This window comes from Streptomyces sp. NPDC020845 (assembly GCF_044334165.1).
Lineage (GTDB): Bacteria > Actinomycetota > Actinomycetes > Streptomycetales > Streptomycetaceae > Streptomyces.
The window spans coordinates 517,069-629,967 of record NZ_JBIRSJ010000004.1 but is presented as its reverse complement, the minus strand read 5'-3'; the positions used below and the strand labels follow the sequence as shown (position 1 = coordinate 629,967).

Genomic DNA, 112,899 nt, shown 5'->3' with positions numbered 1-112,899 from the left:
GGGCATCTGGTGGCTGGGCGGGGTCGTCTTTCACGGCTGGAGCTGATCGGGGAGAAGCGCCGTGCGGGGTTTGTGGGGCGTCACGGGGAGTTAGCCGCGTTCCGGAGCAATCTGGTGGCTGATCCGGAGAGTGGTCCTGAGCTGCTGTTTCATGTCTCTGGTCCGTCCGGGGTTGGCAAGTCGACGCTGGTGCGGCAGTGGGCGGCTCTTGCACGGAAGGCAGGGGCAGTCACCGCATGGGTGGATGAGGGGTGCGTCAGCGTCGTTGAGGCGATGGAGTCCATCAGCGCACAGCTCGCGTCGCAGGGGGCGACGCTGAAGGGTTTCGACAAGCAGCTCGGGCTGTACCGGCAGCGGAGGCACGAGGCCGAAGCCGTCACGCCCGACGTCTCCGAGCCCGGTGCGAGCGGCAGCCCAGAAGTGTCCGCGCCAGTCCCTCCGTCGGCATCGAGCACGTTCGTCTCTCAGCTCGGCCTGGCGGGGGCGGGCATGGTGCCGGGGCTCGGGGTGGTCGCGGGAGCAGTGGATCCCAATCGGGTGGCGGCGTCGATGGACCGGTGGCGGGCAGCGCTCAGTGCCCGTCTGCGCAGCCACGACGATGTGCAGCTGGTGATGTCGCCGGTACAGGTGCTCACGCCAGTCTTCCTGGAGGAGCTGGCTGAGGCCGCGGGCCGGCAGGAGTGGGTGGTGCTGCTCTTCGACACCTATGAGCGCACCGGGCCGGTACTTGATACATGGCTTCGGGATCTTGCCCTCAGCGACCGGTACGGGGAACTGCCAACGAACATCCTCGTGGTCCTCGCCGGGCAAGGGCAGCTAGACCCTCGATGCTGGGGCGAGCATATGAGTCTGATTGCAACCGTGCCGCTGGACGTCTTCACCGAGGCTGAAGCTCGTCAATTCCTGGCGACCAGACAGGTCACGGACGAGCGGGTCGTCGAAGTCATCCTCCAGCTTTCCGGGCGACTACCGGTCCTACTGTCCCTGCTGGCCGAGTCCCGGCCTACCAGTGTGGAGGAAATCGGTGATGCCAGCGGCACCGCCGTGGAGCGATTCCTGAAGTGGGAGACAAACCCTACTCGGCGCGCTGCCGCACAAGCTTGCGCTCTGCCACAGGAGTTGAACGAGGACATCTACCGTGCCGCCGTCGAACCAGAAGCCGTCGACCTGTTCGATTGGCTGCGGGGCTTGTCCTTTGTCACCGACCGCAGCGGCCGCTGCCATTACCACCAAGTTGTCCGCACCACCATGCTCCGCCTTCAACGCACCAAATCCCCCGCCCGCTGGCACCAACAGCACACCCACCTGGCCGACACCTTCCGAACCTGGCGTCATCAGCTCCAGAGCAGCGCCCCCGCACAAGACGTCCGGCAGTGGTGGGATGACAGTCGCTGGCGCGAGCACAAGTTGCAAGAGACTTACCACCGCTTGTGCGCCACGCCTGAGCAAGCCCTGGCTGATGCGCTACGAGAACTCCTGGACGCCTATGACTACGCCACTGCCGCCCTCCGCCGCTGGGCACAGATGCTCGCCCAAGCGGGTCACGACACCAGCACCAGCACTCTCGCCCACTGGGGACAACAGATCCTCGCCGCGCTGGAGGACACCTCCGGCCCTGGGATCGCCGCTTTGACGCTCCTGCTTCATCAGGACACCCTCGACGTCCCTGGCCGAGCTCTGGCTTTCACCCTGCGTGGCCGAGACCGTCGCGACGCGGGACGCTACGAACGAGCCGTCAGCGACTACGAAGAGGCCTTGACCTTGGTGCCTGGCTTCGCACGGGCCTACTTCGGCCGTGGCGAGACCTATCGGATGATGGGGCGCAACGACGACGCCCTCACGGACTTCAACCATGCGATCGAACTCGACCCTGCTGACACTGTCGCGATCGCCAGCCGCGGCCAGACATACCGTGCTATGGGACGCTATGACGAAGCCCTCACTGACCTGAACCGCGCCATCGAACTCGACCCCAGCCTCGACTGGGCCATCGCCGACCGCGGCGAAACCCACCGGCTCATGGGCCGATACGAAGACGCCCTCACCGACCTCAACCGCGCCATCGAACTCGACCCCAACTACACCTGGGCCATCACCAACCGCAGCGAGGCTTACCGGCTCATGGGCCGATACGAAGACGCCCTCACCGACCTCAACCGCGCCATCGAACTCGACCCCAACCTTGAGTGGGTCATCGCATTCCGCGGCGACACCTACCGGCTCATGGGCCGATACGAAGACGCCCTCACCGACCTCAACCGCGCCATCGAACTCGACCCCAACTACGACTTCGCCATCGCCAGCCGCGGCGAAACCCACCGGCTTACGGGCCGGTACGAAGATGCCCTCACCGACTTCACCCGCGCCATCCAACTCCAGCCAGACACGGACTGGGTCATCGCCGAGCGCGGCGAAGCCAACCGGTTCATGGGACGCTACGAAGAAGCCCTCACCGACTTCAACCGCGCCATCCAACTCGACCCCGACTACGACTTCGCCATCGCCGAGCGCGGCGAAACCTACCGGCTCATGGGACGCTACGAAGAAGCCCTCACCGACTTCAACCGCGCCATCCAACTCGACCCCGACTACGACTTCGCCATCGCCAGCCGCGGCCAAACATACCGGCACATGGAACGCTACGAAGAAGCCCTCACCGACCTGAACCGCGCCATCGAACTCGACCCCAACTACAGCTGGGCCATCGTCAACCGCGGCCAAATCTACCGGCACATGGGACACTTCGAAGAAGCCCTCACCGACCTGAACCGCGCCATCGAACTCGACCCCAACTACAGCTGGGCCATCGCCGACCGCGGCGAAACCCACCGGCTTACGGGCCGGTACGAAGATGCCCTCACCGACTTCACCCGCGCCATCCAACTCCAGCCAGACACGGACTGGGTCATCGCCGAGCGTGGCGAAACCTACCGCCGCATGGGACGCTACGAAGAAGCCCTCACCGACTTCAACCACGCCATCGAGCGCGGCTTCGACCCACTATTCCTTGTGGGGCGCGGCCAGATCTACCGCGCTATGGGCCAGTATGACAACGCGCTCACGGACCTCAACCGTGCCATCTACCTCGATCCAAATGAAGGCTGGGCGCAGTATGAGAAGGCGTTGGTGCTGCATGCTTTGGGTGAGCCTGGTCAGGAAGAATGGCTGGAGCGGGCCGCTGAGGTTTTCAGGCGTGTGTCAGAGGAAGCCGGTCAGGAGGCTGCCTGGGGAAAGGCCAATCTGTTCGTTGTCATGTGTGCGATGCCGCGTTGGGAACAAGCGACCCAATGCCTGGACGATTTCCTAACTGGGGAACCATCGACTGACTTGCTGGTCGAGGCAGTGAGGGATCTGGAGGAATTGGCGGATGCTATGCCCTCCCTCGCGGAGCGGCTATTGCCCTTCCGTGAGCGGATCGAAGAGGCACGGCAGCAGGCCGGTTGACCGGACCGTCGCTCCCCTTCAGCTGGCCGAGGTTGATGTCACGCCTCAAGCTCAGGGCGCGCTGGTGATCGTTCTTCTGTGCGTTGCCAGGAGGAGGGGCGGGACTTCACTGGCAGCCAGCCACGCCAGGTCGAGTACTTCGCGGCGTAACGCAGCGGCCGAAGGCGGCGCGAAGGTCTCCATCGACGGTCGGTTAGTCCTGGGGCAAGCGGCTGCTGCTGCGCGCGGAACTCCCGACCAGCGTGATCGGCAACCGGCTGGTACTCCAGCTGCAACACCGTTGACTTTGGCCTGGCGGTGACGTGTCAAGGGGGTTGAACGACGCAATGGAACTCCGGTAGATCAACTTTCGGCCAAGAGAGTTGATCAAGGAGTTCCGTTGCAGGAGCAGTCTGTCATCACCCGCGAGATCGCGGTAGCCAAGGGCGTGTTCGCGCCGGGACACCTCGGGGAGTTGACCCAGGTGGTGGACTTCGCCCTGGTCGATGCGGTGCTGGAAGAGACCGGCACGGTCCAGAAGCGGGTCAGGCTGCTGCCCTCGCGGGTGGTGGTGTACTTCGTCCTGGCGCTGGCACTGTTCGAGCGGTGCAGCTACCGAGCGGTGTGGAGCAAACTCGTCGCGAGCCTCGACGCCCTCGCCCTGGTACGGCCGTGTACCTCGGCGCTGTGCCGGGCACGTCGCCGGGTGGGAGCCGCACCGTTCCAGGCATTGTTTGAGACGCTGGCCGGGCCGGTAGCCGGACCACGTACTCCCGGCGCGTTCTGGCGGGGCCTGCGGACGGTGGCCATCGACGGCACCAGCCTGCACCTTCCCGACAGCGAACCGATCGCCGCCCGGCACGCCAAACGCAAGCGCAAGAGCGAGGACGTGGAGTTCGGCTACCCGCTCCTGCGACTGCTCGTGCTCGTCGAGTGCGGCACCCGGGCGGTGCTCGCCGCCGCCTTCGGCCCGGAGACCACAGGCGAGACCACCTACGCCGAGAGGATGCTCGATCGGTTGACCAGCGGGATGCTTGTACTGCTGGACACCGGCTTCGACGGTTACCCCTTCCTGCTCCAACTCCGTTCCACCGGAGCGGAGTTCCTGTGCCGGTCCAGGGCCAGGCGCATCCCGCTGATCATCAAGCGGCTGCCTGACGGCTCCTACCTGTCGACCTTCGGCATGGGGAAGCTGCCGGTGCGGATTGTCGAAGCCTGGATCACAGTGACCTACGCCGACGGCACGGTCCGCCGCGAGCAGTGGCGCCTGGCGACCAGCCTCACGGACCCCGCCCGCGAACTCGTCGGTCTCTACCACGAGAGGTGGCAGGCCGAGACCACGTACTTCTCGATCAAGGCCACGATGCTGGACAGCCGCGTCCTGCGCTCGCACCGCCCGCAGGAGGTCGACCAGGAGGTGTACGCCCTGCTGACCGCCTACCAGGCCCTCATACGAATCACCGCCGACGCCGCCGCCAGCCGACCGACTCTCGACCCGGACCGGATCAGCTTCACCATCGCGCTGGAGACCGCCCGCGACCAGGTCACCACTGCCGCTGGGATCCTTCCCAGCGAGGTCACCCTGGTCGGTGCGATCGGCCACGCCGTCCTGAACAGCCTCCTTCCCGCCCGCCGCCAGCAGCGATCCAAGGCCCGAACCCGAAAGAACCCGACCAGCAAGTACAGCAAGAACTCCCTCCAGCACCCCGCCACCGCTCAGCACTACACCCTCGAAGCCGAGGTCACGGTGATGGAAGACGGCTTGAAGGCCAGGTCAAAGCGCTAAATCAACGGTGTTGACTCCAGCTGTAGATCGTGATCTTGCTGGTGGGGTATGGCTGCGGCCATAGGCATAGAGCGATATCGGATCGCGTGACGTGGTCGCGAGCTGGCAAGCTGCCTTCATGGGTCACGCGGAGGTACTGCTCATCGGAGGGCGTGCCGGAGTCGGCAAGACGACGGTGGCCTGGGAGGTTTCGGCACGACTGCGAGCCGTGTCGGTCTCTCACGCAGTCATCGAGGGTGACTTCATGGGGCAGGTTCATCCGGCCCCAGTCGGGGATCCACACCGCTCGGAGATCACCGAAAGCAATCTGACTGCCGTATGGGGGAACTTCGCCCAGCGCGGTTACCGACGCCTGATCTATACGAACACCCTGAGTGTGCTGCCCGAGACGACGGGCATGTTCGAGCGTGCCATGGGGGCAGGCGTGCGGATCGTACGGGTTCTGCTCACCGCATCCGACACCACCGCCGGCGAGCGGTTGGCGGGCCGGGAACTCGGCTCGGAACTGGAGCACGAGCTGAAGACGAGCGCCCGCAAGGCGCGGCTCTTGGACGAGCGGGTAGCTGCTGACACTGTGCGGGTGGTGACGGACGGTCGGCCCGTCGTGGACATCGCCCGTGAGGTGGTGGCTGCCACCGGCTGGGGCGGTTAGCACTCCGCCAGCACATCGTGGTCTTCATGTGCGGGCCTCGGCTTGTCGCCGGTCATGGCCGGTGCGTGATCACTCCTGATGACGGCGGCGCCAGTCGGACCAGCCGAGCCGGTGGCCCGCGTGGTGGAGAGGCTGGACGACGAGGGTGTTGAACAGGCGCTGGATCTCGTTGCAGGACAGCGGGACCAGTCCGTCTGAGGTGGGCCTGCGGGCGTGCTCGTCGGCGCGGACCGCTGTCAGGAAGGGGCGAGCATCGCGATGGTGACCCAGCGGATCCAGGAGGGGTAGCGGCGGACCTGATGCTCATCGAGGCCGGCCAGCCCCTTCTCACTCTGGAAGGTCTCCTCCACCCGCCATCTGGATCCGGCGACCTTCACCAAGGTGGTCAGCGGCACTGGATCGGATGAGTAGCAGCGATAATAGGCGAGTTCACCGGTGGTGCGGTTGCGGCGGATCAGCAGCTGGCGGTGGCCGGCGCCGGGTCGGCAAGATCGATGACAACCCAGTCGTAGAACCGCTGTCCCTTCGCGCCGCGTCCGGCCGAGAGCTTCTGCCAGGCCCGCTTGGGCGCCTTCTTCACCAGGGCATCGGCGCGGAACGTGCCTGCGCCGGTGCGCGCTTCGGCCGAGCAGGCCACCGCAAGCACATAGCCAAGGCCACGTTCCTCCAGGGCGGCACGCAGCTTCGGGTTGCCGCCGTAGACCTCGTCACCAGCGACCCAGCCCACTTGGTGTCCGGCGTCCAGGAACCGTTCGATCATCATCCTGGCCGAGCCCCGCTGCCCGGCAGCGTTCCGGGTCGCACGCCCAGGAGCGCGGGAGGTACAGCTCCAGGTCCTCTGGAACTTCATGTCCCGGTCTCCAGGTGTCCAGTCACACGGAGAAGCTTCATCGCCCGTGTCCACCACCACGCCGACATGGACCTCCTCGCTCGCCTGTGCGGGCACTGCCCCACCAGACCGCAGAGTTTGCTCGAGTGGCTGGCGACCACCCTCATCCTGACCGCCTGGCACCACCACCGGGACACCAGTGATGTCGTGTGGCAGCTCCTCCACGAGTGTCCTCCAATTCGCTCTGCACTACGTCCCGAGCAGCAGCATGTGCGCCGGCATTGAAGCTCAGCTCGAGCAATAGACATCACTCAAGAGGAACAACACACTTCACTCATCCGTACTATCTCTGTGCTGGGCTGTTCACAGCAGTGACCGCCGCTGCCTTCAGACACCAGCCTGAGAGAACACGCGCGTGGCGCTCTACGCCTGCGTCAAAGACCTGGCACACCCAGCCGGGGAACAGAGAAAGGTCAACCTCATGTCGGAGAGCACAACGGCCACCACCGAGCTGACGTCGCAGTACGAGGCCCAGGTGGCCAGCGACCTCGAACGCAATGCCAAGGATCAGGAACGCATCAGCGCGGACATTGCCGCACTGCAGGAGCAGCTGGCTGCCCTGCAGCATGACCACTCCGTGCTGGTCAATGTGCAGCAGGCACTTGGGGTTTCGCCCACGTCGGTTCAGGCTGCGGCCGCCCCGAGCGGCTCCACCGTGCCCGCTGCCCGTAAGAAGACCTCTGGTGAGCCCGGTGCCGGCAAGCGGAAGCGCGCGAAGAAGGCCGACGCCGTACAGGTCCGCACGGCAGCCAAGAAATCGGACGCCAAGAAGCCCGGGGACAAGGCCACAGCCCCGAAGACGGCCCAACCCACGCTCGTCGAACTCGTCCGCAGCCACCTCACCGAACAGGGCGAACCGCGCTCCGCGGCGGAAGTCGCCACCGCCCTCGGGCAGGCCCATCCCGAGCGCGGGATCAAGACCACCGTCGTGCGCACCACCCTCGAAGGGCTCGTCGCCAAGAACCAGGCCCAGCGCAGCAAGCAGGGCGCATCCGTCTTCTACACCGCCCCCCACACTGCCGCATCGGTCCAGGACGAGGCGCGATCCGAGCAGGCCGAGTAAGACCGCTGGGGAGCAGGCTGCCGCGGCGGCGGCAGCCGGCCCGGCTTACGTACCGTACCTACGGCCGGTGTCGGGGCCAGGACGATCTGTCTCCTGCGTCCGAGACCGGCGAGGAGGAGGGGGAACCTGGGCCTGCGGGCTGACCCGAACCCGATGATGACCTTCCGTCCGACGCCGAACTGGCGCGCGATTTTCAGGGCGAACAGCGCGTGCCGACCAGGCTCCCGATACCGCCGATACCGGTGACCACGCCGGAGGCGCTCGGGTTGGTCCCGAGGCCGGTGAGCAGGTTTGTTCGCTTCCGCGGTGGCCGAGGACCGGGTCCGTGTCGCGTTGCAGGGGCGCATCGTGTTGTTATCCCTGTTTGGGCCTGTTGAAGAAGCACGCATAGGCGCATTGTTGGCGGCCGAGCCTGGGACCACGCTGAATGAGTGGTGTGTATCGTGCAAACTGCAGGTCGGGTGGGCTGGTGTGCGTGGATGTCGGCGTGCTCGTGCTGGTCTGCGGCGGGTGTCCAGGGTGAAGATCGTCTGCCCGGGTGACTGGGGCGGTTCTCGGGTTCCGCTGCGAGGGTCCGCCTACGATCCGTCGCCGTGCGGGTACGCCGCCAGGTCGCGGGGAGGGTGCGGGGATGTCGGAGCTCGAACGGATCACGGCTCGCCGGAGCGAGCTGGGCGCGCTCGCTGAGGAGCTGGGCAAGCAGCTTCAGGAGGGCCAGGCGGAGCGGGAGGAGTTGGTGATCGCCGAACGGGTCCTGCACCGCTTGGTCGAACAGCACCGGGCCAAGGCGGAGGCGAAAGCCGCCATCGCGGCTGCCCCGGTGAAAGCGCAGGTGGCGGGCCGTGCGGTGCTGCTGATCCCGCACCGTGACGACAGTCCGGACGAGATGGCGCTGCCCGCACCGCCGGATCCCGGCAATCGTGCGGGCCGCCGACGGCCCGGTGCAGGACAGGGCGGTGGGTGAGGAACTGGGCCTTGAGGTGGCTGTGCGCGGGAAGCTGGAGCCGCTGCGGGCGAAGGTGACCAAGCTCGCCGATCGCGGCTGGCTGCATAAAAGGCCCGAGGGACGGTTCACTCCACGACGGTAGCCCCGCGGGGTCAGATGCGGCAGGGCACTAACCGACGGGCCCCGGCGGCAGTTGAGTTTGGTGTGAAGAAATACAACGACACCGTCGAGGGCTCTGACGGCCTTGTCTACACCGCCCACCTGCCGCTGTCGAGTGCCACCCTGAACTGGCTCGCTGACCTGATACGCGGCCGCCTGAAGAGAATCGGCTCCAGGTGGCGGGCGCTGCCCGCCGGGAAGATCGCGGGGATCGTGCTGGCGGTGCTGCGCTGTGACCAGCGGCCCGGCGACCTGGCCGGCGGAAACGGCGTCCACCGCACCACCGTCACCCGGTGGGTGCGGGAAAGTCGTCAGCCTGCTGGCCGCCCGCACTCCTCGCCTGGACCGCGCGCTGATCGCCCGATCAGGTGGCGGGGTGGTCCTGCTGGACGGCTCCCTGATCCGCGCTCGCCGCCGCACCGGGACCGAGAACCGGAAGAACTACTCCGGCAAGCGCATAAATGCCACGGCCTGCTCGTGATCGCGCTCACCGACGACAAGGGCCGGCTGGTATGTGTCTCCGCGGTTCGGCCCGGACGCACTTCGGAGATCACCGCCTGTCGCCACGACACACTCACCGCCCATCTCCGCGCGGCCGGCCTCGGCGCGATCGCCGACCTGGGCTTCGTCGGCCTCGACGACAGCGGCCCGGACGCCGATCCGGCGGTGATCACCGGCTACAAGGCCGCCCGGAACCGGCCCCTGGCCCGGGGTCAGGAGCTGTCCAACAAGGCACTGGCCGCGGTCCGGGCGCCGGTCGAGCACGGCTTCGCCCACCTGAAGAACTGGCGCGTGCTCGGCAAGGTCCGCACCGACCCGAACTGGGCGACCGCGCTGGTGCGGGCCCTGCTGGTCCTGACGAACCGCGAAGTCGCCCGCTGACCGACGATCTACGCGAGAGTCATCCGCCCACGCCCGGCGCGAGCACGCCGACATCCACGCGCACCAGGCCCGTGACCTGCAACTTCACGATGCACACCACTCAGAGGTAGCTGGCCATTTGGGATGTTGCTGGCGAAAGATCACCGCACATGTAGGATTCGCCGTTAGCCGCAGGTGGAGTGGTAAGGGAGCATGGGCAGGTACTGCCGCCACTGCGGGCGGGTCGGGGTGTCGGTGTTGGCGCAGATCTGTCGGACGCTCTCGTCCACTGCCAGTGGCCACAGTCGAACCGTGTTGTCCGATCCGCCGGTGGCGAGGGTCTGGCTGTTGGGGACGTATGCCAGTGAGGTGAGTTCGGCAGTGCTGATGGCAAGGGGTTGGCCGATCGCCGCAGGGTGGGCCGGGTCCGTGACGTTCCACAGGCGCACACCGTCTCCGCTGGTGGCGAGAGTGTGCCCGTCGGGGCTGAAGGCCAGGGCGGTGACACGGCTGGTGTAGCCGCTCAGCGGCGGCCCGAGGAGCGTGGGGTGGTTGTGGTCGGAGATATTCCACAACTTGACGTCGCCGTCTCCTGGGCCGCCACTGACGGCAGTTGAGCTGACCGTGGCGAGGGTGCGCCCGTCCGGGCTGAGCGCCATCCATAGGGCGCCGCCGGTGATGGGCGGCCCGGAGCGGGCCGGACGGTCCGGATCGGTCACATCCCACAGCTGCACCGTGTTGGACGTATAACGACCGGCGATGGCGAGGGTGTGTCCGTCGGAGCTGAAGACGAAGCTGGTCTGCATCCAGCCTCGACTGGTGTCACCGTCAGTGGTGATCGGCTTGCCGCGTAGCCGGGGATGAACGGGGTCCGACACGTCCCAGAGGCTCACGCTGTGTTCGCCGCCAACGACGACGGTGCCGGCGGCGGTGGCGAGGGTCTGTCCGTCGGGGCTGAACCCCACCGACGAGACGCCGGTTCCGGCGCCCACGGAGAAGTTGATCTGTGAGAGGACGGCAGGCTTGGCCGGTTCTTCGAGGTTCCAGAGGATCACGCGCCTCTCGCCGTTGGCGAGGGTGGCGAGGGTGCGGCTGTCGGGGCTGAACGCCAGGGATATGACGGTGTTGCTGAAGCCCTTGATCATGCTGAGGGGGGTGGGGTGCGCTGGATCCGAGGTGTTCCACAGTCGCACAGTGTCGTCGGTGGAGGCAGAGGCGAGGATGTGGCCGTTAGGAGCAGGCACAGTCGAGGTGACGACTTTGGTGTGGCCGGTCAGCAGGGCGGCGGGCAGGTGCCACAGATGCACCGTGCGGTCACCGCTGATGGTAGCAACTGTGCGACCGTCGCGGGCGAACGACATGGCGGCCATGTAGTGGCCGGCCAGGGGCGGGGCGATGGACGTCGGATGGGCAGGGTCGGTGATGTTCCACAGCCGGAAAGTCCGCTCTCCGCCAGGGGTGGCGAGGGTGCGGCCGTCCGCGCTCAACGCCATCGCGCTGAGATTACCGAGGAAACTCGTCACGGGACCGCCCAACGCGACCACGTGCGTCGGGTCAGTCACATTCAGCAGCTGGACGGCGCCGCCGTGGCCGATGGCGAGGGTGCGGCCGTCCGGAGTGAACATCGCGACGCTGAGAGCGGTCCAGATCTTGCCGAGCATGACAGGGTGAGCGGGGTCCGTGACGTTCCACATCCGTGCCCCATCGTCCACGGAGGAGGTGACGAGGGACCGGCTGTCCGGGCTGAACGTGACGACGTTGACTGCGGACGTGTGCTTGAGGGGCTGGCCCAGCGGGACGGGGCGGGCGGGGTCCCTTACGTCCCACAGCCGTTCCTCCGTGTAGCTGCCGGTGCCGGTGGCCAGCGTGTGCCCGTCAGGGCTGAACGCCAGTGGGCTACCGCCGGTGGTATGCGGGAGGGCTGTGCCGAGCGCGCGGGGACGGGCTGGGTCCGTGACATCCCACAGCCGTACCCCCGCGTTGCCCGGGACCGGGCCGGAGGATGTGGCGAGTGTGCCTCCATCGGGGCTGAACACCATCCAGGCAGCGCCAGGAACCCGGAGGGGCTCGCCGAGCAGGACGGGATGTGCCGGGTTCGTCATGTCCCAGAACCGCACTATGCCTGTGTCTTTGGCGTCGTCGTGGCCAGCGGCGGCGAGCGTACGGCCATCAGGACTGAACGCCACCTTGTAGACACTGGAGGAGAAATCGCTCAGGACGGTGGACAGCGGCTTGTTCGCGTCTTCGACCAGGCGCGTGTAGCGGTCTCCGGTGGGATTCAGTCGATATGCCTCGATGTCGACCCTGGCCGCGAGTGAAGGATCGGTGGCGCGTAGCTGATCCGCTCGTGCGGTGACCTGGCTGATCAGCGCGGTCCGCTGCTGGGTCTGGGCGAGGTCGCGCTGGTGGAGGGCGAATGCCCCCGTCGTCACGGCGGCGAGGACGAGCGCTGTGACAGCGATGCGGCCAGTGCGGAACTGCCGGGCGTACCGGTCGGCCTCACGCAGGGTGGCAGCGAACCTCACGTCACCGGGACGGGGAGCAGTTGCGGAGACTTCGAGCCGGTTCGGCTCGGGTGCCACCAGACGGAAGCCCTTGCGGCGCGCGGCAAGCAGCTTCGCGTCCAAGCCCGCGACCCTGATCAGGCGGCCGTCCGCGTCGAGGGCGCCGGTCACCACGGTGCGCGGGCGCAGTCCGTAGAAGACGTCTCGGAGCCAGCCCGCACCGGGCCGGCTCCGCAGCAGGGCGCGAAGGCCGAGCGCGAAGGCAACGCCGAGGGAGGGCCCCTCGATCCGTTCCGGGGCCGAGGGTTCGTCGGACAGGATGATCCGCCACACCACGCAGCGGCCTTCGGCCTGCGCACCGGCCAGGCGCCAGGCCGTGCCCAGCGCGGAGGCGAACTGGGCATTCGGGCTGCGCACCCCGTCCATCGTCCGCGGGTCGGGATACAGTCCTGCCGGTCCCGGGGTGAACTCGCGCAGTTCCAGAATGCCGGTGGCGCCCTCGGCGGCCGGGGCCTCTCCGCTCCGTCCGGGTGAGCGGCCGAAGACCACGGGGACCCGCACGACAGGGCGCCTGCGCGGTGCGATGCCCGCCATCATGAGCGCGGCGATCACCACAAGTCCCTCGGCAGCCAGCGACGGCCCGTCCGGAGCCGCGGCACGGCGCAGTTGCTGGCTCCGTTGTAGGAGCGCGTCGATTCCGCCGGCGAGACGGGGCGAGAGTTCGGCGAGTCCCTTGCCGGAGGGCTCCGCGGGCCCAGGAGCGGCTTCGGAGCACAGCAGTCCGCTGCCCTCCCACGCTTCGAGCAGTCGTATGAGCGCGCCGTCGTGCTCCTCGGCACCGCCCTTCGGCCCGACGAGCGCCCTGGCCAGGAGGAGGGGGTGCTCAGCTCGCATAACAGCCGCGTGCTCTTGGTCCGGCGCGGTGGCCCCGAGCCAGGCGCGCAGTTCCTCGCAGCCGCGACCGGCGAGCCACGCCGGATCGTCACGAACCGCCTCGCTGCAGCAACTCCACCACAGCGCCGACTCGCCCAGCAGCTCCCGGACTGCGGCCTGCGGGCCGGATGCCCGCTCCAGCACATTCTCGACCGTGGTCCGAGCCGTGGGGCCGCCACGGGCCGTCGGCCAGCGCCAGCCCGTTCGGCGCGTCGCCACGGCCGCCGAGGGGGCTACATCCTGAGTGCTCGCGCGATGCCCAGGTCCCGCTGCCCCGGTCACCGCAGCTCCTGGTCAATGGCGCGACGAAGACCGGCGTCCGAAATCAGCGCCCGCACCTCGCGCCAGGCATCACGGGTCGCATCATTGAGCGAGGCGCCGACCGACAGCGTGACCGTCGTGACGTCCCACGTACTGTCCGGGCCCACCGGTGCCGCCACGGAGGCCGTCCATCCCTCCCCGACGAAGCCCGGGAGCCGGACGTACGAGGCAGCAGGGCCAAAACGCCCCCGCACCACAGGCACGAGCAGCACCCGCTCAGAACCGGCCCCGCCCGCGTACCTGACCGCCGTCATCAGTGGCGCGGCGCCCTCGACGCCGTGCACGACAAGTTCCAGGCTGTACCCAGGGACGGAGTCCCCGTGCCTGCGCACGAGGAACCGGGCGGTGCCGTCCGGGGACGATGCCTCCAACAGCACGGTGTCGCCTCCCGCGGCGGCCAAGCCGCCGGCCTGCGGAAGCCGTGGGAGAGGAAACCAATCCGGAGCGAGCGGCTGAGGGCGTGACCAATCGCGCGCATCCTTAGAAACCGGATGCCGGTTCCCGGTTGGCTTCTCCGGGAGGACAGGCTCGGTGGCGAGCGGTCCGGAGGGTAGGTCCGCGCCGATGAACGAGGCCCATAGCCGCTGCCGCAGTGTGTACCCTGCGCGGGCCCGAGCCCCTGTCGGGGGGCGGTGGGCGACCGAGCTGCCGGTGAACGAGCGCCAGGAGCGCCGGGCGACCGAGCCGATGGTCATGACGACACCCCCCTGGGGACGGGAGGCGTTCCCCCGTGATCCGCTGGGGTCGGAGGTGTATCCGGTGGTGCTCCGCCGGGGCCGCGGAGAGCCTCGGTTGGTGTGGTCGCACGGCCGATCTGGGCCAGTAGTGCCGGGGCGGAGGCTCCCACAGTCACCGCTGCGTAGATACCGGTGACCTCGGTGTGGAGCAGCCACCCGGCCGCGCCTCCCAGCGCCACGCGCACGAGTGCGGCGAGCGAGTCCGCAAGTGGATCGACGAACCTGCCGAGCGGTGGGAGCGGTGTCTCTGAAGCCCGCGCCGCATGTCGCGCCCCTTGCCAGCTGCGTAAACGTCCGTAGGTGACGACCGCTTCGGCGATCAGTCCACCGCCCGCACCGAATGCCCCAGCCTCGATCCACGTCAGCATCAATCCGCCCCCAGTCGACGTCATCTCGCGGTGCCTGACGGGGAGTCAGCGTACGCCTTCGGCATGCTCGCGCCGAGGGCGCACCTGACGGCGAGCGCGTCCAGCTCGCTCCGGCGAACCGTGATCCGTTCGAGCTCCGGCATCCCCGCACCCACCCCGCAACCTGGCGGCGTACCCGCACGGCGACGGATCGTAGGCGGACCCTCGCGACAAGCGCAGCGGAACCCGAGAACCGCCCAGTCACCCGGGCAGAGGATCTTCACCCTGGACACCCGTCGCAGACCAGCACGAGCACGCCGGCATCCACCCACACCAGCCCACCCGACCTGCAGTTTTCGCGATGCACACCACTCAATGGGCATCGAGTGGTTCCTGCGAAGGGGATTGCCCCGCACACGGCGTGAGGCGGTCCACGGACCGGGTGGTGTGTGCCGCACAAAGAAGCGGTGTGTGCGCCGCTATCGCGGGTGCGGCTGCCGGATGGCGGTCGAACTGGCCTCACGGTGTCGTGCTCTGGATGCCGAGGACGTCGTAGAGGTGCTGGCCGTGGGCCCGTTTCTTCAGTTCCGGGCGGCCCCTGAGGATGAGCTGGTGGTGCTGGGCGAAGTCGACTGCCGGCTGTGTGAAGCTGTTGAGCGCGATCATGATGGGCAGGTCGGCTGCGTGGTGCACGCGGGCTGTCCCGTTGAACTTCTGCACGTGTCCTGATCCGACTGGGTTCTGGTACTGCTTGCACTATCTCCGGCGCCGCCGACCCGCCGCGGACTCCGGAATCCGTCACGGGCCAGAAGATCGGCGCACGCCTGCTCGAAGCCTGTCGCGCTCATCGCGGACAGCTGTTTCATCTTGAACGTCAGCACGTCCGGGTCGGCTGAATTGTCGGGTGTATCGGCGCACGTGTCGTCCGGGCCGACGTAGATGTCGGCGTCGAGCAGGAATGACAGGAGCTTGCCGAGCAGGAGGAACAAGAGCAGTCCGCTGGCGGCGATGAGGCTGGTCCACCACGGGTGGTCGGCTATCAGGCCCCACAGGTCAACGGTGATCCACCGGGTGACGTCCTCGGTAAGCCATTCCCAGAGCATCTTGCCCGCGGCCAGCGTGAGGACTGCGTACAGCAGGAGCTTCAGCGTCGGGTCGAGCGACCCGCCTTCGTCGAACACCACACCTCCAGACGTGATGGATGATGATCCAGGACCCTGCTGGTCAGGCAGCGCGCTTGAACCGGCTCGGGCGAAAGCGCGCGGATACTCCGAGAAGTTCGTGCAGGGCGGCGCCGGTCTCGGCCCAGCGCTGGAGCTTCTTTCGGTCGACCCAGTGGACGCCGTGCCGGTCACCCCACGCCATGGCGTCCCGGGTGAAGGCGCCGTTGGTGACGACAACCGCGTGATCGGCTTTATGGGCCGGGCCGGCCGTCCCTTTCACCGCGTACATCACCGATGACCCCACCTTCCCGCCGACACGGGTGTGCTTGGCCTGCACGACGATCCGCCCGCGCTGCGGGTGGTCACCGATGACGTCGGCGGCCTGGTCGCGACCGCCGCCTACCCTCCGGGCCGGCCAGCCGTCACGGATCAACAGATCCCGCAGGGCATACTCGAAGGCTCGGTCGTCCATGACGTCCAATTCGTCCAGGGTGATCCGGAGAGTGGCCAGCCGCTCCCTTTCGCGGCGCCGCGTCGCGGTTGCCTGCCTGCTCCTCCACGCCGCGACGGCCCCCGCGAGCAACGCGAGGACTGACAGGACCGGCCAGGCGTCCTTCAGTGCACCGACTGCCCCGGCAGCCATCCGGACGGCCACGACAAGCGCGGCCAGAGCGACGACTGTGGCCGCGATGTGCTCACCGGTGCCGCGAGGCTTGCGCAGCCATAGCCGGCGCCCGGCCATCAGGGTGCCGCCGGGGCGGACACCGAGGGCTTGGGCGAAGGCGGCTCATCGGACTTGGCTTCGCCGAAGCCGAAGACCTGGCTCCACAGCCAGACGCCCGCGATCAGTGCGGCAATCGTCCAGCCGCTCATCTTCTTCGCGCCAGGGCGCGGGTTGCGCCGTATGTGGCTGCGGACTACGTGGTATCCCTGCGGTGGCATGCTGCTGTCCCCTCCCCTTGGTGGCCGCCGGGTGCGGCACAGTTCCTTGGGAATTGGTGTAGCAACGGGCACTGACAAAGACTGCTGGATGATCAAGGAATGCGGCGCATGTAAAGCACGAACAGGCCATCGCTTGCTGGGCGAGCAGTGTCCCGTTCGATTCTTCCCGGTACGCACCTTGACCATTGGTTGAGAAACTCGTGGTCGGCACTTCGACCTCACTTGAAGATCGGAAACGCACACCCTTGAGTCCCTGTCGTTTGCTCCGAGCTGCAAGAACAGCGTCACCAGCCGTCATCGAGCGTTAGTCGCAAATGGCGAAAACAGGGCCGTGTTCGATTCGCGTGTATGGGTCGTCGCTGCTCTACATGAGGCCAGCCGCTACGGCCTGGTCTCGCAGGGTGCGCAGACTGAGTCGCGCGCCGGTCTCGTCCTCGATGTGCCATTCCTTCATGCCCTGGCAGGTTTTGGCGCCCCGGACGACGGCGCCGGCTTCATCCACTCGTCCGTAGGGCGTTCCTCCGGTGGCGTTGAGTACGACGCCGCCGTCTTGGTTGATCGTTGCCCAGTGGTCGACGGACCGGTGGGTGAGGACGATGCGGGTTCCGGCTGTAAGGATGCGGGCGTCGAGCATCTTTGCCACGTCGGTGCGGCGGCGCGCCGTCTTGCGTCGGGCCGGGGTGGCACGAGGCTGTGGGACAGGGGTCTGGTCGGGCTGCGGAGTGTCTTGCGGTGTCGGGGTGAGGAAGCCGAGCTGTTCGGGGTTCCAGATGAGTTCGAAGAGGCGGAGGTAGAGCTGCTGTCGGGTCTGGATGACGGAAGTCATCGTCTCTTTCGGCCCGAACGACCTGAGGAGTTTGTCCAGCTGGTGCGACTTGATGAAGCCGCGCAGGAGCGGGTTACGGCGGTCGTATCCCGGCGAGATGATACCGAGTAGGATGTTGCTCCGCGCGTATAAGTAGGCTTTTTCGTGCAACGGCATGTCGTTGATGCTCGAGTTCTCCCTTCCCGCGAGCAGCCCCAGGCCGCCGAGTTGGTTGCGGAGGCTACGGAAGACGACCGGGTCCGGGATTTCCTTTTCGGTGCGGCGAGGATGATTGGCCCACAAGTGTTCAATACGAAATTGCGTCCTGTCGAGGTAGGCGAGGACGTCCTGTGGCCGCTCGCAGCTTTCCTCCACGTAGGCGGTGGCGCGGGCCAGCAGGTACCTGATCTGGTGCGAGTTGTTGCCCCGAAATCCGAGGGTCGATGCCTCGGGGATCGAGTTGCCATCGCGCAGGGCGAGTTGGCCCAGTGCGGCGGCTACGTCGGCGGTGGTGCGGCATTCTCGCAGCACCGGGACGAGCGTGCCGTGGACAAGCTCGGCAACGTCGGGTGCCTGCACGGGCAGGTCCTGTAGTACCTGCAGCACGTACCAGCGGTCGATGAAGGAGGCCACCAGGCGGCCTTTGTCCTTCGCTTCGGACGGGCGGTCGGTGGGGTGGATGGCGGCGAGGATCGCGACCGTCCGTTCGCCGAGCCCATTGCGCTCGTTGAACAGCACCGCCTCCAGCCTGTCGCCGTCCTTCTTCAATACGCGGCTCGCGGCGAGGAGAGGCCTGAAGAGCCGGGCCGTCTCCAGCAGGCTCTGCACGAAGTCCAGGAAGTTCTCGGGGCGATTGGGAAACCAGCCCCAGGTACTTTGCGTTCTGCCGCACCCACACATTGAGGTCGGCATCGATCTGCCGGCGGTCTTCGGCGTCTACCTCGGCCTGACGGACCCAGCCGCGCAGGGCCTCCTTGTGAATGCCCAGGTCCTTGGCGACATGCGCGATCGGACGGCCGGTGGTGCGGACCTCACGGACGGCCCGCTCACCGAGCTCGTCCGGGTATTTGCGTGGTGCTGGCACTGCTCGTGGTTCTCCTTCGGGCCAGGATCATAAGCCTGGCTTCAGGGACTCCACGAAACCGGGGTCAGCTCACGTCGGCCTGCTGAGGGCGAGGAACAGTCATGGTGCCAGGTCGAAGCGCTTGTCCATATCCAGGCGGAAGGTGCCGTACGGGTTGACATTCGACCAGAACAGCGCGGTCAGGCCGCGCCGGTCCTCGTCCGAGAGCTTCTTCGCCCAGGCCGGTTCAGTCAACGCCCTGCTGGGCCAGCAGGGCGTTGACGTGGACGAGCGCGGGCTGAAGCAGGTGCAGGGTGGGCATCGAGGTCTCGGCGTGCTCCTTCTCCGGGCCGGTGAACGCCCCGTCCTTGTCGTAGTGGAGCACAGTGTTTGCGCTGTTCCAGTTCTCCACGGCCTGGGTAGTCGCAGGCGAAGATGGTGCGCACCGGCCTCCCGAGTTCTTCGAGCGCGGCATAGGACTTCCAGTCAACGATCTAGTGGGCCCCGCTCGGGGACGATGCCTGCGGCGTGCCCGGAAGTCGAATCGTGACGATGAGGCCGCCGGTGGGGCGGGATGTGAGGTCAAGGGTACCGTCGTGTGCTCGGACGATGCTGTGCACGATGGCCAGCCCGAGGCCGACGCCGGCATGCTCGTCGGTGCGTATGCGTTCTGTTCCGCGTTGGAAGGGTGCGGTGAGGGCCGGTACTAGTTCCGATGGGAGCGGATGGCCCGTGTTCTCCACCCGCAGCACGCTCGCGTCGTGCCGCGGTTCGGTGTGGACCGTTACGGTGCCGCCGGCAGGGAGGTTGTGGACGATGGCATTCTGGACGAGGTTCATCATCATCCGCAGCATGAGCGCCGCGGAGCCGACGGTCTGTGTTGTCCCGCCGGTGACGTCGAGCGTGATCTGGCGCTTTTCGGCGAGGGGAAGCAGCATTTCGGCGGCTTCTTCGGCTATGAGGGAGAGATCGACGAGCTCGCGGGTGAAGCTCCTGCGGTCGGCGCGGCTGAGCAGCAGGAGGGCTTCGGTGAGGTTGATCGCCCGTGTGTTGACAGTGTGGAGGCGTTCGATGAGTTCGCCCTGGTCCCGCGTGGGGTCGTTGCGAGCGGCGTCGAGGAGTGTCTGGGAGATTGCCAGCGGGGTGCGCAGTTCGTGGGAGGCGTTCGCGGCGAACCTCTGCTGCTCGGCGACGTGGGATTCGAGTTGTTCGAGCATGGTGTCAAACCCGTCGGCGAGTTCGCGGAATTCGTCCCGGCGGCCCTTCATGCGGATCCGGTGGGACAGCGACCCGTTCGCAGCCATCCGTGCCGCGGATGCGATCCGTGTGAGTGGTGCGAGCATCCGGCCGGCGAGGATCCATCCTCCCAGGAGGCCGAACACGAGGAGGAAGGCCAGTGCTGTGGCCGCGGCGGGGGCGAAGCCGCGCAGGAGGTCGGAGCGGTTGGGCCCGGTGATGATCACGGGGCCGAACGTCTTCTGGAGGGATCTGGGGTCGTCGTCCGGTAGCCAGCGCAGCACGAATACCCATACCACGGCCAGCAGGAGAGCGCCGGCGAACAGGAGGAATCCGGCGTAGCTGATGGTGAGCTTCAGTCGGGAGCTGAGCCCCGGGCGTCTATTCATGAGTGCCGCCGGGGTGGGTGGTGTCCATGCCGGTGTCGATTCGGTAGCCGACGCCGGGCACCGTGGCGATGAGCCATGGTTCGCCGAGTCGTTTACGCAGGGCGGAGACGGTGATGCGGACGGCGTTGGTGAAGGGGTCGGTGTTGTTGTCCCAGGCCCGCTCCAGTAGCTCCTCGGCGCCGACGACACCGCCTTCGGCGCCGACGAGAACTTCGAGCACGGCGAACTGTTTGCGGGTGAGCGCGACGTAGCGTCCGTCACGGAAGACCTCCCGGCGGAAGGGATCCACCCGCAGGCCCGCGATCTCGCGGACCGGGGGCCGGGCGTACGCGCGTCTGCGGTCGAGCGCCCGCAGCCGCAGGACGAGCTCCCGCAGCTCGAACGGTTTGGTGAGGTAGTCGTCGGCACCGAGCTCGAACCCGGAAGCCTTGTCGTCGATCCGGTCGGCAGCTGTGAGCATGAGGATCGGGATGCCGCTGCCGGAAGCGACGATGCGTCGGGCGATCTCGTCGCCGGAGGGGCCGGGGATGTCGCGGTCGAGGACCGCGAGGTCGTAGGCGTGGACGCTGAGCAGCTCCAGAGCGGAGTCGCCGTCGCCGGCGATGTCGGCGGCGATCGCCTCCAGCCGCAGACCGTCACGGACGGCTTCGGCCAGGTAGGGCTCGTCCTCCACGATCAGCACGCGCATGCCTGAAGCCTAAGCGGCACAACATATCGCCGACGTATGCAAAGACGTGTGCACACCGAACACGCGACTCAGCCTGCCGGTGCCGGCGCGGGACGAGACTGGTCGGATGGCGCTTCCGCCGTAGTGCGCCACCAGCAGCGCGACGCCAGCGCGGCCAGCACGGCGCCGGTGGCGTTCACCAGCACGTCGTCCACGGAGGACACCCGGTCCAGCCACAGGACGTACTGTGCGGTTTCGACCAGGACCGAGCAGCCCGCCCCGAGCGCCAGGATCCGCAGCACGGATGTCAGCGCCGCGAACCGCATCGGGGCGAAGAACCCCAGCGCCGCGAAGATCAGCAGGTTGCCGACGATCCCGCCCGACCCCATCGTGACCAGATCCCGCAGCGGTACCAGGCTCACCCGGCGCGGAGCGGTACCAGGCCCAGCGCCCGGCATCATGGTCATCCATAAGAACGGCACCGTCCCGTGGACCATGCCCACCTCGGCCAGCGACATCCGCCACGCCGATGCGGCGCCGACGGCACGCCGACGGTGTGCCAGCGCCCACACCACCAGCGCGGCCAACGGCAACGCGACCAACGTGATGAGCACCACACCGTTGAACGTATCGAAGCAGCCGTGCCACCGCCCGGCCATGCACATCGGAGCCGACATCATGAGCGGCCGCCGCACGACGAACACGGCGCTCGCCATGCCGAGGATCGCCAGGCTGAGGAGCACGATCCTGTGCGTGCGGCGGGGCGGTGCTGACAGGGATGCGTGGTGGTTCATGCCCCCATTGGAGACGGAGGGCCGTTGTGGTGGCGTATGCGATTTTCGATACGCCCGCGATACACGGAATTCCCGGCATCAAGGAATCGGCGCAAGCTGGCCGTGAGATGGCCCCGCCGCTGGTGATCGCGCCAGCCCAGCCACTGCAGGTGCTGGACGACTCGTCCGTGAACATCGCACTGCCGAGCATCCAGGACGAGCTCGCCATCGCACCCGCATATCTGCCCTGGACCGTGAACGGCTACTGGACCGTGAACCCCTAAGGCTGTCACATATGGGGCGAGAGTTATCCCGTGAGGGCGAGGTTGTGAAGTCGGGTGATGCCGAGAATGGCCCCGTGGATGCCGTTGCCTTGGGCCGGCAGCCCCGCAGGATCTTCCAGTTCTTCAGTCGGGACAGGGCGTGTTCGACGCGGGCGCGTGCTTTGCGGTGAACCTTGTTCTCGGCCTCCTGCTCGGCACTCAGGTGCTGTTGGCCTCGCCGTCCGCGGTGCGGGCTGAGCGCACCGGTGCCCCCGTAGCCGCCGTCGGCGGATGATCGGAGCTCCGCGACAGGCCCGGCCAACTCCGGATTCGGTGAACACCCGGCAGTCGTTGCGGCTGCCGGGCAGCTAGATGCCGATGGCCACCGCAAGGAGGCTGTTGGCGTCGATGACGACCTGCAGGTTCGTCGAGTACCAGTAGTTCTTGCTCGATGCGGAGATGCCGCGGTCGCGGGTTGGCACCAGCGCGCCAGCCACGATGTACGCGACGTCCTTGCGCGGCCGGTGGGTCGGCGAGATCGCCATCAGTGGGGCGAGACGGTCCAGGATCCGATCGGCCGCGAACTCCGAGATCCCGAACGGCGGCGCGACCTGCCGCAACGTGAGGTTCTTCCGCCAGTACATGGCAATCAGCAACACCTGGTTCGCCAGCGGCAACGCCACGGGCGCCCACTGGACATCACCGCCACGGCGACGCAGCAGCCCCACCAGCTTCTCGAACTGCGACTGGCTCAACCCGCAGAACGGCTCGGTCCACTTCGGATCATCCGACCGGATGCCGGCTCTCGCTGGCGAGAGTTGGCCCTCACCAGCGATCAGATCGAAGCCTCGTCGGTCAGCGAAGGCACGGCGCACGTACGGAGGACCATGAGCGAGCCTTCCAAGGTCGCCACCATGGCAAAGGGGAACCGGTCGAGCTCAAGACAGAGTGCGACGTCATCAGGATGGGCTCCTTGACGCACACCCTCCGCCAGCTCGGCGGCGGCGCGCGACTCGCCGGCGCGGCGGAGGAACTCCGCCGCATCCGTCCCAGCCTCAGTGGCCCTGCGAGCGATGTATTGAGCGCACGCCAGATCTTCATCGGCGTACCCGTCGTCGCCAGTGACCACGAACGTGACACTGTCACACTCGCGTGTCCGCAGGAGCCGAGCCGTTGCCTCCGCCACCACGAAGCTGGTGCACAGCACCAGCGACGCCTCCTTGACCGCGAGGGCGCCGACCGTCCCTGCCGTGGTCTTCTGCACAACGGTCCGTCCGCCAAGGTCAACAGATCGCAGCAGGCCCGGCGAGTTGACAGTGTCGAACCCGGGCGTCAGCGGACCGTCTTTGAGCGCTACCCAATCCGGGTGGCGAGCCTTGAGCGCCAGGGCTTCGTCCAGCGACTCAGCAAGAACGATCTTTTCCGCCCCCTGGGCAAAGGCCCAGGCGGCCACCGTGAAAGCACGCATGACGTCGACCACGACCGCCACGGACGGGGCTTCGACCAGCTCAGCGATGCCAAGGAAACGGGCGTCCATCCGATCATGATCGCGCATGCCCGACCCGAAGCCCCCAGACAGTGGTAGGCATCACATCGACGGTCTCGGAATGCAACACATCCCGCTGCCTGCGTCGCGAAAGTGGTCCGCAGTTACACGCCCGCTCAATCGCCACACGGGGTCACCCGCACACAGCCTCTGCGGACACAAGTCATTTCTTCGCGACTGAGATCGTCAACGGCGGCCTGCCGATCCACATCGGCGCTGCCCTTCTCGGACACTTGAATCTCCGGACGGCACAGGGGGATGATGCCCGATGCCGCAGGTCAACCCGAAGATGCCGCCGCGACTCGCGGAGATCGAGAAGGACTTGGTCCTCCACCGCAAGCGAGCCGAAGAGGAGCAGTGGCTCGGCGAGATCGAAGGCATCGGCATAACCCTGACCTTCGTCTGCACCAAGCAAGCTGACGCAGCTCGCCTGACACGCCGCGCACCTGTCTCCCTCGGCATCCCGGCCACCCACCCCCAATCCACCTGACAACCATGATCGTTCACTTGACTTGGTGCAGAGAAGCACAGTCCGCCAAGGCCGCCCGCCAGGCGGACCCGGCGCTGCCCGGGGACCTGGTGGCGACGCTCGTGACACCGGAGGCCGCACGGTTCTCGGAGCTGGAGCGGCTGCACCGGCCGCCGACGCGGACGACGGGCACCGCGTTCGCCCGCGCGCTGGAGAGGGTGGACGAGATCGGCGCGTTCCAGCTCGGGCGGCTACGGCTGTCGCAGATCCCGCCGAGCCGGCTGGCTGCGCTGGCCCGGTACGCGCTCGGGTCGAAGGCGCCGCTGCTGGAGCGGACCGCAGAGTCGAAGCGTACGGGGATACTCACCGCGGTGATGCGCCACCTGGGGGCGGAGGCGGTCGACGAGGCCTTGGAACTGTTCCAGGACCTCATGGCTACCGGCTGATCAAGCACGGCGAAGCGCGCGACGGAGAAGGAACTGCTTTCGACGCTGCCGTAGTTGGAGAAGGCGTCGAGGACGCTCGCTCTCGCCCGCGCGGCGAAGGTGGTGCTGTTCGAGGAGCTGGAGCTGGTCGAGGAGCACGGCGCGAGCGTGGACGTGGCCGCGTTATGGGCGGCGGTGAAGGAGGGCGCACACCCCAGGCCGCGGTGCTGTCCGCGGCGGCCACCGTGGTGACCCTGGTGCCCGAGGACGAGGACGAGGACGCAGACGAGGATGAGGACAACGACGCGGATGAGGCCAAGGACGCGGCCGGGACAGCTATGCGCTCGGCCCTGGCCACCCGGTACGCCACGGTCAAGCCGTTCCTCGCGCTGCTCGGCGAGTCGAAGGCATTGAGCGCGGCCACGGGCGGCGCCCGGGTGCTGGCCGGGTACGCCGCCTTCCCGCGCCGGCCCGGCGGAAGGTGAGCGTCGAGCCGCTGCTGCCAAGCGAGGTGGACGACAAGTTCGTGCCGCCCGCGTGGCGCAAGGCGGTCTACGCCAACCCCGACCTGCCGCAGGGGGCGGTCGCCCCGGGACGCGTACGTGGTGTGGTGTGCGTGCTGGGGCAACTCCACCGCGCCCTGATGCGCCACGACGTGTTCGCCGCGCCCTCGCACCGCTGGTCCTGCCCCCAGGCCCGGCTATGGGACGGGCCAGAGTGGGAGGCCGTACGCGAGGGCGTCCTCGCCGGGCTGAGCCTGGAGATGCCTGTCGAGGAGCACCTGGCGGAGCTGGTGCGGGGCCTGGACGAGAGCTGGAAGCAGCTCGCAGAACGCCTTGAGCAGGCGGGGCCGGCCGCGAAGGTCAGCATCGAGACGACCGAGAGTGGCCGGGTGAAGCTGAAACGCCGACAAGCTCGGTGCGATCGGCGAGCCGGGGCCCCTGGCCTGGCTCTGCGCAGCCGCGTCGGGAAGATGCTCCCCGGAAGATCGACCTGCCGCACCTGCTTGGGCGGTACGCAGGTCGTTGAAGGCAGCCATTGAGCCGATGGCGGGCCGGCATGTGGGCGGGCCTGCCCGCACGTCAGTCGTTCGTACGCGCCGATCTGCTCTGTCCATAGCAGAGGGGGTCATTCGGCCCAGTCGGAGCCCTTGATGACGTCGACGAAGTCGCCGCGGCGGAAGCCGGGGACGAAGCGGGCGAGGACGTCGGCCTTGACGTTGCCGAACGTGGTGTCCGGGCGGTCCTTGATGCCCTCGGTGAACGCGGCGAGGATCCGGTTCTTGAAGTCGGGGCGAGGATGGGCGGCGATCACCGCAGCGCGCTGCTCGTCGGAGACCATGTGGTAGCCGATGCCCAGGACGTCCAGTTCCACGCCGCGGGTGACCAGGGCAATCTCGGGCGCCATGTGCAGCGGGATCTCCGGGGTGGTGTGCAAGGCGATGGCCGTCCACACCCGCTCGGCCGGCTCACCCGTGATGCCGTGGGCCTGCAGGAAGCGGCGGGCCTCGTCGGCGCCGTCGATCTCGAAGCGCTGGTCGGTACGGCGGAAGCGTTCCGTCAGCCCCAGGTCGTGGAACATCGCCCCCACGTACAGCAGCTCAGGGTCGAAGTCCAGCCCTTGCTCGGCGCCGCGCAGCGACCCGAACAAGAACACCCGGCGCGAGTGGTCGAACAGCAGCGGCGGACTGACCTCGCGCACCAGCTCGGTCGCCTCACGCACCAGGACGCTGTCCGGGATCCGCACACCTGCGATCGTCTCGCTCATCAGATTTTCCTCTCCTTGGCACCTGATCGGTGGACTCCCCCACCCTCGCCCGTACCGTAGGCTGGCACCATGTCTGTCCGGACACATGAACCACAGATTCAGACATGACGCATCGGATCGCCTTCCTCGTGTTCGACGGCGTGACCCTGCTCGACGTCAGCGGCCCCCTGGAGGTGCTGCACCAGGCCGGCCGACTCGGGCACCCCTACACCTGTGCCCTGGTCTCGCCCCGCGGGGGCGACGTCACTACGTCCAGCGGGCCGGTGCTGGCGGGCACCACCGCCGCGGCCGATGCCGGGCCCGTCGACACCCTCGTGGTCGCCGGGGCCGACCACCTCGCCGACCAGGGCCCCCAGGAGGAGCTGCTGGCTGCGGCCGACGCCCTCGCCGCCCGGACGGCACGGGTCGCCTCGGTCTGCAGCGGCGCCTTCGTCCTGGCCGCACTCGGCCTCCTCGACGACCGCCGGGCCACCACCCACTGGCGCCACGCCCGCACCCTCGCCCGCCGCCACCCTCGCGTGCACGTCGAGCCGGACGCCCTGCATATTCATGACGGCCGTTACATCACCTCAGCAGGCATCAGCGCCGGCATCGACCTGACGCTGGCGCTGGTAGAACACGACCACGGTCCCGACACCGCACGCGACATCGCCCGCGAGCTGGTCGTGTTCATGCAGCGTCCCGGGGGCCAGTCCCAGTTCTCCACCGCACTGGCCACCCCACCCGCACGCAGCGACCTGCTGCGCACGCTGACCGCCTCCGTGCTCGCCGACCCCACCGCCGACCACAGCCTGCCCGCCATGGCCGCATCCGCCGCCGTCAGCACCCGGCACCTGACCCGGCTGTTCCAGACCGAACTGCGCACCACCCCCGCCCGCTGGGTCGAGCGCGTGCGTCTCGACCGTGCCCAGCAACTCCTCCTCGACGGACACAGCATCACCTCCGCCGCCCACCACAGCGGCCTCGGCAGCGACGAGACCCTGCGCCGCGCCTTCGCCCGCCATCTGGGCATCACGCCCACCGAGTACCGCAAGCGCTTCACCACCACACACGATCAGGCCCCGCTGTCGTGACAGCGCTCCAAGGCCGATGGCCTCGATCCTCACAAACGACGACCGGATGCGAGAGTTCTGCGAAAGCTCCGGAGACGACCACGTTTCCTCAGGTCACCACTCGCAGAAGTCATCTCGAAACCGGCGCGTTGCGCGAGGCACCGGCCCGTTCCTACAGAGCATCGCGTCCGTGAGCTCGCACAGCGCGTCACTGCGCCGGGTCAGGCACGAGTAGAAGTCGGCCCGGAAGCGTGACGCGAAGTCGAACGCGTCCCGCCGGGCATCGCGGTGCAGCAAACTCACCTCTGCGGCGTCCGTATGAACGTGATTCCGTAGCGGAACGCATGGTCATGCGAAGGCCGTCCGCCCTGCCCGGCGAATCCCGGGACGAGTGAGCGCGTGCGATGCGACGTTCGAGGCCAGAGGTTGAAAGACGAGCTGAGCGAGCCCGCCGGACGATCAGTCGCCGAAGTAGGCCTTGGCGACGGCGCAGCTGTCCTCGTAGAGGTGGTAGCGGGTGATCCGCCCCTCCCGGACCGTGGTGTGCAAGGCGAACGCGGTGTCGATGTCCCGGCCCGTCTTCTTGACCTCGGAGACCATGCGCCCGATGAGCACTACATCGTCGCCCTCGGCGATGACCTGGCGGAGCTCGAACTCCTTGGCTTGCCCATGGGTCTGCAGCAGCTCGAAGAACGTCCGCATGCTCTCCGCCGAGTCGACCTCCGGTACCCACGGAAGGCCCGGCGGGTGCGGGATTGAGAACGACACCGAGTCGGCGAACAGCGCCGCCGCCTCCGCGCTCTTCCCCTCGGCGAGCAGCAGGAACAAGCGTTGCACAGTCTGCGCCGGTGAATCTGCTGTCATGCGTGTCGACCTTACGGGTCGGATACGCGACGGCCCATCACACCCTGATTCAAGAGCACCCTCTAGGCCGTGCCGAGATGCGTGGCAGCCGCAAGTCAGCCGAGGCGGGGCCAGGCCGGCCTGCCCTGTGGGTGGACGCCCCTTCGGCGGCATTCAACTGAGCTGCTCGGCGAGTCCGACGACGATGTCCTCGGGGCCGCGGACGTAGCAGAGCCGATAGATGTCCTCGTACTGCACGATCTCGCCGACGAGTTCGGCACCGTGGGTCAGCAGGCGGGCAACGACGTCCTCGATGTCGTCGACGGCAAACATGATGCGACGAAGGCCTAGCGTGTTCGCCGACGCCTCTTTCGGCTCGGGGGTGATGGCCTTCGGCCTGTGGAACTTCGCCAGCTCTACTCGCCCGTGGCCGTCCGGGACCCGCAGCATGGCGATGTCCTGCCGGACGTCATCGAGCCCGATGACACGCTCCGCCCCACGCCATTCGAGTGGCCCCTTACCCTCGAGTTCCATCCCGAGTTCGACGAAGAACGCAATGACAACTTCAAGGTCGTCGACGACGATGAGGACGTTGTCCATCCGCTGGACCGTCACGCTGGGCCTCCTTCGTGGGCAAGGCCACGGTAGCGGCTTCTGCCCCTGAGACGGAGCTGACAAGCCGTCCTCGACATCCTCGGCCACATCCCCCTCCAGAACCGCAGAGTTGTTACGAGTCCCCCGCCCGGGCCGATGAGGTGCTGCCTGCACGTCGAGGATCCGTGGGCCCCGACCAGGACGCGGACGCCGGACGTATGTCCGAAGACGGCCGGACTCTCCAGGCGCTCGCGGAGCTCGTCACGGATCTGTCCGACGACGCCGACGGCGGCCCAGCGGGCCATGATCCCGTAACAGGTCGGCCAGGGCGGGAAGTCCCTGGGCAGGGCCCGCCACTTGCATCCGGTGTCGACGACGTCGCGGATCGCGTCCACGATCGCCGGGCGGGGGCGCTTCTCCGGACGGCCGCCGGTGCGGCTCTCGCAGGCCGGTGGCGGCAGCAGCGGTTCGATCAGGGCCCACTCGTCATCCCAGATGCCGGAGAGGTAGCAGCGTCGCCGCGGCAACTCCTCTCCCCCTCCTCCGGACGGGACGGGGCCGGACGCTTCGCGGCTGGCCCCGCCGGTCAGACGTCGATGTAGTCGGCGATCACGTCGAGCGTGGACTCGACCGAGCGGAGCTGGGTGTTCAGGTGCTTGGTCCACCGGCCCTTGGGCTGGAGGACGGCGTGCGGCGCGACGACCCCGGTGATGAAGCGGCGGATCTCGGTGAGTTTCTCCCTGATGATCGCGACCTGGTATGCCTGGGCCTCGGCCGGATCGGAGCAGACCTTGTAGCCGTCCGGCCTGGTCCAGGTCAGGGGAGGCCAGCCGCGTTCGGCGATGATGTCCCGCAGGCAGGCCAGGCCCACGCGAGCCTGGCTGGGCGACAGTTCGCTGGATCTGACCAGCTGGTGGAAGGTCAGATCAGCTGGCCGTGCTTCGAAGAGCACGAACCTGACGGTGTCAGCGTGTCGCTGGGCGGCGGGCGATCTGCGCTCGGAAGCGCGAGACATCGCCTACTCACCCTGCAGCAGGCGGGCCAGCTCGCCGTCGACGTCGACCTTTCCGGTATCCACCGCGGTCTCGATCCAGTCCAGCGTCGCCCGAACGCGGGCGACGTTCTCGTGGACGATCGTGCCTTCGTCCTCGCCGAGCTGTACGAGGTCCAGGTACTCCACCGACCGGTCGATGTCACGGACCGCCGGAGCGACGGGGCTGGTCTGCACGGAGTGCTCACGGGCCTGCTGGCCCCGCTCGACCTGGGCATGGTTGACCTGGTGGCGGGCGGTGTCGTCCAGCATCGCCCGGAAGGCGACGTCGGGACGGCGCAGCAGACCAGTGGTCGTCTTCGCGGCGAAGATCTCGTCGCGGGTCAGTTCCTCGACGACCCGGACCTTGGCTTCTCTCCTTGACCTGGGCCATCACCGTCGGACGCCGCAGCAGGTCGCTGGTGACAGTGGCGGCCACATCGGCGCCGGGCACCAGCCGGACGGCGTCCAGCACCGCGGTCCACGAGGATTGCCCAGTCTCAAGGGCCGCGACGATCGAGTACGGCCAGCCGGGAATCACCAGATGCTTGTTCTCGCCGTAACCGTAGATGTGGCAAAAGCACCAGTCGGGGGCGGTGTCCGCGTCCGCGCGAAGCCACGGCGGTACCCCACCGCCAGGACCAGGCAGCCATCGGCCGCCCTCGGCAACGGCATGGAAACCAGGGCCCGCCGCAGTCGGCTTACGTCGTTCCCTCCGTGATTGAGGCCCACGTATAGGGCCACGCCATGTCCCGGCTGGGTTCTGGCGCCAGGGCAAACCCGACCAGGGTCTTCACCGGCCCATCCGAGCAGAGCATCGTGTCGGCCAGCTCGAACAGCACATCCTTGCGCGCGGTCGGGCAGGCATAGAATTCGGTCCGGAACCTGGACAACACGGTCAGGGACTCGACGCGGGCAGCGTCGTACAGCAGACTCACCCTACGATCCCAAGGCCGCACCACTGTCTCCCTGGGGCCAACCTTCTGCCCAGACCATCCGCCGAAGCTAGCCTCTCTGTCATGAGCTGGGACGAAGGACGCCTGCTGGCCTCGGAGATCGACGCGAACTACGGCCTCGCGCCGACCCTGGACACCCCTCGAGCAGTCCTGAGAGATCCTCGGGAATTTCTGCAGATGCTGCTCGTGGCCTCGGAGCGCAGCCTCCCGGGCCGCCAGTGCCCTCATGGTGACAGGCATCGCGAAGTGCCTGTCTTCGGCCTTGCTTTCGCCCGTGGGCAGGTCAATGTGTCGTTCCAAGTACGACCGGAGGCTGTTGAGCAGCGCTGGTGTAACCTTAGAGGGCGCCTCCTTCACTCCAGGCTCTTCAGCAACGTAGAGCTGACCGCGCCGTCTGGACTTACGTCGATGGTTTGACCACCGTCGGGATCGCACGGATCGCCTACAGACGGCCACCAGTACTTGTCGCGAAAGATTCGCTGTGCTCCGGAGAGCAATGACCCGAGACCGCTCGGAGATTCGGAGATGGGCGGAGCCGTATCGGCGTTGCTGATCTCTGACCGTGACACTTCATCCAAGTGTGCGTAAGAATCGAATCGTGAAGTGGATGGACAACGCCCGCCAGAGGCGGCAGGAGGCCGAAGAGCTTCGTGACAAGGCACTGGCGGCCGTCGAAGCCAGCACGCTCTGCCATGAGTCGCGCCCGTTCATGCAGGGCAAAGTCATTTGGGGCGCCGTACATTCCTCGATGGAAGGCGCCTACGAGGCCCTTCTGATCGAGGCGTACAGCCTTGGCTACGACGCGGTGCTGGGTGTTGGCTTTACCTCCCCCGCTCAACCACCAGGCGGCGGCAGTGGGTACAGCAGTGTGAACTTCATCGCCTACGGGACTGGTGTCACATGGACGAGTGACAGTTCGGCTTGATCGATCGACGCCAGGAGTACCTGCCGGAGCGCGCCACGGGAGCCCAACTCGGCCATTCGACCGCATATGAACACCGCGCCGGACGTCTCGGTGCGTCCGCAGAAGTGACAGCGGACTGAACGCCCAGCACTACACAGATCAGGGATGACGCGGGGACAGTCACGGTCTTCTCTTGTGATCACTGGATTCGACACCCCATTGATCGGTCAAGACTCTGCCCGCCCGGCTCTGACCCGTTCGAACCGGACGGCAAGGGGCAAGTCGTGACTACGCCGGAGCCCGGTCCTCGCGCGAAAGCGGCCGCGGAAACGGCCGACGACCGAGCCGCCGCGGCCTGCCCACCGCCAAACGCCTCCTCCGGCTCGCGCATGCGCGAACTCGCGTTCTGCCGCTCGATGGCAGCCGCGATGCCTCCGAAGCTTCGACGCAGTCCGTATCCGCCGCTGGCGGCGCCGCTGCGGTGTTGCTGGTCGAGGCGGGTGTGGCCGGGCGGCAGGACCCGGATCATGCGGACCACCGCCTGCCCCGCCGCCTCACCCGCGGTCGCCGTCCCCGGTCGAGCACGGCGTCGTCGTTCGCCCAGGCCGCGTGATCAGCCTTCCCCGGATCCGGGCCCTCGCCCTTCCGGACCGCCGACGCCGGCGCAGGGCACCGATGCCCTGGCATGTGGCAGGCGGTGGCAGCGGAGGCGGCCTTGGGGTCAGCTGTCCTCTTCCACCTCCGGCTTTGGCCCGGCGGTGGCGATCACCTTCTGTAGGTGGTCGATGAAGGCGCCGGTGGCGGGGTGAGTCGGGGTGCGTGGCCGGACCAGGCGCACTGTCACCGGAGCGGCATCCGAGATCGGCAGATAGGTGACACCTGGATGCGGATGGCTTTGCTCGGTGCCCTGCGCGGTGACACCGACTGCGTCTCCGGCGGCGATCGTGGTGAGCCATTCGTCGACGTTGGCGACCTGGAACGTGCGGGGTCGCCGACCGCGGGGCCACAGGTCGGCCGTGGCGGTGGCGGCGGTGGAGCAGAGCACGACCGGCTGGTCAATGAGGTCCGCAAGGTGCACGGCGGAGCGGAGGGCGAGCGGGGTGCCCTCTGGCACCGCGGCCAGACGACGCTCTCGGTAGAGCTCCTGTGACAACAGATCCGCATGAGGCGACGGCGAGGTGCGCACGATGACGGCGTCCAGTTCCCCACGGCGCAACGCTGCTTCGGGGTCTGCGGGCCGATGCACTCTCACCGGGGTCTTCGGGTGTTGTTGGCGCCAGGCACGCAGCAACGGCACCGTGCGGTCGCCAAGTGCCGCCCAGGCAAAGCCGACGCGCAGCGGCCGTGGCTCCGCCGCAGCCTCCACCAGTGCGTCGTCCAGCTGGTTGAGGATCAGGTGGGCACGCTCATGCAGCAGGCGGCCGGCATCGGTGAGCGCCAGACGACGAGTCGTGCGCTCCACCAGTTGTGTGCCGATCCGGCGTTCCAACTGCTCCAGGGTTCGGGAGAGCGCGGGCTGGCTGATGCGCAGAGCGACTGCGGCACCGCTGATGGTGCCCTGGTCACCGATGGCGGCAAGGGCCCGCAGATGCCGCAGCTCCACATTCATAGCCACCAAGCATAAGTCCTGCACAAACGGTATTTCCCCCGCCCTTGGCCCGGGCCTAGCGTGGCCGGCATGAAGATTCTGCTCATCGGCGCCACCGGCACGCTCGGTGCGGCCGTGCACAAGGAACTGTCCGAGCGAGGTCACGAGGTCCTGGCCGTCGCGCGCAGCGGCGGCGACCTGCGCTGCGACATCACCGACCCCGACCAGACCGCCGCGATGTACGAGCACGCCGGCCGCGTGGATGCGGTGGTCAGCACCGCCGGCGACGTGCCGTACAAGCCGGTCACCGAGATGACGCCCGAGGACTATCTGTCCGCCTTCCGCGGCAAGGTGCTCAGCCAGATCGACCTGGTACGCCAGGGAGTCCCCCGCATCGCCGAGCGCGGCTCTTTCACCCTGATCACGGGCGTGCTGGCCCGCGAGCCCATCCGCACGGGCAGCGCCGCCTCCATGGCCAACGGTGCCGTGGAGGCCTTCGTGCGGGCCGCCGCCATCGAGATCGCCCCGCAGCGAGTCAATGCGGTCAGCCCCACGGTCTTCACGGAGAGCCTCGGGGAGTACGGGGCCTACTTCCCCGGCATGCAGTCGGTCGACCTCGCCCGGGTCGCCCAGGCATACGTCCGCTCCGTCGAGGGCGCCCAGACCGGGCAAATCTACGCCTTGTGAGGCGCCTTTCCTGCCGACCCGGACATCCGCTGAGCGTGCGGCTGGGCAGTGTTGGAAGCGTTGGAGACAGGAGAGATCGAGGGTACCGACGATGCCAGCGACGCCCGGCTGTGGACACGCGGAAGTCCCCCGAACCCGTCGTCTGCGGCCCTGACTGCGGCCATCGGCACAGCCGCCTGCCGTGAACGGTCAGCCGGGCATTACGGTGATCTACGAAGATCTCCGTGCGGTGAAGACTCGACATCGCCACCATCCCGGAGGTCTTCGCCGAACCGATGATCAGATTCAGATGCGGGGTGAACAGACCCTCGTCGCCTGGGCGCGGATCGAGACGTGGTTGAAGGAGCATGCGCCCCGCACCTTCCAGCGGTTGCCCGCGCCCGCGACGGAGGGCGAGCTCCGCTCGCTGGAGCAGGATCTCGACTTGGCGGTCCCGGCCGATGTGCGCACCTTCTACCTGGTGTGCAATGGCACGGGGCCAGCCTCGGATTTCGACTGGCCCGCATTCCCCGATGCCCCGAGCCGACCGGGTACTTCCTGCCCGATGGTGAGGGGGTCGGCCCCTTGGGGAACCTGGGAGCGTGGTTCGAGGGCCCGGTCGCGGCCGCGCGCCTCGATGACGAGCCTGGGTAGCGGTATCTGCCGATCACCACCATCGACCCGGACGGCTTCTACGGCAACTTTGTCGACTGCACCCCCGGCCAGGGGTACGGGCTGCTCGGCGACTACGCCGAGGCTGAACTCGACTGGCAGTAGGCGGATTACGGGCCCGCCGACGGTGGCGGGGCGCGGGCCGCCCGTCGTCCACAGTCAGAGTATCTAGGGCGCGTATCGGGTCGTGAGCAATCTGTCGATTCGCCCTCGTGGTGAGGCATGGACCGGTAGTTCTTCTTCCATGACGCGAGTGCAGCTGACGGACGCGGAGTGGGAGTCCATCGGGCCGTACCTGCCGATCGGCGAGTACGGCCCTTATCCCGAGCAGCTGCGGCAGCGGTTCGAGGGCGTGATCTGGCGGTTCAAGACCGGCGGACATGGCGGGAGATGCCGGAGAGGTTCGGCGCCTGGTGGACGTCCACGGCCAGCACAAGCCGTCCGCCGGGAAACCGGGGCATCGCATACCCGCCAGCAGGGCCTTCAGTCTGCCGGTATCCACTGCTGCCGTAGCGGCTCGGGGTACGGGCCGTACTCGCGGATCGGCAGGTACGGCCCGATGTACTCCCACTCTGCGTCTGTCAGCTGCCCTAGCGTCACGCAACACGCTTTACCGGATCAGGCCCCGCCATGAGGGCGATTCCCGCCGAATGATCACAGGTATCAGACCTCGCCGACCAGGCCGAACGTCGGGATCTGCCGTCGGGCCATCTGAAAAACCGCCCGCCGCGAGACCTCGTCGGTGCCGCGGTGAGCAGTTCGCCACCGAGGGGCCGGTGGATCGTTAGTGCTGGCGGGGGCCGTCGGCCGTGGCGGCCGGAGGGGGAGGTCCGGAAGTGGTGGGGAGCGAAGGGGCGTTCGGCGACTCGCCGGAGCTGCGCGAGGCGTACGAGATGTGCGAGACCGAGGTGCGGCAGTTCCTGGCCGCGCTGTGGACGGCGACCGATACGCTGCCCGCGGCGGTCCGGCCGTTTGTCCACGCGATTCACGGATGGACGGTGCGGACGGACCGGATCGCCGACGGGGGCTCGCCCGAGGGCCGCCAGGAGCGTTTCGCCCGCTGGCAGGCCGATACCCTGGCCGACCTGCGATCCGGGCGCAGCGCGCATCCGGTGCGGCGGGCGTTCGTGGACACCGTGCGCAGATGGGATCTCGACCAGGCGCTGATCGAGGAGTATCTCGACACCGTGCGGGCCGACTGCGCGGGGGTGCCGGTGTTCGAGACCTTCGCCGAGCTCCGGCGCTCCTACCTGCGAGGGATTGCGGGTGCCGTGGCCGAGCTGTGGGCGCCCCTGCTGGAGCCGCGCGGACCCGAGGACCTGCGTCTGGTGTCGACGCTGTTCGAAGCGTGCCAGGTGGCGGACATGTTCGAGGACCTTCCTGCCGACCTCGCGGCAGGCCGCTGCTACCTGCCGCGAGAGGACCTGCGCCGACTCGGACTGGAGGTCGGAGACCTGCGAAGCGGCGTACACCGGCAGGCGCTGGACGCGTTCGTGGGCGTCCAACTCGCCCACTGGCGCGGGCTGCTGGATGAGGCCGTACCGGTCACCGGGATGGTAGGGGTGGAGTACCAGCCGTTCCTGCACATCCTCCTGCTCGGCGCGCAGCTGCACTACGACGAGGCGACACTGTTGCGCTCCCAGGTGCTGGCGGACGGAGTGGAGCCACTGAGCCTGGACGGCAGGGCGCACCGCCGCCCGGCGCGGCCGGGTCAGGGACCGGTGCCCCGCCATGTCGCGGTGATCATGGACGGCAACCGGCGCTGGGCCGAGGCCCGCGGCCTGCCGGTGCCGCAGGGCCACCGCGCGGGTGAGCGAGCGGCCCTGCGGCTGGTCAACGCGGCCCTGCGGCTGGGCATCCGGCACCTGAGCATCTATACGTTCTCCACCGAGAACTGGGGCCGCTCGCCGGAGGAGCTGGCAGCGCTGTTCGACACCCTCGCCGACGGGATCACCCAGGGTGCGCAGTGGCTGCACAGGCTCGGTGTACAGGTGCGCTGGTGCGGGCGGCGCGACCGGATCGACACCTCGCTGGCGTCCGCGCTCACGCTGGTGGAGAGCATGACCTGCAACAACGACGTGCTCACGTTCACCGTCTGCGTGGACTACGGCGGGCGGGAGGAACTCACCGCCGTCGCCGGTGCGCTGGCCGCCGAAGCGGTGGCGGGCACAATCCGCCCCGAGGACATCGGCCCCGCCGACCTCGCCCGGCACCTGTACGTGCCGGAACTCCCCGATGTCGATCTGCTGGTCCGCACCTCCGGTGAGCAGCGGATCAGCAACTTCCTGCCCTGGCACCTCGCCTATGCCGAGCTGGTCTTCGACCCCACCCTCTGGCCCGACTACGACCTGGCCCGGTTACGCGACGCCGTCACCGCCTACGCGGCGCGCGAGCGCCGCTTCGGCAGTCGTAGTGGCCTGCCCCGCTCAGGCCGGCCGTGAGAAGCCGACCCGGACCGGCTGAGCGGTCCGGGCCGGCGATCCGTCAGGGCGTCCGGGGGGTCACTCACCCTTTCGGCGGCGTGTACACACCCTCGGCTGTCACGTGCGCCAGCACCGTGTCGGTGCTGAAATCAGCGTCGCCGAAGGTGTTGCTGAACGTCTCCACCAGCTCCGGCGTGGGCCGCAGCGGCACATCGGTCATCCGGACTTTCATCGGCTTGCCCAGCGGCACGTGCTCCGTCTTCAGCACTCCCTTGTCGAGGCCCGGCCGGACCACCGCCTGGTGCCCGAGGTCGACTCCGTTGACCACACACTTCCCGGACGCCAGCCCGTCCTGAAGAGCGCCCGCCAGGCCGGTCACCCGCACATTGCCGTCCGGGGTACGGATGTCGACTCCGCCGTCGAGCCGACCATCGCCGTGAGCCTTCGGCGGGTCGGCCGCCGACGGGTCACCCTGCCCGGACCGCACCGGGAACCGGATCGCCCTCCCCTGGGCGTCCTGCACCAGCTGGGCCGGTGCCACCGCCTCCACCACCGCCTGGAAGCGGTCCAGAAGCGCCTGTGCCTGCTCGGTCCAGCGGACCTCGACCCAGCCCTCGGAGACCGTGCCCAGCGTGCCCGGCACGGCGGTGGCGGATACCGCACCTGTGAACTGGGCCAGTAACGGCCCGGCCATGGCCGCGCCCAGCACCGAACGTCGCTTTGCGCTCATCGATGTGCCTCCATCCCTTCTCGGGCCGCAGACCACGGCCCGGGGGTGGGATCATCAGGCCACACGGGCACCCCGGCGATCGCAACAAAGAACAAACCACTCGAAAGCGCGACAGCCAATGCCAACACACTTCACCTCCGCCACGGTGACCTCAGCCTCCCCACCCAATCCCGCGAACCGGGTTGGCGGCTCACGCCACCCTGCCGGGCGGGACTCAATGGAACCGACCGCAACACGCAACTGCCCTCACGGGCGGCGGCCCAGCCGAATCACGTCAATCAACGGCCGCCGGTCTCAGGCTCCCGGCTGCAATGCCTGACGCAGGGCGGCAGCCCGGGCAAGTCGCACGTCTCGCGGTGCTTCGCACGGTTCCGGGTCACGCTGACCTGTCCAGCGAGATCAACGAGTCTGGCCCCCCAGCGTGCCGAGGTGGGATCGGGGCGTGTCAGTCAGCGTCGGTACCGTTGCGATCGACGAGCTGCAGCAGCAGCGCCCTCAGCTCGTCCTGCCCCTTCTTGAGCTCCTCCTGGCCTTTCTCCAGCCGGTCCAACGACGCGGTGTGGTTGGCCAACGCGATCGTGTGCTCGGTCTGCCTGTCGATCACCCGCTGCAGCTTCTCATTGAGGATGCGGGCCATCTCCTGGCTGATCGGGTCTTCAGGCATCCGAGGTTCCTCGCTCGCGTCTCGTTCCGGATCATGTGTCTGCGGATAGCTCCGGCCTTGATTATCTCAGGGAAGGCACGGTGGCCGGTACACCCTGCCGCCCCTCAGGTTGCCGCCTGCGACCTGGTCACCGAGCGGTGCCCAGTCCTTCGCACCCGTCAGGGCCCGGCAGCGTCTCGGTTTCTCCCTGCGCGGTCCAGGTCCTGACCTCATGGCGACGACCGTCTACTTCCTCGATCAGGCGGATGACCACGGTCGGGCTGCCACCGTACAGCCCGACCCACGCCCGGTAGGTATGCAGGGCGGTAACGCCAGAGGCCCAATCCCCGGTGACGGCCGGGCCGTCTGCCTCGAACTGGAGCATGACGCGGTACGTCACTGCGCGCTGCCCGGGTCCTGCGCCCGAGCCGCCGAGCCGTGGCCGGTCGAGGTCAGGCAGAAAACGCTCATGTGTTCGATTCTAGACGAGCTCGTGCCGCTGGAGAACTGCGACTCGCAGCGACAGGCGGCCACTCACAGTGCTACTTGACCGCAAACGCACCCCGGGTGATTTGTCCCAGCGATTCGAGACAGGTGATACCTGATCTTGATGGTTGACAACACGCTGGGAAACGCTGAACCCGTACCGGATTTCTGCCGTGCCCATTCCCGCGGCCCGCGGCCCCCGCGGCGCTAACATCGGCCCGTGATCGTATGGATCAATGGCACCCACGGCGCAGGCAAGACAACGACCAGTCCACTCGTGCAGCAACTGATCCCGGATTCACGGGTGTTCGACGCCGAAAAGGTCGGCGAGACACTCATGGACATCACGCCGGGGCTGCCCGGGACGGACAACTTCCAGCATGGCCGCCGTGGCGGCCGCTCGTCGTCGAGACCGCCCGCCGCGTACTCGACTACACCGGCGGCACTCTGGTGATCCCCATGACTGTCCTGGTCGAGCGGTACTGGCGCGAGATCAGCACGGGCCTCGCCCAACATGCCATCCCGGTTCGGTACTTCGTCCTCCACGCTGACCAAGACACCCTCCGCGGGCGCATCGAGGGGGACACTGTTCTTGGCCCCTCCCCATTCCGCCTCGAATACCTCGAGCCTTACGCCGAGGCGGCCCGCACGTGGCTACACGGCGAGGCCGAGGTCGTCGACACCACACACCTCAAGCCCGCCCAGGCCGCCCTAGAGATCGCAGAGGCCGTCAAGAGCTGAGGTCCGCCCGCCACGCGAAAACAGCCGCAGGTGGCGACAGAGAGCGACCTTCCGCCAGGTAGAGCGCGCGACTCTCGCAGATCGTCGAGCTGCGCAGCCCGCCCGGACCGAGGTGAACCTGGCACCAACAGACCTGATAACTCACCTTCGCGATGATGTCGAGGCCGTAGTGGCTTCCCGATGGAGAAATCAAGCTGCGCGGCGTCCTCATCTGGGCACGCAGATGGCTGGAGGGGCGCAGAACTAGATTTGGTCGGCCGTCATGGCACGGCGGACGCTCTCCCGGAGCAGGGTTCGACGCCGCTCGTGCAGTTCGGGAGGCTCCTGCGCGGTCGCCGCGTAGACATTGCTGACCGGTGACCACGCCATGGACATGGCGATCACCATGGCCATCACGTCGAATGGGTCTCCCTGGCGCACCAGACCGGCGGCCTGGGCCTTGGCGATGGCGCGCAGCTTGCGGTCGTCGAGGCGGTCGGGGTCGTCGACCAGGTGGCCGGCCGGGCGTCGCTCCAGACGTGCCCAAGTGGCCAGTCGGATGAGGTCGGGGCGGCGGAGATACTCGTCGTAGAGGCGTACGGCCCAGTCCGCGAGGTCGGTGGCGTCGATCGGGACGACATTCACAATCCGCTCCAGCGAGCCGAAGAAGATGGCGTCGAAGAGCCCTTCCTTACTGCCGAAGTAGGCGTAGAGCTGCGCCTTGTTCGTGCGTGCCGCGGCCACGATCCGCTCGACGCGCGCACCGGCAATCCCATGCTCGGCGAACTCCTGGGTCGCCACATCGAGGATGCGCTGGTACGTCGCGGCTCCGCGCGAGGTCAGGGGCTGATCAGCCATGCTCCGACGCTACCAGACAGAACAGTTGGTTTGCCTGCATCGGCCAGATGTGCCTTCGGTAAATAGACCGAACAGTCTGTCTACAAGGAGGCGTCATGAGGAACACCATTGGCTGGCAGGTGGAAGGCTCGTCGTCGATACTGCGGCGGACGCCACTGCAACGGCGCGACCTGCGCCCCGACGACATCGCGGTCCGGGTCGACTACTGCGGGGTCTGCCACACCGATGTCCACGCCGTCAGTGCCCGGAGTGGCGAAGGAGACCGGCCCCTGGTGCCGGGGCACGAGTTCACGGGCGTGGTGACCGAGGCCGGGCCTGCGGTCACCCGCTTCACCGTCGGCGACCCGGTCGCGGTGGGTAACATCGTCGATTCGTGCGACGAGTGCGCCATGTGCCGGGCCGGTCAGGAGAACTTCTGCCACGCCTTCCCGACCCTGGCCTACGACGGCATCGACCGGCATGACGGCTTGAGGACCCTGGGGGGTTACTCCCGCGAGTACGTCGTCCGTGACCGCAAACGGCATCCTGACCGGTTGGTACTCCAGGGCGTCCTGTTCGTGCTGTGCACCGGGATCGCCTGGGAACATCTGCCGCAGGAACTCGGCTTCGGGTCGGGAATAACCTGCTGGCGCCGCCTGGCTGAGTGGACCGAGGCAGGTGTATGGCCCCAGCTGCACGGGGTCCTCCTCGCCGAACTCCGCAGCGCGAATGCCCTCGTTTTCTCCCGTGCAGCCGTTGACGGCTCCCACATCCGGGCGTTGAAGGGAGGCGCCAAGACTGGACGAAGCCCGGTGGACCGCGGGAGGACGGGCAGCGAACACCACCTGATCACCGACGCCACCCGGCATCCCGCTCGCCGCCACCCTGACTGGGGGCAACCGCAACGATGTCACCCAGCTAATCCCGCTCCTCCAAGCCGTGCGCCCGGGCGCGGCAAGCGCGGCCGGCCCCGACGCCGCCCCAACGTGGTGCTGGCCGACCGCGGCTACGACCACGACAAATACCGCCGACTGGTCTGGGCCCTCGGGGTGAAGCCGCTGATCGCCCGCCGTGGCACCGAGCACGGCTCCGGACTGGGCACCCAACGCCGGGTCGTGGAGCGCGCGTTCGCCCATTTGCATTGGTTCCGCCGCTTGCGAATCCGCTGGGAGATACGCGACGACATCCACGAAGCGTTCCTCACTCTCGGATGCGCACTCATCTGCTGGAGACGCCTGATGCGATCGCCTAGGAGTGCTGGGTGAGACGACGTGCCGGACTTCGGGACGTCGCAGTTGCGCAGATGCGTAAGGCCGTAATGGCGGCGAGATTTTCTGACGGTCGTAGCCGGTGGGGCGGATCAGTGGGTGAAGGCGACGGATTCAGCGAGATCCTTCTGAGTCTCGAGCGCGGTGAGACGTTCGGTGAGTGCCGCGTGGATTGCGCTATAGGTGTCGGAGCCGAGAGTCAGGCGCAGTGGCGGGCTCGGGTGGCGGGTGGTGTCGTAGATGGCGGCGGCGAGCTTGGCCGGGTCGCCGGTGAAGACGCTCTCGTCTGCGGTTTCCAGGTAGTGCCGGGTCTGGCCGACGGCATTGTCGCGGTAGACGGTCGTTTCGGTGGTGTATTGCAGGGCCGAAGCGAAGCCGGTGCGGGTGGCGCCGGGCTCGACCAGAGTGAGGTGAATGTTGAAGTCGGAGACCTCGCGGCTGACGCTCTCGGTGAAGCCCTCCAGCCCCCACTTGCCCGCGTGATAGCAGCTGTGAGTGGGGATACCGACCTGGCCGCCCACGCTGGAGATCTGGATGATCCGGCCACCGCCCTGCTCACGCATCGGCTGCAGGAAGGCACGGGTGATCACCATCGGCGCGAGCAGGAGGACCTCGATCTGGTCGCGAATCTGCTCGACCGTCATTTCCTCGGCGGCGCCCACAACCGCGTATCCGGCATTGTTGACCACAATGTCCACCGGCCCGCACCGGAGAGTCCTGCCGACCACCTTGTCCACGTCGGCCGGCCGCGTGAGATCGAGGATCTCGACAGTCAGCCGGTCGCCGTACGTCTCGCGCAGGTCTTCCAGAGCTGCCGGGCGGCGGACCGTCGCCGTAACGCGGTCGCCGTTCCGGAGGGCGTGCTCGATGAGATGGCGGCCCAGCCCACCGGAGGCTCCGGTGACGAACCAGTGACGTGAGGCCTTGTCGGAGGGGGCGGGCATGGGAGTCTCCTGAAGTAGAGTGATACCGGAATCTATTCCGTTTAAAGTTAAGCGGAATAGATTCCGGAAAGCAACTGGAATCCGACACCGAAGGAACCCGCATGCCCGCCACGCCCCGCCGCACCAGGAGTGACGCGCTACAGAACCGGGAGCGCCTGCTGGAGGTCGCCGCACAGGCCTTCGCCGAGCAGGGGCTGGACACCGCGCCTGCCGCCATCGCCAAGCAGGCGGGCGTCGGTGTCGGCACGCTCTACCGCCACTTCCCGACTCGGGAAGTCCTCATCGACGCCGCCTACCGGCGCCAACTCACCCAGGTGTGCGAGAAGGTGAACGACCTTCTCACCCAGCACCCGGCCGCCGAGGCCACCCGGATGTGGATGGAACACTTCATCCACTACGCCACGGCAAAGAGCGGAATGTCCGAAGCCCTGAACGCTGTCATCGCCTCCGGCATCGATCCATACTCCGACAGCCGCGCACTGCTTACCAACGCCGTCGCCACCCTCCTCACGGCCGGCGCCCAAGACGGAAGCCTGCGAACGGACGTCGCCCCAGACAATGTCCTACTCCTCATGGGCGGCATCGCCTATTCCGTGCAGCACGGCACCGAGGAGCAAGCCCGTCCGCTCGTCGACCTCTTCATGGACGCGCTGACCAAGGGCTCGACCGCGAGCTGAGCCCAAGCTCCCGGACCGGCACGCCAACGCGAGCGCAGCCACGGTCAATTCACCTAGTGGCTCCGTCGGCACTCACGAGGTTCTGGACACATGCCGCGCAGCGAGTTCCGAGCGCATTCCGTTAGGAGTTCAAGTCGCCGCCCTGGCCATTCGCGACTCCACCCACACCGCGACGCCACCAATGACACCGATGGCACCATATCTGGCTCGCCATGACACCATTCATGTGCCATGATGGCGGCACGGGTGGCGCGCCCCTCGGCCTCGCAGGCCGAGGGGCGCGCGTTTCGCAGAGTGAGCCATCAAAGGGGTCGGATCATGGAGACAGCACAGAGCCAGGAGAAGGCGGCGCCCGGCGCCTTCGCCGCCTTCGCCCGCTTCGTGGTCTGCGGCGGCGGGGTGGGGATCGCCTCCAGCTTCGCCGTGGCGGCCCTCGCCTCCTGGATTCCCTGGGTCTTGGCCAACGCCCTCATCACCGCGGTTTCCACGCTCCTCGCCACCGAGTTGCACGCCCGCTTCACCTTCGGCGCGGGTGGGCGCGCGACCCGGCGCCAGCATGCCCAGTCGGCCGGATCCGCAGCGGCCGCATACGGTGTGACCTGTATGGCGATGCTTGCCCTGCAGCAACTGGTGGCAGCACCTGGCGCGATACTCGAGCAGATCGTCTACCTGTCCGCCTCCGCACTCACCGGTGCCGCACGGTTCGCGGTGCTGCGCCTCCTCGTCTTCACACGGAACCGCTCGCAGGCCACGGCCACCATCCGCACCGCCCGCCCCGTGCACGCGACCGTGCCCCACGCCCCGGCCCCGGCCGACCCGGCGATGCTCCGTTACGCCGCCTGACCGAACCACCGGCGCCTGTCCTCGACCCCCGAAGCAAGAGTCGTGTGGTCAGGACTGACCGCTGAAACACATAACGACGTCGTCAGAGGACGTCGTAGGTCAGGTGTGCAGCGGTCGCTGTCGAGGTCACACTCCGCTGCACCAGTGTGCGTAGCGCTCCGCCGGTGAACAGGGGCGTCCCGGCGCCCAGTACGACGGGCGCGAGGTGCAGCGTCAGCGCGTCGAGCAGCCCGGCGTCGAGCGCCGAGCCGATCGTGGCGCCGCCGCCCATCAGGACGACATCGAGGTCCTTGCCACTGTCCGACGACGCCGCCTCGGCTCGCTCGCGCGCGGCGGTGACGGCGTCGGGCAGACCAGTGGTGACGAATGTCCAGTCGAGGTCGGTGAGCCGCACCGACTCCGGCGGCGAGTTCGTCACAACGACGAACGCGGGCTTGCCGACCTCGCCGGCGCCATAGCCGCACTTGTCGTCCCAGCCGTTCGGCCCGTCGACCACGTCGAAGAGCCGGCGGCCGAGGACGACGGCGCCCGAGCGGGCGGTCGCCTCACGCAGGACCCGGCGGTCGTCGGGGTCGTCGGAAAACGCCCATGTGTGCAGGGCCTCGCCGCCGGTACCCAAACCGTTGTCCGGGCCGGGGTCGGGTCCGGTGACGAAGCCGTCGAGGGAGACCGAGATGTCAGCGATGATTCGAGTCATACCAGGCAGACCCGATCCGCCGCCCGAACTCATCGCTCACCCATGCAGCGTGTGCCGGATACGAACCCGCTAGCCCCATGGAACTCTCTCCCTACCGATCAGCCCGCATAGACCCCATACGCCCCCAGGTGAGGGCTTATGCCTGCACGTGGAGCACTACGTGCAGAGGTCGGCGACGGGACGGCCGCTGGTTCCGCCCCCGCCTTCGCATTCGCGGTGCCGAGGACCACCGGTCGCGGGGAACCGGTCCACTCGCAGGACCGGCCGCCTCGAACCGATCATCCAGACTCGCCGCGTCGGGAGGGAGCGTCGATGAAGCCATTGGCGGCGGACCAGGTCACCGGAGTGTGGGGAACGCTCCTGCTCCCCATCGAGGGGCGAGGCGACATCATCTGGGACCGGCCGGCGGGCCAGCTCGACGTGCTGCTGACCAGCGGCATCGACGGCATCTACGCTCACGGCACCGCAGGCGAGTTCCACACCCTCGACGAAGCCGAGTTCGACCGGGTGAACACGGTGCTGGCACAGCGGTGCGAGGCGGCCGGGCTGCCGTACCAGATCGGTGCCTCGCATCCGGCCACGCCGACGATGCTCGGTCGCATCGGGCGGCGGCCGCGCTCCGGCCGGGCGCCATCCAGGTGATCCTGCCGGACTGGGTCCCGCTGAGCGACGACGAGGTCGTGCGATTCCTGGTCGGTGCAGCCGAGACCGCCGGCGACGTGCCGCTGGTGCTCTACAACCCGCCGCACGCCAAGACCCAGGTGCCGCCGCCGCTTCTCAAACGGGTGACTGCCCGGGTCCCTCAACTCGTCGGGGTCAAGATGGCCGGGGGCGACGACGCCTGGTACGCAGCCATGGCGGAGGCCGTGCCCCAGCTGTCGATCTTCGTGCCGGGCCACCTGCTGGCGTCCGGGCTGGTCCGTGGCGCGCACGGCAACTACTCCAACATCGCAGCCATGACGCCTCGCGGCGCGGTCGCGTGGTATCGGCTGATGATGACGGATCCTGCCGCGGCCGCTGATGTGGAGCGGCGCATCGGCGAGTTCTTCGTCCGGCACCTCGCGCCGTCGCAGGCCCGCGGGCTGTCCAACCCGGCGCTGGACAACTGGCCACCGTCGGTGGCTGGGCAGACATCGGCGTAACGCTGCGCTGGCCGGCGTCGTCGGCGCCCGTCGACGCTGTCGCACCGGCCCGCGCCGACGCCCACCGACTGCTGCCCGAGCTCTTCCCGGCGTAGCGTCCACCTGCTTGTCACAGGTCGTTCCTCGGTGTCGGCGATGCCGATCTGGCCCGGTCGATGCTCTGTCCGGGGGTGCTGCCGGCGCTGTACGACGGCGCGGAGGTCGTCCTCAAGCCGGTGTTCCGCACCTTCGCCGACCGCATCGAAGCCCGACCGGTCCTGCTGGGCGGGCTGGTCGCCCTTTCCGCCGCCTCCTGCTGCCCGCAGCGCGACACGGGGCGGTGAGGCGGCGACGGGCGATCGTGGTGCGCCGTCGGTTACTCGGCCACTGCTTCGTGGCGAAGCAGTGGCGTGCGTTCTTCGTCAGCCGAAGGGGATGGGGCGTGGCATTGATGGGCGGCGACGCTGCCTTGGTCGACAAGGTCCTCGTACACCCCGACCTTGAACCTGATCAGGTCCAGGGACTGAGTGAGCCTGCCGATCTGGGCGGTGACGTGCTCCTGGTGCTCACGCATGAGCGTGAGCCGTTCTTCCTCGTTACCGGCGCCTTCTCTGACGAGATCGGCGTATCGGCGTAGCGCGGGCAGGGGCATGCCTGAGGCGCGGAGAATGATGCAGACGGTCAGCCAGTCCACGTCATCCTCGCTGTAGACGCGGCGTCCGCCATGTCCGCGTCGCACGTCGTTCACGAAGAGGCCCTCGCGCTCATAGAAGCGCAGCGCGTGAACGCTCAAACCGGTGCGTTCGGCGACCTGTCCGATGCTCAGACTTGTCGTGATCTCTGCCATGGCGGTCAGAGTAACGGGGTTGATCTAGAGCCGAGTCTAGTTCCTAGGGTGACTCGTGCGTTCGACACTTCTGTCGCTCTGCGTGATCAGTTGAACTGAACAGGGAGCATCACCATGCGCTATCGCACCCTCGGCAGAACCGGTATCGAGGTCAGTGTCCACTGCCTCGGGACCATGATGTTCCAGGATGGCTGCAACCCCGACCACGACGATTGTGTCCGCATCATCCACGCCGCCCTCGACCAGGGGATCAACTTTGTCGACACCGCCGACATGTACGGACAGGGTGAGTCCGAGGAGATCGTGGGAAAGGCGCTGCGGGGGCGCCGTGACGACGTCGTACTCGCCACCAAGGTCCACTTTCAGATGGGCGAAGGCCGCAACCGCAGTGGCAACTCGCGGCGTTGGATCCTCAAGGCGGTCGAGGACAGCCTCAGGCGCCTGAACACTGACTGGATCGACCTCTACCAGGTCCACTTGCCCGACCACTCCACGGACATCGAGGAGACGCTCTCGGTGCTCAGCGACCTCGTGCGCCAGGGAAAGATCCGCGCCTTCGGTTGCTCGAACTTCCCGGCCGAGGAGATCGTCGAGGCACACCACGTCTCCGAGCGCCGCAGCCTCGGACGTTTCCGCACCGCCCAGCCGCCTTACTCGATTCTGGCCCGCGGGATCGAGGCCTCGCTCCTGCCCGTCTGCGAGCGCTACGGAATGGGGGTACTGGTCTGGAGCCCCCTCGCCTTCGGATTCCTCACCGGCAAGCATCGCAAGGACCAGCCCATCGACCTGGCAGTCGGCCGTGCCGCGCTCCGCCCGGCGTTCTTCGATCCCGCGATCGCCGAAAACGCCGCCAAGCTCGATGCCGTCGAACAGCTCATCGAACTCGCGACAAGCATCGGCTGCACCCTCCCGCAGCTCGCCGTAGCCTTCACCGTGGCCCACCCGGCCGTCACCTCGGCGATCATCGGACCGCGGACCATGCAACAGCTGGAGGATCTGCTCAAGGGCGCCGCGCTCACCCTGGATGATGCGGCCCTCGACCGGATCGACGAGATCGTGCCGCCCGGGGTGAACCGGTACAACCCCAGCGCCTCCTTCCCCTCGCGATCGCTGACCGACACCGCCTTGCGGCGCCGCCCACTCGCCGAACGCGCCGCGGCCTGAGGCTGCCTGGTCCGGCGGTCGCCGTGGGGGCGGCCGGGCTCAGCCAACCCCCGCCACATTGAGGCAACCCGAGTGAGATGAGGTGCTGTCAGCTGATGCTGGCCCGCTCTCGTCCTACCGGGCTTGGAGGAACTCTCGCGCTCCACGCAACCGTGTGCGCACGCGTCCCTGGGTGGCGCTGCTGTCGAGGCGGACATCCAGGGCCCTGGGCATGGAGGTATCGGCTCGGCGCCCGGCAGGCAGCCGGGTTGCGTCGAGTCCGTCGCGTCGGGCGATGAGAACGCCGAGTTCGTGACGGCTGAGGGCGTCCGCTCCGGCCAGGTGGAACATCCCGGCCTGGTCGGACATGGCGAGTTCCCGCAAAGCGGAGGCGAGGTCTTCGACGTGCACCGGGCAGCGGATGTCGTCAGTGAACAGGACACCGTCGCGGGTGTCGGCAACCAGGGCGTGGACCATGCGCTCGTGCGCGGATCCGCCGTGTCCGATGATCAAAGAGGTGCGTGCGACCGCAGCAGCCGGCGCCAGCAGCCGCACAGCGGTCTCGGCAGCCGCCTTTGCCGCACCATAAGGGGTGAGAGGATCTGGCAGGCAGGCCTCGTCGTAGTGGATCCGGGAACCGGAGAACACGGCATCGCTGGAGACGTGGACCAGGCGGCAACCGCGCTTCGCCGCGGCTACCGCCACGCGGATCGAGCCGTCGGCGGTGACCGCCCAGTCGCTCCCTCCGCTCGTCGCGTTGATGACGGCACTGGGAGCAACCGCCGCCAGCACCTCATCGACCTGCTCGGGGGCACGAAGGTCGAGCTGGTACCACGAGGATCCGGGCACGCTGCCCGGGCGGGAACAGTACGTCGCGGCCGTCTCCCAGCCCGCAGCAGTCGCCTGACGCACAAGCTCCGTCCCCAGAAACCCACTGCCGCCGATGATCAAGACCCTCATGGCGCCCAACGATAGGGCAGCCCCGCTCCGCCAGGCAGGTCGCCCGGGCCTCGGCAAACGTGTCACCGGCCTGACCACCAAACCCAGTGAGGGTTCCCTGACATACCCCAGCCGGCACTGTCCGCGGCGGTATGTTCGAGGATTGCGGGGACGATCGTCGCCCAGTCAGCTCGCTCGACCCCATGGCCGGCGTCCTCCAGAACCAACAGCCTTCCCCTGAAGATCTGTTCCGCCAGTGCCTCACCGTGCCTGAGCGGGAACATCGGATCGGCGGTCCCGTGGATCACCAGCGTGGGCACCGCGATCGAGGACAGGGGAGCCTGTGAGAGCGCGCCGTCCGGAAGTATGTCGTGGTTGCGGGCCGCGGTGAAATCATGCGCGCGCTCGACATCACGACGGACAAGACTGCGGGCGGCGGTCTCATCGAACGGGTGCCGACCCCCCGCGAGCATGCGCGCGTAAGCCACCTGGTACTCGATCACCGAGTCGGCATCCGACCCATCGACGCGCGCGGCCGAGACGAACCGCATGAACTCCTCGGCCGGCGGAGGAAGCTCGCAGTCGCCGGGCACCGCAAAGGACGTGCTGATCAGGACGAGTGAGAGGACGCAAGCGGCGTAATCGAGCGCGGGCAGCTGCGCGAGTGGCGCTCCGGCCGAGACACCCACGACGTGCGCGGCCGGATCTCATACGCGGCGAGCACGCGGGCGGCGTCACCGACCAGGTCCACGCCGGTGTATCCGGGACGCCCCGGCTCGTAGGTGACCGATCGGCCGGTGTCGCGGTGGTCGTAACGGATCACGAAGATGCGCTGCTGGGACAGGTCCCGTTTCCGCCCGAACGCGCAGACTACCTGGCCGCACATGTCCGAGCCCTGCGGGCGACCGCCCGGCGGCCGGCCGGCCTGCAACCAAAGCTGCAGGACAAGGCGACCGCCGCCCACGGCACCGGGGTCACCTTCGTCCCCAGTGTCTTCGGCAGCCCGCACCTGGTGGTGGTCCACGCGCCCGGGTGGCAGCCGGTGGTGCAGTACCCCGTGGCCGAGCCGAGTCCATCAGAGCCGGTATCGCTGGAAACGGTCACACTACGGCTGGAGGCACTCGCACATCCGGTACGGCTGCGGCTGCTGCGCACCCTGGCCCGCGGCCCGCACACCACCGCTGAGCTGGCCCACGTCTGGGAACTTTCACCCCCGGAGGTTTCCCGCCACCTCGCTGTCCTGCGCCGCGCGGGCCTGCTCACGTCCCGGCGGCACGGTCGTTACGTCCGCTACACCCTCAATCTTCCCGATCTGACGGCGCTGGGCACCGACCTGCTGGCGGCCGTACTGCGCTGAGTAGCTTCGGCCTGCCAGAACGCGGGCGACCGCAGGCGGGAATCTGTCCCCGCCCGAGCAGGCCAGTCCTGACGGTCTCCGGCTTCGTCAGGCGCTCTTGATCGCACGGATCGAGTACATCAATGGGATACGTGGGTGGCCGGCTGGGAAGCGGTACTCCCCGTTACTGGAGCGCTCCAGCATCGGGTAGCGCTGGAAAAGCGTGGTGGCGTGCTCGTGCAGGAACTCGATGCGGAGCCCGGCCTGCGCCAGTGCGGTCACCACCTCTCCGAGTGGATGCTGCCACTGGACCGAGACCGTCTTGGTGAGCGGAGGGCCGTCGGTGTAGGTGTGCGGGAAGTCGTAGGTCTCAGCCTGGATCTGGAAGTAGTCGTGTTCCAGACTCTTACCGTCCTCGCCCAACAGCTCGGTGAGCGGGTGGAATTCGGCGAGGTAGACGATTCCGCCGTCCTTCAGCATGGAGGACACCACGTTGGCCCAGCGGAGTAGGTCCGGTAGCCAGACCAGGGCTCCGAGGCCGGTGTAGACGATGTCGAAGCGCTCCCCGTCCAGCGCTGCGGGCGCTTCATAGACGTCTGAGACGACGAACCGTGCGCGGTCTGTCATGCCGATGTCCTCGGCCAGTGTGCGCGCAATGCGGATGGCGGCACGGGAGAAGTCCAGGCCGGTGACCTCCGCACCACGGCGTGCCCATGACAGAGTGTCCTGGCCCATGTGGCACTGCAGGTGCACAAGGCGCTTGCCGGACACATCGCCGACCTCGTCGAGTTCGAACGAACGCAGCGTGGACCCGCCGGCTCGGAATCCGACCAGGTCGTAGAAGTTGCTGACCGCGTGAATACGGACCCTGTCGTCCCAGTTCTCACGGTTGAGCTGGAGCCAGTCCGTCTCCGTGTTGGTCATGCCCGCGACCGTACTGGTCGGCCGAGGTGCGCCGCATGTGAATTGTCACGACCCGGCAGTGCCACTTGCAGGAAGCGGTGCTCACGATGTCGTAGACACTGTGGCGGCCAACCCCCAGTGTGGCTGGGCCGGCCGCCGTCGGTCGCTCGGTGCCGGAGGACGCCTTCTCTGCGCGGATCACCCGCGCAGGCTAGGTCCTGTCTCTCTGTCCTCCGGACAACTTGTTCGCGTGACTCAGCTACTCGGCGGCAGGGTGCAGTCATGAAACAAGCAGAGGTGCTGCTCATCGGGGGGCGCGCAGGCGTCGGCAAGACGACGGTGGGGTGGGAGGTTTCAGCGCAGCTGCGCGTCGCGATGATTCCTCACTGCGTCATCGAGGGCGACTTCATGGGGCAGGCGCATCCTGCTCCGGAAGGGGACCCCAGTCGCAAAAAGATCGCCGAGCGCAATCTCACGGCACTGTGGTCGAATTACGCTGAGCTGGGTTACCGCCGACTGATCTACACGAACACCGTGAGCGTGCTGACTGACAGCGAGGGCATGTTCCAACGCGCCATGGGTGCAGGTGTGAGGATCGTGCGAGTACTGCTCACCGCCTCCGATGCCACCGCCCATGAGCGGCTGACATGTCGGGAACTCGGCTCCGAGTTGGAGCACGAGCTCAAGAGCAGCGCCCGTAAGGCACGGATGCTGGACGAGCAGGCGCCTGCGGACACGGTGCGAGTGGCGACCGATGGGCGTTCTGTTGTCGAGATAGCAAGCGATGTGGTGGGCGCTACTGGCTGGCTGACGGGGGCCGATGGTTCGGCGCATCGCTGGTCAGCGTCGGGTCCAGACGAGGATGGCGGCGAGATGTAGAGCGGCCCGGTAGGCAATGGCCAGTTTGTCTGTTCGCATGGCCAGTCCACGCGCCACTGCTTGAGCCGGTTGATGCATCGCTCGACCGCGCTACTTGTATACCTCGGCATCGAACGCCGACGGGCGACCGCCGGCGCGACCTCGCCGCAGACGGCGAGCGACCTGGTCGGTCGGCTGCGGAATGACGGCACGGATCCCGCGCCGACGGAGATGCCCACGGATCGCACGGGACGAATACGCACGATCCGCCAGGGCGGCCTCCGGGCGAGTTCTCGGTCTCCCACTGTCCGCTCCGCGGAACACGAAGGCTTGCCATCACGGCCTCGAAGGCCGGTGCGTCTCCCGCCTGGCCGGCAGTGATGATGAAGGACAGAGGCCGCGCATGGCTGTCGCTGGCCAGATGGATTTTCGTGCTGAGGCCGCCGCGGGAGCGGCCGAGGCCGTGATCGCCTGGTTCACAGCGATCCGGAGCCCCCTTTCCCTGGCTCCGGCGGCATGTTGATGGGCGCGGCAGAAGGTTGAGTCCACCGACACGGTCCAGCCGATGTCGTCACCGGCGTCGGCCGCTGCCGGGAACGCTGGCCATCGCAGCTTCGCCGTCGACCTACCGGGCCACGGCTTTGACGCGCAGTACCCGGTGGCGGCAGAGCCGTGTGTCGGCACGGGGCTCCGGCCCAGATCACTGGGTGGAGACCTTGTGGACGATGGTGTCGTCGGGGTCCAGCCGTCGCCCGTCCGCAGACAGCACTTCCAGTGCGCGGAGGCGATGTCCCTGTCGGCGGTCGACCAACTCTGAGTGCGGCTCGCCCGAGGCGAAGAAGTGCTGTTCGCCCCACTGCCGCAGTGCCACGATGACGGGGAAGAGCGCCTTGCCCTTCGGAGTCAGCACGTACTCGCGGTAGGCGCTGCCGTCCGCGGCGGCGACGGATTCGAGGACACCGCCGGCGACCAGGGTGCGCAGACGCGCGCTGAGGATGTTCTTCGCCACGCCGAGGCTGCGCTGGAACTCCCCGAAGCGCCGACTGCCGTCGAAGGCGTCCCGCACGATCAGCAGGGACCACCAGTCGCCGATCGCGTCCACCGACCGGGCGACGGGACATTCGCTGTCGTCGAAGCGCGTCCTGGTCACCATGGCGTCCCTCACTCTCACGACGGTTGCAACATGCTACCAAGAAAGTTACCGTCGCCATTGGTAGCAAGATAAAACCAGATATGCGGAGGAGTGCCGATGCCCGGCAGCGGTGAGGCTGTGACACGACGGGCCAAGGCCCGAAGCGGGGAAGGTTCCGCGTTCGTCCTGTCCCGTGGTGTCGTCATACTGTTCGCCGTCGCCTGCGGGGCAGCGGTGGCCAACGTCTACTTCTCCCAGCCACTCCTGGTGACCATGGGCCACGACCTCGCCATGAGCCCGGCACTTGTCGGCAGCGTGGTCACCGTCACACATGTCGGATACGGGCTGGGACTCTTCTTCCTCGTGCCGCTGGGCGACGTGGCCGACCGCAGACGGCTCATCGTGACCCAGCTGCTGCTCCTGGTGGTGGCGCTGGCCGTGATAGCCGCCGCCCACACGGCGGCGATCCTGCTCGCGGGCATGGCCGCGACGGGGCTTCTCGCGGTCGTGACGCAGACGCTGGTGGCCTTCGCGGCATCACTGGCCCCTCCCGCCGGGCGCGGGCGGGTCGTCGGTCTGGTCACCAGCGGGGTGGTCATCGGAATCCTGCTCGCTCGCACCGCATCCGGCCTCATGGCCGATCTCGCGGGTTGGCGCTCCGTATACGTCGCCTCGGCGTCGCTCTCCGCCCTGCTTGCCCTGGTCCTGTACCGAGTGCTGCCGCGCCACAGTGACGCTCCGCCGACACCCCTGCGCTACGGACAGCTCCTGCGCTCCACGATCACCCTGTTCACCCGGGAACGGCTGCTGCGGCTCCGGGCCCTGTTCGGTCTGCTGATCTTCGCCGCCTTCAGCACCCTGTGGAGCAGCGTCGCGCTGCCGCTCAGCGAGGCCCCGTACTTCCTGCCCCACAGCGCTATCGGGGCGCTGGGGCTGATCGGTGTCGCCGGCGCCCTGGCCGCGACCGTGGCGGGCCGCCTGAACGACCGCGGACTCTCCCGGCGGACCACCGGCATCGCCCTGGCACTGCTCGCCGCCTCGTGGTTGCCCCTGGCCTTCACCCGCAACTCGCTCTGGGCCCTGGTCACCGGAGTAGTCCTTCTCGACCTCGCCGTGCAGGCGGTCCATGTCACCAACCAGACCCTGATCTACGCGCTGCACCCGGACGCGGGCAGCCGGCTGATCGGCGGATACATGGTCTTCTACTCGATCGGCAGCGCCACCGGCGCCATCGCCGCCACCTCCCTCTACACGGTGGCCGGCTGGGGCGCCGTATGCGCACTGGGTGCCGCGTTCAGCTGCCTCGGGCTCGTGCTGTGGGCGTTCACGGCCGAGTAAGCGGCGCGGTCGGTCTCGTGCGGGTGTGCCGGGCAAGCCGTGTGACCGGGGCACCCGCCCGTAGACGGAGCTTTCTGCTTGCGGGCGTACTGGTGGCCCGGCTGTCGCGCGGGTGGTCGCCGGGTTCCACGGCTCCGGTCGTGGTGGTGCTGCTCGCTGCCCTCAGGCGGCGTGACGAGCCCGGTCACGATGGCCGCGGATGATCTCCGCGTAGCGGTGGCCGGTTCCCTTGATGGTGCGGGCCTGGGTGCGGTAGTCGACGTGGACGAGCCCGAAGCGCTTGTCGTATCCGTAGGCCCACTCGAAGTTGTCGAGCAGCGACCAGGCGAAGTAGCCCGCCAGCGGGGCACCCTTGCGGGCTGCCGAGGCGCAGGCCGCGAGGTGCTGGATGAGGTAGTCCTGGCGCTCGGGGTCGTCGACGGTGCCGTCCGGGCGTATGGCGTCGGGGTAGGAGGAGCCGTTCTCGGTGACGTACAGCTTGCGGGCGCCGTATTCGTCGGTCAGGCGCAGCAGGAGGGTTTCGATGCCGGTGGGGTCGATCTCCCAGTCCATGCCCGTGCGGGGCACGTCCGGGCGGCGGACGGCGTGGGCGTGGGGGGCCGGGGCGGTGGGGGCGTCGGTGATGGTGACCGGGAAGTAGTAGTTCAGGCCCAGCCAGTCCAGGGGCGCGGCGATGGTTTCCAGGTCGCCGGGGTGCTCCGGCAGTTCGACCCCGTACACCTCGCGCATGTCCGCGGGGAATCCGCGGCCGTGGACGGGGTCCAGCCACCAGCGGTTGGTGTGGCCGTCCATGCGCCGCGCGGCCGCCAGGTCCTCGGGCCGGTCGGTGGCGGCCTGGACGGTGGAGAGGTTGTTGACGATGCCGACCTCGGCGCCCGGTGCGGCGGCCCGGATCGCCTGGGTGGCGAGGCCGTGGCCGAGCAGCAGATGGTACGAGGCGCGGACGGCTGCGGTCAGATCCGTGAGGCCGGGCGCCATCACGCCCTCGAGGTGGCCGATCCAGGCCGAGCACAGCGGCTCGTTGAGGGTGGTCCAGTGGTGGACCCGGTCGCCGAGGCGGTCGGCCGTCACTGAGGCGTACGCGGCGAAGTGCTCCGCGGTGTCGCGTACGGGCCAGCCGCCCCGGTCCTGGAGCGCCTGCGGAAGGTCCCAGTGGTACAGGGTGACGGAGGGGGTGATGCCCGCCTCCAGCAGACCGTCGATCAGCTCGTCGTAGAAGGCCAGGCCCTTGGCGTTGACCGGCCCGTCGCCACCCGGCATCACCCGTGGCCAGGCGACGGACAGCCGGTAGGCGTTGGTGCCCAGCCGCTTCATCAGGCCGATGTCCTCGCGCCACCGGTGGTAGTGGTCGCAGGCCACGTCGCCGTGGTCGTCGCCCGCGATCTTGCCGGGGGTGTGCGAGAAGGTGTCCCAGATCGAGGGCGACCGTCCGTCCTCGGCGACGGCTCCCTCGATCTGGTAGGCCGAGGTGGCCGTGCCCCAGAGGAAGTCGTGCGGGAGGGCTGTGAGATCCAGGAGTTCGGACACGTACGTCCTTTCAGAGAGGGGATGGCCGGTCACTTGACGGCTCCGGCGGTGAGTCCGGCGACGAGATAGCGCTGCAGCAGGAGGAATCCGGCGACCACGGGGACGCTCACCACGAGGGAGGCGGCCATGATCTGGTTCCAGTAGACGTCGTTCTGGCTGGCGTAGCCCTGGAGGCCGATGGCGAGGGTGCGGGTGGTGTCGTTCGTCATCACCGATGCGAAGAGCACCTCGCCCCAGGCGGTCATGAAGGCGTAGACGGCCACGGCGACGATGCCGGGGGTCGCGGCCGGGACGACGACCCGCAGCAGCGCGCCGAGCGGGCCGCAGCCGTCCACCAGCGCCGCCTCGTCCAGGTCGCGCGGGACCGAGTCGAAGTACCCGATGAGCATCCAGATCGAGAACGGCAGCGAGAAGGTGAGATAGGTGAGGATCAGTCCGCCGCGGGAGCCGAAGAGGGCGATGCCGGTGGTGTTGCCGATGCTGACGTAGATGAGGAACAGGGGCAGCAGGAAGAGGATGCCGGGGAGCATCTGAGTGGAGAGCACGGTGACGGTGAACACGCGCCTGCCCCGGAAGCGGTAGCGGCTGACCGCGTAGGCGGCGAAGACCGCGATCACCACCGAGCAGACCGTCGCCGCGCTCGCCACGATGGCCGAGTTCACGAAGTAGTCGGCGAGCGGGACGGTCGACCAGATGTCGATGTAGGGGCGGATGGTCAGCCCGCTGGGGAGCCAACGGAAGGTCCCCGACACGTCCTGCAGCGGCTTCAGGGAGCTGGAGATCATCACGTACACCGGCACCAGGACGAACCCGGTGAGCAGGGTGAGGAAGATCCGGCGGGCCCAGAGGAAGGACCTCGGGGCGGCCATCGGTGAGCGGGGCTTGGATGTGGCGCTAGACATCGGCTGTCTTCCTTCGTCGGGAGGTCAGCAGGAGGTAGACGCCCGTCACCACGAGGAGGAAGAGCAGCAGGAGGACGGACATGGCGGAGCCGGTGCCGAAGTTCCAGGTGACGAACGACGACTGGTAGATGTGGATCGAGATGAGGTCCGCGGCCTCCGGCGCCGCCTTGCCGAACAGCGCGAACGGCGTGTTGAAGTCGTTGAACGTCCACAGGAACAGGACCAGCACCAACACCTGGTTGACCGGGCGCAGCGAGGGCAGGGTGATGTGGCGGATCTGCTGCCACATGCCCGCGCCGTCGAGGGCTGCCGCCTCGTAGAGCTCCCGGGGGATGTTCTGCAGGCCGGCCATGACGATGAGAAACGCGAACGGCCAGCCCTTCCACACCGACACGGTGAGCAGCGCGATGAAGCTGTTGTCGCCGATGAGCCAGAAGGAGGGCTTGTCGGTGAGGCCGAGCTGGTCGTGCAGGACGTGGTTCACCAGGCCGTTGTCGTGCTGGAACATGAACGCCCAGGTGATGACGGCGGTGTACACGGGGAGCGCGTACGGGATGAGGAACAGGGTGCGCAGCAGGCCGCGGCCGCGGAAGGTGTCCTGCAGGAAGATGGCGGTCGCGGTGCCGAGCAGCCAGCACAGTCCGACCGACAGCAGCGTGAATCCGCAGGTGACCAGGAAGGAGTGGAGCAGCGCCTCGCCAACCGGCGCGTCGAAGTCCACCGAGAGCTCGTAGTTGTCGAAGCCGGACCAGGGGGCGGTGGTCCAGTCGCGGATGAAGAACTGGGTGAGCTCCTTGAAGCTCATCAGGATGCCGATCGCCATCGGCACCAGATGGACCAGGAGTTCCAGCAGCAGGGCCGGCAGGAGCAGCAGGTACGGCAGTGCGATGCGGCGGATCCGCCCGGTGCGGCGCGGGCCTCGCGCCGCACCGGGGACTTTCCCCGGCGCCGCCTGCTTGTCGACCTGTGCGGTGGCGGTCGTGGTGGTCATGGGGATGTCCGCGGTCACTTCGCCGGCATCTGCTGCTGGGCCTTGTGGAGCCGTGCTTTCACCGACTCTGTGGTCACGGCGCGTCCGGCGGCGGCGTCGGCGAACAGCTCCTTGACGGCTGTGCCCACCGCCGTCTCGAACTGGGACTCCTGGGGGACCTGCGGCAGCGCCTCGGCGCTCTTGGCGAGGGTGCTGCGCAGAACGGCCGTGGCCTTGGTGTTGAACGCGGGGTCGGACTGGGCCGCCTTGACGGGCGGGATGGAGCCGTACGCCTTGTTGAGGATCTTCTGCTCGGCGTCGCTGGTCATGAACTTCACAAATTTCAGGGCGCCGTCGTGGTTGTCGGTGTTCTTGAAGACGGCCATGTTGATGCCGGCGACCATCGAGTTGACGGAGGTGCCGGTGCCGGGGGTGCCGGAGGGGGTGGGCGCCGGGGCCACGCCCCACTCGTCGTCCTTCATGCCCAGCGATTTGAAGGTGGCGGAGGCCGTCTGCCACAGCACCATCGCGGTCTTGCCCTTGGCGAAGTCGCTGAGGGACTGGTTCTGGGCGTATTCGGCGTTGCCCGGCGGGATGGCCTTGTCCTTGGCCATCAGGTCGACGTACTGCTTGACCGCGGCGACCGCGCCGTCGGAGGTGAAGTCCGGCTTGCCGTCGGCGGTGAAGAAGTCCGCGCCGTGCTGCTTGGCGAAGACGAAGGCGTGGTGGATGTTCTCCGACAGGTTCGACCCCTCGGCGCCCAGCGCCGCCGCGCCGTGCTGCTTGATCTTCTCGGCGTCCGCGACCAGTTCGTCCCAGGTGGCGGGCGGCTCGGCGATACCCGCGTCGGCGAAGATCTTCTTGTTGTAGTAGAGCGCGTACGCCATCGAGTACAGCGGTACGGCGGCCGGGTCCTTGCCCTGCGCTCCCGTTGAGCCGAGGGCCGAGTCCACGAAACGGTCCTTGCCACCGATCGTGCGGAAGTTCTCGGCGTCCCACGGCAGCAGGGCCCCGGATGCCTGCAGCGAGGCGCTCCAGGTGTTGCCGATGTTCAGCACGTCGGGGCCCTGGCCGGAGGTGGTCGCGGTGAGGATCCGGTTCAGCAGCTCCGACCAGGGCACCACCTCCAGCTTGACCGTGATCCCGGTCTGCTCTTTGAACTTGTCGAGTTCGGGCTGAAGGACCTTCTTGTCCACGTTGATGCTCGCGCCCTGGTTGGAGGCCCAGTACGTGAGCGTCTTCGGCGAGTCGTTGGACCCGTTTCCGGCCGTGGACGAACCACCTCCGCAGGCCGTGGCGGCAAACGCGAGTGACAAGGTGACGGCGCCGATGGCCGCGGCTCGGATGCTGCGCATGGCTCCAGGTGTCCCTTTCCGGGAGTCGAGTACGCCGAAGAGGGCCCGGGCACGTCGATGTGCGTTCAACTCCCGAAGCCTCTCAGGGCTTAATTTACGACGTGAGTTAAACCTCAAGAGAAAGGCGCGTCAAGAGATCCGGCAGTAGGTATCTTGTTACGCGGAGCCGGGACTTGAGGAGGTCAGGTGGCTGCACACAACAGCCGCACGGTGCGTGACCTGCGACGGGAGAACCGCACCGCCGTGCTGCGCCGGTTGTTCTTCGACGGGCCGATGAGCCGATTCTCGCTTGCCCCCGCGACCGGGCTGAGTTCAGGCTCCATCAGCAATGTGGTCACCGAACTGCTCGCGGAGGGGCTGGTGGAGGAGGCCGGAAGCGTCGACTCCGACGGCGGCCGCCCCCGCACGCTGCTGCGCATCGCCCCGCGCAGCGGCCACATGATCGGGGTGGACGTCGGCGAGACCCGGGTCCGCGTCGAGCTCTTCGATCTGTCGCTGGCCGAGCAGGGCCGCGCGGAGCGGCCACTGCCCACGCGCGGGACCGGCCGCCCGGACCGCTACGACAGCGAACTGATCGCGGGCCACATCCGAGACGGCATCGCCGAGGTCGTGCAGGTGGCCGGGCTCGCCCCCGCCCAGATCCTCGGCGTCGGCATCGGCACCCCCGGGATCATCGAACACTCCGAGGAGGAAGGTGCGGTGGTGCACTGCACCCCGATCGGCTGGGAGGCGGTCCCGCTGGAACGGATGCTGCGCCGGCCGGGCCATCTCCCCCAGCAGGTGCCCTACTTCATCGAGAACGGCGCCAAGACGCTGGGGCAGGCCGAGATGTGGTTCGGCGCCGGGCGCGGTGCGCGCAGCGCGGTGGTCGTACTCTTCGGCTCGGGCGTCGGCGCCTGCGTCGTCACCGATGACGTGGAGCACGGCCGGGCGGTGGAGTGGGGCCATCTCACCGTACGAGTGCGGGGCCGCCGGTGCCGCTGCGGGGCGCTGGGCTGTCTGGAAGCCTACGCGGGCGCGGAAGCACTGCTGGAACGCTGGCAGGAGGCGGGCGGGCAGCCGCCGCCCGACACCGACGAGGAGACCGCCCTGACGGCGATGCTGGCCGGCGCCTACCCCCCGGACGGCGCCAATCCCACAGCCGGAGCTGACGGTGGCGCCCCGGACCCGGTGGCGGCCGCCGTCCTCGCCGAGACCGCGGAGTACCTGGGCGCGGGGCTGTCCGACCTGATCAATCTCTTCCAGCCCGAGCGCATCCTCGTAGGCGGCTGGGCCGGCCTCCAGCTCGGCTCGCGCTTCCTGGAGTCGGTGCGCCGCCACGCGCTGTCCTACGCGCTGCCGTACCCCTCCGGACGTGTCGGCATCGACCTGGGCGCGCTGGGGCCTGACGCGGTGACCGTGGGCGCCGCGACCCTGCCACTCGCCGACTTCTTCGCACGCGGCGGGCGCCGCCTGCCCGCGCCCCCCGCGCCGGAGCCGTCCCCCGGGTGGCGCACCAGCCTTGGCACGCGACTGGTGTAATGGCTACGCCGACTCCCGTACCACCAGCTCCGGTTCGAAGAGGACCGAGGTCGGCTCGGTGCGTATGCCCCGGACGTGCTCGTCGAGCAGCCGGGCCATCGTCGCCGCCATGTCCTCCACCGGCTGGCGCACCGAGGTCAGCGGCGGCCGGCAGGTGGTGGCCACGCCGGAGTCGTCGAAGCCGACGACCGCGACGTCGTCCGGCACCCGTCGGCCGCGTTCCCTCAGCACCTGGCAGACTCCCTGGGCCATCAGGTCATTGGCCGCGAACACCCCCTCCACATCGGGGTGTTCGGCGAGCAGCTCCGTCATCTCCGTCACCCCGCTGCCCAGCGTGAAGCCCCCCTCGGCCACCGGAACATACGGATGGCCCCCGCGGGCCATGGTGTCGCGGAATCCGGCGAGCCGCTCCTGACTGGCGGACACGGTCGACGGCCCCGACACGGTGGCCACCCTCCGGCACCCCCGGGCCAGCAGCCGCTCGGCCGCGAGGCGGCCTCCGTCCCAGTGCGCCAGGTCGACATGGCTGAGCGCGACCGGCCGTACGGGCCGGGCGAACAGCACGGCGGGCAGTCCGGCGTCGGCCAGCAGCGTGGGCAGCGGATCGCCGGAATGGGTGGACAGGTCGGGGAGTTCGTCAGATTGACGACGACGTCGGCATCGGCGACGGCCTCCGCCACCCCTTCGCCCGTGATGACGTCGACTCCCGTCGACTTCGAGTGGGCACCGCCCCGTGACCGGCAGCGTTCAGCTTCTTCACGACCTGTGATCCGATCAGCCCGGTACCACCGATGACTGCGATCTTCATGGCCTGACCTCCCATCGAGGAGCTGCATCCGTTTCATCGCCTATGTGCCAACCGAAGCACGCGCACCGCAGGCTCGCACGTTCCATGGCGGGCCCGCACCCCATGCCTCCCGCTGGACCCGCCGCTGGCCGGCGCGGACACCGACACCGGCTGTCGGACATCTCGCGCTTGGCACACTATTTTCTCGGCTGACGCACACCGGCGACCGGGAGATGCAGGTCACATGCGGCAGTGTCACAGAGGGTGGGGCTGCCTCGTCTCAGGGGTGAAAGCCGCTGACGATCACGGATGAGAACACATCAGGGTCAACCGGGGGCGTTACCCTGGCCTGCCGGTGGTCCGGATGATCACCAAAAAATGCCCGCGCCGGCGAGTACGGCCGGGTGGAAGGGCCTCTACGAAAGGGGATCCGGCGTGAGCAAGGTCGAGGAGTTCGAGGAGCTGCGGCCGCTGCTGTTCTCGATCGCGTACCGGATTCTGGGCAGTGTGAGCGAGGCCGAGGACGCGGTGCAGGAGACATGGCTGCGCTTTGACGGCTCGACGACCCGGCCCACGTCGACCAAGGCCTTTCTGTCGACCACGGTGACACGGATCTCGATCGATGTGCTGCGTTCCGCGCGGGTGCGGCGGGAGGAGTACGTCGGACCGTGGTTCCCCGAGCCGCTGCTGAGCGATCCGTACGAGGACCCGGCGCGGGCGGCGGAGCTGGCCGACTCGGTGTCGATGGCCGCGCTGCTGCTGTTGGAGCGGCTCAGCCCGCTGGAGCGGTCGGTGTTTGTGCTGCGCGAGGTGTTCGCCTTCGGGTTCGACGAGATCGCCGCGGCGGTGGGGCGTTCGGAGGCGGCGTGTCGGCAACTGCTGGTGCGAGCGCGGCGGCATATGGAGGCCGGACGGCCGCGGTTCGAGGCGGACCAGCAGGAGCGGCAGGAACTGGCGACGCGGTTCTTCGACGCCCTCAAGGACGGCGATGTGGGCGGGCTGCAGAATCTGCTGGCCGCCGACGCACAACTGGTCGGCGATGGCGGCGGCAAGGCCCCGCAGCTGGCCAAGGCCATCATGGGCGCGGAGAACGTGGCCCGGGTGCTGGGCACGGTCTTCCCCTTGATGATCCGGATCGACGTGACGTTCGAGCCGCACGAGGTCAACGGCCAGCCCGGTGCCATCTTCCGTGACCGGGACGGCAAGGTGCTCCACACCCTGGCCCTCGATGTGCTCGACGGGCGGATTCAGACCATCCGCACGGTCATCAACCCCGATAAGCTCGGCCACCTCGGGCCGGTCGCCGACGCCTGGGCCGTCGACCGCGAGGTGAAGCAGGCCCGTCGGCAGTCGAACTGACCACGGCAGGTGGCGCGCTCGCCGAGGCCAACAGCGTGCCCGGACAACACGCCGGCCGTAATGCGGCTACTCGGGCGCGCCGTCGAAGCGGGGTTTTCAGATCTGCGGGAACGGTTCGGTCAGCGCCATGAGCACATGGTCGGCCTGGGCGGCACTCAGCTCCTCGACCGTGTAGTGGCCGCTGGCGACGCCGACCCCGGTCGCGTGTGCCGCGTGCGCGGCCTCGATATCGCGAGGGGTGTCCCCGACCACGTACACCTCGTCACGGGTCAGATCGCGCCCATGCAGCCGACCGGCTTTGGCCATCGCCATGCGGGTGATCTCCGCCCGGTCCGGGGAGTCCGAGCCATAGGCGCCGAAGACGAAGTAGCGGCCGAGCTTGCCCGGTTCCATCTTGATCCTGGCCGCACCTTCCATCGCGCCGGAGATGAGCCCGAGGATGACGCCCGCGTCCGCGATCCGTCGCAGGGTTTCCTCGACGCCGTCCAGCACGCGGTAACCCTTGGAAGCCCAGATGTCCTCCGACAGATGCCACAGATACGCGGCGTACAGCCGGGCCAGCTCGTCGTGACCGGGTTCCCGGCCGAGCACGGCATGGAACGTTTCCCGGCCGACCTGCGGATCCGTCTCCCCCGCCGAGGTGTGTTTTCCGATATCGGCGGCTACACCGTGCAACTGATCGAAGGCCCAGGCCCAGCTGCGCCTTCCCGAATCTCCGGTGTGGACGAGGGTTTCGTCGATATCGAAAAGCACTGCTACCGGTCCGGCCATGGCTCGTTCTCCTCCGGTTCGAGACCGCCTGCGGGGTGCACCGTCGGACGCGGCGGTCGCGCCTGCGATCGCATGTGCTTCCTTCCAGAGTGCGCGATGGGTCCGGTGAAGGGCCGAAAGCCGGCCGGTCGCCGACATCGTCGCCATGCCGCGTCCGTACATACCCCCGGGAGCCCGGCGCTGAGGAGACCTGAGTTGAGGGTGGGTACGGGCAAGCCTAGGCTGGTGAAAGTGGGCGAATGAGAGGGTCCACGCGTGGCCAAGCCTCCAACCCAGGTGCATCGAGAGCACGGAAGGGCGGCGTGGCGATGACCGACCTGGACACGCTGTCGGTGAACACGATTCGCGGACTGTGCATGGACGCGGTCCAGAAGGCGAATTCGGGGCACCCAGGAACTCCGATGGGGATGGCGCCCGTCGCGTACACCCTCTGGCAGCGGTTTCTGCGCTTCGATCCCGCCGATCCCATCTGGCCGAACCGCGACCGTTTCGTGCTCTCCGAGGGCCATGCCTCCACCCTGCTCTGGTCGCTTCTGTACCTGACCGGTGTCCGCACGGTCGACCCCGACTACGAGGTGCTGGGCCGTCCGGCGGTGACCCTCGGCGATCTCAAGTCGTTCCGGCAGCTCGATTCGCGCTGCCCGGGCCATCCCGAGTACCGGTGGACCAGCGGCGTCGAGACGACCACGGGCCCGCTGGGGCAGGGGGTCGCCACCTCCGTCGGCATGGCGATCGCCGGCCAGTGGCTGGCGGCGCGGTTCAACCGCGGGGACTTCACGCTTTTCGACTTCGACGTGTACGCGCTCGCCGGGGACGGCTGCATGATGGAGGGCGTCTCATCCGAGGCGGCCTCGCTGGCCGGACACCTACAGCTGTCCAACCTGTGCTGGATCTACGACTCCAACCGGGTCACCATCGAGGGCCACACCGACATCACCTTCACCGAGGATGTCGCCGCGCGCTTTCTGGCCTACGGCTGGAACGTGACCACCGTCGCCGACGCGAACGACCTCGATCAGATCAGCCGCGCCTTCCACACCTTCCGCACCGAGGCCGAGCGTCCGACCCTGGTCCTCGTACACAGCCACATCGGCTACGGCTCGCCGGTCGAGGACTCACCGAAGGCACACGGAGCGCCGTTCGGGCCGGAGGGGGTCAGAGCCACCAAGCGTGTTCTCGGCATTCCGCCGGACGCCGACTTCCACATCCCCGACGGTGTGCCCGACTGGTTCGCGCGTGGCATCGGCGCGCGGGGAGCGGAGTTGCGCAGCGGCTGGGAGAAGACGTTCGACGCCTACCGCGGCGCACACCCCGATCTCGCCGAGGAGCTGGAGCGGATCCAGCGTCGGCGGCTCCCGGACGGCTGGGAGGACGCGCTGCCCAGCTTCCCGGCCGATCCCAAGGGTCTGGCGAGCCGCGATTCGTCGGGCCAGGTGCTGAACTCCGTGGCCACGGCGGTGCCCTGGGTCCTCGGCGGGTCCGCCGATCTGGCGCCGTCGACCAAGACCCGCCTCGTATTCGGCGGCGCGGGCGACTTCCAGCCCGACGACCGGTCCGGGAGCAATCTGCACCTCGGTGTCCGGGAACACGCGGCTGCCGCCGTCGCCAACGGCATGGCGCTGACGAAGCTCCGTCCGTACTGGTCCGGGTTCCTGATCTTCTCCGACTACGCCAAGGCGGCCATCCGCCTCTCCGCGTTGATGGAGATCCCCACCCTGCACATCTTCACCCATGACTCCATCGGGGTCGGCGAGGACGGACCCACGCACCAGCCCGTCGAGCAACTGGCAGGGTTGCGCGCGACGCCCGGGCTGCTCGTCTTCCGGCCCGCCGACGCGAACGAGGTCGTCGAAACGTGGCGCCTGGTCACCGCCCTGCGCAGGGAGCCGGCCGCGATCGTCCTCTCCCGCCAGCCCCTCCCCACCCTCGACCGCGATCGGCTCGGGGCGGCCAGTGGTGTCGCGCGGGGTGCCTACGTCCTGGCGGACGCGTCCCCGGGCGAGCCCGAGGTGATCCTGCTCGCCACCGGCTCCGAGGTGTCGCCGGCCCTGGCCGCGCATGACGAACTCGCCGCCGAGGGCGTCGCGTCCCGGGTGGTGAGCATGCCGTGCTGGGAGCTGTTCGACCGCCAGCCGCGGGAGTATCGCGATCAGGTGCTGCCGCCTGCGGTGACGGCCAGGGTCGCGGTGGAGAAGGCCTCCACGCTCGGCTGGGACCGGTACGTCGGTAGCAGCGGGGCCATCGTCGGTATGCACACCTTCGGCGCCTCCGCACCCCTCAAACAGCTGCTCAGCAAGTTCGGATTCACCCCTGAGCGTGTCTCTCAGGTGGCGCGCGAGCTGGTGGCTCCGGGCTGAGGAGGTCCGTGAGATGTCCATCGACTCCCTGCGGCAGAAGCCGTCCTGGAAGGCGCTTGAACAACTCGCCCACGACTCGTCGTCCAACGCCCTCATCCGTCGCTATCGCGCCCTCAAGCGCCAGGGCCCGTCGCCAGGGCCCATCGCCAGGGCCCATCGCCAGGGCCGTCCCACAACGTCCCGCAGGAGAGCACCATGGCTACCGACACCCCCATGCAGCTCGGCATGATCGGGCTCGGCCGGATGGGCGCGAACCTCGTGCGCCGGCTGATGCGCGACGGCCACCGCTGTGTGGTCTACGACCTCGACGAAAGCGCCGTACGGGAGCTGGAAGGCGAGGGCGCTGTGGCCGCCCGCTCGCTCGGCGACCTGGTGGCGAAGCTGGAGCGGCCACGGGCCGCCTGGCTCATGCTGCCCGCCGCCGTCGTCCAGCCCACCCTCGATCAGCTGGCCGAACTCCTCGACCCCGACGACGCGGTCATCGACGGCGGCAACTCCTACTACCGCGATGACATCACCCGCGCGGCGCAACTCGCTCCTCGCCGCATTCACTATCTGGACTGCGGGACCTCGGGCGGGGTCTGGGGACTCGACCGCGGATACTGCCTCATGATCGGCGGTGAGCGGGAGCCGGTCGCCCGGCTCGACCCCATCTTCCGGACCATCGCGCCCGGCACCGGCTCCGCCGAGCCGACCCCGAGCAGACGGGCCGACGGCACGGCACCCCAGGGCTATCTCCACTGCGGTCCGAGCGGCGCCGGACACTTCGTGAAGATGGTTCACAACGGGGTCGAGTACGGAATGATGGCCTCGATCGCCGAAGGGCTCAGCATCATCGAGCACGCGGACGCCGGGCTGCGCAAGCGCACCGCCGACGCGGAGACCACGCCGCTGCGCGAGCCGGATGCCTATCAGTACGAGATCGATGTCGGCGAGGTCGCCGAGGTGTGGCGCCGCGGCTCGGTCGTGGGCTCCTGGCTCGTCGACCTCACCGCCGACGCCCTCGCCCGGTCCCCGCAGCTGGAGGAGTTCACCGGGCGCGTCTCGGACTCCGGTGAGGGCCGCTGGACCGTACGAGCGGCGATCGACGAAGGCGTACCCACGCCTGTGATCGCCACGGCGCTCACCGACCGGTTCGAGTCCCGCGGTCTGGGCGAGTTCGGCGACCGGATCCTGTCCGCCATGCGCAGTGAGTTCGGCGGACACGCCGAGAAGCGGAGCCGGCCATGACCACCCGCCCGGACAACCACGTCATCGTGCTCTTCGGCGCCTCCGGCGACCTCGCCAGGCGCAAACTCCTCCCCGGGCTGTACCATCTCGCCGCGGCGGGCCTCCTCCCGGACGGCTACCGCATCGTGGGCTCGTCCCGTGCCAAGTCCGCGCTGAGCGACGACGCCTTCCGCGCCCTGGCGCACGACGCGGTCACCACCTTCGGACGGTCCGAGCCGTCCGGGCCGGTGTGGCAGTCCTTCGCGGACTCGCTGTCGTACGGCGCGGCCGACGCCCAGGATCCCGGCCCGCTGCTCGCGGCCGTACGGACGGCCGAGGACTCCCTCGGCGGGCAGCCGAGCAGACTGTTCCATCTGGCCATCCCGCCCTCCGCGTTCGCATCCACCATCGGAATGCTCGGCGATACGAACCTGGCGGAGAACGGGAAAGTGATCGTGGAGAAGCCCTTCGGCACCGATCTCGCTTCAGCGCAGGCGCTCAACGAGGCGATCCACTCCGTCTTCGACGAATCCCGGGTCTTCCGCATCGACCATTTCCTCGGCAAGGAATCGGTGGACAACATTCTCGCCTTCCGGTTCGCCAACGGCCTGTTCGAACCGATCTGGAACCGGGACCACATCAGCTACGTGCAGATCGACGTCCCCGAAACGCTCGGCCTCGAGGGCCGCGCCCACTTCTACGAAGGCACCGGAGCCTTCCGCGACATGATCGTCACCCATCTCATCCAGGTGCTCGGCATCGTGGCGATGGAACCGCCGGTCTCGCTCGCCGCCCAGCCGCTCCAGGACGAGAAGGCCAAGGTCTTCGAGGCGCTGCGCCCCATCGAACCCGGGCAGGTCGTACGCGGCCAGTACGAGGGCTACCGCGACGAGGCGGGTGTCGCCCCCGATTCACAGACCGAGACGTTCACCGCGCTGCGGCTGGAGGTGGACAACTGGCGGTGGGCCGGCGTCCCGTTCCACCTGCGCTCCGGCAAGAACCTCGCCCAGGGCCGCGAGGTGATCACCCTGGGCCTGCGCGAACCGCCCCTGCGGATGTTCCGTACCGACCTCGGCCAACAGGACACGTACCAGGGCAACAGGATAGTGATCGATTTCAAGGACCCCGGGTGGATCGCCGCCACCTTCCTCGCGAAAGAGCCCGGCCCCACCATGCGGCTCGGACCGGCGACGATGACCTTCCGCTACGGCGGCTCCTTCTGCCAGAAGCACGGGCTCGAGGGCTACGAACGGTTGATTCTGGACGCCATGCTGGGCGACAGGTCGCTGTTCACCGGGTCCGACGGCATTGAGCACATCTGGGCGGCGTCGACCCCTCTCCTCGAGAACCCGCCGCCGCTGAAGCCGTACGCCCCCGGCTCCTGGGGCCCCGAACCGGCCATCGACGAACTGATCGCACCACACCAGTGGTATCTGCCGGACGGCAACAAGATCCAACCCGATTGAGTTGACTGCTGGGAGTTGACCGCTGGGAGGAACCGGCCATGACGTCACCGTCCATGCGGGGGAAGGTCGCGCCCGTGACCGGGGCGACCAGCGGCATCGGCGCGGCCACGGCACAAGCGCCGGCCGAGCGCGGCGCGCACACGCTGGTCGCCGGGCGCGACGCGGCCCGCGGCGAGGCGGTGGTCGGGGCCATCCGGGAGCGCGGCGGGAGGGCCGACTTCGTGGGCGCGGGCCTACGCGACGCGCAGGCGGTGCGGCGGTTTGCGCAGGACGCGCTGACACGGGGTGGCGGCCGGGTCGACGTCCCGGTGAACGCCGTACAGGTCGGCCCCACCCGGACCGAGACCACCGCCCAGACCGAGGAGAACTGCAGACCCTGGCCGCCCAGGCACCCGCCCGACGGCCGCGTCGGCCGCGGAGGTCGCGGCGGCGATCGTGTACCTGGCCGACGACGGGGCGAGCTTCGTACAGGGCGCGGTCCTGCCCGTCGACGGCGGCCGCACCGCCGTCTGACCGCGCGCCCCGCCCGGCCCCGTGCCGCACATCGTTCACCGCGATGGAGCGCGCTCGCGTCGCGGTGTCGCTGCCGTCCCACTGGTAGCGGCCCCGTTCCGCGCCCCGCAGTCCGGCCGGCGACGCGCCGACGATGACGACCCGGCCCTCCCGGACCCGGTGGCTGTCAGGGGCGGACGAGGACGGTGCCGACCTTGCCGGGCCGTACCGCGTGTTCGACGGCGTCGGTCAGCTCGCCGAGGCCGTACTCGGCGGCCACGACGAACTGGTCCTTGAGCCCCAGCGCGATCTGCTGGGCGGTGGCGACGTCCGATGCCCGCCTCTCGGCGGAGGCTTCGGACAGCCAACGGCCGATGTTCTTGCCCCGCAGCGTCAGCGACTTGTTCAGCAGCGTCGACGCGTGCAGTGGGATCGGCTCCTCGGCGATCAGCCCGTAGCTGACCAGCTTCCCGCCCGGCGTCAGCAGGTCCAGAAGGCTCTCGGCCAGCTTCCCGCCGATCGGGTCGAGGGCCACACTCACCGGCCGGCCACCGGCCGCCTCGCGGACCGCGTCGGTCCAGCCCGGATGCTCGGTCGAGACGACGGGCACGTCCGGGAACCGCCTGCGCAGCTCGGCGGCGCCGCGGTCGCTGCGGACGACGTTGACGAGCCCGAAGTGGTGGAACTGGGACACGCCCGTCACCAGCCGCCCGACCGATGAGCCCGCGGCGGTCTGCACCAGAACACCGTCGTATCCGAAGGCCGGGTGCTCCTGTGCCGCACGGCGCAGCATCACCGTGGTCAGCGGGTTCGCCAGCAGTTGCGCGGCCACCTCGTCCGGCAGTTCGTCCGGTACGGCGACCACCACCTCGGTGTCCGCCACGATCCACTGGAACCAAGCCCCCGGATGCGGGAGGACGGTGACCCGGCCGCCGACCTCCACACCCGGCGCGACCGGTGTTCCCGGGCCGATGGCCGCCACCACGCCGGTGGCTTCCACACCGGCCGGAACGGGCGTTGCGGCCTCCCCGGGGTAGGCCTCGACGGCCTGGAGATCGCCGGGGTGCACCGGGAAAGCCGTGGTGCGGATGAGCACTTGGCCTGGCTCGGGCGCTGTCGGCTCCGGCTCCTCGACGACGGTCAGACCTCGGCAGGCGGCCGAGCGGCCGGGGACCGTGTACCTCAGGCCACGGGTGGGAAGGGTGGGGTGCGTCCACATCGTCGTGGCCACCGGTCGGGAGTCGTGGCCACCGGTCGGGAAAGGATGGTCCGTGCGAAGAATTACGCGAAGACTCGGTCTCTTGGCGGCGGCTGTGCCCGCCGCCGTTCTGCCCATCGTGATGCTGGTGTCCGGCGCCCAGGGGGCCGAGGAGAGCGAGACGCACACCGCACCGGCCGGGGGAAGCGCGGGCGCACCGCCCGCGGGCACCCACTGGGTGGGCACCTGGGCCGCCATGCCCCAGCTGACCGAGCCGGGAAACATGCCGCCCGCGCCGTACACCCAGGACGGCACGGTCTTTGCCGACAGCACACTCCGGCAGACCGTGCATGTGTCGGTGGGCGGCAGCCATCTGCGGCTCCGCTTCTCCAATGCCTTCGGCGGCGCGCCGCTGCCCATCACCCGCGTCTCCGTGGCCCTTCCCGTGGACGGCAGGGCCGGGGTGAGCGCGATCAGACCTGGCACATCCCGGCCGGTCACCTTCCACGGCCGTGCCTCGACGACCGTGCCGACGGGCGCACAGGTGGTGTCCGACCCGCTGGACTTCAAGCTGGCGGCGGGCTCGAACCTCACCGTGACCGCTTATCTGGCGACGGGCCAGCACTCGACCGCCATCACCTCCCACCCTGGTTCGCGCACCACCTCGTACATGCTGCGCGGCGACCACGTCGAGGCCACGGACCTGGCGGGGGCTGCCTCGGTCGACCACTGGTACTTCCTGAGCGGTGTGGAGACATGGTCGCCGGCGCGCACCCGGGCCACCGCCGTGCTGGGCGACTCGCTCACCGACGGGAGGGGTTCCACCACCAACCAGAACGACCGGTGGACGGACCGGCTGATGGCCCGCCTGCGTACGGACCGCAGAACGTCCGACACCGCGGTGCTCAACCAGGCGGCCGGCGGGAACCGGGTGCTCACGGACGGGTTGGGTCCGGGCGGCCTCTCCCGTGTGGACCGTGACGTCCTGGTACAGCCCGGCGTCACCTCTCTGATCGTCTTCGAAGGCGTCAACGACATCGGGACCGCCCCTGCCACCCCCGACGCCCAGAAGGACGTCGCGGACCGGCTCATCGCCGCCTACGACCAGATCATCATGCGCGCCCACGCGCAGGGGATCCGCGTCTACGGGGCCACCATCACACCGTTCGGCGGCAACCACGACTACGACGACGCGGCGGGCCACCGCGAAGCGACACGGCAGCGGGTCAATGACTGGATACGTACGAGCGGCCGCTTCGACGCGGTCGTGGACCTGGACAGGGCGGCCCGGGACACGGACGATCCACGGCGCCTCCGCCCGGACCTCGACGTGGGTGACCATCTGCACTTCAACCCCGAGGGCTACCGCGTGCTCGGCGACGCCTTCCCCCTGGACCTCTTTGTGAACCGGCCGCTGCCGCCCGGCTTCGGCTACAACTGATCCGGCGATCGGCGCCCCGTCGCAAGGCGGCGGGGCCGACGCGTCGTCGGCCCCGCCCCGATGGCTTCGCGCCCGTTCAGTGATCCTTGCGGTGGCGATGGAAGAGCCAGGCCGCGGGGGCGAACCAGCAGCCCACGAACCACACCAGGGCCGCGACCGTCAGCCAGAGCGCGGTGACGTCGGCCACGACGACGCGCAGGATCAGCAGCAGCGCCGACACCACCGTGCACAGCAGCAGCACCAGCCCGGCCACGGTGAAGCGGGCCGCGATATGCACCGTCTCCGGCTTCAGCCGACGCCCGGTGACGATCCGGTGCAAGGAGACCGGTGCGATGAGCGCGCCGTTGGCTGCCGCGCCCAGGAGGACCGTCACGATGTAGATGGTCCGATCCGCGTGGCTCAGGCTCTGGAAGCGTGGGGTGAAGGCGACCGTGAGCAGAAAGGCGAACAGGATCTGCATGCCCGTCTGCGTCACCCTCACCTCCTGCAGCAACTCGGCCCATTTGCGGTCGGCCCGCTCTTCCCGGGTCTCCTCGCGACCGGACGGTGGTGCACGGCCGTCGGGCCTCGGCGCTTCGTCGTCGTCATGCATCACCATGCCTCCTTCGCGATGCGCTACCGCCGCTCCCCGAGGCGGGCCGCTGTTTCCAGCAGCTGGGCGTGGACGAACGCCTGGGGCAGGTTGCCGCGCAGCTGTCGCTGGCCGACGTCGTACTCCTCGGCGAACAGGCCGGGGGCGCCACAGGCCGCGCGGGTGCGTTCGAACCAGCGGTACGCGCCGATGGAGTCGCCCTCGTGATGGGCGGCCAGTGCCATCATGAAGCCGCACAGCAGGAACGCCCCCTCCGTCTCGCCCAGCGGTGTGTCACCGTGGCGAAAGCGGTAGAGATAGCCGTCCTGAGCCAGCCGGTCCTCGATGAACCGGCGGGTTCGCGGACCGCTGGGGTCTTCCGCGGGGAGGCAGCCGCGGGCGAGCGGAAGCAGCAGGCCGGCCTCCGCTCCGGCGTCGTCCTCGGCGCGGGTCCAGTGCCCCTCCGGGGCCAGACAGCGCCGGCGGGTCTCCCGCAGCACGGCACTGGCCAGGGTGTCCCACCGGGCCGCGGCGCGGCCCGGCAGCGCGCGGGACAGGCAGCGCAGCCCGGCCACCACACAGAGCCGGGAGTGGGTCCACCACCGGTCCTCCAGCTCCCACAGACCGGCGTCCGGTGTCGGCCAGCGGTGCTCGATGGCGTCCACCGCCACATCGACGGCGCGCCGGGCTTCGGGGGTGAGGCGGTCGAGGCGGGCGGCCGCCGCGTAGAGCTGCAGCAGCTCACCGTAGGTGTCGAGCTGGAACTGGGCACCGGCTCTGTTGCCGATCCGGTCGCTGCCGCCGGGATACCCGCGCAGTGACAACGACCGGGCCCCCGGGACCTCGGCCCCGGTGACCGTGTAGACCGGGCGCAGCGCGTCGCCGTCGTCGAGCAGCCGTTCGGTCAGATAGCCGACAGCGGTGTCCAGCAGCGGGTGCGGGCCGTGCGCGGCCACGGCGAGTCCGGCGTAGCACTGATCGCGGACCCAGGCGAAGCGGTAGTCGTAGTCGCGGCGGGCACCGGCCCGCTCCGGGAGCGAGGTGGTGGCGGCGGCGACCATCCCGCCGGACTCGCTGGTCAGGCCCCGCAGTACGGCGTAGGCGTGGCGGGCGTCGCGAGCCGCGGCCAGGTCGGTGCAGGCGGGGACGGCGGCCGCCCAGCACTCTTCCGTGGCGCGCCACAGCCGTACCGGTTCCAGGGGCTGGGTACACGGCCGCGCCGAGAGCTCGAGGACAAGGTCGTGCTCGGCGCCTTCCCGTACGGTCAGCTCGCCGTGCACGCCTCCTCCGGGGGTGGGGGTGGCGCCTTCGGCGCCGGTGAAGCGCAGATGCAGCCCTCCGCCGGAGGCGCACCACACACCGTCGTGCGCCCAGGCGCCGGTCATGGGGTGCGCGCCGAAACCGGGGCGGGAATCGAGCCGCAGCCGCATCCGGGCGCTGCCCTTCACGGCCCGGATGCGGCGCAGCAGGACGAGCCGGTCCGGGGTGGCCGGCATCGCCAGCGCCTCGCGGCATTCGATCACGGCATCGCCGGTGATCCAGCGGCCCACGTGGATGAGCGTGCCGTCCTCGTACGCGCCGCCCCAGGCGTTCCAGTCGTCCCGCGGGCCTACGGTGTACTCCCCCGCGCCGCCGATCAGGGCGGAGAAGACGGCGTCGCCGTGCCAGCGGGGCGCGCACAGCCACACCACCTCGCCACGGGGCCCCACCACGGCGCCGCGCTCCCCGTCCGCGAGGACGGCGTACTCCCTCAGCACCCATGGTATGGGCGGGGCCGGGGCAGCGTCGTCCACCGTCATCCCTCCTCACCGCCCACCCCACCGCCAAGCGTCCGCACTTTGAATGCATAACCCTTTGCGCAGCGGCGGACAGCCGCCGCCGCTGCGTTGTGACAGGTCAGCGCGTACGCGTAGCCGTCAGCGGCCGAGCGCCTTCGCCAGCTGCTCCTTGGTCATATGGGAGCGGCCCTCGATACCGCGGTGCTTGGCCTCGTTGTACAGCTGGTCACGGGTGGGGCCCTTGGCCCCGCTGTGCGACCGCTGCCCGCCTCGCTCCGGCGCGGACTTCGGGTCCCGCAGGGAGGTCTTGCTCGCGGTCTTGGCCTCGCCCGATCGGGCACGTTCCTTGTTCACGGTACGGGCGGCGATCTCCTTGGCCCGGGAGGTGGGAGTACCCCGCTCTTCCTGGCTCTCCTTGATGTGTTCGTACTGTCGTTCCCGTTTGCGGCTGGATCCTGCAGGCATCGCTCAACCTCTCTGTCCCGCGTGTGTACCGCCTTCGGGGAACAGGGCCGGCCGGGTGGGCAGGCGCCGGTCCCCCGGGTGGCGGACACGGCTTCCAACGTCGCCTTCAACCATATGACGGGCGGCGCTGCCGGGTCAGCCGGGGGTGCCGGTCACCGAGGTTCCCGTCTTGGTGACGTGGTAGGTCACCGAGGCGCCGCTCCAGAAGTCGAAGGTCAGCGTCACCCGGGAGCCGTCCTTGACCGCGTTGAAGAAGTCGGGGGTCAGTTTGATGGAGTCGCCGGTGTACGCCGAGAACGCGGTGTCCCACTGCTGATACGGGGTCCAGTCGGCCGGGCCGGCGTTGCTCCCGTCGTCGTATCTGGCCTCCATCGTCGCCAGCATGTCGCCCCGGAACTGGGTGGGGATGGCGTAGGAGCCGGTGCTCCCGGTGGCGTTCGACAGCACCGGGGGGTCGTAGGTGATCACGTCGACCCGCCAGGGGACGCCCCGGGAGAATCTGGCCTCCAGCGTGGCGTTGACCCCGTATGCCCGGTCGCCGGCCAGCCGGCTGAGGGCGGCGGCCGTCAGGGTGAGCCGGTCGCCGGAGACGGTGTAGTCCTCGCCCTTCACCAGGTCGCGGTTGCCGTGTCGAAGCCCCTGGAAGTCGGTGCCGTTCGGGTTCAGGGTGAGCGTCTGGCTGGTGATGGCGCCCGACTTGGGGAGGAACACCATGTCACTGGAGGCCGTTCCCGAGCGGGTGGTCCAGCTCGACTTGATCTGGGCGAACAGCTCCGGGTCCCGCCATTGCAGCTCATTGCGGTTCAGGAACTGCCCGGCGTCCCACAGCATCGTGGTGAGCTGCCGCTGGTGGGCGTACTGGCCCAGGTACTCGAAGTACTTGCGCACCTCGCCGCGCTCGATGATGCCGGGGCGGGTGTGGTTCGGCGGCACCTTCCCGCTCATGGGCGTCGGCCGTTGCTTCTTCGTCGGCGCCGAACCCACCAAGGGATGGGGCCCGTTCAAGTTCTCCGACAAGAAACTCGCGGGCGAGATCGCGGTCCGTGAGATGCAGTCGCTGGGCATCACCCGTGTCACCGACGGCAACCGCCTCGTGGGCGCCCTCTCCGGCGGTGAGCGCCAGGCCCTGGCCATCGCCCGCGCCGTCTACTTCGGCACCAACGTCCTCATCCTCGACGAGCCCACCGCCGCCCTCGGCGTCAAGGAGGCCGCCCATGTCCTGCGGATCATCATGCAGGCCAGGGCCAAGGGCGTCGCGGTCATCCTCGTCACCCACAACGTCCGCCACGCCATGTTGGTCGGCGACCACTTCGCCGTACTGATCCGCGTGCTGGGCCGCCGCGATACGTACGAGTTACGCACGACGTGGCGGCCCCGTCGCGTGCCCGTTCAGGGGCTGACCATGGCCTTGCCGACCTTGAGTCGGGCGCGGGCTCCGGTGAACAGGAGGTGGCCCCGGCTCTCGTCCTTTCCTCCCTTCGGCATGTCCACGCGCAGCTCGTAGTGTTCCTGGGCGCCTGTGGTGATCAGCAGTTGCATCGACCGATACTTCTTGTCCTTCACCTCGTACGTGGTGTCGGTGACCATGGCCTCGTAGCCGTGGAAGCTGGTGGGGCTGTACAGCGTCTGGGCATTGTCGTCCGCCCAGGACAAGGTGGCCTCCGACGCCCACTCCTTGATGGTCGTGGGCACCGCCTCCTTGCGGGTCAGCCGGAGCTGGACGGTCTTGTCGCCGTAGGCCACCCACTGGGAGGGGTTCCGGTGGTCCGCGCCGGAGTCCGAGCGGTCGTACTCGGCCGTGCCGGCGGGCACCGACACGATCGCGTCGAATCGCTTCTCGCGGTGGGCGGTCCAGGTGCCGGGGCGCGGCGACGGGCTGCCGCTCGCGCTCGGGCCGGTGGTCTTCTCCGCCACCGACTTCGCTCCGTCGTCGCCCGCGGTGACCCCCGCCCAGACGGCGCCCCCGGCGGCCACCACGCCGACCAGGGCGAAGGCGAGCAGCTGTCCGGTGGTGTATCGGCGCTTGGCGGCGTACGGGGGCTTGGGGGCGGGGCCGATGGTGTGGACGTGAGCGGGTGCGACCGCGGCGGGCGGTGCGCCGGCCCCGCCTTCCCCGTGCTCTCCCCGAACTCCGCCAGCTGCCAGCCGTGCTGGGTCGCCACCAACGGTTCGGGGCCGTCCGGTGCGGGCCGCCCCTCGGCCACCGCCCGCAGCGTGGCCGCGGCGGACGACGCGTCGGGCCGCCGGTCCGGCTCCTTGGCGAGGAGCCGCAGGATCAGGGGCCCGAGCGGCCCCGCCCGCCCGGGCTCGGGCGGCTCGGCGGCCAGGATCGCGGCGAGCGTGGACTCGAGCGTGTCCCGCCGGAAGGGGGTCCAGCCCTCGACGGCCGCGTACAGCACCACCCCCAGTGACCACAGGTCCGCCGCCGCACCGGCGCCGCGGCCCGACATCCGTTCCGGGGCGATGAACTCGATCGATCCGACGAACTCCCCGCTGGCCGTGAGGGATTCCTCGCCCAGGATGTGTGCGATGCCGAAGTCGGTGAGCACGACCCGGCCGTTCTGTCCGAGCAGCACGTTCGCGGGTTTCACATCGCGGTGGATGACACCGACGGAGTGCGCGGCCGACAGGGCCTCCACGACGGCGAGACCGATCCGCGCGGACTCGGCGGGCGGCAGAGCCCCGCGCCGCAGCACCTTGTCCAGGGCCTCGCCGCGGACCAACTCCATGACGATCCAGGGCAACCCGTCCTCGACGACCACGTCGTGGATGGCGACCGCGGCGGGATGCTCGACGCGCGCGGCGGCGCGGGCCTCGCGGTAGAGGCGTTCGGCGGCCTGGTGGAAGGCGGGATCCTCGGGGTCGCCGGAGATTTTCGGCTGCTTGACGGCGACCTCACGGTCGACGAGCTCATCATGCGCCCGCCATACGGTGCCCATGCCGCCGGAGCCGATACGCTCGGCGATCCGGTAACGGCCGCCTATCAGCCACCCCTCGATTCCCGCGCGTCCCGCGCGTCCACCGCTGTCGCTGCCGTAGCTCATGTCCCATCAGTACCGTGTGGGTTCTTGCCTTGTCGACGCGGGGGCCGACTTTCGCAGCCCGCGGTCAGCGCGCCAGCCTCCCCAGCAGCGAGGAGGCCGCCGCGATACCGGCCGCCGCGGCGAGCACCAGGACGAGGTAGTCGAGTGCGAGATGGTGCGGTGTGCCGAGCAGCAGTCCGCGCAACGCGTCGACTTGGTAGCTCAGCGGATTGGCGGTGCTGACGGCCTGGAGCCAGCCGGGCATGAGCGCCACCGGATACAGCGCGTTGGAGCCGAAGAACAGCGGCATGGTGATGGCCTGCCCGATGCCCATCAGCCGGTCGCGGGTCAGCACGATCCCCGCGATGGTCATCGACAGACAGGAGAAGAAGGCCGAGCCCAGGATCACCGCGACGGCCACCCCGAGCAGCCGCAGCGGATTCCAGGTCAGCGCCACCCCGAGCAGCGCCGCGATGACGATCACCACGACCGCCTGGATCAGCGCCTTCACCCCGGCGGCGAAGGCCTTGCCGGTGATCAGGGCGGCGCGCGGGGTCGGGGTGACCAGCAGTTTGGTGAGGATCCCGGCGTCCCGCTCCCAGATGATCTGGATCCCGTAGAAGATGGCGATGAACATCGCGGACTGGGCGATGATGCCGGGCGCGAGATAGTCGATATACGGTGTGCCGCCGGTCGGTATGGCCTTGAGCCGGGTGAAGGTCTCACCGAAGATCAGCAGCCAGAGGGCGGGCTGGACGGCCCGGGTGTACAGCTCGGTGCGGTCGTGCCGCAGCTTCTGCAGCTCGACCACGCACATCGCCCCGACCCGCGCGGGCAGCATCCGCCAGCCGGTGCGGGGGCGCGGCGGCGTCAGCAGCGGATCGGGCCGGCCGTCCGGCGCGAGCCCGACGGTCTCAGCCGACCCGGGACGCGGTGCGACGGGTGCTTCGGACATCGCGGAAGTCTCCTCCCTGCTCATCGAGTCCCTGCTCATCGAGACCGCGGCCGGCGACGTCCCGGAAGACGTCCTCCAGGGTCGGCGCGGGATCGGCCTTGCCCTCCGCCCGGCGGCGGTCGGCCAGCTCGGAGCGCAGCTCCTCCGGCGTTCCGAGTGCGTGGATCCGGCCGCGGTGCATCAGCGCGACCCGGTCGCAGTACTGGTCGGCCTCGTCCATGTAGTGCGTGGTGACCAGCACGGTCATCCCGGTGGCCGTCCGTACCGCGTTGATGTGCTCCCATACGCTGGTGCGGGCGATCGGGTCGAGGCCGATCGTCGGCTCGTCCAGCATCAGCAGCCGGGGCGCGCTGACCAGTGCCTGGGCCAGTTCGAGGCGGCGGACCATGCCGCCGGAGTACGTCTTGGCGAGCCGGTCGGCCGCCGCGGTGAGGTCGACCGCCTCCAGCGCCCGCGCCACGCGGGCGGCCCGCTCCCGGCGGGTGACGTCGAAGACGCGGGCGAACAGCTCCACATTTTCCCGGCCGGTGAGCCCGGCGTCGGCGGACAGCTGCTGCGGTACGTAGCCCAGCAGCCTGCGGACCGCCATCCGCTCCTTCGCCGCGTCGTGTCCGAACACCCGCACCATGCCCGCGGGGACCGGCAGCAGGGTGGTGATGCAGCGGATCGCGGTGGTCTTGCCCGCTCCGTTGGGGCCGAGCAGCCCGAAGACCTCGCCCGGCCGGACCGACAGCTCCAGGCCGTCGACCGCCTTGGTCTCCCCGAACGCGTACCGCAGCCCCTCGCAGACGAGCGCGGGCTGAGCGGTGGTTTCCCGGACGTCGGTCATATCCCATCCACCTCCTCATGAAGGTTCTCGGCCAGTTTGCGCAGCGCCGGAACGGCGGCGGCCAGCGCCACCCGGTCGCTCTCGGACAGCCGCGCCACCTGCTCGCGTACCAGCGCGCCACGCCGTACCTGCCACTCCCGCAGCCGGGCCCGGGCGGCGGGGGTGGCCGTCAGCAGCGCGGAGCGCCGGTCCTCGGGGTCGGTCTCGCGGTGCAGATAGCCGGCCTTCATCAGCTGGTTGACCAGGGTGGAGACCGAGTTGCCCGCGAGGTAGAGCTCCTTGGCCGCGGCCGACACCCGGATCCGGGGACTGGCCACGACCAGCCGCAACAGGTCCACCTGGGCACCGCGCAGCCGCGGCTCCGTCATTCCGGCCCGCAGCCGCCGCCGGATCAGCCGCTGGACTCCGGCCAGCACATCGGCGAACGAGTCGGGGAACTCCTCTGTAGCCATGCCTCCACGTTACCTCTCAATGAGAGGTAACTGTCGAGAGGCAATTGCCGAGGGAAAAGATCAACCCATGTGACCCATGCGGTGGCTGATCTCCTCGGCGCCCTTGAGCAGCGCGGGAGCGAGTTCCTTCATACGCTCCTCGGTGAAGCGGTACGCAGGTCCCGACGCGCTGATCGCCGCGATGACCTCGTTGTTCTGGGAGCGGATGGGAGCGGCCATGGCGTGCAGCCCGACCTCGAACTCTTCCAGCGCCATCGCGTACCCGCGCTCCAGGGCCGCCGCGAGGTCCTTCTCCAACGTCACCACGCTGGTCAGGGTCCGCGGTGTCGCCCGTTTCATACCGCCCTCCGCCGGCAGTGCGGCGCGCCGCCGGGCCGGCAGATGGGCCAGCAGGAGCTTCCCGCTGGAGGTGGCGTGGAGCGGGGTGAGCTGGCCGACCCAGTTGTGCGAGCCGATCGCGCCGGGTCCGCGCACCTGGTAGAGGTTGACCGCGTAGTGTTCCCGCAGCACACAGATGTTGATCGTCTCGCCCAGCTCTTCGGCAAGGCGCTCGCAGACCGTACGGCTCTGCTGGATGACGTCGATGCGTCCGGTGACCGCGCCGGCCAGCCGCACGACGCCAAAGCCGAGGTGGTATTTCCCTCGCTCGGCTGCCTGCTCGACCAGGCCATGCGCCTCCAGCGCCCCAATGATGCGGAACGCGGTTGATTATGGACGCCGAGCTCCGTGGCGACCTCGCTGACACCCGCCTCGCCGCGCTGAGCCACGATCTCCAGGACACTGATGGCCCGGTCGTTCGAGCTCAACGCCATGCGTCCGGTCGTCATCAACAACTTTCTGAACTCTGCACCCATCCTCGCCGACGCCTGCCCCAAGACGCGGGAGTACTGCATCGAGGACGCCGAGCTCAACCGGGACCAGATCGACAGCTATGTCGACCGGTCATTCATGCTGGTCACCGCGCTCTCCCCGGTGATCGGCTACGACAGGGGCTCGGCGATCGCCCACAAGGCCGACGACGAGGGCACCACGTTACGCGAGGCCGCACTGGCGTCGCGCTATATCAGCGCGGAGGACTTCGACCACATCGTCAGGCCCACCACCATGGTCGGCCAGGAGAAATCCCGGTCGGCGTAGCAGAATGGGTATGAGGTGCCATCGCGGTCCATCGCGGTGTCGCCCGGGCGACTCGCCGTTCCCATCGATGAGTTGGGAGGTTCGTCGTGAGCACATCCATCCGCGTATGGCCACGGCTGGTCTACGAGGAACTGGCTCCCATGGTCGCCTTCGTGAATCGATTGGTGCAGGTCGCGGGCAAGTACACCCTCGACGAGCCCTTCGAAGTCGGCTGGGGAAACATCGTCCTCGATGTCACACCCCGTGGGCTCAGGACACCAACGCTCCGGAAGCGAGATGTGACCTTCACCGTGCACTATCGTCTGCTCGACGGCGACGTGGTCATCGAGGCGGACTCGGGCACACGCACCGTGCCGTTGTTCGACGAATCGCTGTCCGCGTTCTACGCGTCGTTCTGCCACGCGGTGGGCGACCTCGGCATTCGCCGCCCGGGCTCCTCGTTGATCTGCGAGATTCCCGGTGCCCCGGCGACCTTCGGAGACGATCGCGTCGAACGCCACTGGGATGACCGCATCGCTGGGCTGATCTGGAGCGCGCTGAACCTCGCCGCCGGCGGGCTCGAGGCGTGGCAGGCGCCCTTCCAAGGCCACCGCCCCCGGGTCGGTGTGATGTGGGGCGGTTTCGACCTCTCCGCCACACGCCACCGCGGACGGCCCACCGCGCCACCGACCCATGGCCCGGCGTTTCTCAAGAACGCCCAGATCGAGGAGTACATGGCGGTGGGATTCGCCTTCGGCACCCCCGATGCGCCGGATGCGGGCATGTACGCCTACATCTGGCCCCAGCCGGACGGCCTCGAGGGCCGGTCCTGGGGGGTCGACGGCGCGGCCTGGAATCCCGACGCCGGTCTGGTTCTGCTGCCGTGGGCCACGCTCAGGGACACACCCAACCCGCACCAGTCCATCGTCGCGTTCGGCGACGCCGTCTACGACGCCGCCGTCGAGACGGCGGGCTGGCCGTCGGACCTCGTCGGGCCCCGCTGCGACGGTTGGTACATGAGCAGGACACCACCTTCCCCGGTCGAGGCCCAGCACCACTGACGTCCGCCGCTGTCGGGCCGGTCCGTACCCTACGAGGTCTTCTCGGCCGGGGCGTCTGCGGTACCGCACATCGCCTGCCGGTACAGCGTCGACAGCGCGTCGTCGATGGGGTGGGGCTGCGGCTTGCCCGAGGAGTCCGGCTTGTTCCACCTCATGAGGTTGATCGCGACGGACATCTGACGCTCGCCGTCGGCCCGGGTCAGGGACATCGTTCCGGCTCCCCACACCGTGCCGGTGTTGCCCCAGAAGGTGGCGCCGTCCGGGGTGCTGACCTTGTGCAGACCGAAGCCGTAGTCGACCGTCGTGCCGTCCAGGGCGCGGACCGGGCCCGTGCGCTGCATCTCCGCCAGCGACGACTGGTCGACGATCTCGCCGTCGAGCAGCTTGCCGAAGAAACGGTTGAGATCCTCCATGGTCGATATCAAAGACGCCGTCAGCCACACCCAGGACATGTTGTAGACGCTGTAGTCGCGCGGCGGGTCGATCAGGCCGTGCAGGGCCTCGTATATCCGTGGGTGCGGGCTCTCGATATGCGTGCCGGACGGAAACTCGGTGTGCCGGAGCCCGGCGCGCTCGATCACATTCTCGGTCACGTACTTCTCGGCCGGGCTACCAGTCGCCTGCTCCAGGAGTTGGCCCAGGAGCACGTAATTGGTGTTGGAGTACACCCCTTTAGGGCCTCCGGGCTCGCATACGGGCGGCGCCGCGAGCCCCATCTCGATCAGCTCGGCCGGGTCGAACTGCCGGAAGCGGTTGTCGTCCACCTTCTCGGGCGAGATGTCCGACAGAGAGGGGACACCACGGAGGGACGAAAACGCGGAGGGGATGTAGTCACAGATGCCGCTGGTGTGGTTGAGCAGCATCCGCACCGTGATCTCGCTGCCGCGCTCTCCCGGTACCAGCCGCGGCAGATAGCCGCCGATCGGCGCGTCGAGTTCGATCCGACCCCGCTCGACCTGCTGCATGATGGCGGCGGCGGTGAAGGTCTTGGTGATGCTGCCGACGCGATGGCGCATCTCGGGGCTGACGGGACGGCCGGTTTCGACATCGGCGACCCCGGAAGCGCCGCGCCATGTCCGGCCGCCGTCGCGCACCTCGGCGAACACCCCCGGCATCCCCGCCCGATGGACACCGTCCAGGGCGGATTGAAGCTCCGCGGGATCGAGATCGGTCGACGAACTCGCGCCGTCGGCCATCACGTCGTATGCCTCGTTGGGTTCGGTTCTCAAGACATCCGTCCTTTCATGCTCCATGAGTGCATCGGGGAATTTCCCCGTTCAGGGCCCCGTTCAGGGCCCCGTTCAGGGCCCCGTTCAGGGCGCGGCGCAGGGCGGCGCCGAGCTCGGCGTTCTGCCGCTGGGAGACCTCGGCGGACAGAATCGCCTGCGATCCGTGGAAGGTGCCGGGCCACTGGTGCAGTTCGACCGACACGCCCGCCTGCAGCAGGCGCAGCGCGTACGCGATGTCCTCGTCGCGGTTGGGACACAGCTCCGCGGTGGCGATGTAGGCCGGTGGCAGGCCGGACAGATCGGCGGCCCGCGCGGGGGCGGCGTACGGTGTCGCGGCCTGGGAGCCCAGATACTGCCGCCACGCGGTGGTGGCCTTGTCGCGAGTGAACCAGGGCGTGTCCGTGAAGTTCCGCGCCGACCACGTCTCCTGCCGGTCGTCGAGCCCCGGTTGGTTGAGCAACTGGAAGCAGATCGCGGGCCCCCGCTCGTCACGCGCCCGCAACGCCAGCGCGGCCGCGAGCCCGCCGCCGGCACTGTGGCCTCCGACCGCGATCCGCGCCGGGTCGACGCCGAGTTCGGCCGCGTGCTCGGCCGTCCAGTTCAGCACGGCGTAGGCGTCGTCCAGGGCGGCCGGGAAGCGATGTTCGGGGGCCAGCCGGTAGGCCACCGAGATCACCACCGCGCCGGAGCCGGAGGCGATCCGGGCGGCCCACGGGTGCTCGGTGTCCAGGTTCCCCATGACGAATCCGCCGCCGTGCAGCCAGACGACGGCGCCCTGCGCCTGATGCGGCCGGTAGATCCGCACCGCCACGTCCGGATCGGCGGCCACCGTACGGTCCTCGACCTCCATGTCCGCGGTGTCCGGTACCGGCACCGCGGCGGCCAACCCGGCGAAGCTCGTGCGTGCGGTGGCCGGCTCGGTCAGATCGGTCCGGGGGAACAGCGGAATGAATGCTTCGAGTTCGGGATCCATGACGACCATCCTCACGGCCGTCCCGCGAGGGGTCATCCGCCATCCGTCGCGCATCCCGCCCCGATCACGCACCGACCGGCGCCCCTGCCCGTCTCCCCGCCCTTCTATCCTTCTGCCATGGAGGCACTGGCCGTACGGCTGTCGGGACTCGATCCGTACGTCGACGGCGCGATCCGCATCGTGGCGTTCTACGACACGCTGATGCGCCGACGGGTGGATCTGCCGGCGCTCGCCCGCGCCTCGGCGGGCCTGGCCGAATGCGTCGCCGGGATACGGCTGCACGGCACGGGACGGACGATCCGCGTCTCACCCCATGGCACGGAGGCGTCCACTCCGCAGCAGCCCGCGTCCACCACGGCGCCGATCACCCTCGACGACGAGGAGATCGGCACGGTGTGGCTGGAACGCCCCGGCTCGCCGGGCCCGCTCGACGAAGTCCTCCTCGACCGGCTCGCCATCGCCGCCGCGGCGGCCGTCGAGCGGTACGGCCCGGCCCGCACCACCATGGCCGACCCCGCCCTCGTCGAACTGGCGATCAGCGCAGGCAGCGACGAGGCGGCCAGAGCGCGGGCGCTGCGGCTCCTGGGGTTCGCCCCCGATCTGCCGGTCCATGTCGTCGCCGTACGCTCACGGCTCCCGCTCGACCGGATCGGCGGCCTGATCTGCCCGGCCCGCCCGGTGAAGGCGGCGCCGCTCGCCGACGTGGGTGTCATCCTGGCCACCACCGTGGACCCGGCCCGGTTTCCGGCGGACGTACACGCGGGCATCGGCGCCGCCGGAAGCCCCGACCGATCCTGGCGGCAGGCCCGCACCGCCCTCCGCTTCACCACCGCGCGCGAACCCGTCGTCCGCCACGCCGATCTGGGCGCGCTGGCGCTTCTGGCCGAGATACCCCGGGACGCCTCACTCGACAACGCCGACGTGGCCGCCATCGGCCGTATCGCCGGCAATGCGGATGACATGGAGGTGCTGGACGCCTACTGCGCCACCGGCTCCCTGCGCCGGGCCGCCGACCTGCTCCATCTGCACCACAGCAGCGTCGCCCGCCGGGTCGAACAGCTCGCCAGAACCTTGGACATCGAGCTCACCGGGCCCACCGGGCTGACCCGGGCCAGGCTCGCCCTCACCATATGGCGGCTGCACAACGACTGAGCCACTGGCGGGGGTTCATACGCGACCGCCGGGGCGAGCCGTGACCGACACATACGATGTCATTGCCCGGCCGGGAGCGTGTTCATGGTCTGGACTTGAGGTCGGGAGCCGTGCTCTTATGCCAACTACTCCTGATGACAACGTTGTACAGACTGAAGTACCGAGCCGCCACCCTTCCTCAGGCAAGGAGGATTCGTGCGCATCAGATCGCTCAGTCCGTTCCGTCCATCAAGACCGTTAAGGCGGTCCAGACCGCTGAGAAACCGAATCGCCCTGCTCATCGCGGTAGTGCTGGGTGTCGCGGGACTGACCGCCGCACCCGCCGCGACGGCGGCGGACGATCCCCCCGAGGTCCATGGCCTCAAGGGCGAGTACTACACCCAGTCCGCCCCCGGCGCCTTCGACTTCCATGAGCTCAAGGCCACCGGATTCGATCCGCGGCTCGACTTCGACTCCCTCGAGTCCCGGCTGAGTTCCGCCACCGGCCGGTCGGACGACGTCAGCGTCCGCTGGACCGGCCGGATCGTACCGGAGAAGACGGGGCCCACCACCTTCTCGATCAGCGGGGACAACGGCTTCCGCCTCTGGGTCGGCGGCAAACTCGTCATCGACCACTGGGTCGACGACTGGGACCGTGAACAGACCAGCGAGCCCGTGGAGTTGACCGCGGACACGGCGTACGACATCAAGGTCGAGTACTTCGAGCACTACGGAGGCTCCAACCTCCATGTGCGCTGGACACCGCCCGGCGGCACCAAGACGGCCATCCCGCAGTCCGTCTTTCTGCTGCCCGAGGGCTACGGCTACAACGGCGCCATCGCCACCACGGTCCTCAAGGACGGCCGGACGCTCAGGCTCGACTTCGCCCAGACGCTCCGGACACCCCCGGCCGAACTCGCCGACCACCTGACCGCCGTGATCGGTGGTGCCACCTGGCCGCTCGGCGAGGCCCGGCTGAACCAGGCCGACCCCACGTCGCTGCTGGTCGCGCTCAAAGAGCCCGTCGTCGGCAACAAGACCGGCACCGCACGCGGCACCGCCGATGTCCGCTACGACGGAACGGGCGGTCTGACCGGCATGGATGGCAACGTTGTCAGATCCTTCTGGAGCAGCGGGGCCAACCACTCGACGTACGAACTGCGCACCCGGTGGGCCGACGACGTCACCCCGGCCAACGCCCACCGCGAGTACCCCAGACCGCAGCTGACCCGTGGCGACTGGCAGAACCTCAACGGCACCTGGCAGTTCGCCGCGGCCAAGGCGGGCGAGCAGCCGCCGGTGGGCAGGAACCTCGCCGAGAAGATCCTCGTCCCCTACCCCGTCGAGTCCCAGCTGTCGGGCCTCGAACGGCACGAGGACCGCATGTGGTACCGGCGCACCTTCACCGTCCCTGCCGACTGGCACATCGGCTCCGGCAAGCGTCTGCGGCTGAACTTCGGCGCGGTCGACTGGCGGACGGAGGTCTATGTCAACGGCACCAAGGTCACCGATCACCAGGGCGGCTACGACAAGTTCGGCGCCGACATCACCGACGCCCTCGAACCGGGCCGTACCCAGGAGCTGATCGTCGGCGTCTACGACCCGACCGACGCCACGAGCGGCGAGAACCCGCCCCTCGGCAAACAGCGCCTCGACCCCAGTGGCATCTGGTACACGCCCTCCTCCGGCATCTGGCAGACGGTCTGGCTGGAGCCGGTGGCGTCCGACCACGTCGATTCCCTCAAGCTCACCCCGGACGTGAACGCGGGCACCCTGACGGTCGAGCCGCGGGGCATACGGGACGGCCTTCCGGTCACGGCGACGGCGTACGAGGGCGAACGGCCCGTGGCCACCGCCACCGGGCGCAGCGGCACCCCGCTCACCCTGACGATCCGCAACGCGCGCCTGTGGTCGCCGGACGATCCGTTCCTGTACGACCTCAAGGTGAGCGTCGGCTCCGACCGCGTCGGCAGCTACTTCGGTATGCGCTCCATCGCGGTCGAGAAAGTGAACGGCACCCCGCGCACCGTTCTCAACGGCAAGCCGGTGTTCATGATGGCCACCCTCGACCAGGGCTTCTGGCCGGACGGTCTGCACACCGCGCCGAGCGACGCGGCCCTGGCCTACGACCTGCGGATGCACAAGGCGATGGGCTTCAACGCGGTCCGCAAGCACATCAAGGTCGAACCGGACCGCTGGTTCTACTGGGCGGACCGGCTGGGCCTGCTCGTCTGGCAGGACATGCCCGCGATGACCGCGGGGGTGAATCCGGACGCGGCGTCCCGCGCCGAGTACGAACGCGAGATGAAGCAGATGATCGACGAGCACATCAGCAGCCCGTCGATCGTCATGTGGGTCACCTTCAACGAGGGCTGGGGCCAGTACGACATGGCGCGCATCGCCGACCAGGCCAAGGCATGGGACCCGACCCGGCTGATCAACAGCATGTCGGGCCTCAACCTCGGTGCGGACGGCGGCACCGGCGACATCATGGACGAACACGGCTATCCGAGCCCCGCGCTGCCCCCGCACCCGGACGGCGAACGCGCCCTGGTCAGCGGCGAGTACGGCGGCCTCGGCCTGGCCGTGCCCGGACACGCCTGGTCGGTCCAGCAGTCCTATGTCGACGTCGACCCGGCCACCTACACCGACGACTACCTCACCAAACTGGCCGAGGTGCACGCCCTGGCCTGCCGGGGCGGCAACGGCGCGGTGTACACGCAGATCACGGATGTCGAGGGCGAGCTCAACGGGCTGCTCACCTATGACCGCAAGGTCACCAAGCCCGATATACGGCGGCTCAAGGCGGCCCACGAGGCGTTGATCGACGACGTGTCGCGGGCGACCCCCGCCAACTGCGCCTGACCCGAAGCCGCCCGGCGGACGTCTCCCGTCCCGCCGGGCGGCTTCGTCCGTGCCCTCGCGCGGCCTGTCCCTGGAACGTGTTCCCCGGTCGGCCCACCGGGAACACTCCGACCACCACGCCGCCCCGAGGAGGTTCCGCCACATGACCACCACTCCCGCAACGTCGGACCAACAACACGGGGTCGAGGACGAGTTGGTCCGTACGGTGCTCGCATCGTTCCGGAACACACCGGATCCCCGTCTCAAGGAGGTGATGCAGGCCCTGGTGCTCCATCTGCACGCCTTCATCCGCGAGGTCCGCCCGACCGAGGCCGAATGGCAGCAGGCCATCGACTTCCTCACCGCGGCCGGACACATCACCACCGACCGCCGCCAGGAGTTCGTGCTGCTGTCGGACGTCCTCGGCGCGTCCATGCAGACGATCAATGTCAACCACGAAGCCACCGCCGACGCCACCGAAGCCACGGTGGTCGGCCCCTTCTTCGTCGAGGGCTCCCCCGAGATCCTCCTGGGTGGCGACATGGCCGCGGGCGCCCCGGGAGAACCCTGCTGGGTCGAGGGCACCGTCACCGACACCGACGGCAACCCCGTCCCCGGCGCACGCCTGGAGGTGTGGGAAGCCGACGAGGACGGCCTCTACGACGTGCAGTACGACGACGGCCACCTCGCCGGCCGGGCCCACCTGTACACCGATGCCAAGGGCGGTTACGCCTTCTGGGGGCTCACCCCCACGCCGTATCCCATCCCCCATGACGGGCCCGTCGGAGCCCTGCTCGACAAGACCGCGCGCTCGCCGCTGCGCGCTGCCCATCTGCACATCATGGCCACCGCACCGGGCCTGCGCACCCTCGTCACCCACATCTTCGTCGAGGGCGACAGCCTGCTGGACTCCGACGCCGTGTTCGGCGTCAAGGAATCCCTCGTCAAGCGATTCGCACGGCAGCCGGCCGGCACACCGGCTCCCGACGGACGGGACCTTTCCGGGAAGAGCTGGTCCCGCGTGCGGTTCGACATCGTGCTGCCTCCGCAGAGCACGTGACGGGCCGACGGCCGACGGGCCCCTTCCCGGCCCGGGCTCACGTTCCGGGCTCACTTTCCCTCGGCCGGGTCGGCCAGGTGGACGCACGGAGGCAAGGACGCCCGGGTGGGCGAGGGTGAGCGATACGACCCCCTCGGCGATGTCTTCCTTCCCGGAGACCGTCAAGGTCGCTCCCGCTTTGCGATCCGCTCCTCGGGGGTCAATCCTGGTGGAGACGCATGCCGACCGATCGTGTGGACCGAGCGCAGGAGCCGCGTAGCCTGCGGCGACCGCTGCCCGAGCAGGGAGCGGGTTCCGGATGAGACCTGTCGTCGACCTCAATCGGTGCCAGGGATTCGCGCAGTGCGTGTTCCTCGCCCCGGATGAGGACTGAGCGCCGGCCCGACTCCCCTCGAAGCTCCTGTCCGCGCTGCGGCACCTGTGGCAGAGTTGGGCAGGGCTGTGCTCCGGGGGCCCGCGGAGCCGACTCCGACCAGGGCCTTCGTCGGGGTGAGGGGGATGTGTGGCACGGGTGATCGACGGCCGTTTCGAGTTGCTGGGGCGGCTCGGCGGTGGCGGCATGGGACTGGTGTGGCGAGCGCATGACCTGGCGCTGCACCGTGAGGTCGCGCTCAAGGAGGTCCGCCCGCCCGACCCGGGACTCGCCGAGTACGACCCCGAGGCCGCCCGCGCGCTGCGCGCCCGTGTCCTGCGGGAGGCCAGGGCGCTCGCGCGTATCGGCCACCCCAACGTGGTGACCATCCATCACATCGTGGACGGCGACGAACACACGTACCCGTGGCTCGTCATGGAACTAATCGCCGGTGGTTCGCTGCAGGGCCGGCTCGACCGCGGTCTCCTCTCCCCCGCCGAGGCGGCCCGGCTCGGGCGGGGGATGCTGGCCGGACTGGAGGCGGCACACGCCGCGGGCATCCAGCACCGGGACATCAAGCCCGCCAACATCCTGCTGCGGCCCGACGGCAGCCCGGTCCTCACCGACTTCGGCATCGCGGCCGTCCAAGGGTCCACCGCCCTGACGGCCGCAGGCTCCGTCATCGGCACACCCGACTACATGGCGCCCGAGCGCGTGTCCGGCGAGGACGGCGGGCCGGAGGCCGACCTGTGGTCGCTGGCCATGACGCTCTACGTCACCGTCGAGGGGCGCAACCCAATGCGCCGCGGCAATACGCTCGCTACGCTCGCGGCCGTCCTCGGTGAGGACGTGCCGCCGCCGGAGCATGCCGGAGCGCTGACCGCCGTACTGATGTCCGTACTGGTCCGCGACCCGCAGGAGCGACCGGACGCCCGGACGCTGGACCGGTTGCTGACCGAGGCGGAGGCGGAAGCCGAGGCGGAGGCGGCAGCCGAGGCGGAGGCGGAGGAAGCCGAGGCGGAGGCGGAGGCCGAATCCGCGCCGACGGCCGGGCCCGCGGCGGGGGCCGAATCCGCGCCGACCGCCGGGCCCGCGCCGACGGCCGGCTCCGCACCGACGGCCGGGCCAGCGCCCGCGGCGGCCAAGGCTCCCGCCGACGGTCCCACCTCCTACCCGCTCGCCCCGCCCCACACGGCCGCACCGCAGCCGTCGCCGTCCGTGCCGCGGCAGGGCGAGCCGCCCGTGTACGTGTCCCCGCCGCCCCCGCCGATGCCGCAGGCACCACCGGTGCACCCGCCGGCGCCGCCGCCGGTGGCCCGGTCACGGCGCGGCTGGGTGTACGGGTCGGCCCTCGGCGCAGTCGTACTCGCGGGCGCCCTCCTCTGGGCGCTGCTGCCCTCGGACGACGGCTCCGACGGCGACAACACCTCCCAGAAGCCCGACACCGCCGGCACCCCCGGCAAGGCATCGGCCGACACCCCGAGCGGCGGACCGAGCGGCGGCAAGAAAATCACCATCGGCGTCAAGTTCGACCAGCCCGGCCTGGGCCTCAAGACGCCGGACGGCCACTACACGGGCTTCGACGTGGACGTGGCCACGTACATCGCCAAAGCGCTCGGCCACGATCCCGCCGACATCGAGTGGAAGCAGACCCTCGCCAGCGACCGCGAGGCCATGCTGGAGCGCGGAGACGTCGACTTCGTCGTCGCCTCGTACGCCATGACCGACGCGCGGGAGAAGAGGATCGACTTCGCGGGCCCCTATCTGGAGGCCCACCAGGACGTCCTGATTCGCAGGGACAACACATCAGTCGGCACGGCCCAGGACCTCAACGGTCGGAAGGTCTGCGCGGTCACAGGGTCCGTCTCCGCGCTCAACGTCCGGACGAAGTTCGCACCGCAGGCACAGGTCCGCGAACGCGCCACCTACGCGCTCTGCCTCTCCGATCTGACGGACGGAGCCGTGGATGCCATCACCGGCGATGACGCCATTCTCGCCGGCTACGCAGCCGCGCAACCGAACGGGTTCAAGCTGGGCGGCCTCGCGATGACCGAGGAGCGCTACGGCATCGGCGTCCCCAAGGGCAGCCCGCTCAAGGACAAAATCCAGCGGGCTTTGGACAAGATGACGGATGACGGGTCCTGGAACAGGGCGCTGAGCAAGAACCTCCCCCTTCTGCAAACGGACGCGCCGACCCGGTGATGTGGCTTGCCGCGCCCCCGCGCTTCCCTGTCACTCGGCCGTTTCGTGCTCGCCTTCGACCAACTCGGCCAGCCGGTCCCGCAGGGCTGCCTTGACCGGTTCCGGCAGTCAGCCGCCGCTGGTGGCCTCCAGCAGCCACAGACCGCCGACGGCGAGCCGCGCGAGAAACAGGTGCTGAATCCTTTCGCGCGGCCCGCGCCTCTTATTCCTGCACCGACAAACGTCGGGCCAGGATGTGGAGGTTGTCGTGGTCGTTGGTATCGGTATAGCCGTTGGTGTGGTGCTGCTCTGCACCTGCATGTTCGTCATGAAGCGCAAGCGAGGTGGGCGTGGCTGACTCGGCTTGGCCCAGCGAACAGCTGGTCGTCGCCGCGCAGCGCGGTGATGTCGACTCAATCACCGCGCTGGTGTCGGGCTCACACCCGAATGTGCAGCGCTTCGCCCACTCCCTGTGCGCGACCCCGGAGGACGCCGAGGACGCGGCGCAGGAAGCCTTGATCATCCTGTATCGCAAGATTGGGATGCTACGAGCCTCCGGCGCGCTGGCGTCGTGGATGTTCCGCATCGTCCGCAACGAGTGTCTACGGCGCGCACGGACGATGATGCGGGGCCACCCGCCGTTGCCGGACACTGCCGTGGACTCGGCCGAGGACGAGGCGCTGCGGCGCCTGGACGCGAGCAGGGTGGCGGCGGCGGTCGCCGCGCTGCCGGCCGATCAGCGCCGGGTGCTGATCATGCGAGACGTGCAGGGCCACAGCGGACGGATGGTGGCCGATGCGCTGGGCCTCAGTACGGCGGCGATGAAATCGCGTCTGCACCGGGCCCGCGCGGCCGTTCGGCACACGCTCCGTGACGCCACACCCGACTCACCTCCCGGAGGGACACCATGACCGGAACGAAGGCCGACGATCCCGGCTTCGCAAGCGCCTCCCTGCCCCGCCACCTGGTGCGCGGCGCGGTAGGATTCGGCGCGCTGATCGGCTCGGTCGCGCTCATACCGGCCGTCGGGCCGGTCAGTCTGGTGCTGCTGCCAGCCGGTCTGTTCGCATTGCGCGGGTGTCCGATGTGCTGGGCGGTCGGGCTGATGCAGACCATTTCCCGGGGCCGTTGGGAGCGCTCCTGCGAGGACGGCCGGTGCACACTGACCGTCGCGGACCGCGGGAAGCGCCACAGCGAATCGGTCGCCGCCCCCTAGCCAGGCGGTCCTCGCCAACCGGCCTGTCGCACGCGCCAATTATCCTGCCGGGATGTCTGACGAACGTTTGATTCTGAGCAGCGTGGCGCCCGGCGGCCCGGTCCACGGCCTTGCCGTCGTCGATGTGGACGGGGAGCCATTGGTGGTGTGCACCGGCTTCTACAAGCTGTGGACGTGGGCTCCGCTGCGGGACGAATGGCTGGAGCGGCCATTGACGTCCGCCTTCGCCGCCGAGCACCCGGATGCCGAGAACGATATCGACTCGGTTGCCGTGGCCGTTTCCGACGGGCGCGTGGTGCTGGCCGCCGGCGGTGATGAGCAGGGAGTGTCCGTCTGGGACCTGTTCAGCGGCGAGTTGCTGCGCGGGAATACCTACAACGGGCCCTATATCGCGTCGATCGCCACGGTGAAGGACGAGGAACCACCGCTGTTCGCGGCAAGTAGTGGGATCCACTGGGACGGAGTCCAGCTGTGGGGACTCGGCGAGGAGCCGCCGATCGAGCTGGAGGCCGGCTCCGTCTGGGGTCTCGCCACCGCACGGATCGACGGCCGCTCGCTGGTCGCCGGGGGCGGGGAAGAGGGGGTGACGGTATGGGATGCCGCGAATGGTGAGGAGGTCGCGTCGTTCTACGTGGACGACGAGCAGCGGTCATACGCTGTCAGTTTTTCCGAGGTCGACGGCCGTCCTGTCGTCGTGGCGGGCACGGACGCGGGGAAGGTGTACGTGTTCGACCTGGCCGCGAGCGAGGACGACGATCCGATCCACGAACCGGCCACCGGCCATGAGGGCGGGATCAATGCCTTGGACACCGCCATGGTCGGCGACCGGCCGGTCGCGGTGACCGGTGGCGAGGACGGGACGGTACGGATCTGGTACCTCGCCGGCGGTCGCCCCGTCGGGCCGCCGCTGACCGGCCACGATGCGCGCGTCGAAGCCGTGGCGGTCACCACGTTGCGGGATCGCCCGGTCGCCCTGACCGCCGGCCGGGACGGCACCGTACGCGTCTGGGACCTGGCTCTCTGACGATCCCGCCCGTACGGCGGCATGGCCTCGGACCCTCGCCGGGTATCGAGCCGACAGCCACTTAACCGCCGAGGTCGGCAGCGGCCTCGGCGTCGGGGCCCGAGCACACGGGTCCGGTGGTCATGCGGCGGCTCGCCTCGCCGAGGCCGTCGGCGAGGGCCCGTACCTGGTCGGGGGTGAGCACGTCGATGAGCAGTTCCCTGACCATGGCGACGTGGCCGGGCGCGGCCCGTTCCAGCAGGCCCACGCCGTCGTCGGTGAGCACGGCATAGACCGCGCGTTCATCACTCGGACAGGACCGCCGACGCACCAGCCCGGCCTTCTCCAGCTGCCCGATCTGATAGGTCAGCCCGCTCTTGGAGTTCACCAGGGCGCAGGCCAGCTCGGCCATCCGCAGCTCCCGGTCCGGGGCGTCGCTGAGCCGGGCGAGGATCTCGTACTGCAGCCCGGACAGGCCGAAATCCCGCTTGAGCCGCTGCTCCAGCCGTCGGTAGAGCAGCGCGTGGGTGTTGGTGAACGCCTTCCAGGCGTGCATCTCGTCCTCATTCAGCCATCGCGTATGACCCATGTCACCACTCCCCCTGTTGTTCAAATTGGAACAGCAGCATATCTTCAGTGTCGCGTTCAAATTTAAACCACCCAGACGCCACCGGAGACACCATGACCACCAGCACCCCCGCCGCCACCGTGCGCACCCGGGTCCGCATCCCACTGCGCTTCTCCGACGGCTACCAGGTGACCGCCGAAGCGATCACCTTCAACGGGCTGACCGACGGCGCCGAGCACGTCGCCCTGATCCTGGGCAACCCCGACACCGCCGCCACCCCGCTGGTGCGTCTGCACTCCGAATGCCTCACCGGTGATGTCTTCGGCTCCGCCCGCTGCGACTGCGGCCCCCAGCTGCGCGAGGCCACTGAACGCATCGCCACGGCTGGAGGCGTTCTGCTCTATCTGCGCCAGGAGGGCCGGGGCATCGGCCTCTACAACAAGCTCGACGCCTACGCCCTCCAGGACCAGGGCCTGGACACCTACGAGGCCAACCTCGCCCTCGGCCTGCCCGAGGACGCCCGCGACTACACGGCCGCCGCCCAGATGCTCACCGCCCTCGGCATCACCGAGCTGGACCTGCTCACCAACAACCCCGACAAGGCACAACAGCTGACCGACCTCGGCGTCACGGTCGCCCGGACCGTCCCCACCGGCGTACACACCACACCCAGCAACCTTCGCTATCTGCACGCCAAGGTCCAGCACACCCACCACACCATCGCCCTCGCCCCCGTACCGTGCCTGGCCGGCTGAGCCCCTCGGCGCTGACGGCTAGCTCGGAGTTCTGACCACGAGCGCGCGCAGCGCCTTCACCAGTCGCGCCGCTTCCTCCTCGCCCAGCGGGGCAAGAAACTCGCGCTCCGCCGCCTCGCGGGCCTCCTCCGCATCGGCCCGCACCCGTATGCCCCGCTCCGTCAGCTCGACCACGTTGCGGCGGCGGTCCTCCTCGCTGCGGCGCCGCTCCACCAGGCCCTTGTTCTCCAGCGCGTCGATGAGCGCGACCATCGTCGTACGGTCCACACCCAGCCGCCGTGCGGCCTCCAGCTGTGACAGCGGACGGCCCGCCGCCAGCACGGCGAGCACCGCCAACTCCCGGGCGTCCAGCTCGAACCGGGCCAGCGCGGGTCCGGCGTGCTCGGACAGCCGTAGTTGCGCGTGCTTGAGCAGGTAGCCGAGCCGAGCGCCGAGCAGTTCCTCGACCGCGGCACCGTCCTCGTTGTTCTCCGCCATTCCGACATCGTACCCATCACCTGATAGTCAGCAGCGCTGACGATCGTCTATGGTGACGGTCATGGCGATTGACGCACCTCAGTGTGGACTCCGTTTCGGCGTCAAAACGACGCCCATGCACCTCGGCTACGACGAGATCCTTCGCGTCTGGGAGGAGGCCGACCAACTGCCCGAACTCGACGACGCCTGGCTGTGGGACCATCTGATGCCGCTGGCCGGACCGCCCGGCGGCGCCGTTCTGGAGGGCTGGACGCTGCTGGCCGCACTGGCCGCCCGTACCAGCCGACTCCGCCTCGGCCTGCTCGTCACCAGCAACAGGCTGCGCGCCCCCGCCCACCTCGGAAAGATCGCCACCACCGTGGATGTGATCTCCCAAGGGCGCCTGATCATGGGCCTGGGCGTCGGCGGCACCCGACAGCCCGTCGGCCCCAACCCGGCCGTCGCCGAGTACGCCGCCTACGGCCTCCCGCTCCCGACTCCCGGCGAGGGCCTGGCCCGCCTCACCGAGACGATCACCATCCTGCGCCGTATGTGGAGCGAGGAGGTCTTCGACCACGACGGCCCCTTCACCACCCTGCGCGCCACCCGCAACGGCCCCGGCCCGGTGCAGCCCGGCGGCCCGCCGCTGCTGCTCGGCGGCTGGGGCGATCGCATGCTGCGCATCATCGCCGAGCACGCCGACATCTGGAACGTCCCCGGCCCGCCGCACAACGCCACCGACTGGATCGCCGAGCGCGCCCGCGTCCTGGACGCGCACTGCGAAGCGATCGGCCGCGACCCCGCCGAGATCACCCGCTCCGCGCAGATCATCGTGGACTACACCGACCCCGCCGCCACCCGCGGCCACGTCCACGCCCTCGCCGCCGCCGGCATCCGGCACATCGTGCTGGCACTGCCCCGCCCCTATCCGGACAAGGCCGCCCGCTGGCTCGTGGACGAGATCATCACCCCCGTGCGGGAGAAAGGCGCCTGAGAGTGACGCTCGTCGGCGCCGGCGAGGGCGTATGTGCCGTCGGCGCACATGCCGGGCCCGACCGGCTTCAGGGGCGGGCACCCTGCCATTCCGCACCCTGCCATTCCAGGGCGATGATCACGGCGGCGGCGTCGTAGGGCCGCTGTACGTCGAGGCCGGTGTACTTCTCGAACGTGTTCAGCCGGTTCAGCACGGTGTTGCGGTGGCACTCCAGCAACCGTCCCGTATCGCCCAGGCTTCCGGTGTCCAGGTAGGTGGCGACGGTTTCCAGGATCTTCCGCCGTTCCAGATCCGTGCACTTCTCCAGGTACGGGAAGACGATCTGCCCCAGATCGCATCCGACCCCGGCCAGGAGGTGCCGGGTCACCGAGCGCCAGCGGTCCGACAGCATGGCAACGCCCGAACTGTCGGCTGTCGTAGCCGCCCGCCATCCGTGACCATCCCTGAACCCTCATAGGTCACACACGTCACAGCCATCGGCGTTTCGGCCAAGCCCGACCGCACCGGAACCCGTACGCCACTGCGACCAGGCGTTCGACGCCCCCGAAATTCCGGGCTCCGCGCTTCGTCCAAAATCGAGCGCGTTCGATTCGCTCCCTCGCTCGTTGAGCCTGGCACCGCCGGACCACCCAGGTGCGGTGCCGACCTTCGAGGAGGACGCAGGTGACCGTGACCAACGCCTCGGCCGCAAGCTCCACCGCACCGCCCCCTCCACCGCCCGCCGCCATCAGCTTCGAGGGGAAGCACGGCAAGAACCCGCTGGAAGAGGCCAGTTTCACAAAGATGTGCGCGCGGCTCCCCTCCGTGCTCTCGCACACCGCGCGCATCGCCTGGACCGTCGACCGCCCCGCCCTCGTGCTCCTCCTCGCCTGCCAGATCCTCACCGGTGCCGCGGCCGCCTTCACCCTCGGGTTCACCGCGAAGGCCATGACGCACATCCTCGGCACCGGCGCGGTCTCCGAACGTCTGCACGCCGCCCTGCCCGCCCTCGTCGTCGTGGCGGCGGCCTCCGCTGTCGGCCGAATCGGCAGTGCCCTGTCCACGTACGCCGACGGCCGGATCACCCCCCGTCTGATGACCGAGGCGGATGTCGCCCTCGTCTCCGCCGTGTGCCGGGTCGAGGCCTCGGCGTACTCGGAGCCGGGGTTCGCCGACCGCCAGGAGGCCGCCGAGATCGGCGTCACCCGCACCAGGCTGATGGTCCAGGACGCCCAGCGCTTCATGGCCGCCCTGGTCCGTATCGCCGCCGCCGGTGGCGTCATCACCGTCCTCCACTGGCTCATGCTCCCCCTGTTGCTCCTCGCCGTGCTCCCCGCCGGTCTGGGCGCCGTCCTGTCGGCGCGCGTCGACTACGAAACCCACTACGCCAACGTCGGCGACCGCAACGTACGCGGCATGATGCGCTGGTGGGCCACCTACTCCCGGTACGGCGACGAGGTGCGCGCCAACGGCATGACCGGCTATCTCGTCTACTGGTACCGCGCCTTGTCCGAGCGCATCGACCAGCGCACCGTGACCGCCGCACCCCGCACCCTCCGTATCGTCCTGGCGACCTCCGCCCTCGGCGGCCTGTTCCTCCTGGGCACCTGGGGTGCGCTCGCCTGGCTGGCCACCACCGGCCGGGTCGCCCTGCCCGTCGCGGCCACCGCGGTCGTCGCCGTCCAGACCGCGCTCGCCGCGCTCTCCCAGCTCGTCATCCACGGCGCCGCGATGTTCCACACCTCGCTCTACCTCGCCGACATGAGGTCGTTCCTCGACATGGCGGCCGACCGCGCCCCCAGGCGCGGGGAGCTGACCATCCCGGACCACGTGGCGGAGATCCGTCTCGACGAGGTCGTCTACCAGTTCCCCGGCAAGGACGAACCCGCCGTCGACGGCGTCTCCCTCACCCTGCGCCGCGGCGAGATCCTGGCGATCGTGGGTGAGAACGGCTCGGGCAAGTCCACACTGACCAAGCTCATCACCGGAATTCTCCTCCCCGACAAGGGCCGCGTCCTGTGGGACGGAACCGACCTGGCCCAGGCCCAGCCCGACGCGGTCTGGGCACGGACATCGCTCGTCCCCCAGAACTTCGCCTGCTGGCCCCTGCGCACCCGCGAGAACATCACCCTCGGCCAGCCCAAGACCTACGACGACGCCCCGGTGTGGGCGGCCGTCGACGCCGTCGGCATGCGCGGGGCGATCGAGAAGCTGCCCAGGCAGCTGGACACCCTGCTCGCCCGCGAACTCTACGGCGGCGCCGAGTTGTCCGGGGGACAGTGGCAGCGGCTCGCCTGCGGTCGAGCTCTGTACCGCCAAACCCCGCTGCTGATCCTGGACGAACCGACATCGCAGATGGACCCGCGTGGCGAGCATCAGATCTTTCTGGAAGTCAAACGCATCGCCGCTGAGCGCATGACCATCGTGGTGACGCATCAGCTTGAGAACACCCGGCTCGCCGACAGGATCGTCGTGATGCGGAACGGCCGGATCATCGAGCAGGGCCGGTACGACGATCTCGTGACCGCCGACGGCCTCTTCGCCGAGCTCGTCGCCCTGGCCAAGGACCGGTAGACCGATGCGCCGCGCCGGGAGGACTCGTATGAACGCCCTGATCATCCGCTGGAAGCGGATCACTCCTGTGGGTGACCACATTATGACGATTCAGGCGATACGGTCTTGCGGGAAGATCCGGACCAGCTGCCGGACCCCGCGGCCCGCCGCCGTTCCCTCGTCGTCACTCGGGCCCGCCCGGCGCCCGGCACTACGTCAAGGGGGCCTCGTTGCTGCCTGAGGCATCACCATGCGCTCCGAACAGCGTCGCTCTCGATCGGCGGGACACGGCCGTCGCGCAGGCGGAAGCCGATGCGGCCAGAGTGACATTCCTCCGGGAGACGATCAGCCGTATCGGCACCACCCTGGACCTCGGCCACACGGCCCGCGTACTGGTCACCTCGGCCGTACCGCGGTTCGCCGACTTCGCCTCCGTCCATCTGCACGACCACGTAACCGCCCAGGACGACGCCTCCGTTCCGCAGCAGCCGCCGGGCTCCGTCGTGATGCACCGCGTGGCGAGCGCGCACACCGACGACCCCGGCGCCGAAGAACTCCACGAGGAGCGGACCTTCGTCTACCAGGCCGACACGGCCATGGCCCGGTTTCTCGCGCTCGTCGAACCCATCCTCATCCCCCGGGTCGACCAGGACACCCTGCGCCAGCTGCCGCAGGAGCTCGACAGCCCGGCCGCCCGGTCGGTGCTCTCCGGCTCGTCCGTCATGCTGGTGCCGCTGACCGTACGGGGCCTGATCCTCGGCTTCATGGTGTTCGGGCGGAAACCGGAGCGGCTCGCCTTCAGCCCGGTGGACCTGGGCGCCTGCCAGGAGATGGCCGAGCAGGCGGCCCTGTCTCTGGACAACGCCCGCCTCTACAGCCATGAGGCCAGAACGTCCGCCGTGCTGCAGCGCAGCCTTCTGCCCACGCGGCCACCCCGTCTGCCCAGCGTGGAGATCGCCTACCGCTACCACCCGTGCAGCCGCACCACACAGGTCGGTGGCGACTGGCTGGACGTGATCCCGCTGCCCCGCCACCGGGTCGGCCTCGTCATCGGCGATGTGGCGGGCCACGGACTGCACGCCGCCGTGGCGATGGGCCAACTGCGCACCGCCGTCAGGACCCTCGCCACCATGGACCTTCCGCCCGCACAGCTGTTGGCCCACCTCGATCAGCTGGCGCAACACCTCGGCCACGTCCCCCTGACCACCTGCCTGTACGCCATCTACGACCCCATCGCGGGCCGAGCCGCCTTCGCCAGCGCCGGCCATCTGCCGCCCGTCCTGCTGCGCCCCGACGGCACGGACGAACTTCTCGAGATTCCCGTCGGCGCGCCGATCGGTGTGGGGAGCACCGCCTTCGACACGCTGGATGTGTCCATCGACTCCGGCAGCCTTCTCGTCCTTTACACCGACGGCCTGGTGGAGGCGCGCGGACACGACATCGAGGAAGGGCTCCTCGCCGTGCGCTGCGGCCTCACCGCGACCCACCCGTCGCTGGACGAGGCGTGCGAGTCCCTGCTCCGGCAGCAGCACCCCATCGGCGATCACGACGACATCGCCGTCCTCATGGCCCGCCTGCAGAGCATCCCCGACGACAAGGTGGTCACCTGGCGCTTTCCGCCGCAGCCCCAACAGGTGAGCCTCGCCCGGCGCCGGGTGCGCGACACCCTCGCCGCATGGGGTCTGGGCCCGCTCTGTGACACCACCGAACTCCTCGCCGGTGAACTACTCACCAACGCCATCCGCCACACCACCCATCCGGTCGGCCTGCGCCTGGTCCACACCGACACACTCCTGTGTGAAGTCACCGGCGACCAGCAGATCACGCCCATGCTCCCGCACACCCCCGGCACTCAGGCGTCCCACTGCGCCATCACCCTGCTCCAGAAGCTCGCCACGCGATGGGGCTGCTCCGACACCTCCACCGGCAGAGCCGTCTGGTTCGAAAGCAACCTGCCCGCCCCGGCGTCCCGCGCGACCGCGCGTCGGCTCTGACGCCCGAGCCTGACGCCGCTACGGAACGGGCGGCGTCAGGCTCGGGCGGAAGGGGCGGGTTCGATGACGGCCTTGATGAACCCATCGGGCCTGCGGACCGCGTCCCGGAACGCGGCGGAAATCTCGTGCAGCGGGTAGCGATGTGTCAGGAGGCCCGAGGGATCCAGTTGGCCCGAGTCGACCAGGGCGATCGCGGTGCACATGCCGCCCAGGATCGTGGGGAGATCGCGGAAGTGTGCGTTGGCGATCCGGAACGCCCGCTCGTTCCAGTGCGCGAGGTCGACCGTCCGGGGCTCCCCTTGGTGGTATCCGACGATCGCGATCGTGCCACTGGTGCGGGTGACCTGGCCCGCGAGGGTGAGGGCGTCCTGGGCGCCGGTGGCCTCGTACGTCACGTCCGCGCCACCGGCCTCGGTGTCCGCCGCGACGACAGCGGCGAGCGATTCGGTGCGCAGATCCACCACCCGTGTCGCGCCCTGCTCGGCGCAGCGGGCCAGGGCGGTGGGACGGCGGCCCGCCACGATGACCGATCGCGCGCCCTTGAGGACCGAGAGACGTTGGATGAGCAGGGCCATGAAGCCGGTTCCGATGATCACCACATCGGCCCCCACCCTCGGAGCGGCGAGTTCGACGGCGTTGACGCAGCACGACAGCGGCTCCGCCACGGCCGGAAAGACGCGGCCGGGGCGGACGGGTAGGGCGTGACGCTTCTCGATGACCATGAATTCGGTGAATCCGCCGCCGGGCACCCACGCCACCACGTGATCGCCGACGCTCAGCGGACCTCCCTCATCGCCCGGCGCGATCTCCTCGACCACACCGGCGACTTCATGACCTATCTCGACCGGATAGCGGCCTGATCTGCCGAGCCACTGATCGGCCTCCGACGCACACAGACCGCACTGGGTGACCCGGATCAGGGCCTGGCCGGTACGGACCGGCTCAAGCCGCCTGCGAATGAGGTCGACCCGGCCGGGACCGGTCAACAGGGCCTGGGTGGTTGAGATGGTCGACGCCTTCACGGGACCACCTGCCGCTCCTGTGCACGTACGGGCGCCACCGAGCAGGTGACCGGGGCCAGCCCGGCGATGATCGCCGCCGCGACCACCAGCAGGCCGAGGGCGGTCGGCAGCCCGACGAGGGTCGACAGACCGCCGATGATCGGGGAGACCAGCAGCCAGCCGAGGTTTCCGGCGAAGCCGACATGGCCCATCACCCGGGCCGAGTCGGGCAGCGCGCCCGCGGCGGTGAACGCGCCGGGGAAGACCGCGCTGATCCCGGCACCCGCGACGACGAGCGCCGCCAAGGTGACCCCGGGCTGTCCGAGCAGCAGGGCGACGGTCAGCGCGGCCGCACAGCACAAGGTGCCGATCCGGATGAGGCGTACCCACCCGAGGCGATCGACCAGCCAGTCGTTGAACAGCCGGGTGACGACCGATCCCGCCGAGAAGGCCGCGTACCCGGCCGCGGCCATCGCGGCGTCCGCCCCCACATGGCGCAGATACACACCGCTCCACGACGCGGGGGCGTCCTCCACCAGAGCGGCGAGGAAGGTCATCAGCGCGAGCAGCGGCACGGTCAGCCGCCCCTTCGGACCCTGGCCGGCCGGTTCCGCCGATCCGTCCGCCGCCGTGGCCTGGTCGCTCGGCGGTGTCCGCGTCGCATGTTCCACATCCGGCTGGAGCCCGCAGGCCGCCACCCCCGACACGACGGCGAGCAGGACGGCCATGGACACGAACTGCGCCGTCAGCGGCATGTTGAGGGACGCCGTGGCGACTCCGGCCAGGCCGCCCGCGACGGCGCCGATGCTGCGGATGGCGTGCATGGAGTTGAGCACCGCGCGTCCGTACTGCTGCTGCACGGAGACCGCCTGGGCGTTCATCGCCACCGACGTACATCCGTCGGCGGCGCCGAGCAGCAGCAGCACGGCCATCAGCGACCACGCGGACTGCGCGGTCGGGACGAGGCCGAGCGGCAGGCACAGCACCACGGGGGCCAGCGCGCTCACCGTACGGCTGCCGCAGCGCCGCACCAGCAGCCCGCCCGCCTGGCTGCCGGCCAGCGCGCCCAGCCCCGGGCCTGCCAGCACCAGGCCCAACACGCCTGCGGACAACATGAGTTCATCCTGTACGGCGGGTACTCGGGCGGCCCAGGAGGCGAAGATCGCACCATGGACGAAGAAGATCGCCGACACCGCTGTCCGTGCCCGCCGCAGCGGCGTGGGCATGCGACCGCCTCCCTCACGCACCGGACCGCTCCGTTTCCCGCCTCGGCTCCGGCACCGCCCGTCCTCGGGGGACGGTGTGCCGCAGATGATCGGCGAGGCGGAGCGTCAGCGCGACTCCCGGCAGCACCGGGCCGGCCGAGTCGAGTGCGGGGAAGACCGCCGGACCGGCGGCATACAGGTTCTGTGTGGCGTGGATCCGCCCGTCGGCGTCGGTGTGCGCATCGCGGGGATCATCACCCATGCGTAGGGTGCCCATCTCATGGTGGCCGCAGCCAAGGGGTTCCCGCCGCTCCGCCGGTTCCAGCAGGGCCGTCGACCGACCGTCGGCGACGGATACGAACCGCCCCGAGCGCAACACCTCGACGGGGCCGTCACCGACCAGAGTTCGCACGGCGGCATCGGCCGAACGATCCATGGCATCCCAGGTCCGCCGATCCGCCGACCCGGGCGACAGCCGCGCATACGCGAGGCGGGCGCCGTACCGATCCCGTTCGTCGAGCAGACTCACCTCGCCGGTGCCGTCCGCTGCCATCTCCCCCACGCTGGCGAGGGTGACGACGAGATGCCTCGGCGGGATACGGAGCATCCGATCCAACGCCTCCACGTCGTATCTGGGCGTTTCAGTGTAGAGCCGCCGGGCGGCCTCCTCGGGCAACGACCCGACTCCATACGCGGTGATCTGGTGGTGAAAACGCGTATCGGGCCCCGACGGACGCCGACACGCGCCACGCATATGCAACGCGGCGGCGCCCCACTCCTGCCCGGGTCCCGGGTGGGGGTCGAAGGGGAAGGGAATGCGCACCGTGAGGTTGGAGCGCAGATGGGTGGTCAGGTGGTGCGCGCGGTGTGCGGTGTGCGGCAGGCCGTCGGCGCCGAGTACGAGCCGGGCGTTCTCGATGGTGCCCACCGCGAGGACGACCCGGGCGTGATCGGGCACCCGCAGCCTCCCGCGGCTGGTGTCGATCGCCGTGATCCTGCCACCACTCGCCTGGAGCCCGACGACATGGCAGTCGGTGAGCAGTTCCACGTCGCCGGTGCCGTCGCCGAGCCGTTCGGCCAGCAGCGGCGCCGCACTGAACCGCACCAGCCGCGGCGATCCCCCGTCCCCGTCCTCGACAGCGTCGATCGCCAAGGGCATGTTCAGCCGTGACACACAGCTGTACTGGTGGCTGCTACCGACGTCAGGTGCGTACGGCGGATCGGGGAGTTCGTGCGGCCGGAGCAGTCCCGGCAGATGGTTCCCGGCCAGCGCACCGAGCAGCCGCCCCCGCAGTCGGCGGTTGAGCTCGCCGTCGAAGTGCGGTGCCGTGCGCGGCAGGCCCAGCAGGTTCGCCGCGGCGGGCAGGTACCGGTCGGTGAGTTCGGCCCTCACGCGGGCCGGCCAGTGGTCCCTGATGCCGTCCTGGTCGAGCACCGGCCATACGCAGTAGGCGCCCCAGAACAAGGACCGTCCGCCGACCCCGTAGGCCAGGCCGTGGTACGGCAGAGGGGAACGCCACGGCACTCGCCATCGGCCGTTCCCCGCGGGCGGGGCATCGGCCACCGCTTCGGGCAGGGACGGCGGCGGCACGGTCTCCGTGGCCAACGGGGCGTTCTGCACATGCTCGGTCCGCTCCAGTCGGCCGGACTCCAGGAGCAGCGTGGGCACGCTGCCACCACCCCGGCCGAGCTGCCAGGCGAGAACCGAGCCGAATGTGCCCGCCCCGATGATGATGACTTCTGGTTCCTGACTAGGTGTCAGCCGGGCGCGAGCGCCGGGCGCGGTCACCGCCCCACCGCCGTGGGGGCGCCGCACAGGTCGAGATAGAGCGACGCGTGGTCGCGGAACTCGCGTTCCGCGAGATATCGCGGCGCGCAGTGGTCCTGTGCGGCCCGTCCCAGCCTGTCGCGCAGCGCCTCGTCGCCGAGCAGCCGCCCGACCTGCCGGCCGAACGCCGCGAGATCGGTGGGGTCGTCCACCAGAAGGCCGGTCACACCGTGGGTCACCTGGGCACGGATGCCTCCGACCGCGCTCGCCACCAGCGGGCGCCCCTTCCACATCGCCTCGGCCACCGCCAGCCCGAACCCTTCTTCCAGACTCTTTTGGACGACGACCGTCGCGTACCGCTGCAATGCGTTGACGATCAGGGCATTGGCCCGTAGTTCGGCGGTGTCGTCGGCGAGCCCCAGGCCGACGAGATGAACACGTCGGCGTACATCGGCCGGGAGCGCCGCGCGGTCCCTCAGGACCGCGTCGAACACGGCCATGTTCTCCGGGTCGTCTGCGACATCGGCCGGGTCGGGACCGGCCAGGATCAGATGCGCGCGGGTGGCGGGATCGATGTGGCGTATGAAGGAGGTCAGAGTGCCCGCCATGTCCTTCAGCGGGTCCCAGCGGGCCAGTTGCAGTACGGTCGGAGCGCCGGGCGGCACCGGCTCGTCCTGCCACACCGTGACGCGTCGGCCCGCGTATGCCGCGACCCCTTCCCCCAGGTTGGTGGGGCCGGGCGAGCCGAGCAGCCCGACGGTTGCCAGCACGCCGCGCGCCTCCGCGTCCTCCATGGGCCGGCACTTGTCCGACACGTCGTCGATGGCCGGTGCGATGATCGCCACCCGCTGCGGCTCGAGGCCCGGCGGAACGTAGTCCGGCAGGGAGAAGACGCAGCGCAGCGGCTCCTTCAGGAACGGCCCCAGGAAGGTCCAGGCGGCGGTCACCTCAGGGCCCGGGAACGAGGTGCCGATATGGCTCCGCCAGGCCACCCGCATGCCCGCCCGCCGCAGCGCCGGCGCCATCCCGAGAGTCTGCGGATCGTGCAGCAGTACGAGGTCGCCGGGGTTCATATGGGTAAGCGCCGTGGCGGCGGCTTCCCGTGTCGTGCGCTCGTACGCCGCGAACTCACCCTCGCCCAGCGGCCGTCCATGGCCGGGGCTGCCATGGAAGAGGTGATGCAACTGCTTGGTGATGCCGAAGAACTCCTGGTCCCCGTTCATGACCAGCCAGCGGGCGCGCATCCCCGCCTCCGCGTGCCGGGACATCGCGGAGCGCAGCAGCTCGGCGACCCCGCCACCGACCGCAGTGGTGTTGATGTGCCAGATGGTGCGGCCGTCGAGGGCGTCCAGCGCCGCCCCGACCACCCCGTCCCGGGTGGCCCGTGTGTCTCGTGGAGTCGGCACCTCTACGGTGGTGATCTCAGCCATCGATACACACCGCCGATCCGGCGAAGTCGAGGTCCACGGCGACGGCCCCGCGTCGATAGCGCCAGTGGTCGTCCTCGGCGGGCAGTGGTCTGTACGGTCCGGTGAGCCGCTTCTTGAGCGCGATGAGCCTGCGGGTCTCGTTCAGCACCGAGTCGGGGTCCGCCATCTGATCGGCGACGTTGCGCTCCGTGTCGCCGAGCGGCAGCCAGGGCTCCCCGGTGGTGAATCCGCCCAGGTGTCCCCGTTGCCACGGCATGGGCGTACGGCTGGCGTCGCGCGGCCACGGCGCCGAGTCACGCAGCCGCGCGACCGGGACGACGGTGTCCTCCATCCCGATCTCGTCGCCCTGGAACAGCACACATGCGCCCGGCAGGGTCAGCAGCATCGCCAGGGCGAGGCGGGTCTTACGGTCATCGCCGTCACACCATCTGGTGGGAAAGCGCGACAGGTCGTGGTTCGAGGCGAGCCACACGGGAGTGTCGCCGGGGCCCAGTGTCTCCAGCCAGGTCTCCGCGCACGAGCGCAGGGCGTCGGCGTCGAAGTCCGAGAAGAGAAACTGGAAGTACTGCGGCAGTTGCAGCTCGTCGCCCTTGCCGTAGTAGGCCACCAGGTCGACTGGTTCGGGCACCCAGGTGGCTCCCATCAGCAGCCGCGGGGGGTCATATCGGTCGGCTACGGCCCGCCATCGCCGTAAGACATCGTGGACTTCGGGCTGATGGGCGCTGTGGACCGGCCGCTGTCCGCGGTTGAGGTCCCACATGTGGTCGCCTTTGCGCGCGACGGGATTGTCACGCAGCTGACGGTCCTTCAATATCACATAGCAGGCGTCTATCCGGAAGCCTGCGACACCCTTGTCGAACCAGAAGGCGAGAATGTCATCAAACTCGGCCCGCACATCGTCGTTCCACCAATTCAGATCGGGCTGCTGCGGCAGATAGCTGTGCAGGTAGTAGGAGCCTTCGGCCTCGTCGTACGACCACGCCGGGATATGAAGTGAACTGACCCAGTTGTTGGGGCGATCGGCCCAGACATAGTAGGAACGCCTGGTGCGCGGGGATGTGAACCATGGGTGGTCGATGCTGGTGTGGTTGGGCACCAGGTCGAGCAGCACCCGGATGCCTCGGCTTTCGGCCTCCGCGATGAGCCGGTCGAAATCCTCCATGGTGCCGAGCGATGGCTCGATGGCCCGGTAGTGGGTGACGTCATAACCGTGGTCATGGTTGGAAGAAGCGGTCACCGGGGTGCACCAGATGGCGTCCACCCCGAGCCAGGAAAGGTAGTCCAGACGAGACACGATACCGGAAATGTCGCCCACGCCATCGCCGTCGGAGTCCGCGAATGAGCGTACGTACAACTGGTAGATCACCGCGTTCTGCCACCATTCCGGATCCCCCAACGTTCGACCTCCCGGGCGCGTGTCATGCTCCTGTCAGCTACCGCTTACCCCATGACACACACCCGCCGAACACCGGTTTCGGCCAGATCTCCGGAGTCAGGACGTGGTGAATTGGGCGCGAATGGCGGCGGCGCCGGATTCGGTGAGCCAGTCGGTGAGGGTGCGCAGTCCGGGGTGAATGACGCGTAGTGCGTCGATATCGGCGTGCCAGCGGTGACCGGCCTCCCAGCGCTTTTTGGTCTCGGCGATTTCCGGGCCGAGCGCGGCGGCCTCGCCGTCGGTGAGCTGTTCGTACCGGATCGGAGCGCCGGTGGCCTCGGCGATCGCGGCAGCGGCCTCGACCGGCGTCGGCTCGTCGCCGGCCAGTTCCAGGGTTCGGCCGGCGAATCGGGCCGGGTCCGCGAACGCGAGGGCGGCGAACTCGGCGATGTCCTCCAGCGCGATGATCTGCATGGGCTCGTGCGGCGGGAAGAGATGCCGGTGCACGCCGTGGGAAATGCCGTCGATGCCGATCGCCCCGACGGAGAGATAGTTGGTCATAAACCGGACCGGGCGCAGTACGGTGGGCAGCGCGATGTGGTCGCGCAGATACTCCTCGATCAGCGTTTTCCCCTCCCAACTCCACGATGCGGCCGGTGACGAGGCGACGGTGCTGAACACGATCTGCTCGATCCCCGCCGCGGCCGCCGCGTCGATCAGTGTCCGGCCGCGGGCCGCTTCGAGCTCCGTTTCGGGTCCGGTCGGTCCGTAGGACACGGGCGGTATGCCGAACACGGCGGAGGCGCCGTCGAGCGCGGGCCGCAGACTGGCCGGATCGTCGAAGTCGCCGCGCACCAGCTGGGCGCCCGCGGCAGCCAACTCGGCAGCGGCGGGGGCAGTCAGATCGCGCACCAGGGCTCGTACCGGCCGCCCTCCGGCGAGCAACCTCCGGGCGGTGGCGCCGCCTTGCTTACCTGTGGCGCCGGTGACGAGGATCGGGGAGTCGGGGTTGGCCGGTGTCTCGGTGGTCATGGTGGCCTTTCCGGAGAAGGTGGAGGATGCTGAACGTCATCCGGGATGCTCCACCCGTTTCAACCCCGCGGACAAGGATTTCGTGACATGACAGCAGCACCGGACACGAAAGCAGCACCGGGTGCGGCGCCCGCCGGGCGCGCCGATGCCCGCCGCAACCGAGCGCTCGTGCTGAGCACGGCGATGCGCGTATTCGCCGAGGAGGGTCTCGAGGTGTCACTCGGCCGGATCGCGCAGCGCGCCGGGGTCGGCGCCGGGACCGTCTACCGGCACTTCCCGACGAAGGAGATCCTGATCGAGGCGGTACTCGCCGAACACGTCGAGCGTTTGGTGACCGCCGCCGACCGGTGGGCCGCCCGCGCCGCGCCCGGTGACGCGTTGTTCGGGTTTCTGCTCGAAGTGGCCGAGAAGTCGATGGGCCGCCGCCACTTCTGCGATGCGCTCGCCGCCGACCAGGGCTGGCCGCGCGCCGTACTGGCCGCCGCGGGACAGCGGTTCCGCCAGGCACTGGGGCGCTTGCTATACGACGCGAAAGAGGCTGGCGCGGTACGCGCCGACGTACAGGCCGACGATCTGTCCGCGCTGGTCGCCGGCGGTGTCGCACTGCGTTCGGCACACCGGGACCCAGCACGTGGCACCTGGCTGGTGCGGACACTGCTCGACGGATTGCGTACCCAGCCCGTCACGAAAGCCGACCCCTTCCGTGACTCGTCCGCCCTCCCCCGTCACGAAACCACCGCCCTGAAGTACTGCGTGGAATGCGGTGCGACGCTGCGTGTCCACGCCACCGGACGGCCACCCCGCTACTGCGGCCCGACCTGCCGCCAGCGCGCCCATCGGCGCCGTCCCACCGTTTGACCCCGCCATCACTCTGTGAGTTTCTGTGAGTTGCCGCCGGGCCGGCCGCCGTGACCTGCTGGTTTCCGCCGGACGGGCCTCCCGGTTCCCATGGCGCACCCAGATTCGTGCACATCCGGCCCAGAAGCGCGGATCACTGTGAGGGGGTGCGCGCGGCGATCGCGCGCATCACGCACACCATCGGCTCCGGAGTCATGATGATCGAAGTCTGCGGACTCACCAAGCGCTACGGGGAGGTCCTGGCCGTCGACGATCTGACGTTCGACGTCCGCCCAGGGGAAGTGACCGGGTTCCTCGGTCCCAACGGTGCCGGGAAGTCGACCACACTGCGGATGATCCTGGGTCTGGACGCCGCCGGTTCGGGGACCGCCACGGTCGGCGGGCGCCCGTATTCCGCGCAGCCGGCGCCGCTCAAGGCCGTCGGTGCGCTGTTGGACGCGGGCGCGGTGCTGCCCAGCCGTACGGCCTACCATCATCTGCTGGCGCTGGCGGCCGGCAACGGGATTCCGCGTAGCCGGGTTGCGGCGGTGCTGGCGGAGGTCGGGCTTGAGAGCGTGGCTCGCCGCAGGACCGGGACGTTCTCGCTCGGCATGCGGCAGAGACTCGGCATCGCCGCGGCGCTGCTGGGTGATCCTCCGGCGCTCGTGTTCGACGAACCGCTCAACGGTCTCGATCCGGAGGGGATCGTCTGGATCCGCGGGCTCATGCGGCGGATGGCCGCCGAGGGGCGCGCCGTGCTGATGTCCAGCCATCTGATGAGCGAGATGGAGCTCACCGCCGACCACCTCATCGTCATCGGCCGCGGTCGGCTGATCGCGGACACCCCCATGAAGACGTTCATCGACGCGTACTCCGGCCGTGAGGTCCTGGTCCGCAGCCCGCAGACGGAATCGCTGCGCGGGATGCTGGCACCGGCGGAGGAGGTGCGCGCGGACGGCGTGAACGGCCTGATGGTGACCGGTCTGGACGCGGCCGAGATCGGCGCGCTGGCCGCGGCCGGCGGAGTGGAGTTGCACGAGCTGACGCCCCGGCAGCCGTCGCTGGAGCAGGCCTTCATGGATCTGACCCGCGATGCCCTCGAATATCACGCGGAGAACGCGAAGAACTCAGAGAACTCAGAGATGGGGACGAGCCGATGAGCGGGAGTGCCGCGGACACCTGGACGGCCGGAGCGAACGAGTTGACGCCGGACGCGCCGCGCGGGCGCCGGAAGCCTCCGGCACCGACGGGCCGGGCGACGTTCCCGCACTGCCTGCGCGCCGAGTGGATCAAGATCCGTACCATGCGGTCGACCGGCTTCGTCATCCTCGGCACCCTGGCGTTCTGTGTGGGGCTGGCCTCCCTCAACGGCACATCCGCCGGGGGCGACTACGCGAGCATGACGGCCACCGACCGGGCCGCCTTCGACCCGCTGGCCACCAGCCTGCGCGGTTATCTGGTGGCGCAGATCGCCCTCGGCCTGCTGGGCGGTCTGGTGATCACCTCCGAGTACGGTGCCCGCACGATCGTCAGCACGCTGACCGCCGTACCGCACCGGGCCCGGGTGCTGGCCGCCAAGGCCGCGGTCCTGATCGTGGTCGCGCTGCCGGTCGGACTGCTGGTGTCCCTCAGCGGCTTTCTCGTCGGGCAGGCGGCGCTGGCGGGTGCGGACGCCCCGCACCTCGGTCCGTCCGATCCTCAGGCGCTGCGCGGGATTTGGGGCGGTGGGCTCTATCTGACACTTGCCGCCCTGTTCGGGCTCGCGATCGGCACGGTGATCCGTAGTACGACGGCGACGGTGACGACCCTGTTCGGCACGATGCTGATCGTGCAGGCGTTCGCGCCGGCCCTGCCCGGTGCGGTCGGCGACTGGGTGGAGAAGTACTGGCCGTCCATCGCGGGCGGACAGATCATCACCGGCTACCGTGATCCGGCGCTGCTGGCTCCCTGGTCCGGGCTCGCCGTCATGGCGGGGTGTGTCGCGGTCCTGCTGACGGTGGCGTTCATCGTCTTCCGCAAGCGCGACGCATAGCGGGCCGGGAGAATGAACCAGCGGAACGATCGGGTGGGGACGGGACGGATGACGGCTTCGGAACGGCTACTGGTGGTGGAGGACGAGCCGACGGTGCGCGAACTGCTGTCAGCGAGCCTGCGGCTGGCCGGATTCGCCGTGGCGCCGGTCGCGACCGGCACGCAGGCGCTGGCCGCGGTGCGCGAGCAGCGTCCCGACTTGATCGTGCTGGATGTGATGCTGCCCGACTTCGACGGCTTCGAGGTCGTCCGCCGACTGCGCGGGCAGCATCCCACCGCGGCGGCAGGGCATCCGCCGGTGCTGTTCCTCACCGCCCGCGATGCGCCCGAGGACAGGATCAGCGGGCTCAGGGCGGGCGGTGACGACTACGTCACCAAACCGTTCAACCTGGAGGAGCTGGTTCTGCGCATCCGGGCCATTCTGCGCCGCACCAGTGGCCGACAGGCCGACGGCCGGCTGGTCGTCGGCAGTCTGGAGCTTGACCCCGACAGCCATCAGGTGACCCGGGACGGGCGCCCCGTGCCGCTCTCCCCGACCGAGTTCAGCCTGCTGCGCGTGCTGATGGAGAACGCCGGGCAGGTGCTGTCGAAGTCCCAGCTCCTGGAGTTGGTCTGGCAGTACGACTTCGGGGGCGACGACAGCATCGTCGCCTCCTACGTCAGCTATCTGCGGCGCAAGGTGGACCTGGACGAGCCGAAGATGATCCATACGGTGCGCGGCACCGGCTATGTGCTCCGCAGGCCCCGGCAGTGAACAAGAGCCCCCTGCGCGACAGCCGCTTCTCGTTACGCGGCCGGTTCTCGCTGCGCGGCAGGTTCTCGCTGCGCGGCAGGTTCTCGCTGCGCGGCCGGCTGCTGGCGATCTCTCTGCTGCTGCTCGTGGTCGCCCTGCTCGGCAGCAATGCCCTGGTCGTCACCCTGCTCCAGCGGGATCTGGTGCATCAGCTGGACGACCGGCTCCGCGCCGCCGCCACGGTCACCGCGCGCCTGACCGATCCGTCCGGCGCG

General features: G+C 69.1%; 104 protein-coding genes and 14 pseudogenes (1 of these 118 only partly in view). 53 read left to right on the top strand and 65 right to left on the bottom strand.

Features of this window, described 5'->3' with window-relative positions:
• Positions 1-9 precede the first annotated feature (9 nt).
• The 3 genes from ACH4U7_RS12670 (at position 10) to ACH4U7_RS12660 (ending at position 5,861) form a co-directional block, all read left to right on the top strand.
• Positions 10-3,444 carry a tetratricopeptide repeat protein gene (locus ACH4U7_RS12670; RefSeq protein ID WP_398527940.1) on the top strand — a complete coding sequence of 1,145 codons (3,435 nt, stop codon included), beginning with the start codon at positions 10-12 and terminating at the stop codon, positions 3,442-3,444.
• Positions 3,445-3,823: 379 nt separating this feature from the next.
• Complete coding sequence (locus ACH4U7_RS12665) at positions 3,824-5,209, top strand: IS4 family transposase (protein WP_398527939.1); 1,386 nt, start codon at positions 3,824-3,826, stop codon at positions 5,207-5,209.
• Between the two features lie 118 nt (positions 5,210-5,327).
• On the top strand, positions 5,328-5,861 hold the full coding sequence (locus tag ACH4U7_RS12660) for an AAA family ATPase (RefSeq protein WP_398527938.1): 534 nt from the start codon (positions 5,328-5,330) through the stop codon (positions 5,859-5,861).
• A gap of 69 nt (positions 5,862-5,930) precedes the next feature.
• On the opposite strand, the pseudogene ACH4U7_RS12655 reads toward ACH4U7_RS12660, so the two are convergent.
• A pseudogene (locus ACH4U7_RS12655) lies at positions 5,931-6,721 on the bottom strand (transposase); the annotation flags it as partial.
• Positions 6,722-7,105: 384 nt separating this feature from the next.
• On the opposite strand from ACH4U7_RS12655, the gene ACH4U7_RS12650 reads away from it, so the two are divergent.
• The 3 genes from ACH4U7_RS12650 to ACH4U7_RS12640 all read left to right on the top strand — a co-directional run bounded on the left by ACH4U7_RS12650 (position 7,106) and on the right by ACH4U7_RS12640 (position 9,800).
• Positions 7,106-7,813, top strand: coding sequence for a hypothetical protein (locus tag ACH4U7_RS12650; protein ID WP_398527937.1), 708 nt, complete (start codon positions 7,106-7,108; stop codon positions 7,811-7,813).
• Between the two features lie 631 nt (positions 7,814-8,444).
• A complete protein-coding gene (locus ACH4U7_RS12645) occupies positions 8,445-8,777 on the top strand; it encodes a hypothetical protein (protein WP_398527936.1) in 333 nt (110 codons plus the stop codon).
• Between the two features lie 186 nt (positions 8,778-8,963).
• Positions 8,964-9,800 (top strand): transposase family protein, encoded by an 837-nt coding sequence (locus tag ACH4U7_RS12640; protein ID WP_398527935.1) that lies wholly within the window; start codon positions 8,964-8,966, stop codon positions 9,798-9,800.
• 164 nt (positions 9,801-9,964) lie between these two features.
• On the opposite strand, the gene ACH4U7_RS12635 is transcribed toward ACH4U7_RS12640, so the two are convergent.
• The 13 genes and pseudogenes from ACH4U7_RS12635 to ACH4U7_RS12575 all read right to left on the bottom strand — a co-directional run bounded on the left by ACH4U7_RS12635 (position 9,965) and on the right by ACH4U7_RS12575 (position 21,680).
• The gene (locus tag ACH4U7_RS12635; RefSeq protein WP_398527934.1) at positions 9,965-13,435 is read right to left on the bottom strand and encodes a hypothetical protein; all 3,471 of its coding nucleotides are present in this window, start codon (positions 13,433-13,435) and stop codon (positions 9,965-9,967) included.
• Between the two features lie 59 nt (positions 13,436-13,494).
• Positions 13,495-13,938: a hypothetical protein gene (locus ACH4U7_RS12630; protein WP_398527933.1), complete on the bottom strand. Its 444-nt coding sequence runs from the start codon at positions 13,936-13,938 to the stop codon at positions 13,495-13,497.
• Positions 13,939-15,140: 1,202 nt separating this feature from the next.
• The gene (locus tag ACH4U7_RS12625; protein WP_398527932.1) at positions 15,141-15,341 is read right to left on the bottom strand and encodes a hypothetical protein; all 201 of its coding nucleotides are present in this window, start codon (positions 15,339-15,341) and stop codon (positions 15,141-15,143) included.
• Positions 15,284-15,802 carry a hypothetical protein gene (locus tag ACH4U7_RS12620; protein WP_398527931.1) on the bottom strand — a complete coding sequence of 173 codons (519 nt, stop codon included), beginning with the start codon at positions 15,800-15,802 and terminating at the stop codon, positions 15,284-15,286. The genes ACH4U7_RS12625 and ACH4U7_RS12620 overlap by 58 nt, the downstream gene beginning before the upstream one ends.
• A 43-nt stretch (positions 15,803-15,845) precedes the next feature.
• Complete coding sequence (locus tag ACH4U7_RS12615; RefSeq protein WP_398527930.1) at positions 15,846-16,526, bottom strand: restriction endonuclease; 681 nt, start codon at positions 16,524-16,526, stop codon at positions 15,846-15,848.
• Positions 16,526-16,726, bottom strand: a complete 201-nt coding sequence (locus ACH4U7_RS12610) for a hypothetical protein (RefSeq protein WP_398527929.1) — start codon at positions 16,724-16,726, stop codon at positions 16,526-16,528. The genes ACH4U7_RS12615 and ACH4U7_RS12610 overlap by 1 nt, the downstream gene beginning before the upstream one ends.
• Positions 16,727-17,090: 364 nt before the next feature.
• Positions 17,091-18,359 carry a DUF1524 domain-containing protein gene (locus ACH4U7_RS12605; protein WP_398527928.1) on the bottom strand — a complete coding sequence of 423 codons (1,269 nt, stop codon included), beginning with the start codon at positions 18,357-18,359 and terminating at the stop codon, positions 17,091-17,093.
• A gap of 145 nt (positions 18,360-18,504) precedes the next feature.
• A pseudogene (locus ACH4U7_RS12600) lies at positions 18,505-18,615 on the bottom strand (transposase); the annotation flags it as partial.
• 99 nt (positions 18,616-18,714) lie between these two features.
• Positions 18,715-18,849: a hypothetical protein gene (locus ACH4U7_RS12595; protein ID WP_398527927.1), complete on the bottom strand. Its 135-nt coding sequence runs from the start codon at positions 18,847-18,849 to the stop codon at positions 18,715-18,717.
• Positions 18,842-19,006, bottom strand: coding sequence for a hypothetical protein (locus tag ACH4U7_RS12590; RefSeq protein ID WP_398527926.1), 165 nt, complete (start codon positions 19,004-19,006; stop codon positions 18,842-18,844). The genes ACH4U7_RS12595 and ACH4U7_RS12590 overlap by 8 nt, the downstream gene beginning before the upstream one ends.
• A gap of 82 nt (positions 19,007-19,088) precedes the next feature.
• Positions 19,089-20,219 (bottom strand): sensor histidine kinase, encoded by a 1,131-nt coding sequence (locus ACH4U7_RS12585; RefSeq protein WP_398527925.1) that lies wholly within the window; start codon positions 20,217-20,219, stop codon positions 19,089-19,091.
• Positions 20,212-20,907 carry a response regulator transcription factor gene (locus ACH4U7_RS12580; RefSeq protein ID WP_398527924.1) on the bottom strand — a complete coding sequence of 232 codons (696 nt, stop codon included), beginning with the start codon at positions 20,905-20,907 and terminating at the stop codon, positions 20,212-20,214. Before ACH4U7_RS12580 ends, ACH4U7_RS12585 begins: the two co-directional genes overlap by 8 nt.
• 68 nt (positions 20,908-20,975) lie before the next feature.
• Positions 20,976-21,680: a VanZ family protein gene (locus ACH4U7_RS12575; RefSeq protein ID WP_398527923.1), complete on the bottom strand. Its 705-nt coding sequence runs from the start codon at positions 21,678-21,680 to the stop codon at positions 20,976-20,978.
• Between the two features lie 29 nt (positions 21,681-21,709).
• Here ACH4U7_RS12575 and ACH4U7_RS12570 point away from each other — a divergent pair, with 29 nt between their 5' ends.
• On the top strand, positions 21,710-21,943 hold the full coding sequence (locus tag ACH4U7_RS12570) for a hypothetical protein (protein WP_398527922.1): 234 nt from the start codon (positions 21,710-21,712) through the stop codon (positions 21,941-21,943).
• A 23-nt stretch (positions 21,944-21,966) separates the two neighbouring features.
• On the opposite strand, the pseudogene ACH4U7_RS12565 reads toward ACH4U7_RS12570, so the two are convergent.
• A pseudogene (locus tag ACH4U7_RS12565) lies at positions 21,967-22,719 on the bottom strand (transposase family protein).
• A 38-nt stretch (positions 22,720-22,757) separates the two neighbouring features.
• Complete coding sequence (locus tag ACH4U7_RS12560; RefSeq protein WP_398527921.1) at positions 22,758-23,459, bottom strand: 2-phosphosulfolactate phosphatase; 702 nt, start codon at positions 23,457-23,459, stop codon at positions 22,758-22,760.
• 277 nt (positions 23,460-23,736) lie between these two features.
• Here ACH4U7_RS12560 and ACH4U7_RS12555 point away from each other — a divergent pair, with 277 nt between their 5' ends.
• Together ACH4U7_RS12555 and ACH4U7_RS12550 are read left to right on the top strand one after the other, a co-directional pair.
• On the top strand, positions 23,737-23,958 hold the full coding sequence (locus tag ACH4U7_RS12555) for a recombinase (protein ID WP_398527920.1): 222 nt from the start codon (positions 23,737-23,739) through the stop codon (positions 23,956-23,958).
• Positions 23,959-23,993: 35 nt separating this feature from the next.
• A pseudogene (locus tag ACH4U7_RS12550) lies at positions 23,994-25,370 on the top strand (Tn3 family transposase); the annotation flags it as partial.
• 120 nt (positions 25,371-25,490) lie between these two features.
• Here ACH4U7_RS12550 and ACH4U7_RS12545 read toward each other — a convergent pair.
• Positions 25,491-26,129 carry an HD domain-containing protein gene (locus tag ACH4U7_RS12545; protein WP_398527919.1) on the bottom strand — a complete coding sequence of 213 codons (639 nt, stop codon included), beginning with the start codon at positions 26,127-26,129 and terminating at the stop codon, positions 25,491-25,493.
• 104 nt (positions 26,130-26,233) lie between these two features.
• Between ACH4U7_RS12545 and ACH4U7_RS12540 the strand changes: the two genes are divergently transcribed.
• Complete coding sequence (locus ACH4U7_RS12540) at positions 26,234-27,202, top strand: GlxA family transcriptional regulator (protein WP_398527918.1); 969 nt, start codon at positions 26,234-26,236, stop codon at positions 27,200-27,202.
• Positions 27,203-27,640: 438 nt separating this feature from the next.
• Here ACH4U7_RS12540 and ACH4U7_RS12535 read toward each other — a convergent pair whose 3' ends face one another.
• The 6 genes and pseudogenes from ACH4U7_RS12535 to ACH4U7_RS12510 all read right to left on the bottom strand — a co-directional run bounded on the left by ACH4U7_RS12535 (position 27,641) and on the right by ACH4U7_RS12510 (position 30,586).
• Positions 27,641-28,045 carry a nuclear transport factor 2 family protein gene (locus ACH4U7_RS12535; RefSeq protein ID WP_398527917.1) on the bottom strand — a complete coding sequence of 135 codons (405 nt, stop codon included), beginning with the start codon at positions 28,043-28,045 and terminating at the stop codon, positions 27,641-27,643.
• Positions 28,046-28,198: 153 nt separating this feature from the next.
• On the bottom strand, positions 28,199-28,639 hold the full coding sequence (locus ACH4U7_RS12530; RefSeq protein ID WP_398527916.1) for a VOC family protein: 441 nt from the start codon (positions 28,637-28,639) through the stop codon (positions 28,199-28,201).
• Between the two features lie 221 nt (positions 28,640-28,860).
• Positions 28,861-29,145: pseudogene (locus ACH4U7_RS12525) on the bottom strand (transposase); the annotation flags it as partial.
• 59 nt (positions 29,146-29,204) lie between these two features.
• The gene (locus ACH4U7_RS12520) at positions 29,205-29,633 is read right to left on the bottom strand and encodes a RacP protein (protein WP_398527915.1); all 429 of its coding nucleotides are present in this window, start codon (positions 29,631-29,633) and stop codon (positions 29,205-29,207) included.
• 3 nt (positions 29,634-29,636) lie between these two features.
• Positions 29,637-30,090 (bottom strand): annotated as a pseudogene (locus ACH4U7_RS12515) (DUF6192 family protein); the annotation flags it as partial.
• 259 nt (positions 30,091-30,349) lie between these two features.
• The gene (locus ACH4U7_RS12510) at positions 30,350-30,586 is read right to left on the bottom strand and encodes a hypothetical protein (RefSeq protein ID WP_398527914.1); all 237 of its coding nucleotides are present in this window, start codon (positions 30,584-30,586) and stop codon (positions 30,350-30,352) included.
• A gap of 81 nt (positions 30,587-30,667) precedes the next feature.
• On the opposite strand from ACH4U7_RS12510, the gene ACH4U7_RS12505 reads away from it, so the two are divergent.
• Together ACH4U7_RS12505 and ACH4U7_RS12500 are read left to right on the top strand one after the other, a co-directional pair.
• Positions 30,668-31,021, top strand: a complete 354-nt coding sequence (locus tag ACH4U7_RS12505) for a hypothetical protein (protein WP_398527913.1) — start codon at positions 30,668-30,670, stop codon at positions 31,019-31,021.
• A 181-nt stretch (positions 31,022-31,202) separates the two neighbouring features.
• Positions 31,203-31,529 carry a hypothetical protein gene (locus ACH4U7_RS12500; protein ID WP_398527912.1) on the top strand — a complete coding sequence of 109 codons (327 nt, stop codon included), beginning with the start codon at positions 31,203-31,205 and terminating at the stop codon, positions 31,527-31,529.
• A gap of 700 nt (positions 31,530-32,229) precedes the next feature.
• Here ACH4U7_RS12500 and ACH4U7_RS12495 read toward each other — a convergent pair.
• Complete coding sequence (locus ACH4U7_RS12495; RefSeq protein ID WP_398527911.1) at positions 32,230-33,117, bottom strand: LysR family transcriptional regulator; 888 nt, start codon at positions 33,115-33,117, stop codon at positions 32,230-32,232.
• A gap of 69 nt (positions 33,118-33,186) precedes the next feature.
• On the opposite strand from ACH4U7_RS12495, the gene ACH4U7_RS12490 reads away from it, so the two are divergent.
• From ACH4U7_RS12490 to uppS, 3 genes and pseudogenes are all read left to right on the top strand, one after another.
• Positions 33,187-33,783: a short chain dehydrogenase gene (locus ACH4U7_RS12490; RefSeq protein ID WP_398527910.1), complete on the top strand. Its 597-nt coding sequence runs from the start codon at positions 33,187-33,189 to the stop codon at positions 33,781-33,783.
• An 895-nt stretch (positions 33,784-34,678) separates the two neighbouring features.
• A pseudogene (locus ACH4U7_RS12485) lies at positions 34,679-34,854 on the top strand (transposase); the annotation flags it as partial.
• Positions 34,855-35,270: 416 nt separating this feature from the next.
• Positions 35,271-36,875, top strand: coding sequence for a polyprenyl diphosphate synthase (uppS, locus tag ACH4U7_RS12480; RefSeq protein ID WP_398527909.1), 1,605 nt, complete (start codon positions 35,271-35,273; stop codon positions 36,873-36,875).
• A 64-nt stretch (positions 36,876-36,939) separates the two neighbouring features.
• On the opposite strand, the gene ACH4U7_RS12475 is transcribed toward uppS, so the two are convergent.
• The 3 genes from ACH4U7_RS12475 to ACH4U7_RS12465 all read right to left on the bottom strand — a co-directional run bounded on the left by ACH4U7_RS12475 (position 36,940) and on the right by ACH4U7_RS12465 (position 38,615).
• Entirely contained in the window at positions 36,940-37,587 is a 648-nt protein-coding gene (locus tag ACH4U7_RS12475; protein ID WP_398527908.1) for a hypothetical protein, read from the bottom strand.
• 445 nt (positions 37,588-38,032) lie between these two features.
• Complete coding sequence (locus ACH4U7_RS12470; RefSeq protein WP_398527907.1) at positions 38,033-38,251, bottom strand: hypothetical protein; 219 nt, start codon at positions 38,249-38,251, stop codon at positions 38,033-38,035.
• 127 nt (positions 38,252-38,378) lie between these two features.
• Positions 38,379-38,615, bottom strand: coding sequence for a hypothetical protein (locus ACH4U7_RS12465; RefSeq protein ID WP_398527906.1), 237 nt, complete (start codon positions 38,613-38,615; stop codon positions 38,379-38,381).
• 321 nt (positions 38,616-38,936) lie between these two features.
• Between ACH4U7_RS12465 and ACH4U7_RS12460 the strand changes: the two are divergent.
• Positions 38,937-39,457, top strand: a pseudogene (locus ACH4U7_RS12460) (ATP-binding protein).
• 243 nt (positions 39,458-39,700) lie between these two features.
• On the opposite strand, the gene ACH4U7_RS12455 reads toward ACH4U7_RS12460, so the two are convergent.
• Positions 39,701-40,294 carry a TetR family transcriptional regulator gene (locus tag ACH4U7_RS12455; RefSeq protein ID WP_398527905.1) on the bottom strand — a complete coding sequence of 198 codons (594 nt, stop codon included), beginning with the start codon at positions 40,292-40,294 and terminating at the stop codon, positions 39,701-39,703.
• 95 nt (positions 40,295-40,389) lie between these two features.
• On the opposite strand from ACH4U7_RS12455, the gene ACH4U7_RS12450 reads away from it, so the two are divergent.
• The gene (locus tag ACH4U7_RS12450) at positions 40,390-41,538 is read left to right on the top strand and encodes an IS5 family transposase (RefSeq protein WP_398527904.1); all 1,149 of its coding nucleotides are present in this window, start codon (positions 40,390-40,392) and stop codon (positions 41,536-41,538) included.
• 95 nt (positions 41,539-41,633) lie between these two features.
• Here the strand turns inward: ACH4U7_RS12450 and ACH4U7_RS12445 are convergent, their stop codons facing one another.
• Positions 41,634-42,485: an SDR family oxidoreductase gene (locus ACH4U7_RS12445; protein ID WP_398527903.1), complete on the bottom strand. Its 852-nt coding sequence runs from the start codon at positions 42,483-42,485 to the stop codon at positions 41,634-41,636.
• A 101-nt stretch (positions 42,486-42,586) separates the two neighbouring features.
• Between ACH4U7_RS12445 and ACH4U7_RS12440 the strand changes: the two genes are divergently transcribed.
• Together ACH4U7_RS12440 and ACH4U7_RS12435 are read left to right on the top strand one after the other, a co-directional pair.
• A complete protein-coding gene (locus ACH4U7_RS12440; protein ID WP_398527902.1) occupies positions 42,587-43,162 on the top strand; it encodes a TetR/AcrR family transcriptional regulator in 576 nt (191 codons plus the stop codon).
• A gap of 318 nt (positions 43,163-43,480) precedes the next feature.
• The gene (locus tag ACH4U7_RS12435) at positions 43,481-44,005 is read left to right on the top strand and encodes a hypothetical protein (protein WP_398527901.1); all 525 of its coding nucleotides are present in this window, start codon (positions 43,481-43,483) and stop codon (positions 44,003-44,005) included.
• 82 nt (positions 44,006-44,087) lie between these two features.
• Here the strand turns inward: ACH4U7_RS12435 and ACH4U7_RS12430 are convergent, their stop codons facing one another.
• Entirely contained in the window at positions 44,088-44,702 is a 615-nt protein-coding gene (locus ACH4U7_RS12430) for a dihydrofolate reductase family protein (RefSeq protein ID WP_398527900.1), read from the bottom strand.
• A gap of 312 nt (positions 44,703-45,014) precedes the next feature.
• On the opposite strand from ACH4U7_RS12430, the gene ACH4U7_RS12425 reads away from it, so the two are divergent.
• The 3 genes from ACH4U7_RS12425 (at position 45,015) to ACH4U7_RS12415 (ending at position 46,167) form a co-directional block, all read left to right on the top strand.
• A complete protein-coding gene (locus tag ACH4U7_RS12425; RefSeq protein WP_398527899.1) occupies positions 45,015-45,344 on the top strand; it encodes a hypothetical protein in 330 nt (109 codons plus the stop codon).
• Positions 45,341-45,844, top strand: coding sequence for a dihydrodipicolinate synthase family protein (locus ACH4U7_RS12420; RefSeq protein WP_398527898.1), 504 nt, complete (start codon positions 45,341-45,343; stop codon positions 45,842-45,844). The genes ACH4U7_RS12425 and ACH4U7_RS12420 overlap by 4 nt, the downstream gene beginning before the upstream one ends.
• Before the next feature lie 170 nt (positions 45,845-46,014).
• Positions 46,015-46,167 (top strand): hypothetical protein, encoded by a 153-nt coding sequence (locus ACH4U7_RS12415; RefSeq protein ID WP_398527897.1) that lies wholly within the window; start codon positions 46,015-46,017, stop codon positions 46,165-46,167.
• Between the two features lie 32 nt (positions 46,168-46,199).
• Here the strand turns inward: ACH4U7_RS12415 and ACH4U7_RS12410 are convergent, their stop codons facing one another.
• Entirely contained in the window at positions 46,200-46,670 is a 471-nt protein-coding gene (locus tag ACH4U7_RS12410; RefSeq protein ID WP_398527896.1) for a MerR family transcriptional regulator, read from the bottom strand.
• A gap of 114 nt (positions 46,671-46,784) precedes the next feature.
• Between ACH4U7_RS12410 and ACH4U7_RS12405 the strand changes: the two genes are divergently transcribed.
• A complete protein-coding gene (locus ACH4U7_RS12405; protein ID WP_398527895.1) occupies positions 46,785-47,834 on the top strand; it encodes an aldo/keto reductase in 1,050 nt (349 codons plus the stop codon).
• A gap of 114 nt (positions 47,835-47,948) precedes the next feature.
• Here the strand turns inward: ACH4U7_RS12405 and ACH4U7_RS12400 are convergent, their stop codons facing one another.
• Together ACH4U7_RS12400 and ACH4U7_RS12395 are read right to left on the bottom strand one after the other, a co-directional pair.
• Positions 47,949-48,773, bottom strand: coding sequence for an SDR family oxidoreductase (locus ACH4U7_RS12400; RefSeq protein ID WP_398527894.1), 825 nt, complete (start codon positions 48,771-48,773; stop codon positions 47,949-47,951).
• Between the two features lie 62 nt (positions 48,774-48,835).
• Complete coding sequence (locus ACH4U7_RS12395) at positions 48,836-49,441, bottom strand: alpha/beta hydrolase (RefSeq protein WP_398527893.1); 606 nt, start codon at positions 49,439-49,441, stop codon at positions 48,836-48,838.
• A 197-nt stretch (positions 49,442-49,638) separates the two neighbouring features.
• Between ACH4U7_RS12395 and ACH4U7_RS12390 the strand changes: the two are divergent.
• Positions 49,639-50,109: pseudogene (locus tag ACH4U7_RS12390) on the top strand (metalloregulator ArsR/SmtB family transcription factor); the annotation flags it as partial.
• Between the two features lie 87 nt (positions 50,110-50,196).
• Here the strand turns inward: ACH4U7_RS12390 and ACH4U7_RS12385 are convergent.
• On the bottom strand, positions 50,197-51,012 hold the full coding sequence (locus ACH4U7_RS12385; RefSeq protein WP_398527892.1) for a class I SAM-dependent methyltransferase: 816 nt from the start codon (positions 51,010-51,012) through the stop codon (positions 50,197-50,199).
• A 261-nt stretch (positions 51,013-51,273) separates the two neighbouring features.
• Between ACH4U7_RS12385 and ACH4U7_RS12380 the strand changes: the two genes are divergently transcribed.
• Entirely contained in the window at positions 51,274-51,870 is a 597-nt protein-coding gene (locus tag ACH4U7_RS12380) for a hypothetical protein (protein WP_398527891.1), read from the top strand.
• Here ACH4U7_RS12380 and ACH4U7_RS12375 read toward each other — a convergent pair.
• Positions 51,832-52,443: pseudogene (locus ACH4U7_RS12375) on the bottom strand (IS5 family transposase); the annotation flags it as partial. The gene ACH4U7_RS12380 and the pseudogene ACH4U7_RS12375 overlap by 39 nt on opposite strands.
• 106 nt (positions 52,444-52,549) lie before the next feature.
• Positions 52,550-53,002, bottom strand: coding sequence for a winged helix-turn-helix transcriptional regulator (locus ACH4U7_RS12370; RefSeq protein ID WP_398527890.1), 453 nt, complete (start codon positions 53,000-53,002; stop codon positions 52,550-52,552).
• A gap of 96 nt (positions 53,003-53,098) precedes the next feature.
• On the opposite strand from ACH4U7_RS12370, the gene ACH4U7_RS12365 reads away from it, so the two are divergent.
• Positions 53,099-54,319: an MFS transporter gene (locus tag ACH4U7_RS12365; RefSeq protein WP_398527889.1), complete on the top strand. Its 1,221-nt coding sequence runs from the start codon at positions 53,099-53,101 to the stop codon at positions 54,317-54,319.
• 162 nt (positions 54,320-54,481) lie between these two features.
• Here the strand turns inward: ACH4U7_RS12365 and ACH4U7_RS12360 are convergent, their stop codons facing one another.
• From ACH4U7_RS12360 to ACH4U7_RS12345, 4 genes are read right to left on the bottom strand one after another with little or no spacing between them, the layout of a single operon-like run.
• Positions 54,482-55,846, bottom strand: a complete 1,365-nt coding sequence (locus tag ACH4U7_RS12360) for a GH1 family beta-glucosidase (protein ID WP_398527888.1) — start codon at positions 55,844-55,846, stop codon at positions 54,482-54,484.
• Positions 55,847-55,875: 29 nt separating this feature from the next.
• Positions 55,876-56,748, bottom strand: a complete 873-nt coding sequence (locus tag ACH4U7_RS12355; RefSeq protein ID WP_311724130.1) for a carbohydrate ABC transporter permease — start codon at positions 56,746-56,748, stop codon at positions 55,876-55,878.
• Positions 56,741-57,739, bottom strand: coding sequence for a carbohydrate ABC transporter permease (locus ACH4U7_RS12350; protein WP_398527887.1), 999 nt, complete (start codon positions 57,737-57,739; stop codon positions 56,741-56,743). Before ACH4U7_RS12350 ends, ACH4U7_RS12355 begins: the two co-directional genes overlap by 8 nt.
• A 14-nt stretch (positions 57,740-57,753) precedes the next feature.
• Positions 57,754-59,073, bottom strand: coding sequence for an ABC transporter substrate-binding protein (locus ACH4U7_RS12345; RefSeq protein ID WP_398527886.1), 1,320 nt, complete (start codon positions 59,071-59,073; stop codon positions 57,754-57,756).
• Positions 59,074-59,259: 186 nt separating this feature from the next.
• On the opposite strand from ACH4U7_RS12345, the gene ACH4U7_RS12340 reads away from it, so the two are divergent.
• Entirely contained in the window at positions 59,260-60,594 is a 1,335-nt protein-coding gene (locus tag ACH4U7_RS12340) for an ROK family protein (RefSeq protein ID WP_398527885.1), read from the top strand.
• 3 nt (positions 60,595-60,597) lie between these two features.
• Here ACH4U7_RS12340 and ACH4U7_RS12335 read toward each other — a convergent pair.
• Together ACH4U7_RS12335 and ACH4U7_RS12330 are read right to left on the bottom strand one after the other, a co-directional pair.
• Positions 60,598-61,218 (bottom strand): annotated as a pseudogene (locus ACH4U7_RS12335) (LacI family DNA-binding transcriptional regulator); the annotation flags it as partial.
• Positions 61,218-61,402 (bottom strand): annotated as a pseudogene (locus ACH4U7_RS12330) (NAD-dependent epimerase/dehydratase family protein); the annotation flags it as partial. The pseudogenes ACH4U7_RS12335 and ACH4U7_RS12330, both read right to left, overlap by 1 nt.
• Before the next feature lie 414 nt (positions 61,403-61,816).
• Between ACH4U7_RS12330 and ACH4U7_RS12325 the strand changes: the two are divergent.
• Complete coding sequence (locus ACH4U7_RS12325; RefSeq protein WP_398527884.1) at positions 61,817-62,740, top strand: RNA polymerase sigma-70 factor; 924 nt, start codon at positions 61,817-61,819, stop codon at positions 62,738-62,740.
• A 96-nt stretch (positions 62,741-62,836) separates the two neighbouring features.
• Here ACH4U7_RS12325 and ACH4U7_RS12320 read toward each other — a convergent pair whose 3' ends face one another.
• Positions 62,837-63,511, bottom strand: a complete 675-nt coding sequence (locus ACH4U7_RS12320; RefSeq protein WP_398527883.1) for an HAD family hydrolase — start codon at positions 63,509-63,511, stop codon at positions 62,837-62,839.
• 308 nt (positions 63,512-63,819) lie between these two features.
• Between ACH4U7_RS12320 and tkt the strand changes: the two genes are divergently transcribed.
• The 5 genes and pseudogenes from tkt (at position 63,820) to ACH4U7_RS12295 (ending at position 69,056) form a co-directional block, all read left to right on the top strand.
• Entirely contained in the window at positions 63,820-65,868 is a 2,049-nt protein-coding gene (gene tkt / locus ACH4U7_RS12315) for a transketolase (protein WP_398527999.1), read from the top strand.
• Positions 65,869-66,063: 195 nt separating this feature from the next.
• Positions 66,064-67,098, top strand: a complete 1,035-nt coding sequence (gene gnd / locus ACH4U7_RS12310; RefSeq protein WP_398527882.1) for a phosphogluconate dehydrogenase (NAD(+)-dependent, decarboxylating) — start codon at positions 66,064-66,066, stop codon at positions 67,096-67,098.
• Positions 67,095-68,543: a glucose-6-phosphate dehydrogenase gene (zwf, locus tag ACH4U7_RS12305; protein WP_398527881.1), complete on the top strand. Its 1,449-nt coding sequence runs from the start codon at positions 67,095-67,097 to the stop codon at positions 68,541-68,543. Before gnd ends, zwf begins: the two co-directional genes overlap by 4 nt.
• 38 nt (positions 68,544-68,581) lie before the next feature.
• Positions 68,582-68,845 (top strand): annotated as a pseudogene (locus ACH4U7_RS12300) (SDR family NAD(P)-dependent oxidoreductase); the annotation flags it as partial.
• Between the two features lie 133 nt (positions 68,846-68,978).
• Entirely contained in the window at positions 68,979-69,056 is a 78-nt protein-coding gene (locus ACH4U7_RS12295; RefSeq protein WP_398527998.1) for a hypothetical protein, read from the top strand.
• 166 nt (positions 69,057-69,222) lie between these two features.
• On the opposite strand, the gene ACH4U7_RS12290 is transcribed toward ACH4U7_RS12295, so the two are convergent.
• Positions 69,223-70,266 carry a zinc-binding dehydrogenase gene (locus ACH4U7_RS12290; RefSeq protein ID WP_398527880.1) on the bottom strand — a complete coding sequence of 348 codons (1,044 nt, stop codon included), beginning with the start codon at positions 70,264-70,266 and terminating at the stop codon, positions 69,223-69,225.
• Between the two features lie 109 nt (positions 70,267-70,375).
• Between ACH4U7_RS12290 and ACH4U7_RS12285 the strand changes: the two genes are divergently transcribed.
• Complete coding sequence (locus ACH4U7_RS12285) at positions 70,376-71,674, top strand: SGNH/GDSL hydrolase family protein (RefSeq protein WP_398527997.1); 1,299 nt, start codon at positions 70,376-70,378, stop codon at positions 71,672-71,674.
• A 76-nt stretch (positions 71,675-71,750) separates the two neighbouring features.
• On the opposite strand, the gene ACH4U7_RS12280 is transcribed toward ACH4U7_RS12285, so the two are convergent.
• The 4 genes from ACH4U7_RS12280 to ACH4U7_RS12265 form a co-directional block, all read right to left on the bottom strand.
• Positions 71,751-72,266 carry a DUF6328 family protein gene (locus tag ACH4U7_RS12280; protein WP_398527879.1) on the bottom strand — a complete coding sequence of 172 codons (516 nt, stop codon included), beginning with the start codon at positions 72,264-72,266 and terminating at the stop codon, positions 71,751-71,753.
• A gap of 23 nt (positions 72,267-72,289) precedes the next feature.
• Entirely contained in the window at positions 72,290-74,044 is a 1,755-nt protein-coding gene (locus ACH4U7_RS12275; RefSeq protein WP_398527878.1) for a glycoside hydrolase family 15 protein, read from the bottom strand.
• A 117-nt stretch (positions 74,045-74,161) separates the two neighbouring features.
• Entirely contained in the window at positions 74,162-74,488 is a 327-nt protein-coding gene (locus ACH4U7_RS12270; protein WP_385609952.1) for a plasmid stabilization protein, read from the bottom strand.
• A gap of 135 nt (positions 74,489-74,623) precedes the next feature.
• Positions 74,624-75,433, bottom strand: coding sequence for a X2-like carbohydrate binding domain-containing protein (locus tag ACH4U7_RS12265; RefSeq protein ID WP_398527877.1), 810 nt, complete (start codon positions 75,431-75,433; stop codon positions 74,624-74,626).
• On the opposite strand from ACH4U7_RS12265, the gene ACH4U7_RS12260 reads away from it, so the two are divergent.
• Positions 75,432-75,992 carry an ATP-binding cassette domain-containing protein gene (locus ACH4U7_RS12260; RefSeq protein WP_398527876.1) on the top strand — a complete coding sequence of 187 codons (561 nt, stop codon included), beginning with the start codon at positions 75,432-75,434 and terminating at the stop codon, positions 75,990-75,992. The two genes, ACH4U7_RS12265 and ACH4U7_RS12260, sit on opposite strands and share 2 nt — an antisense overlap.
• On the opposite strand, the gene ACH4U7_RS12255 is transcribed toward ACH4U7_RS12260, so the two are convergent.
• The 6 genes and pseudogenes from ACH4U7_RS12255 to ACH4U7_RS12230 form a co-directional block, all read right to left on the bottom strand.
• Complete coding sequence (locus ACH4U7_RS12255; RefSeq protein ID WP_398527875.1) at positions 75,878-76,231, bottom strand: hypothetical protein; 354 nt, start codon at positions 76,229-76,231, stop codon at positions 75,878-75,880. The two genes, ACH4U7_RS12260 and ACH4U7_RS12255, sit on opposite strands and share 115 nt — an antisense overlap.
• Positions 76,195-77,532, bottom strand: coding sequence for a serine/threonine-protein kinase (locus ACH4U7_RS12250; protein WP_398527874.1), 1,338 nt, complete (start codon positions 77,530-77,532; stop codon positions 76,195-76,197). The genes ACH4U7_RS12255 and ACH4U7_RS12250 overlap by 37 nt, the downstream gene beginning before the upstream one ends.
• A gap of 64 nt (positions 77,533-77,596) precedes the next feature.
• A complete protein-coding gene (locus ACH4U7_RS12245; RefSeq protein WP_358635108.1) occupies positions 77,597-78,466 on the bottom strand; it encodes an ABC transporter permease in 870 nt (289 codons plus the stop codon).
• The gene (locus ACH4U7_RS12240) at positions 78,426-79,295 is read right to left on the bottom strand and encodes an ABC transporter ATP-binding protein (RefSeq protein ID WP_398527873.1); all 870 of its coding nucleotides are present in this window, start codon (positions 79,293-79,295) and stop codon (positions 78,426-78,428) included. The genes ACH4U7_RS12245 and ACH4U7_RS12240 overlap by 41 nt, the downstream gene beginning before the upstream one ends.
• A complete protein-coding gene (locus ACH4U7_RS12235) occupies positions 79,292-79,747 on the bottom strand; it encodes a MarR family winged helix-turn-helix transcriptional regulator (RefSeq protein WP_398527872.1) in 456 nt (151 codons plus the stop codon). The genes ACH4U7_RS12240 and ACH4U7_RS12235 overlap by 4 nt, the downstream gene beginning before the upstream one ends.
• Before the next feature lie 60 nt (positions 79,748-79,807).
• A pseudogene (locus ACH4U7_RS12230) lies at positions 79,808-80,553 on the bottom strand (IclR family transcriptional regulator).
• Between ACH4U7_RS12230 and ACH4U7_RS12225 the strand changes: the two are divergent.
• Together ACH4U7_RS12225 and ACH4U7_RS12220 are read left to right on the top strand one after the other, a co-directional pair.
• On the top strand, positions 80,531-80,884 hold the full coding sequence (locus ACH4U7_RS12225; protein WP_398527871.1) for a hypothetical protein: 354 nt from the start codon (positions 80,531-80,533) through the stop codon (positions 80,882-80,884). The pseudogene ACH4U7_RS12230 and the gene ACH4U7_RS12225 sit on opposite strands and share 23 nt — an antisense overlap.
• Before the next feature lie 86 nt (positions 80,885-80,970).
• Positions 80,971-81,924: a DUF5996 family protein gene (locus ACH4U7_RS12220; protein ID WP_398527870.1), complete on the top strand. Its 954-nt coding sequence runs from the start codon at positions 80,971-80,973 to the stop codon at positions 81,922-81,924.
• 29 nt (positions 81,925-81,953) lie between these two features.
• On the opposite strand, the gene ACH4U7_RS12215 is transcribed toward ACH4U7_RS12220, so the two are convergent.
• Both ACH4U7_RS12215 and ACH4U7_RS12210 read right to left on the bottom strand, forming a co-directional pair.
• On the bottom strand, positions 81,954-83,153 hold the full coding sequence (locus ACH4U7_RS12215; RefSeq protein ID WP_398527869.1) for a serine hydrolase domain-containing protein: 1,200 nt from the start codon (positions 83,151-83,153) through the stop codon (positions 81,954-81,956).
• 13 nt (positions 83,154-83,166) lie between these two features.
• Complete coding sequence (locus ACH4U7_RS12210; protein ID WP_398527868.1) at positions 83,167-84,126, bottom strand: alpha/beta hydrolase; 960 nt, start codon at positions 84,124-84,126, stop codon at positions 83,167-83,169.
• A 117-nt stretch (positions 84,127-84,243) separates the two neighbouring features.
• On the opposite strand from ACH4U7_RS12210, the gene ACH4U7_RS12205 reads away from it, so the two are divergent.
• The 7 genes from ACH4U7_RS12205 to ACH4U7_RS12175 all read left to right on the top strand — a co-directional run bounded on the left by ACH4U7_RS12205 (position 84,244) and on the right by ACH4U7_RS12175 (position 93,934).
• On the top strand, positions 84,244-85,278 hold the full coding sequence (locus tag ACH4U7_RS12205; protein ID WP_398527867.1) for a helix-turn-helix domain-containing protein: 1,035 nt from the start codon (positions 84,244-84,246) through the stop codon (positions 85,276-85,278).
• Between the two features lie 288 nt (positions 85,279-85,566).
• The gene (locus tag ACH4U7_RS12200; RefSeq protein ID WP_398527866.1) at positions 85,567-88,122 is read left to right on the top strand and encodes a PA14 domain-containing protein; all 2,556 of its coding nucleotides are present in this window, start codon (positions 85,567-85,569) and stop codon (positions 88,120-88,122) included.
• A 142-nt stretch (positions 88,123-88,264) separates the two neighbouring features.
• Positions 88,265-89,161, top strand: a complete 897-nt coding sequence (locus ACH4U7_RS12195; RefSeq protein WP_398527865.1) for a dioxygenase — start codon at positions 88,265-88,267, stop codon at positions 89,159-89,161.
• A gap of 502 nt (positions 89,162-89,663) precedes the next feature.
• On the top strand, positions 89,664-91,715 hold the full coding sequence (locus ACH4U7_RS12190; RefSeq protein WP_398527864.1) for a bifunctional serine/threonine-protein kinase/glutamate ABC transporter substrate-binding protein: 2,052 nt from the start codon (positions 89,664-89,666) through the stop codon (positions 91,713-91,715).
• A gap of 329 nt (positions 91,716-92,044) precedes the next feature.
• Positions 92,045-92,605, top strand: coding sequence for an RNA polymerase sigma factor (locus tag ACH4U7_RS12185; RefSeq protein ID WP_398527863.1), 561 nt, complete (start codon positions 92,045-92,047; stop codon positions 92,603-92,605).
• On the top strand, positions 92,602-92,910 hold the full coding sequence (locus tag ACH4U7_RS12180) for a hypothetical protein (protein WP_398527862.1): 309 nt from the start codon (positions 92,602-92,604) through the stop codon (positions 92,908-92,910). Before ACH4U7_RS12185 ends, ACH4U7_RS12180 begins: the two co-directional genes overlap by 4 nt.
• A gap of 52 nt (positions 92,911-92,962) precedes the next feature.
• Positions 92,963-93,934, top strand: coding sequence for a WD40 repeat domain-containing protein (locus ACH4U7_RS12175; protein WP_398527861.1), 972 nt, complete (start codon positions 92,963-92,965; stop codon positions 93,932-93,934).
• Positions 93,935-93,995: 61 nt separating this feature from the next.
• On the opposite strand, the gene ACH4U7_RS12170 is transcribed toward ACH4U7_RS12175, so the two are convergent.
• Positions 93,996-94,502, bottom strand: coding sequence for a MarR family winged helix-turn-helix transcriptional regulator (locus ACH4U7_RS12170; protein ID WP_398527860.1), 507 nt, complete (start codon positions 94,500-94,502; stop codon positions 93,996-93,998).
• 92 nt (positions 94,503-94,594) lie between these two features.
• On the opposite strand from ACH4U7_RS12170, the gene ribA reads away from it, so the two are divergent.
• Positions 94,595-95,236, top strand: a complete 642-nt coding sequence (ribA, locus tag ACH4U7_RS12165; protein WP_398527859.1) for a GTP cyclohydrolase II — start codon at positions 94,595-94,597, stop codon at positions 95,234-95,236.
• Positions 95,237-95,254: 18 nt separating this feature from the next.
• Here the strand turns inward: ribA and ACH4U7_RS12160 are convergent, their stop codons facing one another.
• Positions 95,255-95,713 (bottom strand): MarR family winged helix-turn-helix transcriptional regulator, encoded by a 459-nt coding sequence (locus tag ACH4U7_RS12160; RefSeq protein WP_398527858.1) that lies wholly within the window; start codon positions 95,711-95,713, stop codon positions 95,255-95,257.
• Between the two features lie 61 nt (positions 95,714-95,774).
• Here ACH4U7_RS12160 and ACH4U7_RS12155 point away from each other — a divergent pair, with 61 nt between their 5' ends.
• Positions 95,775-96,686, top strand: coding sequence for an LLM class flavin-dependent oxidoreductase (locus ACH4U7_RS12155; RefSeq protein WP_398527857.1), 912 nt, complete (start codon positions 95,775-95,777; stop codon positions 96,684-96,686).
• A 67-nt stretch (positions 96,687-96,753) separates the two neighbouring features.
• Here ACH4U7_RS12155 and ACH4U7_RS12150 read toward each other — a convergent pair whose 3' ends face one another.
• Positions 96,754-97,077, bottom strand: coding sequence for a helix-turn-helix domain-containing protein (locus ACH4U7_RS12150; RefSeq protein WP_398527856.1), 324 nt, complete (start codon positions 97,075-97,077; stop codon positions 96,754-96,756).
• 272 nt (positions 97,078-97,349) lie between these two features.
• On the opposite strand from ACH4U7_RS12150, the gene ACH4U7_RS12145 reads away from it, so the two are divergent.
• Both ACH4U7_RS12145 and ACH4U7_RS12140 read left to right on the top strand, forming a co-directional pair.
• A complete protein-coding gene (locus ACH4U7_RS12145; RefSeq protein ID WP_398527855.1) occupies positions 97,350-99,239 on the top strand; it encodes an ATP-binding cassette domain-containing protein in 1,890 nt (629 codons plus the stop codon).
• Between the two features lie 302 nt (positions 99,240-99,541).
• Entirely contained in the window at positions 99,542-101,212 is a 1,671-nt protein-coding gene (locus tag ACH4U7_RS12140) for a SpoIIE family protein phosphatase (protein WP_398527854.1), read from the top strand.
• Positions 101,213-101,247: 35 nt separating this feature from the next.
• Here ACH4U7_RS12140 and ACH4U7_RS12135 read toward each other — a convergent pair whose 3' ends face one another.
• The 6 genes from ACH4U7_RS12135 to ACH4U7_RS12110 form a co-directional block, all read right to left on the bottom strand.
• Positions 101,248-102,234: a zinc-binding dehydrogenase gene (locus tag ACH4U7_RS12135; RefSeq protein ID WP_398527853.1), complete on the bottom strand. Its 987-nt coding sequence runs from the start codon at positions 102,232-102,234 to the stop codon at positions 101,248-101,250.
• Complete coding sequence (locus ACH4U7_RS12130; RefSeq protein ID WP_398527852.1) at positions 102,231-103,439, bottom strand: MFS transporter; 1,209 nt, start codon at positions 103,437-103,439, stop codon at positions 102,231-102,233. Before ACH4U7_RS12130 ends, ACH4U7_RS12135 begins: the two co-directional genes overlap by 4 nt.
• A 13-nt stretch (positions 103,440-103,452) precedes the next feature.
• The gene (locus tag ACH4U7_RS12125; RefSeq protein WP_398527851.1) at positions 103,453-105,207 is read right to left on the bottom strand and encodes a GMC oxidoreductase; all 1,755 of its coding nucleotides are present in this window, start codon (positions 105,205-105,207) and stop codon (positions 103,453-103,455) included.
• Positions 105,204-106,616, bottom strand: a complete 1,413-nt coding sequence (locus ACH4U7_RS12120; RefSeq protein ID WP_398527850.1) for a glycosyltransferase — start codon at positions 106,614-106,616, stop codon at positions 105,204-105,206. Before ACH4U7_RS12120 ends, ACH4U7_RS12125 begins: the two co-directional genes overlap by 4 nt.
• Positions 106,609-108,012 carry an alpha-amylase family glycosyl hydrolase gene (locus tag ACH4U7_RS12115; protein ID WP_398527849.1) on the bottom strand — a complete coding sequence of 468 codons (1,404 nt, stop codon included), beginning with the start codon at positions 108,010-108,012 and terminating at the stop codon, positions 106,609-106,611. Before ACH4U7_RS12115 ends, ACH4U7_RS12120 begins: the two co-directional genes overlap by 8 nt.
• A 96-nt stretch (positions 108,013-108,108) precedes the next feature.
• Positions 108,109-109,023: an NmrA family NAD(P)-binding protein gene (locus ACH4U7_RS12110; protein ID WP_398527848.1), complete on the bottom strand. Its 915-nt coding sequence runs from the start codon at positions 109,021-109,023 to the stop codon at positions 108,109-108,111.
• 87 nt (positions 109,024-109,110) lie between these two features.
• On the opposite strand from ACH4U7_RS12110, the gene ACH4U7_RS12105 reads away from it, so the two are divergent.
• The 5 genes from ACH4U7_RS12105 to ACH4U7_RS12085 all read left to right on the top strand — a co-directional run.
• The gene (locus tag ACH4U7_RS12105) at positions 109,111-109,881 is read left to right on the top strand and encodes a TetR/AcrR family transcriptional regulator (RefSeq protein WP_398527847.1); all 771 of its coding nucleotides are present in this window, start codon (positions 109,111-109,113) and stop codon (positions 109,879-109,881) included.
• A gap of 197 nt (positions 109,882-110,078) precedes the next feature.
• A complete protein-coding gene (locus ACH4U7_RS12100; RefSeq protein ID WP_398527996.1) occupies positions 110,079-111,020 on the top strand; it encodes an ABC transporter ATP-binding protein in 942 nt (313 codons plus the stop codon).
• Positions 111,017-111,892: an ABC transporter permease gene (locus ACH4U7_RS12095; protein ID WP_398527846.1), complete on the top strand. Its 876-nt coding sequence runs from the start codon at positions 111,017-111,019 to the stop codon at positions 111,890-111,892. Before ACH4U7_RS12100 ends, ACH4U7_RS12095 begins: the two co-directional genes overlap by 4 nt.
• 48 nt (positions 111,893-111,940) lie before the next feature.
• Positions 111,941-112,645, top strand: a complete 705-nt coding sequence (locus ACH4U7_RS12090) for a response regulator transcription factor (protein WP_398527845.1) — start codon at positions 111,941-111,943, stop codon at positions 112,643-112,645.
• On the top strand, positions 112,642-112,899 hold the start of the coding sequence (locus tag ACH4U7_RS12085) for an ATP-binding protein (RefSeq protein ID WP_398527844.1). The gene runs 1,302 nt beyond the window's last position; 258 of the gene's 1,560 nt are visible here — the first part of the coding sequence; the start codon lies at positions 112,642-112,644; its stop codon lies beyond the right edge, outside the window. The genes ACH4U7_RS12090 and ACH4U7_RS12085 overlap by 4 nt, the downstream gene beginning before the upstream one ends.

Coding starts and splice junctions, on each gene's coding strand:
- ACH4U7_RS12150 (WP_398527856.1), bottom strand. CDS start 97,077: ATGCTGTCGGACCGCTGGCGCTCGGTGACCCGGCACCTCCTGGCCGGG.
- ACH4U7_RS12170 (WP_398527860.1), bottom strand. CDS start 94,502: ATGGGTCATACGCGATGGCTGAATGAGGACGAGATGCACGCCTGGAAG.
- ACH4U7_RS12555 (WP_398527920.1), top strand. CDS start 23,737: ATGCCGCAGGTCAACCCGAAGATGCCGCCGCGACTCGCGGAGATCGAG.
- ACH4U7_RS12320 (WP_398527883.1), bottom strand. CDS start 63,511: ATGGCCGGACCGGTAGCAGTGCTTTTCGATATCGACGAAACCCTCGTC.
- ACH4U7_RS12430 (WP_398527900.1), bottom strand. CDS start 44,702: ATGACTCGAATCATCGCTGACATCTCGGTCTCCCTCGACGGCTTCGTC.
- ACH4U7_RS12105 (WP_398527847.1), top strand. CDS start 109,111: ATGACAGCAGCACCGGACACGAAAGCAGCACCGGGTGCGGCGCCCGCC.
- ACH4U7_RS12095 (WP_398527846.1), top strand. CDS start 111,017: ATGAGCGGGAGTGCCGCGGACACCTGGACGGCCGGAGCGAACGAGTTG.
- ACH4U7_RS12450 (WP_398527904.1), top strand. CDS start 40,390: ATGAGGAACACCATTGGCTGGCAGGTGGAAGGCTCGTCGTCGATACTG.
- zwf (WP_398527881.1), top strand. CDS start 67,095: ATGACCACCCGCCCGGACAACCACGTCATCGTGCTCTTCGGCGCCTCC.
- ACH4U7_RS12560 (WP_398527921.1), bottom strand. CDS start 23,459: ATGGACGCCCGTTTCCTTGGCATCGCTGAGCTGGTCGAAGCCCCGTCC.
- ACH4U7_RS12280 (WP_398527879.1), bottom strand. CDS start 72,266: ATGCATGACGACGACGAAGCGCCGAGGCCCGACGGCCGTGCACCACCG.
- ACH4U7_RS12425 (WP_398527899.1), top strand. CDS start 45,015: ATGAAGCCATTGGCGGCGGACCAGGTCACCGGAGTGTGGGGAACGCTC.
- ACH4U7_RS12440 (WP_398527902.1), top strand. CDS start 42,587: ATGCCCGCCACGCCCCGCCGCACCAGGAGTGACGCGCTACAGAACCGG.
- ACH4U7_RS12380 (WP_398527891.1), top strand. CDS start 51,274: ATGAAACAAGCAGAGGTGCTGCTCATCGGGGGGCGCGCAGGCGTCGGC.
- ACH4U7_RS12130 (WP_398527852.1), bottom strand. CDS start 103,439: ATGCCCACGCCGCTGCGGCGGGCACGGACAGCGGTGTCGGCGATCTTC.
- ACH4U7_RS12285 (WP_398527997.1), top strand. CDS start 70,376: ATGCTGGTGTCCGGCGCCCAGGGGGCCGAGGAGAGCGAGACGCACACC.
- ACH4U7_RS12615 (WP_398527930.1), bottom strand. CDS start 16,526: ATGGCCGGGCGCCGGCTATGGCTGCGCAAGCCTCGCGGCACCGGTGAG.
- ACH4U7_RS12540 (WP_398527918.1), top strand. CDS start 26,234: ATGACGCATCGGATCGCCTTCCTCGTGTTCGACGGCGTGACCCTGCTC.
- ACH4U7_RS12180 (WP_398527862.1), top strand. CDS start 92,602: ATGACCGGAACGAAGGCCGACGATCCCGGCTTCGCAAGCGCCTCCCTG.
- ACH4U7_RS12520 (WP_398527915.1), bottom strand. CDS start 29,633: ATGTCTCGCGCTTCCGAGCGCAGATCGCCCGCCGCCCAGCGACACGCT.
- ACH4U7_RS12465 (WP_398527906.1), bottom strand. CDS start 38,615: ATGCTCCAGTTCGAGGCAGACGGCCCGGCCGTCACCGGGGATTGGGCC.
- gnd (WP_398527882.1), top strand. CDS start 66,064: ATGGCTACCGACACCCCCATGCAGCTCGGCATGATCGGGCTCGGCCGG.
- ACH4U7_RS12160 (WP_398527858.1), bottom strand. CDS start 95,713: ATGGCGGAGAACAACGAGGACGGTGCCGCGGTCGAGGAACTGCTCGGC.
- ACH4U7_RS12435 (WP_398527901.1), top strand. CDS start 43,481: ATGGAGACAGCACAGAGCCAGGAGAAGGCGGCGCCCGGCGCCTTCGCC.
- ACH4U7_RS12445 (WP_398527903.1), bottom strand. CDS start 42,485: ATGCCCGCCCCCTCCGACAAGGCCTCACGTCACTGGTTCGTCACCGGA.
- ACH4U7_RS12475 (WP_398527908.1), bottom strand. CDS start 37,587: ATGAGCGCAAAGCGACGTTCGGTGCTGGGCGCGGCCATGGCCGGGCCG.
- ACH4U7_RS12205 (WP_398527867.1), top strand. CDS start 84,244: ATGGAGGCACTGGCCGTACGGCTGTCGGGACTCGATCCGTACGTCGAC.
- ACH4U7_RS12410 (WP_398527896.1), bottom strand. CDS start 46,670: ATGGCAGAGATCACGACAAGTCTGAGCATCGGACAGGTCGCCGAACGC.
- ACH4U7_RS12495 (WP_398527911.1), bottom strand. CDS start 33,117: ATGAATGTGGAGCTGCGGCATCTGCGGGCCCTTGCCGCCATCGGTGAC.
- ACH4U7_RS12505 (WP_398527913.1), top strand. CDS start 30,668: ATGAGCTGGGACGAAGGACGCCTGCTGGCCTCGGAGATCGACGCGAAC.
- ACH4U7_RS12370 (WP_398527890.1), bottom strand. CDS start 53,002: ATGGTGACCAGGACGCGCTTCGACGACAGCGAATGTCCCGTCGCCCGG.
- ACH4U7_RS12660 (WP_398527938.1), top strand. CDS start 5,328: ATGGGTCACGCGGAGGTACTGCTCATCGGAGGGCGTGCCGGAGTCGGC.
- ACH4U7_RS12400 (WP_398527894.1), bottom strand. CDS start 48,773: ATGAGGGTCTTGATCATCGGCGGCAGTGGGTTTCTGGGGACGGAGCTT.
- ACH4U7_RS12110 (WP_398527848.1), bottom strand. CDS start 109,023: ATGACCACCGAGACACCGGCCAACCCCGACTCCCCGATCCTCGTCACC.
- ACH4U7_RS12470 (WP_398527907.1), bottom strand. CDS start 38,251: ATGCCTGAAGACCCGATCAGCCAGGAGATGGCCCGCATCCTCAATGAG.
- ACH4U7_RS12405 (WP_398527895.1), top strand. CDS start 46,785: ATGCGCTATCGCACCCTCGGCAGAACCGGTATCGAGGTCAGTGTCCAC.
- ACH4U7_RS12385 (WP_398527892.1), bottom strand. CDS start 51,012: ATGACCAACACGGAGACGGACTGGCTCCAGCTCAACCGTGAGAACTGG.
- ACH4U7_RS12260 (WP_398527876.1), top strand. CDS start 75,432: ATGGGCGTCGGCCGTTGCTTCTTCGTCGGCGCCGAACCCACCAAGGGA.
- ACH4U7_RS12265 (WP_398527877.1), bottom strand. CDS start 75,433: ATGAGCGGGAAGGTGCCGCCGAACCACACCCGCCCCGGCATCATCGAG.
- ACH4U7_RS12235 (WP_398527872.1), bottom strand. CDS start 79,747: ATGGCTACAGAGGAGTTCCCCGACTCGTTCGCCGATGTGCTGGCCGGA.
- ACH4U7_RS12240 (WP_398527873.1), bottom strand. CDS start 79,295: ATGACCGACGTCCGGGAAACCACCGCTCAGCCCGCGCTCGTCTGCGAG.
- ACH4U7_RS12090 (WP_398527845.1), top strand. CDS start 111,941: ATGACGGCTTCGGAACGGCTACTGGTGGTGGAGGACGAGCCGACGGTG.
- ACH4U7_RS12645 (WP_398527936.1), top strand. CDS start 8,445: ATGTCGGAGCTCGAACGGATCACGGCTCGCCGGAGCGAGCTGGGCGCG.
- ACH4U7_RS12250 (WP_398527874.1), bottom strand. CDS start 77,532: ATGAGCTACGGCAGCGACAGCGGTGGACGCGCGGGACGCGCGGGAATC.
- ACH4U7_RS12575 (WP_398527923.1), bottom strand. CDS start 21,680: ATGAACCACCACGCATCCCTGTCAGCACCGCCCCGCCGCACGCACAGG.
- ACH4U7_RS12355 (WP_311724130.1), bottom strand. CDS start 56,748: ATGTCTAGCGCCACATCCAAGCCCCGCTCACCGATGGCCGCCCCGAGG.
- ACH4U7_RS12120 (WP_398527850.1), bottom strand. CDS start 106,616: ATGGCTGAGATCACCACCGTAGAGGTGCCGACTCCACGAGACACACGG.
- ACH4U7_RS12455 (WP_398527905.1), bottom strand. CDS start 40,294: ATGGCTGATCAGCCCCTGACCTCGCGCGGAGCCGCGACGTACCAGCGC.
- ACH4U7_RS12545 (WP_398527919.1), bottom strand. CDS start 26,129: ATGAGCGAGACGATCGCAGGTGTGCGGATCCCGGACAGCGTCCTGGTG.
- ACH4U7_RS12210 (WP_398527868.1), bottom strand. CDS start 84,126: ATGGATCCCGAACTCGAAGCATTCATTCCGCTGTTCCCCCGGACCGAT.
- ACH4U7_RS12535 (WP_398527917.1), bottom strand. CDS start 28,045: ATGACAGCAGATTCACCGGCGCAGACTGTGCAACGCTTGTTCCTGCTG.
- ACH4U7_RS12365 (WP_398527889.1), top strand. CDS start 53,099: ATGCCCGGCAGCGGTGAGGCTGTGACACGACGGGCCAAGGCCCGAAGC.
- ACH4U7_RS12585 (WP_398527925.1), bottom strand. CDS start 20,219: ATGAATAGACGCCCGGGGCTCAGCTCCCGACTGAAGCTCACCATCAGC.
- ACH4U7_RS12345 (WP_398527886.1), bottom strand. CDS start 59,073: ATGCGCAGCATCCGAGCCGCGGCCATCGGCGCCGTCACCTTGTCACTC.
- tkt (WP_398527999.1), top strand. CDS start 63,820: ATGACCGACCTGGACACGCTGTCGGTGAACACGATTCGCGGACTGTGC.
- ACH4U7_RS12270 (WP_385609952.1), bottom strand. CDS start 74,488: ATGCCTGCAGGATCCAGCCGCAAACGGGAACGACAGTACGAACACATC.
- ACH4U7_RS12175 (WP_398527861.1), top strand. CDS start 92,963: ATGTCTGACGAACGTTTGATTCTGAGCAGCGTGGCGCCCGGCGGCCCG.
- ACH4U7_RS12490 (WP_398527910.1), top strand. CDS start 33,187: ATGAAGATTCTGCTCATCGGCGCCACCGGCACGCTCGGTGCGGCCGTG.
- ribA (WP_398527859.1), top strand. CDS start 94,595: ATGACCACCAGCACCCCCGCCGCCACCGTGCGCACCCGGGTCCGCATC.
- ACH4U7_RS12610 (WP_398527929.1), bottom strand. CDS start 16,726: ATGCCACCGCAGGGATACCACGTAGTCCGCAGCCACATACGGCGCAAC.
- ACH4U7_RS12275 (WP_398527878.1), bottom strand. CDS start 74,044: ATGACGGTGGACGACGCTGCCCCGGCCCCGCCCATACCATGGGTGCTG.
- ACH4U7_RS12350 (WP_398527887.1), bottom strand. CDS start 57,739: ATGACCACCACGACCGCCACCGCACAGGTCGACAAGCAGGCGGCGCCG.
- ACH4U7_RS12225 (WP_398527871.1), top strand. CDS start 80,531: ATGGCCCGGTCGTTCGAGCTCAACGCCATGCGTCCGGTCGTCATCAAC.
- ACH4U7_RS12100 (WP_398527996.1), top strand. CDS start 110,079: ATGATCGAAGTCTGCGGACTCACCAAGCGCTACGGGGAGGTCCTGGCC.
- ACH4U7_RS12245 (WP_358635108.1), bottom strand. CDS start 78,466: ATGTCCGAAGCACCCGTCGCACCGCGTCCCGGGTCGGCTGAGACCGTC.
- ACH4U7_RS12155 (WP_398527857.1), top strand. CDS start 95,775: ATGGCGATTGACGCACCTCAGTGTGGACTCCGTTTCGGCGTCAAAACG.
- ACH4U7_RS12580 (WP_398527924.1), bottom strand. CDS start 20,907: ATGCGCGTGCTGATCGTGGAGGACGAGCCCTACCTGGCCGAAGCCGTC.
- ACH4U7_RS12195 (WP_398527865.1), top strand. CDS start 88,265: ATGACCACCACTCCCGCAACGTCGGACCAACAACACGGGGTCGAGGAC.